Raw genomic sequence first — 112,588 nt, 5'->3', positions numbered from 1 at the left:
GACGACGCGCGCGGATCCGCCGTTCCCGCTGTCGCGGCTGCGGAGTCGCGGGCAGCTGACGGAGGTGCGGGCGGCGGATCTGCGCTTCGCGCCGGCGGAGGCCAGGGAGTTCCTGAACGAGATGATGGGCCTGCAGCTCACCGAGACCGACGTACAGGCGCTGGAGGAACGGACCGAGGGCTGGATCGCCGGTCTTCAGCTGGCTGCGCTCTCGCTGCGGGGCATGTCGGACCGCGGGGACGTTGCCGAGTTCATCGGGGCCTTCACCGGCAGCCATCGCTTCGTCATCGACTACCTGGTGGACGAGGTCCTCGCTCGCCAGGACGAGGTAGTCCGGGACTTCCTGCTCCGTACCGCGGTCCTGGACCGACTGACCGGTGACTTGTGTGATGCGGTCACCGGTGGGGTCGGCGGCGGTCAGGTGCTGGAGGAGCTGGACCGCGGCAACGTGTTCGTGGTGCCGCTGGATGCCGAGCGCTCCTGGTATCGCTACCACCACCTCTTTGGCGATGTCCTGCGCGCTCGCCTGATGGCTGAGCACCCGGAGCAGCTGCCGACGCTGCATCAGGCTGCGAGCGCTTGGTATGCCGCGCACGACCTGGTCGCGGACGCCGTACATCACTCACTCGCCGCAGGTGACCACGGCCGCGCCGCCTACCTGATGGAGGAGGCGTTGCCTGAGCTGCGCCGCGCACGGCAGGACAGCCTGATGCAGGAATGGATGCGGTCGCTGCCAGAGTCCGTCGTACGGCGCAGCCCGGTCCTGAGCATCGTGTCCGCTTGGTCGCTGATGACGGCTGGTGACCTGGACGGGATGGAGCACCGGCTCGATGATGCCGAGGCGGCGCTGGCGGCCGGCGCACAAGACCGGGCGCTCGCGGCAACGTGGGCTGACAACGAGGACCTGCGGACCGCGCCGGCGACCGTGTGGGTCTACCGGGCTGCGCTGGCTCAAGCGCGGCACGACGTACCGGCCACTGTGCAGTGCGCCCGGCGGGCGCTGGAGCTGGCGGGCGCCGAGGACCACTTCGTGCTGGGAGCCGCGTCCGGGTACCTCGGTCTGGCTGCGTGGGCGGCCGGGGACGTCGAGGAGGCGTTGGCCACGTTCTCGGACGCGGTCCGCAGCCTGCACGCGGCGGGGAACCTCATCGACGAGCTGGACACCACGGTGGTGCTCTCCGACATGTGGATCACCGCAGGTCGTCCCCATCGGGCGCGGCGGCTGTACGAGCAGGCCCTGGCGACGGCGATCGGAGGCGGCGAGCCGTACCCGCGGGCTGTCGCCGACCTGCACGTGGGGCTGGCCGAGCTGGACCGTGAACTGGGTGATCTGGTCAGTGCAGAGGCCCATCTGGAGACGGCGAGGGTGCTCGGCGAGCGCGGCTCGATCACAGAGAACAGGCACCGCTGGTACGTCGTCACCGCCCAGGTGTGCGTCTCGAACGGCGACCACGCCACGGCCAGGGAGCTGCTCGACCACGCGGCAACGCTGTACCGGCCCGGCTTCTACCCGGACCTCCGCCCTTTCGCCGCCATGCGAGCCCGCGTGGACATCGCAGCCGGAGACCTCGCTGCGGCTCAGGAGTGGGCGGACGACCACGACGTCGCCGTGGCCGACGACGCGTCGTTCCAGCGCGAGTACGACCACCTGACGCTCGTGCGGCTCCTGCTCGCCAGTGGCACCGCGCCACTGGGCGACCTACTTGCGCTGCTGGACCGGCTGTACGCCGATGCTGAGCGGACGCGCGCAGGCAGTCTGTTGGAGATCGGCATGCTGCGAGCCCTCACTCATCAGGCGCGCGGGCAACGACCGGAGGCTCTGGCCGAGCTGGATGCGGCACTGGCCCGGGCGCCGGAGCCGGACGGCTACGTGCGCTTGTTCCTCGACGAAGGCGCCCCGATGCTCGCCCTGCTCCACGAGGCCGCGTCCGTGCAGGAGGGCGGCGAGTACGACGTACTGCGCCGGCATGCTCGCCGACTCCTCGGCACCGGTGCTGCCGACGTACCAGCCCGTGGATCACTGGCCGACCCGCTCAGCGAACGCGAGATCGAGGTCCTGCGCCTCCTCGACAGCGAGTTGACCGGCCCCGAGATGGCCCGCCGGCTCTTCGTCTCGCTGAACACGCTCCGTACCCACACCAAGCGCATCTTCACGAAGCTGGACGTCAACAACCGCTCGGCCGCCGTCCGCCGTGGCCGCGAGCTCGGCCTGCTGTAGCACTCACGTGTCCCCCCCGACGACATGTCACATCGTCAGTCACCACATGTTGTGACGCCCGGTCGCCACCTCCCGAAATACGTTCCGGACATACCGCGGCAGCCGCCACGGACCACCGGAACAGGAGCCGGACATGACCATCACGCCAACCACCCTCACCCGGGCCGCAGGCGCCGCCGCGGTCGTCGCAGGACTGATCTTCATCGGCGTCCAGATCAACCACCCGCACCTGGATGCCACCTCCATCGGGACGACCGAGGTGATGGTGCGGAACCTGCTGAAGCTGCTGATGGCCGTACTGGCGCTGGTCGGCATCACCGGCATGTACCTGAGCCAGGTCCGCAAGAACGGGGTCGTCGGACTCGTCGGTTACTTGGTTCTCGGCACCGGCTACCTCGCCATCATGAGCACCGTGGCCATCGCCGCGTTCGTCCTGCCCTCCATCGCCGACACCAACCCCGGCTACGTGAACGACGTCATCGCCGTGGCCAAGGGCCACTCCGCCACCGGCGACATCGGTCTGCTGCAGATCGTCCAACAGGTCCAGGACTTCGGCTACCTGGCCGGCGGCCTCGTCTTCGGTATCGCGCTCTATCGCGCCCGCGTTCTGGCCCGCTGGGCCGCCGCGCTGCTCGCCGTCGGTGGCGTCGTCACCATCGTGCTCTCCTTGCTGCCGGACGCGTTGTACCGGCTGCTGGCCTTCCCGAACGGCATCGCGATGATCGGCCTCGGCTACTCGCTGTGGCGCATGGCCCGTACCGTCACCACCCAGCCGGCCGCGGTCCGCGCGACGGCGGATGTGAAATGACCCAGCACACCGCCTCTGGCACCCGGCCGGCGCCGCAGCGCCGGCCGGGTTCCCGGGACGGTTCGAGCGTGCGAGTGCCTGCCGCGCTGATCGCACTCACCCTCATCCCGCTCGTCGCCGGGTCGCTCCGGCTCGTCGAGCTCGCAGGCGGCCCACAGGTGTTGCCGACCAACCCGCGCATCGACGCCTCACCCGCCCCGGTCGTCCTGCACGTTGTCGCCGCCGCGGTGTACGTCGTCGCCGGCGCATTCCAGTTCCCCGCTCGAGTACGCCGCGCCCACCGCACCTGGCACCGTCGAGCCGGCCGTGTGCTCGTAGGAGCCGGCCTGGTCGTCGCCGGCTCCGGGCTCTGGATGACCCTCTTCTACCCAGGTGCGCCCGGTGGTGACCTGTTGTGGTCCGTGCGGCTCGTTGTCGGCTCGGTGATGGCAGCAAGCATCGTCCTCGGCTTCACCGCCATCCGGCGCCGCGACATCGCCGGACACCGCGCCTGGATGATCCGTGCGTACGCCCTCGCCGTGGCGGCCGGAACCCAGACGATCACCGAAGGCGTCGGCGAGGGCCTCTTCGGCACCAGCGACCTCAGCACCGCTGTCTCGGTCAGCTCCGGCTGGGTGATCAACGCCGCGGTCGCCGAATGGATCATCCGCAGACAACGCACGAACAGGAGAAAGCCATGACCGCGGGCGTTGACCTCAGTTGGCTCGGAGGCGGATGGCCAGTTCGACGTCCCAGAGAGTCTTGCGTGGCTGGTGTCGGGGGTCGGTGTGGTAGGCCTCGTAGCGGCAGCCGAACTGATCACCGGCCGGTACTTCGTCCTTGTCGAGAACGAGTCCCTCGGCTTCGGACCACTCCAGCAGAGCGCGGTTCGCCCGCAGTGCATGGTTGCGATAGCTGAGGGATGCGTACTGACCGGCGGGCAGTACGCCGGGTCGCACCCGGTCGTCGCCCGGATGGCTGGTGTCGGTCACGCCGACCTCGAGTTCCATCGGTCCGTTCATGTCGATCGTGAGCAGCCGAAGGAAGAAGTGCCCTCGAGGTTCGACGTCCGCCTGGTCCAACCACCCGATCAGCTCGTTCAGGAGCTGATCACGCACCTTCAGCATCCCGCGGAACGGCGTGACCACCGTGATGCCGAGCGTGGCGACCTCAGCCCGGTCGTCGACATGAGGCGGAGTCAGGATCTCCATGCGAACATCCTGGAGCGCTTGACGCCACATGTCGATCCGCTGGAGATCCTGCGGGAGCTCGACCGGCATGACCACTCCATCGGACCCTTGTGAAAACCCGTGGTCCTGCTCTCGCTCCGACGCCTATGTTGGCGGTCATGCCTTACGCGACTGCTGACGACGGGTCCGGCGGTGCCCGGCTGGAGTCGGTGGCCCGTACCGCGCTGGCCGCCTACGACCTGCCCGGCACACCGGCCTTGCGTCCGCTCGCGTTCGGCCTCAATGCGACGTTCGAGGTGCGAGCGGCGTCGAAGCGCTACGTGCTGCGGGTCCACCGAACCGGGTACCGCACGGCGGACCAGATCCGCTCGGAACTCGAGTTCGTGCGCACGATCGGCACCGAGTTGGCCGGCGACCCCGCGGTGCCGGAGCCAGTGCCGGATCGGGAAGGGGCGTTGGTCGTCGAGACGGAGTACGACGGCGAGCGGCGTTACTGCGACCTGCTGAGCTGGCTGGGCGGACGGGTGCACTCGGTCGGAGACGGCCTGGATGACGCCGGCGTGTGGGCGCTCGGGCGTGCGCTCGGCCGGCTGCACAACGCCGGCGCGGCCTTCCGGCCGTCGGCCGGGTTCGCCTTGCCACGTTGGGATGCCGACGGCATGTTCGACCCGGCCGCTTCACCGTTCCGGCCGACGCTCGCTGTCGAGGACGTACTCACGCCGGCCGATCGCGCACAGTTCGCCGAGATCGCCGCGCGGACACAAACCGCCTTCGACGCCCTCGGCAGAGGTGAGGACGCGTACGGAATCACGCACATCGACTACATCCTCGGCAACTGCTTCCTTCGCCGGGGCACGGAAGGCTGGAACGTCAGCGTCTTCGACTTCGACGACTGCGGGTGGGGGTACTTCGTCTACGACCTGGTCCCGTTACTGGGCAACCTCGCCGGTTATCCGGGTCCGGTCAGAGACAACCCTGCCTACCCTGACCTGCGGGACGCGTACCTGGCCGGCTATCGCAGTGCGCGGCCGCTGCCGACCGAGTGGGAGCGGCTCGTGCCGCTGATGCTGGCCGCGCGGAACGCCAACCACTGCCTGCTCACCGCCCGCCCGGATGTCTCCGGTACTCCGGCGGACGATGCGGCTTGGCGGATGGACCTGGCCCGCCGCTGCTTGGAACTGCCTGTCTAGATTCTGGTCGAGGCTCGGGTGCCCTCCGCGGGGTCACCCCAGGAGGCCGAGTAGGTCCTTGGAGATTGCTTGGGACTCGCTGATCAGGAGGGGGACGGCTGCCTTGCCGAGGTCCTGCGTCATCCGGAACGTCGGGCCGGAGACCGAGATCGCCATCGAGATCGGGACATCGGGGATCGCGACGGCGTAGCAGACGACGCCGATCTCCTGTTCGCCCTTGTCGGTCGCGTAGCCCGCGCGGCGGATCCGGTTGAGTTCCGTGCGGAGCTTGGCCAGGTCGGTGATGGTGTGCGAGGTCTCGGCCGGCATGCCGACCCTGCTCACGATGCGGGCCACCTGGTCGTCGGACAGGGCGGCGAGGATCGCCTTCCCGACGCCCGTCGAATGGGCGTGCGCGCGGTGTCCGACCTCGGTGAACATCCGCATCGCATGCCGCGAGGGAGACTGGGCGATGTAGACGACCATGTCGCCTTCCAGTACCGCCAGATTCGCCGACTCGCCGATCTCCCGGGCGAGCGTGTCCAGGTGCGGTGTCACGATCGGGCCGAACTGCGACTCGACCCGGCCGGCCAGTCTCGTCAGCTTGAGCCCCAGCCCGTAGTGGCGGTTCGGCAGCTGGCGTGCGTAGCCGAGTGAGACCAGCGTCTTGAGGAATCGGCGCGTGGTCGGAGCCGGGACGTCGATCGCGGCCGAGAGTTCGGTCAGCGACGAGTCGCCGCTGTCGGCCAGCAGCTCGAGCAGGTGGAACGCCCGTTCGACGGATTGGACACTCCCCGACGTCCTGTTCTCCACCATCCCGCTCTCTGTCTCAACCCCCACGCCGGGATTCGCTGGAGCCAGCATAAATGGTGCGCCGGACGGTTCTGAGCGCTATCGATAGCTTCCGCATATTGGAACTACTCTTCCGCATAGTGTTGACAGCTCTGCGTCAGTGAGCGAACACTTGGACCACCCAGATCAATAGCCCACAGCTCTCAGGCGCCACGTAGTACATCGGTGTAGAGAGCTGTCGTTGCGCAGACTTCGGGGGCCTGCGCCGGGCGACCCCGCCTTGCCGAGGGAGACACTCATGACTTCCGGCTCGTTGCTCACCCGCCGCCGATTGCTCCAAGGGGGCCTGGGTCTGGCTGCCGCCGGCGTCGCCGGGACCTCGCTGACCGCGTGCGGCTCAGGATCGTCCGGTACGCCGTCAGGCTGGACAGAGGTGACCTTCAGTTCCGTCGGCGATCCCACGACCCAGAAGATGTTCAAGGACATGATCGCGGCTGCTCAGAAGGAGAGCCTCGACGAGCACAAGATCAAGATCGTCTGGAAGCCCGCGCCGGGCGACGACTGGGCGAGCGTCATGCTGCAGTTCGCCTCCGGTACGGCGGCCGATCTGCAGCGCATCGACGACGACCGGGTGTACGACCTGGCGACCAACGGCAAGATCCTGCAGCTGGACAAGATGATGCAGGACGCCAGTACAGGGTTCGATCTGACCAAGTACAGCCCGACGTTCACGACCAAGGTCGCGGTCGAGGGGTATCAGTTCTCGATCACGCCCGGCATGAGCGCGAATGCCCTGTACTACAACAAGAAGCTGTTCGCCGATGCCGGGCTCACGGCGCCGACCTCGTGGGCCGATGCGTGGAGCTGGGACGAGTTCGACGCAGCGGTCAGGAAGCTGACGAAGAAGAGCGGCAGCCGGACCGATACCTACGGTCTGCAGTACGCGGTCAACACGATCCAGCCCACGGCGTACGGTGCTGGTGACACCGCGCTCTACAACAACCAGACCGAGTGTGGTTACGGCAAGCCGGAGACGCTGGACGCGATCGACAAGCAGGTCTCCTACATCCGCGAGGGTTTCGCCCCCACCATCGACGTCGAGTACCTGCCGCTGTTCAACGCAGGAAAGCTGGCCATGACGTGGCAGGCCATGGACATCAGCGCGCAGATCAGCAAGAACGTCGACTGGGACGTTATGCCCTGGCCCAAGACACCGCTGTTCGCGATGACGAAGAACTACGCCCGGACCTGGGTCATCCCGAAGACCGCGAAGGATCCGCAGGCGGCCTTCCTGGCGATGAAGGCGCTGTGCGGCAAGGCGGCATCGGACGTCATGGCCAAGGCACAGTTCGCCGTACCGGCGCTGACCGAGGTCGCCAAGAGCGCGGCGTTCACCGACCATCCGCGGCCTCAGACGGCCAGCGTCTGGGCTGAGGCGCTGGGCACCGCCGGCGGCCACCCGGTCGACGTGCCGTTCCCTCGTGGGCCGATCGGGACGGCGCTCGCCGACTCCTTCGTCGAAGGCACCAACGCCAACAACCTGGTCAGCGGCAAACTCGCCACCACCGACTACCTCAAGCGCGGACGGGATGCGGTCAACGCCGAGATCAAGAAGCGCGGCTGGAACGGGAACAAGGGCAAGGAGTTGCTCGAGAAGGGAGGAGCGCTCACCGATCCCGACCTGAAGGTCGCGGCGAAGTGACGGCCACTCAGACCCTCCAGGCGAGGGATCCTGTGGCGGCCGACCGGCGCCGTGGAGGGCGGCGCCGCAACCTCCGCGGCTGGATGTTCATCGGGCCGGTCGTCCTCGGAACCCTGCTGTTCAACGTCATCCCGGTCCTTCCGACCCTGGTGACGAGCTTCACCGACTGGGACGGCCTGGCCGCGCCGAAGTTCACCGGCGTGGCCAACTACAAGGAGATGTTCTCCGGGCAGGATCCACTGTTCGGCAAGAGCCTGATCAACACCGCCATCTACACGGTCGGGTACGTCCCGGTCGGGATCATCATCGGGATCGCGCTCGCCGTGCTGGTCAACAACCGGCTCCGGGGGATGGCCGTCATCCGGGCGCTGATCTTCCTGCCCTACGTGACCTCCCTGGTCGCTGTCGGCGTCGTCAGCCGGTGGGTGTTCAGCGATCAGTACGGCGTGATCAACGCGGTCCTGGCCTCGTTCGGCATCACCGGACCGCACTGGCTGGGCGAGCCCGGATCGGCCATGGCCGCGGTGATCGTCACGGCGATCTGGGCGAACATGGGCTTCAACATGATCATCGTCCTGGCCGGCCTGCAGGGGGTCCCGGAGACATTGATCGAAGCCGCCACCCTCGACGGTGCCGGCCGGTTCTCACGCTTCTTCCACGTGACGCTCCCGTTCCTGACGCCGACGATCTTCATGTTGCTGATCCTGCAGACGATCGGCTCCTTCCAGGTCTTCGCGCTCGTCCTGGTGATGACGGGCGGCGGACCGGGCGACGGCACGTACGTCTACATCTACCACCTCTGGTACGAGGCGTTCTCGCTGCGACGGATGGGCTACGCCTCGGCCCTGGCGATCGTGCTCTTCGCTGTGCTTCTCGCGGTCACCTGGATCCAGAACCGGCTTTCGAAGAGGTGGGTGTTCTATCAATGACGGTCGAAGACACTCGTGCTCCCGAACGGATCGCACCACCGCGGTCGCCGCTGCCGGTGGACGATGCCGGCGATGAACGGCGACGACGGGCCGGCCGGATCGTGGGACCGACGGCGACGTACGTCGTCTGCGTCATCGCGGCGTTGATTGCCATCGGCCCGTTCCTGTGGATGCTGTCCAGCTCGTTCAAGGAGCCGGGCGACGTGATCAGCCTGACCCCGCGCCTGCTCCCGAACCCGTTCACCCTCGACAACTACGCGTACCTGATCAACAACGGCGTCCTGCCCTTCATCCGGTTCTTGGGCAACAGCGCCTACATCACGGTGCTGGTGATCATCGGCCGGCTGATGGTCTGTGCCCTGGGCGCCTACGGCTTCGCGCGGCTGCAGTTCCGCGGGCGGGACGCCGCCTTCGGGTTGTTGCTCGCATCGCTGATGATCCCGGACATGCTGATGGTGCTGCCGCTGTACTCCGCCTACGTCAAGGCCGGCCTGATCGACACCCACTTCCCGTTGATCATCCCGCCGATCGTCGCCAACACGTTCGGCACCTTCCTGCTCCGGCAGTTCTTCATGACCATCCCCAAGGAGTACGACGAGGCCGCACTCGTCGACGGTGCCAGCCACTTCCGGATCTTCGTGAGCATCATCCTGCCGCTGTCGAAGCCGGCCCTGGCCACGTTGGCGGTGCTGACCTTCGTCAACGTGTGGAACGACTTCTTCGGCCCGTTGGTCTACCTCAGCGATGTCAACAAGTTCACCGTCCCGGTCGGGCTGGCGTTCTTCCAGACCCAGGACAGCACCCAGTACGGCCCGCTGATGGCCGGAGCGACGCTGGCCATCATCCCGACCGTCCTGGTCTTCGTGTTCGCGCAGAAGTACTTCACCCGCGGAATCTCGATGACCGGAATCAAATGATGCCTTCTGGACAAGGAGACAATGTGACCAAGTACGTGGTGGCGACGGTCGACGAGATTCCACCCGGCCAGCGGAAAGTGGTCGAGATTGCCAAGCGGTCGATCGGCGTCTTCAACGTCAAGGGCAACTTCTACGCGATCCGCAATCAGTGCCCGCACGGCGGCGGACCGATGTGTGAGGGCGTGACGTCCGGACTGGTGCGCTCGGACAAGCCCGGGAACTACGACTACGTCATGCGCGGGGAGATCATCCGGTGTCCCTGGCACGGCTGGGAGTTCGAGATCGCCACGGGTCAGTCCTGGTTCGACCCCGCGAAGACCAAGGTCAAGGCGTATCCCACCGATGTGGAGTCCGGTGAGGCCCTGGCCAGGAATCCGGAGCTGTCCGCGGCCGGGTTCCAGCCCGGTCCGTACTCCGGTGAGACGTACGAGGTCGAGGTCGACCGCGACTATGTCATTGTCAATATCTGACGCCCCGGTGGGAGCGGAGGCGGTGCGCGAAACGACCAGGTGCCTGCGGGTGAGATCTCACCGGCAGGTGTCGTCCGGCGTGACCGAACTCTTGCTCGTCGCCGACGACGCCTCGGAGTTGCCGTCGTGGACCCCGGGGAGTCACATCGACGTACAGGTTCGCCCGGGGCTCGTCCGGCAGTACTCGCTGTGTGGCGATCCCGAGGATCGCCGCCAGTGGCGCATCGCCGTGTTGCGCGAGCCGGAGAGCCGTGGCGGCTCCGCCGCGTTGTGCGAGCGGGTCCAGGCCGGTGCCGTGCTGACGGCGACCGGGCCGCGCAACCACTTTACGCTGTACGAGTCGCCGCGGTACCTGTTCATTGCCGGCGGCATCGGAATCACGCCGATCATCCCGATGATCGGCGCGGCGCACGCGGCCGGCGCCGACTGGCGGCTGGTGTACGGCGGTCGCAGCGAGGCGTCGATGGCCTACCGGGACGAGATCGGGAGCGTCGATCCCGAGCGCGTTCTCGAATGGCCGCAGGACCGTCGCGGCTTGATCGAACTGGATCGACTCCTGGACGAACCACAGCCCGGGACGCTGATCTACTGCTGCGGTCCCGAACCCCTGATCGCGGCCGTCGAGGCGAAGAGCGCGCATTGGCCGCACAAGTCGCTTCAGGTCGAGCGGTTCGCGCCGAGACCTCTCACCGAGGTCGTGCCCAACACCTCCTTCGAGATCGAACTGGTCGACAGTGACGAGGTACTCGTCGTACCGCCCGACCAATCCATCCTCGAAGTCGTGGACGAGGCGGGGATCTACGTCTTGTCGAATTGCGAAGAGGGCACCTGCGGCACCTGCCGGACGACCGTACTGGAAGGCGTTCCGGATCATCGTGACTCCGTCCTGGACGACGACGAGCGCGCCGCCAACGACACGATGATGATCTGCGTCTCGCGCGCGCTGTCCGCCCGATTGGTCCTCGACCTGTGAGTTCCCAACCACGAAGGTGAGATCACAAGTGGCCACCCAACAACTCGAGAACTACGCCCGACCCCGGCAGTGGGCCGGACTCGACCTGGTCGACACCGACGTACATATCAACCTCGGCAACCTGCGGAGCCTCTTTCCCTATCTCGAGGCGCGGTGGTGCGACTACATCACCGAATCCGGGATGGGCGGGCTGGCCTCGAACCTCTATCCGTCCAACGCGCCGAATCTCTTCCTCGAGGGCTCACGGCCGGACCAGGGACCGCCCGGATCGAGCCTCGAGCTCCTCCAGCAGCAGCTACTCGACCCGTGGCAGTTGCAGTACGCGATCCTCAACTGCACCTACGCCATCGACTCGGTCCACAACGACGACCTGGCGGCCGCGCTCGCCCGGGCCCTGAATCGCTGGCAGTTGCACGAGTGGCTGGAGCAGGATCCACGTCTGCGGGGCTCGGCCGTGCTTCCGCTGCAGAATCCGGCGTTCGCGGCCAAGGAGGTCGAATGGGCCGCGCAGCACAGCCAGTTCGTCCAGGTGACCGTGCCGTCGCGCAGCCGCGAGCCGCTCGGCCGTCGCGGATTCTGGCCGATCTACGAAGCCGCGCAGCGCGCCGGGCTCGTCGTCGGCGTCCAGGCCGGAGGTCTCAGCGGCAACCCGGTGACGCCTGTCGGCTGGGCGACGTACTTCGTCGAGGACTACGTGAGTGTTCCGCTGGCGTTCCAGGCGCAGCTGATGAGCTTCGTTGCCGAAGGCGTCTTCGTGCAGTACCCCGAGCTGACCGTCGCGACGATCGAGGGCGGCTTCAGTTGGCTGCCGCCGATGCTGTGGCGGTTCGACAAGGACTGGAAGGGCCTGCGCCGCGAGGTTCCGTGGGTGGAACGTCCTCCGTCGGAGGTGATCCGTGATCACGTCCGGATGACCATCGCGCCGCTCGACCGGCCCGACACCCCGCAGTTCCTCGTCGAGGTCATCGACCAACTTCTCTGTGACGAGATGCTGATGTTCTCCACCGACTACCCGCATGCGCACTTCGCGAACGCCGCCGACGCGCTGCCCGAGGGGATCTCCGGGGATCTGCAGACCAAGATCATGTCCGGCAACGCGCACGCGACGTACCGGCTGGGATGAGGAGAGACATGACACAGACACAGACACAGCCGCGGGCCGCACGCCGTACCGCCGCGAAGCAGATGATCATCGACTGCGACATCCACAACGTGATGGCACCCGGAGCCCTGGAGCCCTACCTCTCGAATCGCTGGCTCAGCCATCTGAAGACCTTCGGCTCGCGCCAGCACTCGGGCAACGTGTATCCGAAGGGATCGCCGGCCCGGTACGACGCCTTTCCGCCGTCCGGACTGCCCGCGGGTGCCGATCTGGGGTTCATGCAGAAACAACATCTCGACGGGCTGAACGTCGAGTTCGGGATCCTCGGTCCGCTCAGTGGTTCCGGCAGCCAGCTCGACCCGGAGTTCTCCGCGGCGTTGTCGGCGGCAACCAACGACTGGCAGATCAAGGAGTGGCTGGAGCCGGAGCCACGGCTGCGAGCGGGCATGATCGTGCCGGCGGAGCACAGCGAGCAGGCCGTCGCCGAGATCGAGCGGCTCGCCGGACACCCGGGTTTCGTGCAGGTGCTGCTGGTCGCACGCAGTGCCGCACCGCTCGGCGACCGGCGCTACTGGAAGATGTACGAGGCCGCAGCCCGGCACGATCTGCCCATCGGCATTCACTACGGCGGTGGCGTTCGGGGCGTTCCGATGAGCGCCGCGGGCTGGCCGTCGTTCTATATCGAGGATCACGCGGGGATGTCCGCTGCGTTTCAGGCGCACGTGGCGAGCCTGATCTTCGGAGGGATCTTCGAGCGGCTTCCGAACCTGCGGATCGCGCTGATCGAGGGCGGGTTCGCCTGGCTGCCGTCCCTGGCCTGGCGGATGGACACGCACTGGGAGCGCTTCCGCGCCGAGGTGCCCGACGTACGCCGCAGGCCGTCGGAGTACCTGCGCGACCACTTCTGGATGACGACGCAGCCGATCGAGGAACCGCATCGCCCCGCCGACCTGCTGAGAGTGTTCGAACACCTCGGCGGAACCGACAAGGTGATGTTCTCCACCGACTATCCGCACTGGGACTTTGACCATCCCCAGCACGCCTTCAAGGTCCGATTGTCCGCAGAGCAGCGGGACAACATCTACACCGAGAACGCCCGGGCGTTCTACAAGCTGCCGGCGCGGGTGGAGTCGCTTTGACCAAGATCAGCTCGATCGAGACGTTCGACGGCCATGGCTGCATCGTCCGTGTTCGTACCGACGACGGGCTGGTGGGGTACGGGCAGACGGCGCACTCCGAGGCCCGGATCACCGGGGAGGTGCTGCACACTCTGGTCGCGCGGAACTATCTGGGCCGGGACCCGTTCGACGTCATGACGCTGGCCGAGGAGTGCGCGCGTGCGGAGTACAAGTACTTCGGCAGCTTCCTGTTCCGGGCGTTGGCCGGCGTGGACACCGCGCTGTGGGACCTGGTGGGCAGGGCGAAGTCACAGCCGGTCTACCAGTTGCTCGGTGGGAAGTTCCGTCCGTCGGTGCCCGTCTACGGTTCGGCCATGCGTCGCGACACGACGCCCGAGGAGGAGGTCGACCGGATCGTCGCCGCCGTCGCCGCGCACGGGTTCCGCGCGGTGAAGGTCAAGATCGGCGAGCGCAACGGCCGCGATGCGGAGTCGCGATCCGGCCGGACCTGGCGGCTGGTTCCCTTGCTGCGCAAGGAACTCGGCGATGACGTCGAGATCAGCGCGGATGCCAATGGTGCCTACTCCCCGGGTCAGGCGGTCCGGGTCGGGCGACTGCTCGAGGAGTACGACTATCTGCACTTCGAGGAGCCGGTGCCGTTCTGGGAGTACGAGAACGCCAGGAGCGTCGCGGCGACTCTCGACATCCCGGTCGGACTGGGGGAGCAGGAGTTCTCGGTCGAGACCATGCGACGGATCATCCAGGACGGCATGGCCGACGTCATCCAGCCCGACGTCTGCTACATCGGCGGCATCACGCGGGCCCGGCAGGTTGCGGAGCTGGCCAACCTTGCCGGGCTCCCGTGTGTCCCGCACTCGTCGGGGAGATCGTTGACGGCGATCTTCACCGCGCATCTGGTGACGGCAATGCCGGCGTGCAACCTCTTTCACGAGTGGACCATCGAAGACGCCTCGAACATGCGGGTCTACGAGCCGTTCCCGGTCGCCCGAGACGGTGAGGTGGTGCTGTCCGACGCCCCCGGCTGGGGCGTCGAGATCCCCGACCCTACGCTGCAGCGCATGGACCGCCGGATTTCTTCTCTCTGAACCGACTACAAGGGCTAACGTCGGCTATCGGCCCGCGGTGGCAGCTGGCGCGACCTCCAGGACCGCGCGGGCGAACGCTTCCGGAGCCTCCTGCGGCGGATTGTGCCCGATGCCTGGCAGTTCGTGCCGATCGAAGCCACCAGTGAACAGCGGTTCGTCGACACTAGAGTCGTCGGCGCCGAGGCCATCGGCGAGGGCGTCGAGCGCAATGGTGGGTACGGTGATGGCCGGCGTGGTCGCCAGCAGCTTCTCGAGGTGGTCGTACCGCGGGTCGCCGGGAACCGCGCCGCGTCGGTGCCGGTAGGAGTGGATCACGGTGGCGACGAAGTCGGGATTGTGCAGGCTGGGCGAGGTTGCAGCAAAGGCCGCGGCACAGTCTGCCCACGTCGGCGACCACTGGCGCCACAACAGCCCACAGAGCTCGTCGGTATAGCGCTCCAGCCCGGCCCGTCCGCGCTCGGTGAGGAAGTAGTGGGTGTACCAGGCAGCGCTCTCGGCTTCCGGAGGCATGGGCTCGGCGGACCGGGCGATGTCCTGGATGTTGTACCCGCCCACTGTGACCAGGCCGGTGACCCGTTCGGGCGCTACTGCCGCCGCGATGCAGGCCGCGCGGCCGCCCCAGTCGAAGCCGCCCACCACGGCGCTTTCGATCTCGAGTGCGTCGAGCAGGTCGAGCAGATCCTGGCCGAGCGCGGCCTGCTGACCAGAGCGCATGATGTCCGCGCTGCGATAGCGGGTTGGCCCGAATCCCCGGAGGTACGGAGCCACAACGCGCATCCCCGCAGTGGCGAGGACCGAGGCCACTTCGTCGTAGCAACGCACGTCGTAGGGGAAGCCATGAAGAAGTACAGCGGTTGGCCCGTCTGCCGGTCCCGCTGCGTCGTAGCCGATGTCCAGCACCGGTGTCGAGACAGTTCCCGACTTGTTCAGACCGCGCGGATTCATCGAAGTCCTCCTCGTCGATCGACTGCCGCCCAGCTCCGTCGCGCAAGCCGACGGGGCCGGATGCCCCAGCTCCCACCCACAGCACGAAAGAATATCTGGGTAACCGACCTCGCCGTGGCGGGGGACGAACGAAGGGGCCCGGTCGTCAACCGGGCCCCTCCTCCTTCCCCTGAGAAGGTCCATCGGCCCTTCGTCGAGGTTGGCTTGGTGCTGCGACCGCCAAGTGTGGTTCAGATCCCCAGGCCCTTGCCGTCGACGATCAGGCCGGCGGGCGGCGCCTTGGGTGCGGGAACCCGGCCGTAGTCGGTGAAGGTCATGAAGTCGCGGCCGGCACCATTCTGGAAGCGGACCGGCCGGGCGGTACGGGTGTCGACCCAGAGAGTGGCACCCTGTGCCACCAGCCCGACCGACAGGACGCCGTCCACCACCTTCTTGCCGGTCTTCGTCGGGCGGCCGATCTCTGCGAAGAAGTCCTTGAAGAAGGTGCCTTGCTTGGTCATGTCGATCAGCGCTCGGCCCTCAGCATCAATCTTGGACGGTTTGATCCACTTTCCCTTCAACAGGGAGAGCATTGCGCTTGTCTCAGCCTTGCTGGCCTTGTCCGCCTTCGCCATGGCACGGATGGTTGCCTCCGACATGAGCATGTAGACGTCCTTGCCGACGACGCGGTAGGTAATCGGCGTACCGGCCAGGACGAAGGCACCCTGGCCGCCGCCCTTGCTGAGCTGCAGGTCGAGCCGCAGGTCGCCTGTGCTGTCCACCAGCAGGCCCTTGACCCTCACCCCCGGCGCGGCGCTTGCTGCTGCCTTCGTCCGGGCAAGGAGAGTTTCGGCGGGCAGTGTGGACAGGTCAGGCGGCGCAGGCGGCGTAGCGGTGGCCGTCGGACTCGCCGGGGCGGACGGGGTGTTCGATGACGTAGTGGCGGCAGGGGTGGTGCCGGCCTCGTTGGTTGGCTCGCAGCCAACGACTGCTGCGGCCAACAGCGCAGTGCCGGCCCAGGCGCCGACTCGAATCCAGGGGAAGAACATGAGGAAGTGCTCACTTTCTCGTCCGCCGGTGACATCCGGCGCAGGTGGTGGACCGCCGGTGACGTCCGGCGGTTGCCGCGGCGGGAGTTCGACGGACTCCACGGGGCGGCGGTGACGAGAACGACTCTGGTACTGCGTACTGCGGTCCCGCTGCCGTCTACTGCGGCCCCACTGCTGGATAGAATGCCGTCCCACTGCCGGACCTGCGCAGCCGCTGCGACGGGCGCTGTTCGGCACGGCGGGCAGGGTTGGGGGTGCGGTGGTGGGCGTAGTCCGGTTCGAGCTGCTCGGACCGCTCCAGGCTCGGCGGGACGACCGGGTGCTCGACCTGGGTCCAGCCAAGCAGCGCGCGGTTCTCGCGACGCTCCTGCTGTCGGTGAACCGGCCCGTCCCGATTGCGCGCATCGTCGACGTCGTCTGGCAAGGCGAGCCGCCGGGCAACGGCACCAACGTCGTCCAGAAGTACGTCGCGGGTCTGCGGCAGGTCCTCGAACCAGGGCGCGCACCACGCAGCAGCGGAGATCTCCTGGCGCTGACGGCCGGCGGCTACGTCCTCACTCTCGCGGCCGGCAGCACCGACACCGACCTCTTCGACGAGCTTGTCCGGCAGGACCACCAACTCCGGACCATGGGAGACCTCGAGCAGGCGGCTGCCACCTTCCGCCGCGCACTAGACCTCTGGCGCGGCAGCGAGGCCTTGGCCGGACTCAGCGGTCCCGTCTTCGACGCAGCGCGCCGGGAGCTCGAGACTCGCCACGCAGCCGCCGCCGAGAGTTGGGCCGACCTGGAACTGGATCTCGGCCGCCACCTGAGCCTGCTGCCCGACCTCACCGGCCTGCTGAGCCGCCATCCTTTGCGCCAAGACCTCCACGCCGCCCACCTGCTTGCTCTCTATCGCACAGGCCGCCAAGCCGAGTCGCTCGACGTCTACCGCGCCACTACCCAGCTGCTCAAGTCCCATGACCAAACCCCCAGTCCACGGCTCCAGGCCCTTCACACGCGCCTCCTGAACAATTCCGCGGACCTTCTCCCACCGGCAGCAGGCGCGGGTCTGCGCTTCGACGTACTGGGTCCACTGCGAGCGAGCCGCGACGGACTCCCGCTACAGCTCGGCCCCAGCAAGCAGCAGGCAGTCCTGGCGACCCTGCTCCTGTCGGCGAATTCGGCTGTACCGCCGGACCGCATCCTGGATGCTGTCTGGCCCGAGGACGGACGGCCGGACAACGGGCCCAACGTCGTACAGAAGTACGTCGCGGGGCTGCGGAAGGTTCTCGATCCGGACAGGGCTCCGCGGAGTGCTGGGCAGGTGCTGGACCTCACTGTCTCCGGCTATCGGCTCACAGTCGTACCGAACGGCTCCGACCTCGACGAGTTTGCCGCCCGGATCAGTAGAGCACGTGACTTGCGGGCCTGCGCCGACCTGGAGGCGGCAGCGACGGAGCTGCAGTCAGCGCTCGGACTCTGGCGAGGCGAACCCCTGGCTGGTCTGCAGGCCGGGTCCGTCTTCGATGCCGCCCGTGACCGTTTGAAGGACGACCGGGCGGCCGCGTTGGAAGACTACGCGGAGGTCTTGCTCGAGCTGGGACGACTCGATGCCCTGCTCGAGTCCCTTCCAGCGCAGATCAAGGAGTTCCCGCTGCGCGAGCGACTCCGGGCCGTACTGATCGAGGCTCTCGACCTCAGCGGCCGGCGTACGGAGGCGCTCGCGGCGTACGACGAGACCCGGCGACTGCTGGTGGGGGAGTACGGGATCGAACCCGGCCAAGTACTGCAACGCCTTCACACCCGCCTGCTCCAGGACAACGAGCCGCCCGGAGGACGGATCCCACGGCCTGAAGCGGCAACACCGCCGTCAGGTCCGTTTCAGGTCTCTCGGCCGCAGGTGCCCAGCCTCCCCCGACGCACTCGCTTGCAACGCATCCTGCTGAAGGTCCTCGCGGCCGCCTTGCCGATCGTCACCTGGGGGTTTGCCTGCGGCCCGATGATGGCCGTGCTCGCCTGGCGCCGCCGTAGCCGTCTCCTGGGTGCCTGCGCGGTCGGGTACTTCGCTCTGCAGTGGACCGGCGTGGTGATGTTCACGCAAAGCCCGGAAGACTTCAGCGGTATCTTCGACGACCTCGGCATGTCGTTGATGATCTTTCCCTTTCTCATCTGCTCAGTCCAAGCGGCTGTGATCGTTGCCCCGGCACCCTCCGCCGCCGCCGACCACGACCTCGCCGAGGAACACCGGCGCGTCGCGCGCGAGATCGCGGCTCGCTCACCGCTGTACGCGCAGCGGCTCGGCATCGGCCGCCCCGACCTCCCGCGGACGTTCGACGACGGCGGTCTGGTCGACCCGAACCATGTACCGACGGAGCTTCTCGCCGCGGTCCCAGGCATCTCGCTCCAGCACGCGGTCCTGATCGTGGTCGACCGGACCCATCGTGGGCCGTTCAAGTCGGTCGAGGAGCTGGCTGAGCGAGGACTACTGCCACACCCGCTGCCGAGTTCCACCCGCGACCACCTCGTCGTCGTACACCCGGACGACGGGTCGTCGATCGCACACTAGCCACCTGGCCGCTTGACATCCTCACCCCAGGACACATACTTAGGTATATGCCTAAGTATTCGGGTGGGGCCGACGGCGACGCCAAGCTCGACCGAATGTTTCGTGCACTGGCGGACAGCACCCGCCGGGCGATGGTCGCCCGGCTGGTCCACGGACCGGCGTCGGTGAGCCAGCTCGCCGAACCGTTCGGCATGGCGTTGCCCACCGTCGTCCAGCACCTCGGGGTGCTCGAGGAGGCGCAGATCGTGTCGTCCGAGAAGGTCGGCCGGGTGCGCACGTACCAACTCGTGCCCGACGCGCTGGTCCCGGCCAACGCCTGGATCGTGGCCCACCGCCGCCCGCAGGAACGCCGGCTCGACCGCCTGGGCGACTACCTCACCAACCATGACCCGACACAGGAGCAATGACATGACCGACCGCACCCAGACCCACGCCACGTTCGTGCTCGAGCGCGAGTACCCGGTCCCGGTCGACCGCGTGTGGGCCGCCTTCGCCGACCCCGAGATCAAGCGCAAGTGGTTCGGCAGCGACGACTTCGTCTACGTCGAGCGCTCCGACGAGTTCCGGGTCGGCGGCGTGGCGATCGACGACGGGCGTCTGGGCGAGCACGGACCTCTGTCCCAGTTTCACGCCACGTACACGGACATCACGCCCAACGAGCGGATCGTGTACACGTACGACATGTGGCTCGACGGGGTGCACGCCTCGACGTCGATCAGCACGATCGTGTTCGAGCCCGCCGACGACGGCGCAGGCCCGGGGACCCGGCTTACGTTCACCGAGCAGGGCGTCCACCTCGACGGTGTGCACGGACCCGGGCCGGATGCCGCGGCCGGTCGCGAGTCCGGCACCGCCGGCCTGCTCGACGCGATCGGCAAGCTGCTCACCACCGTCGGCTGATCCCGTCGCGATAGCGAGACACCTCGAACGAGACCACACCGAAAGAAGTGGAGAAATGATGGCTGGAAAGGTGTTCTTCAGCGTGACGATGTCGCTGGACGGCTTCATCGCGCCCGAGTCCCTCGACGACTTGATGGGGAAGCAGTGGATGGAACTGCAGGCGTGGGCGTTCCCGCAGCGGTTCTTCCGGGAGAACCTCAAACTCGGCAGAGGCGGCGAGGAAGGACTCGACAACGACATCGCTCGGGCGACGCACGAGCGCACCGGCGCGAGCGTCATGGGCAAGCGCATGTTCGACGCCGGAGAGAAGATGTGGCCGGAGGAGGCGCCGTTCCACACGCCTGTCTTCGTGGTGACGCACGAGAAGCGTGACCCCTGGGAGCGGCCCGGCGGCACCACCTTCCACTTCGTCAACGACGGCATCGAGGCCGGGCTCGACCAGGCCCGCGTGGCAGCCGGCGACCGCGACGTTCGCATCGCCGGTGGCGGCGCGACCATCCTGGAGTACGTGAACGCCGGCCTGATCGACGAGTTCTCGATCGCGCTGTCGCCCGTACTGTGCGGCTCCGGAATCCGCCTGTTCGAGGGGGTGGACGCGGCCCGCGTGGCCCTGGACCCGGTCCGCGCAGAGCCCTCCCCAAGGGTCACCCACCTGACCTACGCCATCCGGGAGCGGTAGGCGGTCGGCGTACGCGAAGGGGTCTGGAGGAACGCGAGATGCCATGCAGCTAGGTTCGCGAGGCTCCGGCCTTCTTGAGCAGCGATGCGAGTGCGGCGGTGGCCTCGTCGATCTTGGCTTCGGGCAGGCGGCCGTATCCGAGGACGAGCCCGCGGTCGCGGCTCGGAGTGAGCTGGAGCGGCGAGAGCGCCTTCACTCCGATCCCTTGGGATGCCGCAGCGACGGCGATGGCGATGTCATCGGTGTCGTCGGGCAGCCGGAGCAGGATGTGCATGCCGGCTGCGGAGCCCTGGACGGGTAGTTCGGGCAGTGTTGTCGCCAGGGCCTGGACGAGACGGTCCCGGCGTCGCCGGTAGGTCTGACGAGCGCGCGCTACGTGCCGGTCGTAGTCGCCGCTGGTCAGGAACTCGGCGAAGGCGAGTTGGTCGAAGGCGGGTGAGCCGGAGTCGGCCAGCCCTTTGCGGGTGCGCACTTCGTCGACCAGACCGGCCGGCAGACTCATCCAACCGAGGCGAACGCCCGGTGCAAGGGTCTTGGACGCCGTACCGATATGGACGACCCGGCCGGGGGCGAGCCCTTGGACGGCGCCGAGCGGCGTACGGTCGTAGCGGAATTCGGCGTCGTAGTCGTCCTCGAGGATCAGGCAGTCATGGCTGGCCGCCCAGTCCAGCAGCGCTACTCGGCGGCGGGACGTCATGACCGAGCCGGTCGGGAACTGGTGGGCCGGCGCCACCATGATCGCGTCGGCCCGGCCTGGCGTCAGGTCGTCGGTACGCAGGCCGTCGGAGTCGACCGCACAGCCCACCACGCTCAGTCCGGACTGCTCGATCCCCGCAGCCAGGTCAGGGTGAGTCGGGCTCTCCACCGCGATCCATCGCGCGCCACGCACGAGCAGTACCCGGCACATCAGATCCAGCGCTTGGGTGAACCCCTGGGTCACGACGATGCGCCCCGGATCGACCCGGACTCCTCTGACCCTGGCCAGGTACGAGCTCAGGGCCGTGCGCAGTTCGATCCGGCCCCGGTGGTCGCCGTAGTCCAGAGCTGCGTCGGGAGTGTTGCGGAGAGCCTTGCCGACAGCGCGGGTCCACTCCCTGCGTGGAAAGAGCCGGACGTCGGGAGTGATCGCGGTCAGATCGAACCGCCACGCCGGAACATGCGGATCGGGCGCGGCCGGCGCGGCGGCGTGCACCGGGGCCACCACCGGCGCCGCCCGCTGTCTGACATCGAGGTAACCCTCGCTGGCCAGCTGCTCGTACGCATCGGTGGTCACTCCTCGCGAGACTCCGAGATCCGCGGCGAGTCTCCGCGACGACGGCAACACCGTTCCCGCCGTCAGCCGGCCGTCCTGGATCGCGATCCGCAAGGATTCCCGCAGTGATTGGCGCATGTGGCCTCGCCGGAGGACGAGGTCGACGAAGAGATCTCGTCCGCCACTGGCCTCATCGGAGGCTGATTCGGTGGCTCTGTTCGCGATGCCAACCACGGTAGACCCTCGGAAGTGGCGGTCAACCGCCAGTTCATCGAGGAGGAGAAATGACTGTACAGAGCGTCGCCGTGGTATCCGTGCCGGTCTCGGACCAGAACCGTGCCAAGGCGTTCTACGTCGACAAGCTGGGCCTCGAGCTCGTTCGTGACGACGACTCGATTCCGGGCCTGCGCTGGATCCAGGTCACGCCTGACGGGGGTGGTGCTTCGTTGACACTCGTCGACTGGTTCGAACAGATGCCGCCGGGCAGCGTGCAAGGCCTGGTGCTGAGATCGGACGATCTGGACGCGGACTACAAGGCGATGAGTGCGAACGGCGTACCGTTCGACGGTCCGCCTGAGCAACAGCCATGGGCCACCGAAGCCGTCCTGCACGACCCGGACGGCAACATGATCGTCCTGCAACAGACCTGATCACCTGCCTGGGGAAGGCCGCCGCCTTCCCCAGGCAGTCCACACAGACGGCTCAGCTTCGAATGCTCGGCGACCTTTGATCAGCAGCGAATCGCTGCTTGGTGTACCAGAGCGCGGAGGCGCTGGACGAGAATGATTTCGCGAGTATCGCTGACGGTGTCCGAGGCGCGTGGCAGGCTGGCGAGTATGTGTGGTCGATACGCGTCGGTGGCCAGTCGTGCCGATCTGCTCGACGCCGGCGAGGACGGTGACCCGGTGGAGCAGCTGCGGGCGAGGGGAGAGATCAGGTGCCCAGAATGAGGACGTCGACCGCCTTCGGGGTCGACATCGGCGGCAGCGGGATCAAGGGCGCCATCGTCGACCTGGAGAAGGGCAAGCTGGCCACGGAGCGGGTGAAGTACCTGACGCCCAACCCGTCCACCCCGGAGCCTGTCGCTGCGGTCGTGGCCCGGCTGGTCAAGGAGGCCGGGTGGAGCGGTGACCTGGGTGCGACGTTCCCGGCCGTCATCAAGAACGGGGTGGCCAGGAGCGCCGCGAACGTCGACAAGAGCTGGATCGGGACCGACGTCGACAAGGTCCTCACCGACACCACCCACTGCGACGTGACCGTGCTCAACGATGCCGACGCAGCCGGTATCGCCGAGGCCCGGTTCGGCGCGGCCAAGGGCGTCGACGGCGTGGTCGTCATGCTCACCTTCGGCACCGGGATCGGCAGCGCGCTGCTGCTCGACGGCCGGCTCGTGCCCAACACCGAGCTCGGTCACCTCGAGCTGGACGGGTACGACGCGGAGACGAAGGCCTCCTCGGCGGCGAAGGACAACGAGGGCCTGTCGTTCAAACAGTGGGCCAAGCGGGTGCAGCGCTACCTTCGGCACGTGGAGAACCTGTTCACCCCCGACCTGTTCGTGGTCGGCGGCGGGGTCAGCAAGCACTCCGACAAGTGGGTGCCGCTGCTCGAGATCTCCACCCCGGTGAAGCCGGCTCAGCTGCTCAACAACGCCGGCATCGTCGGCGCCGCGATGGCCGCGCACGAGAAGTTCACCGAGTAGGCCAATCACAACCCGGCGCGGCTATCCACTCGCGCTGTCTGATCAGGAGCCGCCGCCAGCCAACGTGCCGTTCCCGCCGGTCGGAGCGCCGCGCAGCGATGCCGGAGGCCTGTCCACCTCCCGGTCTTTGGTATGCCGTGGACGGTAGAGCTCCGCGGCGCCGGCCGCGAGGGTCAGTGACAAGACGAGGAAGCCGCCGTAGAGGTACCAGGGATTGCTCGGCTCATCGTCACCGGCTGACCAGAGGGCGAATTGGGACAGGCCGATGCCGGCCAGACCGATCGCCCGGGCCCACAGGTGGTGGAGGTAGAGGAAGCCGCCGAGGAGGAACGCCGGCAGGAAGAGGATGCCGGGGCCGGCGAAGGTCGGCAGACACAGGAGGGCGAGCACCCGCCACCACCGCGATCTGCCGGCGCGGCGTACGCCGTACAGGATCCCGAGCACGAGACCGGACACCCCGGTCAGCCCGAGGATGATGCCGGTGCCGGCCCAGGTGAACTGCGGCTCGGTCGAGATCAAGCGCATCCAGCCCCGAGCCGCAATTCCCCACCCGACGCCGAGCCCGAGCCCGGCCGCGGCCGAATGCCGGACGCTCACCATGACACCGGCAAACAGGCCAGCCGCGGACCGGCGACGCCGTGCTCATCGGTCGGGTCCTGATGGATCACGATCGCACGGTCGCCGGCCTGCGGAACGAACGGGACAGCGGCGAAGGCATGACCGGTGCCGCCGCCGGTGACGGTGAAATCGAGCCAGACCTCGGTCGTCTCGTCGACGCGAGGCGGGACCCGGCCGGCCAGGGCGTCGGTGTTGTAGTGCGGACCGGCCGCGGCGCCGTTGCCCGCGACACACGGACCGAAATGCAGATGCGCACCGAACCTGCGACCTGCCTGCGAGCGGTCGATGCCGTGCACCTGCAGGCGGACGGAGGTCTTGCCGTGGTCGGACACCATCATGAGCACCGCCGAGGCATGGTCGAGTGGACCGGCCGTGGCGGGTGCCAGGTCGCGGAGCTCGCCGTGTTCGGTCACCACGCGTGCATGTGAGTCGTCACCGGATTGCGCGGCCGCCACCGGAACGGCGGCGAGCGCGGAGACGGCAAGTACCGCCGTCGCGGGTAGGACCTTGCGCACCAGAGCTGTCATGACTCCCCCTCTCGCGTCCATGCTGGGTGCACGGATCACTACGACAGACGGGCCACCGCTGTGGTTCGGGTGACAGCGAAAATACTTTCTTCGCCACGTCACCCGGTCCGCGGACTCGCTCGTCCGTAAGGGTGATGGGGGCTATGAATGTGGCTGCGGATCTCCCGGCGTACGGCGTACGACGGGACGCCGACGCGCTCGTGATCGCGTTGTTCCAGGCGGAAGCGGCCCGCCTGGTCCAGCTCGCCCGCTGGTTCGTCGACGACCGGACCGCGGCCGAGGACCTGGTCCAGGAAGCGTTCCTCCGGCTCGCCCGCAACCATCACCGGATCAACGATCAGGACCGGGCAGCGGCGTACCTGCGCTCGATCGTGATCAACCTCGCCCGCGACCACAACCGCCGCGGCCTGGTCTCACTCCGGCACCGCCTCCCGGCCGACCCCGACGACCGGTCGGCCGAGGACCACGCCGCAGAGGACGAGAGCCGCCGCGAGGTGATCGACGCCCTGCGCGCACTACCCCGCCGCCAGCGCGACTGCGTCGTACTTCGCTACTACCTCGAACTGTCTGTCGCCGACATCGCCGAGACCCTCGGCCTGTCGCCGAACTCGGTAAAGACCCATCTGCAACGCGGCCTGCGGTCGCTGAAAGCTGAATTGGAGGTTCAGGGATGAACCAGCGGCCCGAGACTCCCGGCGAACCTTCCGAGGTCGAACGCCGGCTGTACGACGCACTGGACCCGGCGGCGACCCGGCCGCCGGCGCCGGATCTGTTCGAGCGTGTGCTCGGCAGCATCGCGGACGACCGGGTCCGGCGGCGCCGGATCCTCCGCACCGCCGCTATTCTGATCGTCGCCATCTCGTTGCTAACGGCAATGGTCTTGTTGTTCACGCCGCGCACAGTGACCGGGGATCTGCTGCTGGAGTGGTGGATCCTCGAGCTCTTCGCCAACGTCCTGCTGATCGGATTGGCGCTCTGGCTCGGGCCGTTCATCAAACGCTTCGGCCGGGCCTACGCCGCGGACGTCTTCCACGACAACCCGCAGACCGGCAAGAGCTACATCGTGCTGACAGACATCGTGTACTACCTGATCTTCACCGCCTACATCCTGTTCACGATCAGCTTCCAGCCACGGGAGGACTGGGCCAATTTCGTGGTGCCCGCACAAGCAGGCTTCGAGGCGGCCCGGCTCGGCGGCATCCTGCTGATCATCGGCGTCCTGCACGGTCTCAACATCATCCTGATGCCGATCCTCGGCCGCCTCTTCTCCCTCAACCGAAAGCTCTCCGGCCGGTGACCGCCGACCTGAACGTTGGGCCGGCGGTTCACCTGGGATGCTACGAGCGGGTCCTCCACCACCGTCACTGCTCCGTGGAGTGGTGGCAGACGAGGGCGGGAGGGCGATCCGCGCCGGGCAGCGGCGCGCTGTGACTTGAGGGGTTCACCCACCGGCCCGGCCCGTGTCGCCGCGGATCGGGTCCTGGCTGCTTTGCTTGCTCCGCCGCAGTTCCTGGGCAATCGCTTGTGCCCCGCGTCGGGCCTGTTTGGCGGCGAATCCGATCTGTGACGGTCTCGGCACGAACCCGATGAACCGCAGGCCGTCCGCGGCGGGTGCTTCGCCAGTGGTCGTCGGCCAACCTCGCTCGTCGAGCACGCCGAGGTGCCCAACCAGCTGCGCGAGGCCTCTCCGGAAGCCGGTCGCGCAGACCATGGCGTCCGGGTTGATTCGCGTTCCGTCCGCCAGCGCCACGCCGGCGGCGTCGAGGGCCCCGACGCCGCGCACGATCTCGATGAACTTGTCCCGGATGACCGCGATGACGTCCTTGTCCAGGATTGCCGGGGCCACGCCGAGCCGCGAGCTCCGCGCGAAAATGCCTTCGGCGGGCACCGGGAGTCCGAATTCGTGCAGGTCCCCTATGTCCATCCTCCGGCTGAACCGAGCAATCGCATCGGCGATCCGGACCGGGGCATGGTAGAGCGGCGTCGCGATGAAGTCGCCCGGTATACCCCCGGGTCCCTGGCGGAGCATGATGTTGGGCGGCGTGCGAACGGCGAGCCACACCTTGGCCGCACCGCCCGTGGCCAGGTCGTAGGCGATCTCCATGCCGGAACTTCCCGGTCCTACCACCAGGACCCGTTTGCCGTTGTATGGCAACGGATTCCGGTACTGCGAAGAATGAATCAGACCGCCTGGCCACTCGTCGCGCCCCGGCCAATCAGGGATGAAGGGCTCGTGATCGAAGCCAGTGGCAACCACCACCTGGGAAGCTTCGACCTCGCCGGTGGAGGTTGTCAGCCGCCAATGCCCGTCGGCTCGGTCGAGCCGTTCTGCCGTGCAGCCCAAGCACAGTTCGATTCCGTCCTCGTTCGCATGTCGCTCGATGTGGTCGATCACCTGGTCCCGGGTGGGAAAGGTCGGTGTCCCACTCGGGTAGGGACGGTTCGGCAGATGCGAGAACTGCCTGCCGGTGTTCAGACGCAGCCGGTCATAGCGACTGCGCCATGACGAGCCGACCTGGTCGGCCCGGTCGACGAGCAGCGGCTTGACGCCGCGATCGGCAAGGGCCACGGCCGCCGAGACACCGGACGTGCCCGCGCCGATGATCGCAACCTGGTGCGAGATCATCGCGAAACTCCCTTCCTGCAAGCGTCAGTCGCGCCGCCCCGTAGCGACGATTCCGCGCCGCGCACGCCGGCCATGACCGTTCGTTCCGGATTCAAGCGGTCTCGGCGATGATGACGCTGATCGGTCCGGCCAGCAGCCGGTGATCGAGAAAGCGCCAGCCCGTGTCGTGCAGCCAGGCGGTGCCTTCCTCGACGCTGTAGACGTCGCCGTCGTTGACGTGGATCGCGAACTCGCCTGCCATCAGCGCGGCCGGGAGCGGCTGGGTGTGGGTCGGGTCGGTCCAGAAGTCGGCGAGCAGCAGGCGGGCCCCGGGTTCGGCAGCGGCGCGGATCCGGTGCAGGATCGACTGGTTGGTCTCCGGAGCGAAGCAGTGCACCAGGTTGGCAAGCAGGAAGGCGTCGTACCCCCGCGGCAGATCGTCGGCCACGAGGATGTCACCGACGCGGACGTCGAGGCGGTCTGAGTACGCCGTGGCGCGCAGCTGTTCCCTTGCGACGGGCGCAACGAAGGGGAGTTCGAAGACGGTCGCGGTGAGGGCCGGGTCGGCCGCGGCCAGGGCGATCGACCAGGAACCGGTGCCTCCGCCGATGTCCAGCAGCCGGCTTCCTGCAGGCAGCGCGGCCGCCTCGGGAAGGGCATGGCAGGCCGCGGCGGTGGCGGCGGCGATGCCGGCCGACATGATCGGTATCAGGTCGTCGTCGATCTCGAAGATCTCGTGGACCGGTCGGCCGCGGCCGAGGGCGCCGGCGAGGTCCTCCCAGGCGGGGTAGCTGAGCCGGTCCCAGAACCTGAGCAGCGGCCGGAAGTCGGCCGGGGTCGCGCCGGACAGGAAGGTGGCCGCCACCGAGCTGTTCGCGTAGCGGTCGCCATGCCGCTCGAGCAGGCCGATCGCGACCATGGCGTCCGCGCTGATGCGTGCCGTACGCCGGGTGAGACCGGTGCGGGCGGCGAGACCGGCGAGATCCACCGGCCCTTCGCCCAGCGCCTCGAACACGCCGAGCTCGGACGCCGCGAACAGGTGTTTGCTGGCCATGAAGCCCTGCGCGATCTCGAAGATCCGGCTCGGCGTCACGTCGTGGAGATTCCCCGTGGAGGCTGTGTCTGTGGTCGTCATGCCCTCAGCGTGCGGAGCGGCTTCAGATGGCCGCAATCCCACGATTCTGGGGGTGCCGCCGGACATGGGCCGCGCCGTACTCTGCAGAGGTGACAGGGACTTTGGCACCCCGGATCCGCGACGAGATCCAGCGGCTGGGTGGCGGCGGAATGACGTGGGTGGACTTCGGCACCGCTGTAGCCGATGTGCTCGCGACCGTCATCCCCTTCCACGCCTGGTGCTGCCACACGGTCGACCCGGGAACGATCCTGTTCACCGGCAGCGTCAACCGGAACGTCGGCTGCTCCGGCTCGTGGCTGGCCCATCACGAGTACGTCATCGAGGACGTCAACAAGTGGTCCTTCCTCGCCCGCAGCGGCCGGATCGCCGGTGCGACCAGCATCGACACCCACGGCGAGCTGTCCCGCTCGGTTCGGCACCGGTCCCAAGGGAACCACGGATTCGGCGACGAGCTGCGCGTGTCGCTCGTTGCCGATGGCATCTACTGGGGCGCGGCGGCCTTCCTGCGTCGCGCCGACGAAGCCTGGTTCACCGAGGGGGAGGTGCGGACGCTGGCCACGTTGGCTCCCGTGATCGCGACTGGTCTGCGCCGCGCCATGCTGGCGCGGCCGATCTCGCCGTACGTCGGAGGGCCGGTGGACCACGGCCCAGGGGTGGTCGTATTCGACGAGCACGGCGAGCCGGAGTCGATCTCCGGTGCCGCGGAGCGGTGGATCGGCGAGCTTGTCGAAGAGCCTCCACCGAGTTCACCGAGCGAGTCGAAGACGGTGCAGGCGATCGCTGCCCGCGCCCGCGCGATCACGCCCGGCACCGACCCCCTCGAACTGGCCGCCCGAGCCAGGGTCCGGACCCGCTCCGGCGCCTGGCTCCTGCTGTACGGCACCCGGCTCAGCGGAGGCACCGGCGACAGGACCGCGGTGATCATCCATCCCGCCACCCCGCAGGACGTCGCGCCGGTCATCGCCCTCTCGTACGGCCTGACCGACCGGGAGTGCCAGGTGGCCGTGCAGTGCGTTCAGGGTCGGGTCACCAAGGAGATCGCCCGCGCCTTGACCATGTCGCCGTACACCGTGCAGGACCACCTCAAGTCGATCTTCGACAAGACCGGTGTGCGCAGCCGGGGCGAGCTGGTCGGGCAGATCTTCCTCGACCACTACGCGACCCGCTGGGAGGCCCCGGCCGGCGCGACACCTGGCCTGCTGGTGCGCGGCATCTCACCCGACGAACCCTGACGCCGGCCGCTCAGATCAGCGGGTCCGCCGTCCCATCCCGTGCCACAGCCCAGGCTGTGCCGGGTCTATGCGGTTGCCGCCAGGCTGGAAGAGATCTACACCATCTTCGAAGGCGCGTCCGAGATCCAGCGGTCGGCACGGTCAACCTCGCTTCGCCCAGCCTCGTGTACCACGCGCTGGTCCCGCTGCCGGTCCCGGCGACGTTCCTGACAGGTTCGGTCTCGACGGCCCTGCCTGTAGGGCGGTCGAGAACGTGATGTGCAGCACGAGGCGTCACAGTCTCGGTCGCTGCGGGGTCGTATGTATGAGGAGGGCCGAATCATGCGAGGTCCCTGGAGCAATCTGCGAGCGAGAGTATTCCCTGATCACTGGTCGCTGCTGTTCGGCCAGATCGCCTTCTACAGCTTCGTTGTGGTGACGCTCACCGGCCTTGTGCTGATGGTGCCGTACCAACCGTCGGTCGAGCACGTTGTGTACGACGGCTCGTACGCACCGCTGCACGGCGTACAGATGTCACAGGCGATGGACTCGACGATGACGATCAGCTTCGAGCTGCGCGGTGGCCTGCTCGTGCGCCAGATGCACCACTGGGGCGCGCTGATCATGGTGGCGGCGATCCTGCTGCACCTGTTGCGGCTGTTCTTCACCGCCGGGTTCCGCCGGCCGCGGCGGCTGAACTGGGTGGTCGTCTTCGGGTTGCTGATCATCACGCTCGGCGCCTGCCTGACCGGTACGACGCTCCCGGACGACATGGCGTCCGGCACGAGCCTCGCAGTACTCGACGGCGTCCTGCAGGCAACTCCGTTCGTGGGAACGCAGCTCTCGGCGCTGCTGTTCGGAGGGGCTTTCCCGGGCGATGTGATCACGCAGTTCTACCCGCTGCACATCATCGTCCTACCCGCACTCCTCGTTGTGCTCTTCATCGTCAGCGGGGCGCTCGCGCTCAGGAACAAACCGGCGCAGTTCGCCGGCCCCGGGCGAACCGAGGACAACGTGGTGGGAAGTCCGGCGACTGTCGCCGTGGTCAAGAGCGTCGGTCTGTTCTGCTTCGTCGCCGGAGTAGTCGGCCTGATGGGCGCGCTGGCCACCATCAACCCGGTGTGGCTGTTCGGCCCGGCCGATCCGGCGAACACCTCAGCAGGAGTCGGCTCGGCGTGGTACCTCGCCTTCCTGGACGGTGCGCTGCGGCTGGCGCCGGGCTGGGAGGCCGTCTGGTGGGGCAGGACCATCAGCTTCGCCATCCTGCTCCCGGTTGCCATCTGCACGCTGTTCCTCGCGCTCGTCGGGATCTACCCGTTCATCGAGGAGCGAGTGACCCGCGACCGGCGCGAACACAACCTGCTCGAACGCCCGCGCAGCAACCCGATCCGCACCGGCATCGGCGTGGCCGGAGTCGTCTTCTACGGCACGCTCTGGGCCGCCGCCGGGGCCGACACGATGGCCGTCCAGTTCCACCTCTCGGTCAACGCCTTGATCCACCTGTTCCAGGCACTGCTGATCATCGGCCCACCGGTCGCCTTCAGCATCACCCGCCGTATCTGCCTGGGCCTACAGCAACGCGACACGAAGATCGCCACCAACGGCATCGAGACCGGCCGGATCCTCCGGCTCCCGACGGGCGGGTACGTCGAAACACACCGCCCGGCCCACCTCCAACTCACCTCATCCGAAGACAGCCGCGTGGATACGACCGGTCGTCGTTGACAGCGGTTGGGCGCTCGCAGCTCTGCGGGTCGCGATGATCTCGGCCGTAATCGAGATCGCCGTCTCCTCGGGGGTCCGAGTGGTGGCAAACGGTGGTCAGTGTCGTGCGTTGGTGAGCGGGGATCGAGGAGGGCAACGGCGGCCTGGGCAGGTCCCAAGCCGCCGTGGCTGCGTGGTCGGATCGGTCAGTTCTGGGAGGCCTTCAGTTCGTCCTTGTGGGTTTCCAGCCAGGTTGCGAAGGACTGGAGGGCCGGGTTGAGGGCTCGGACCTTGGTGAGGTTGCGGTCGGTGGTGAAGCGGTCGGCGTCTTCGGCGTAGAACTGGAACATGTTGCTGAACTCGATGGCCAGCGGGAACGGGAGGGCGCGGTAGTCCTCCCAGGTCGGGGGCTGGTAGACAACCTCCTCGCCCAGTACGTCGGACAGTCCGGCGGCGTACTCCTTGCCGGTCAGGTGGTCCCCGGCGATGCTCACGGTCTCTCCGATGAACTCCGTGCCGCGCTTGAGGATCGCCAGTGCGGTCCGGCCGATGTCTTCGGACGCGATCCCGGACAGCAGCCGGTCCGCCATCGGCATCGAGATGGTCAGCTTGCCGTCCTCGCCGCGGGCAGGCGGCATTCCGTTGATGAAGGCATCGAAGTAGAACGTGGTCCGCAGGAACGTCGTCGGTACGCCGTACTTCGTGAACAGCTCGTCCGCCTCGCCCTTCGCGTCGAAGTGCGGCACCTTGTAGCGCCCGTCGTCCAGGCTCGGTACGTCGTTCCGATCGCTGAAGAACGGCCTGGTGTCCTCGAGGGTCGACCAGATCACGTGCGCGACACCGGCGTCCTTGGCAGCGGTCGCGGCGATGTCGGCCTGCTGGAGCTCCATCTCCGCCCGGGTCCGCGCCGCCTCTTCCTCGGGGGTGCGGTCGACCCAGTAGTTCGTCACCACGAAGGCGCCGTACACGCCCTCGAAGGCCGCCCGCACGCTCGCCTCGTCGTCCAGGTCGGCCGCCACCACCTCGACGCCGGCCGCCGCCAGCTCCTTCGCCTTGGCGGACTCCGGATTGCGGGTCAGCGCCCGTACGCCGAACTCGCCGGACGGATCGGCCAGGATCGCGCGGGCCAGTCCGCCGCCCTGGGCCCCGGTGGCTCCGACCACGGCGATCAGCTTCTGCTCAGTCATATCGAACTCCCCAGAATTTAGGTTGATGTGTCAACGCGATCGATCGTAGCGCGCTTGGTTGATGTGTCAACCCAGTCGGGTACCATGGTCGTTGTGGGCAAGGGACCGTGGCTCGACGACGACGAGCAGAAGGCGTGGCGCAGCTACCTGCTGATGCACAAGACGCTGGAGACGCACATGGAGCGTCATCTCCAGCGTGAGTACGGCCTGTCCAAGTCGGACTTCGAGATCCTGGTGAATCTGTCGGAGTCGAAGACCGGGCGGATGCGGGCGTTCGAGCTGGGCCGGGCGACCCAGTGGGAGAAGAGCCGGATGTCGCACCACCTGACCCGGATGGAGAAGCGCGGCCTGATCCAGAAGGTGGCCTGCGACTCCCGGTACCCGGAGATCGCGATCACCGCGGAGGGGATGGCGGCGATCGAGGCCTGTGCGCCGGCCCACGCGGCCCGGATCCGCGAGTTCTTCGTCGACGTCTTCGGGCCCGACCGGCTGGCCGTGCTGGGCGAGGTGTCGGACGAGATCGTCGACACCATCCGCAAGCACGAGGGCAACGACTGCCCACCCGAGGTGAGCGGGAACTGCTGACCTGAGAGGTCCTCACAGAGAGCTCTCAGCAGAACTTGATGCTGGCTTGACGGTCTCTTGGAGTGCGGCTGATGAGCTTGCCGCGAGGCTGGCGGCATGGTCACCACAGAGGCGTTCGAAGAGCCCCACTCAGCCCGCCGGCGCTGGCTGCGCCGGGCGTCCGCGGCCGCGATCGCGACAGCGGTCCTCGGTATCGGCGGCACCGGACTGTCCGTCGCGATCGTGTCCGCACGGCAGGCGGACAACGGCAGCACCGGCACGACCACCAGCTCCGGCTCAGGTTCCAGCACCGGTGGTTCCAGCACCGGTGGTTCCAGCAGCGGTGGTTCCAGTAGCGGTGGCTCCAGCTCCGACGACAGCGGCTCGAGTGGTCTCGGCTCGGCCTCGTCGGGCTCGACCTCGCAGGGCGGGAGCAACGGATCATGAGCGCCTCGCGCACCTGGACCGCCTGGAGCTGCACCGTCCGCCTGACGGTCGACGACCCAGCCGTCCTCGGCGCTGCCTGTGGTGAGCTGAAGGCGCTGATGGATCGCGTCGACAAGGCCGCCAGCCGGTTCCGCCCGGACTCCGAGCTCTCGATCGTGAACTCCCGCGCCGGCGCCCTCGTGCCGGTGTCGCGCCTGCTCGTCGACCTGGTCGACGTGAGCCTGGTCGCGGCCTCGATGAGCGGTGGTGCGGTCGACCCGACGGTCGGCGCCGCGGTGATCGCGGCCGGCTACAACGACGACATCGAGGCGGTACGGCGGCGGTTCCCAGAGCCGCCGGCCGACCCGAAACCGATCCCCGGCTGGCAGCAGGTCCAGCTCAACCGGAAGCTCGCGTTGCTCGGCGTACCGAGTGACTGTGCTCTGGACCTCGGCGCGATCGCCAAGGCGTGGACCGCCGACCGGGCCGCTCTGATGCTCAGCAAGCGCTACGGCTGCGCAATCCTGGTCGAGATCGGTGGGGACCTCCGTGCCGCCGGCGATCCGGTCAAGCCGTGGGTCATCACGGTCGCCGAGCGCGCCGGTGACCCCGGCGTACTCGTCACCCTCGCTCACGGCGGCCTGACGACCTCTACTCGGACAGTACGGCGCTGGCAGACGCCGACCGGCTACGCACACCACCTCATCGACCCCCGCACCGGCAAGCCCGCGGATGGTCAGTGGCGAACCGCATCGGTCTGGGCGCCAACCGCAGTGCGGGCCAACACCTTCAGTACGGCGCTGGTCGCGACAGGGGAGGCGGCTCTCGGGCGGCTGACCCTGGCTGGTCACCCTGCCCGGCTGATCGACGACGGCGGCGAGGTCACTGAGCTGTCCGGTTGGCCGGCGTCGAGCGAAGCCGCCTGATGACGCTCTGGTACCTCGCCCGCGCGGCGGGAATCGTCGCCATGATCATGTTCACGGTGTCGGCCTCGCTCGGCATCCTCACGTCGGGCAGTCGTGATCCGGGCCGTCGGTTCTGGCTGCAGTACGTGCACCGCTCGGCGGCAGCCACTGGTCTGGTCCTCCTGACGACGCATGTCATCGCAGTCATCGCCGACGCCTACGTCGACATCAGTCCGGGCGTCCTGGTCTGGCCGTTCGGCTCCGGCTACCGCCCGTTCGCCATGGTCGTCGGAGTACTCGCGCTGTACGGGCTGGTGCTCGCCGCAGTCGTCGGAGCCGCCCGCGGCCGCCTCGCGAAGTCGGAGACCGTCACCAGGCACTGGCGCTCGATCCACATCGCCGCATCCATCGGCTGGCTGCTGTCCATCGGGCACTCGCTGCTGGCCGGGACCGACCGGGGCACCCCCTGGATGCTCGCCATCACCCTCGGCTGCCTCGGCGCAGTCGCCGCAGCGGGTGTGTACCGCGCTCGCAGCCAGGCGGCACGCGCCAGTACGCCGCTGAACCTCGCACGAGCCGGGAGAACGCGATGACGACCTTGCAGGACACCCGGGTGCGGGTCATCGGTGAGCCACGGTTGCTGGCGGGTGTCGACCGGGGCGGTCTAGATCTGCAGCGCCATCACTGGACCCACGGCACTCAGCCGGACCTCACCCGCGAGACCTACACGCGGTTGGCCGAGTCTGTCGGCCTCAGAGGACGCGGCGGTGCGGCGTTCCTGGTCGCACTGAAGCTGGCTGACCTCCCGGCGCGCGGCGTCGAGGCTGTCGTCGTCAACGGTTCGGAGAGCGAGCCGGTGAGCCGCAAGGACCGTCTACTCCTCACAGTCGCGCCGCACCTGGTCCTGGACGGCGCTGTCGGTCTGGCCCGCGCACTCGGTGCGCCCCACGTGCTGATCGCCGTACATGATGCGACCGCGGCAACCTCCGTTCGGGAGGCGATCGTGGAACGCGACGACGGCCTGGCGATCGAGGTGAGCGACACAACTGGCCGCTTTGTCGCAGGTGAGGCCCGTGCGGTGCTGAGTGCGTTGGAAGGTGGCCCCGCCGTACCGCCTGGGCGGAGGGTGTTGCCAACGCGGAAGGGGTACCACCGGCGGCCGACGTTCCTGTCGAACGTGGAGACGTTCGCGCAACTTGCCGTACTCGCGCGACTGGGGTCGAAAGGGTTCAGTAGCACCGGACTGATCAGTGAGCCCGGTACACAGTTGCTGACGATCGACGGCGCGGTGCTGAAGCCGGGTGTAATGGAGACGCCGACCGGTGTGCCGCTGGACACCGTCCTGCAGTTCGCGGGTGCGGAGCACGGTCCGGTGCTGCTGGGTGGGTACCACGGCCGCTGGCTCGCGCGGACCGACGGCCTGACGCTGCAGCGACCGGAAGCGTCCGCCGGGATCATCCTGGCGCTCGGGTCGGACACCTGCCCGCTCGGTGAGGTGCACCGGGTCGCGGGCTGGCTGGCGAGTCAGTCAGCCGGGCAGTGCGGGCCGTGCGTGTTCGGCCTCGCGGCTCTGGTCGACGACTTCGGCAGGTTGGTGCGCGGCGAGGCGACCGGCTGGCACGATGCGCACCGTCACCTAGGTCTTGTGCCGGGGCGTGGAGCGTGCGCGCACCCGGACGGCTCGGCGCGGTTCCTCGCGTCGGCGCTGGAGGTGTTCGGTGAGGACGTCCGGCTCCACCTCGGCGGAGGCGGTGGCGGCTGCGGCCGACCGGTCCACGGAGTCCTACCTCTGCCTGGAGGTGAGTGGTGAATAGACTGGAGATCGACTGGACGCGCTGCGACGGGCACGGCCTCTGCGCCACCCTGTTGCCGGACGACGTCGTCCTCGACGAGTGGGGTTTCCCGGTACTGCGCGGACGGGAGATCACCGCCGGTGATGCGCCCGCGGTACGCCGCGCCGTCCTCGCCTGCCCGGCCCTGGCGTTGCGCTTTGCTGACAGGTGAAATACGCGATGCAACCGATCCGTGAAGTGTGATCTACAAGGCTCTGGACAGGCTCGTCCCGACATCACACCAGTGACAAAGGTGGACTAGTCTCTGAGTGATCGCACAATGTCGTGCGATCCGGCGCGAGCGGCGCCGAGGGCACGCGTGGAGACGGTGGGGAATGCAGAGCAAGCTGGACGTCCAGAAGGCGGAAGTTCTCGCCAAGGCGGTGGCTGCGGGAACACACGGGCACGACAAATCGGTGGATCCGGCGAAGCTGAGGACGTTCCTCGAGCGCTACTACCGCTACGTCGCCGCCGAGGACGTGGCCGAACGCCAGCCGACCGACTGTCTGGGCGCTGCACGGCACCATTACAAGACCGCGGCGTCGCGGCCGCAGGGTACGGCGAAGGTTCATGTCTTCACGCCGACCCTGGAGGAGCACGGCTGGTCCGCGGACGGCCGGACCGTGGTCGAGATCGTGGTCGACGACATGCCGTTCCTGGTGGACAGCGCCTCGATGGCGATCACCGACCACAACCTCGAGTTGCAGCTGCTGATCCACCCCCAGTTCGTGGTCCGGCGGGACGTCGCCGGCACGCTGCAGGAGGTCCTCGACGACACCGAGGCCTCGGACGCGCACGATCTGGTCCGGGAGAGCTGGATGCACCTGGAGGTCGAGCGGATCGCCGACGTCGCCGAGCAGCGGGCCCTGGAGCAGGCACTGCAGACGGTGCTGCACGACGTGCGCGAGGCGGTCGAGGACTGGCCGAAGATGCACGAGAAGGCGGTCTCGATCGCCGAGGAGCTGAACGCGGCCGACCTGCCGGTGGGCGAGAACGAGGTGGAGGAGGCGCGCGAGCTGCTGGAGTGGCTCGCCGACGAGCACTTCACCTTCCTCGGCTACCGCGAGTACGACTTCACCATGGAGGGCGAGCAGGGCATCCTGCGCGGCCGTCCCGGGACCGGGCTGGGCATCCTCCGGCCGGACCCGAAGCCGAACTCCGGCAAGCTGCCGCCGGAGGTGAGCGCGAAGGCCCGTGAGCGCAAGCTGCTGATCCTGACCAAGGCGAACTCGCGGTCCACCGTGCACCGGTCGGCGTATCTGGACTATGTCGGCATCAAGCAGTTCGACGCGAACGGCGACCCGGTGCTGGAGCGCCGGTTCATCGGTCTGCTGTCGTCGACGGCGTACACCGAGAGCGTCATGCAGATCCCGGTGCTGCGGCGCAAGGCGCTGGAGCTGTTCCGGCTGACCGGCTTCGACCCGAACAGCCACAGTGGCAAGGGCTTGCTCGACGTACTGGAGACGTATCCGCGCGACGAGCTGCTGCAGGCTCCGGTGGAGGACCTGCTACCGATCGTGCAGTCGGTGCTGCACCTGCAGGAGCGGCGTGCGGTCAAGCTGTTCGTACGGCGCGACGTCTACAACCGCTACCTGTCCTGCCTGGTGTACCTGCCGCGTGACCGATACACCACTGCGGTCCGGCTGCGGATGCAGCAGATCCTCAAGGACGCCATCGGCGCCGAGTCCGTCACCTACGCGGCGTACGTGACCGAGTCCGTGCTGGCCCGAGTCCACTTCGTCGTCCGGATGAAGCAGGGCGAGACCGTGGGCGAGTTCGACGCCGAGCTGCTCGAGCAGAAGGTGGTCGAGGCGACCCGCGCCTGGGAGGACGACTTCACCGCAGCACTGCACGCCCAGGGTGGCGACGGCGCCGTGACGCAGCTGGCCCGCCGGTACGCCGGCGCCTTCCCGGAGGCGTACAAGGAGGACTTCGACGCCCGGGTCGCCGTCAAGGACGTGACCGTGCTGGAGTCGCTGCCTCCCGACAACGGGCTGGCCATGTCGCTCTACAGTCCGCTGGACGAGGAGTGGGAGGGCGAACGCCGCTTCAAGGTCTACCGGACCGGAACGGCGCTGTCGCTGTCGCAGGTGCTGCCGCACCTGACCCACATGGGCGTCGAGGTCATCGACGAGCGCCCGTACGAGATCCGGCGCGGCGACGCGACGGTGTACATCTACGACTTCGGGCTGAAGGCGCCAGAGAAACCCGACGAGCGCGAGGAGCTGCGCAAGCTCTTCTCCGACACGTTCCAGGCGGTCTGGCAGGGCCGGGCCGAGTCGGACAAGCTGAATGCGCTGGTCCTGCGCGGAAGCCTCAGCTGGCGCCAGGTGTCGATCCTGCGGGCGTACCAGCGGTACATCCGGCAGGGCGGTACGCCGTTCAGCCAGGACTACATCCAGAACACGTTCCTGAACCACGTGGACGTGGCCTGCCTGCTCGTCCAGCTGTTCGAGGTGAGCTTCGACCCGGCCCGCGGCGCCGGCGACGACCCGGACCGGATCGCCCGGACAGCCCAGCTGGAGAAGGAGATCCTGGCCGCGCTGGACACGGTGCAGAGCCTGGACGAGGACCGGATCCTGCGCTCGTACCTGACCGTGATCAAGGCGACGCTGCGGACGAACTACTTCCAGCCCCGGATCGCCGACGGCGAGCCGCGTGACTACATCTCGCTGAAGCTGGAGCCGAAGGCGATCCCGGATCTGCCGCAGCCGCGGCCGGCGTACGAGATCTTCGTGTACTCGCCGCAGGTCGAGGGTGTGCACCTGCGCTTCGGCGCGGTCGCCCGCGGCGGGCTGCGCTGGTCCGACCGGCGCGAGGACTTCCGGACCGAGGTGCTCGGCCTGGTCAAGGCGCAGATGGTGAAGAACTCGGTCATCGTGCCGGTCGGCGCGAAGGGCGGGTTCTACGCCAAGAAGCTGCCCGATCCGACGGTTGACCGCGACGCCTGGCTGGCCGAGGGCATCGCGTCGTACAAGACGTTCATCTCCGGGCTGCTCGACATCACCGACAACATCGTTGCCGGTGGCATCGTTGCGCCGCGGGACGTGGTCCGGTACGACGGTGACGACGCCTACCTGGTCGTTGCCGCGGACAAGGGCACGGCGACGTTCTCGGACATCGCCAACGGGGTCGCGAAGCAGTACGGCTTCTGGCTGGGTGACGCGTTCGCGTCCGGCGGCTCGGTCGGGTACGACCACAAGGCGATGGGCATCACCGCGCGTGGTGCCTGGGAGTCGGTCAAGCGGCACTTCCGCGAGATGGGCCACGACTGCCAGAACGAGGATTTCAGCGTCGTCGGTGTCGGCGACATGTCCGGAGATGTGTTCGGCAACGGGATGCTCGCCTCGGAGCACATCCGGCTGGTCGCGGCGTTCGACCACCGGCACATCTTCCTCGACCCGGCACCGGATGCCGCCAAGTCGTACCTGGAGCGGCGGCGGCTGTTCGACCTGCCGCGGTCGTCCTGGGCCGACTACGACTCGGGCCTGATCTCCGAGGGCGGCGGCATCTACCCGCGGACCGACAAGGCGATCCCGATCTCGGCCGAGGTCCGCGAGGTGCTCGGCATCGAGGGCAGCCCGGCGACACTGACGCCGGCCGAACTGATGAACGCGATCCTGAAGGCGCCGGTCGACCTGTTCTGGAACGGCGGCATCGGCACCTACGTGAAGGCGTCGACCGAGTCGAACGGCGACGTCGGCGACAAGGCGAACGACGCGATCCGGATCAATGGCGCCGACCTGCGCGCCCGCGCGGTCGGCGAGGGCGGCAACCTCGGCTTCACCCAGCTGGGCCGGATCGAGTACGCCGCGGGCGGTGGCCGGATCAACACCGACTTCATCGACAACGTGGCCGGCGTGGACACCTCCGACCACGAGGTGAACATCAAGATCCTGCTGGACAAGGTGGTTGCCGACGGCGACCTGACCGAGAAGCAGCGCAACGACATCATCGCCTCGATGACCGACGAGGTCGGCGGGCTGGTGCTGAAGAGCAACTACCGGCAGAACGTCGCGCTGGCCAACGGGGTCGCGCAGGCGCCGGCCCTGATGCACGTCCACCAGGACTGGGTACGGCGGCTGGAGAAGCAAGGACTGCTGAACCGGGAGCTGGAGTTCCTGCCGAGTGTCGCCGAGTTCAAGCGGCGCAAGGCCGACGGGCGCGGGCTGACCTCACCTGAGCTGTCGGTGCTGATCGCCTACACCAAGATCGTGCTCGAGGCCGAGTTGCTGAAGACCTCGCTGCCGGACGACCACTACCTGGCGCACAAGCTGTCCAGCTACTTCCCGAAGGCGATCCAGGAACGGTTCGCCGAGCAGATCCAGTCCCACCAGCTGCGGCGCGAGATCATCACCACCCAGGTGGTCAACGAGTTCGTCAACACCTCCGGGATCACGGCGTACCACCGGCTGTCGCTGGAGACCGGCGGCACGGTCGAGGACGTCGTTCGCGCCAATCTGGCTGCCTCGCGGATCTTTGCGCAGCCCGAGCTGCTGTCCGGGAACGCCGCCCTCGACAACATCGTCGACGCGGGGACACAGACGCACATGCGGCTCGAGACCCGCACGCTGGTCGAGCGGGCCACGCGGTGGCTGGTCAGCAGCCAGCGGCCTCCGGTGGACATCGAGGAACTGATCGAGTTCTTCGGGCCGGGGATCGCGAAGCTGACCGCAGCCCTGCCCGACGTCTTGCGGGGTCGCGAGCTGGCGCTGTTCGAGCAGCGGCGGGAAGCCCTTGTACAGAAGGGGGTTTCGCCCGAGTTCGCCACCCGGATCGCTGTGCTGCCCCCGGCGTACGCCGGACTCGGGGTCGTCGAGACGGCGTCCCGCGACAACCTCGACATCCTCGAGGTCGCCAAGGTCCACTTCGCCCTCGGTGAGCGGCTGCAACTGGGTCGGTTCCTGGAACGCATCATCAACCTGCCCCGCACCGACCGCTGGCAGACGATGGCCCGGGCCGCGCTGCGCGACGACCTGCACGCCGTCCACGCCCGCCTGACCCGCCAGGTCCTCGCCACCACGGACGCCACCGACGAGCCCGAGGACCGCGTCATCACCTGGCAGGACCAGAACGAAGCAGCCCTGTCCCGAGCCGCCACCATGCTCGAGGAGATTGTGGAAACCGAAGGCCCAGAACTGGCCCACCTCTCCGTAGGCCTCCGCCTGGTCCGGACCCTCCTCGCCAACCAGGCCTGAGTTTTCGCCAGTCGGCCGGACGGAGGTCCCGTCCGGCCAGTGGGGCTACTACTTAGTCGCGTGGACGACCAGGAGGCGAGAGGTGGGGGTTGCGGTCTCGTTGTGCCAGCCGCCTCGGACGGTGACGGCGCCGAAGCCGGCGTCTTCGAGGGCGGCGGTGATCTCCTCGGCGGTGCGGAAGTAGAGGGTGGTGGTGTAGACAGCGTCGCGGCCGTCGTCGAACAGGTTGTGTGCGTCGAACACCACCCGCCCGGCGTCCACCTCGGTCACCTCGATCCATTCGCGCAGGTGACCCACTGACGTGTCGCGGTCGCCGTACGTCGCTTGCCTGGTCCAACCCTCCCAGGCACGCGTGGCCGGGTTGCGGCTCTCGAAGGTCATCACGCCGCCGGGCCGCAGGGCGCCGGCGCAGGACTTCAGCGCGGACGAAAGGTCGTCATCGGGGATGTGCATCATCGTGTTGCCGCTGCTCACGACCAGATCGATGTCTCCGGTGGACGCGATCGCCGAGGCGTCGCCGTCGATCCAGGTCACAGCCTCCGCTCCCGGTTGCCGGCGCGCGAAGTTCAGCATCGTCGCGCTCGGGTCGATTCCGATGACGACGCGTCCGGGCGTCACCAGCGACCTGGTCAGCAGCCCTGTCCCGCAGCCGAGGTCGACGACCTTGGTGGCCCCGATCGTGCCGGCCAGCCGCCGGAAGTAGTCATGGTCGTCCCCGGCCGGGTTGTCGACGTCGTACAGCTCGACGAGTTCCTCGTCCCCATACGGATCCAATGTCACCGGCTCACGGTAGGTGCACCGCTCGGGGCGCGCAATTAGGTTTCCCCAGCCCGACGATCCGGTCATCCGCTGCGATGCGAGGATGACGCCGTGCGTGGACTTGTGGATGTCGTTGGTGCGGTGGAGTACCCGGGGCGTGGGTTGGTGCTGGGGCGGGATCCGGACGGTGCCGGGTTTGCGGCGTACTGGTTGACGGGACGTACTGCGGCGTCGCAGGGGCGGAAGCTGGTGGTGTCGGACGACTCGGTCGTGGTGCAGGACGTCTCGGGTGCGTCTACCGACGACCTCCGTCACTACACGGCCGCCGTTCGTGGCGACGGCTGGCTCGTGGTCGGGAACGGGACGCAGGTGAGCGAGCTCGCGCAGGCGCGCCGAGACGGGCGTGATCTGCAGGTGGCGCTGCGGGATCACGCGTATGAGCCGGACCCGCCGATTCGTACGCCGAGGATCTTCGCGACCGCGTCGACGGACGGGACCGGCGTGATCGTCGGCTCTGCCCGGTCGGTCCCCGGCGCTGAGGAGTTGGTGGAGCACCCGTCCCTGTTCGTCCCGGAGTTGCCGCCGGCAACCGGCGTCCACGTCAGCACGTACGCCGGGACAGCCGCCGACGTGATCACCTCCGGCTACCCCGAGGTCGTCGGGATCGGGAGTGGCTGGCAGGACGTCGCGGACGGCGTATGGAGCGCCCTTGACCCGTCGTTGAGGGTTGCGCTGTTCGTCGTCCCGCTCGCTGCGCCTTTCGGTGCGGCGATCGTGCGTTGATCAACGGTCGGAGACCAGGACCTCGACCGAGTACTGGTCGGCTCGGTAGCAGTGGTCGCCGAATTCGACGGGGGAGCCGGCGGCGTCGTAGGCAGAGCGGGTCATGGTGACCAAGGGCTCGGCCTTGGACATGTGCAGGGTGCGGCGTTCCTCGGCGGTGGCGTTGCGGGCGCCGATCCGCTGGCGGGCGACGGTCGGGCGGATCCCACGAGCCCGGAGGACGGCGTACAGGCCGTCGGTCTCGAGTTCGGTCGCGGTCAGGTCATTCATTGCTGGTGGCAACCAGTTGCGGAGGATGGCGAGTGGCTGGTCGCCGGCGTACCGCAGCCGCACGATCGACACCAGCGGGCTGCCCGGCGGCAACCCGAGCACCTCGGCGGCCCGGTCGTCGTGCGCCTCGCAGCTGAGCGCGAGCACGTCGGTCCGCGGTGTCCGGCCCTCCCGGACCAGGTCGTCGTACAGGCTGGTCAGTTCGGCCTTGCGGTGCACCATCTGGTTCGCGACCGTGGTGCCGATGCCGCGGCGGCGGACCAGCAGTCCCTTGTTCACCAGTTCGGAAATGGCGCGGCGGACGGTCGGCCGGGACAGGCCGAGGCGGTCCGACATCGCGATCTCGTTCTCGAACGGGTCGCCGGGGCGGAGCGTGCCACCGCTGATGGCAGCGGTCAGTTGCTCGGCGAGCTGGTGGTAGAGCGGCACCGGGCTCGTCCGATCGATGCTGATCGGCAGGGCGGCCATGGCCGGATGCTACCCGAGCCGCGTAAGCATGTCTGCACGTCCGAATGTGCTAACAAACTATTGACACGTCTTCGGTGGCCCGGAAAGCTGGCCGGGCGGGCGGCGCCGGACCATGCTGGAGCCGTCGACTGACTGCGCCTGGCCGCTGGCCGGGTACGACGAGAGAGGCGGCTGGGGATGCGGATCGGGTTGGTCGGGGTGGGGCGGATCGGGGCGTTCCACGCCGCGACGCTCAGGGGGTTGCCGGCGGTGGATCAGGTGGTCGTCGCGGACGCCGACCCTGGACGCGCCGAGGTGGTCGCGAAGGATCTCGGGGTCGAGTTCGCCGCTGACGTTCCGGCCCTGCTGGCGAGCGGGCTGGACGGCTTCGTCATCGCCGCCGCCACGTCGGCGCACGCAGAGCTGATCGCGGCCGGTGTTGCGGCCGGCATTCCGACGTTCTGCGAGAAGCCGGTCGCGCTCGACCTCGCCGAGACTGAGCGTGTGGTCGAGCTGGTCGAGGCGTCCGACGTACCGGTGCATATCGGCTTCCAGCGCCGCTTCGACGCCGGCTACCAGGCCGCGCGGGCCAAGGTCGAGTCCGGCGAGCTCGGCTTCATCCACCACATCCGCGCGAACACGAACGACGCCTTCCCGCCGCACCGCGAGTACATCCCGCAGAGCGGCGGCTTCTTCCGCGACTGCACCGTGCACGACTTCGACATCATCCGGTACGTCACCGGCCGCGAGGTCGTCAGCGTCTACGCGACCGGCGCCAACCGCGGCGAGGCATTCTTCGGCGAGTACGGTGATGTGGACGCGGCGGCTGCTCTGCTCACGCTGGACGACAGCACCTTCGTCGCGGTCAGCGGCACGCGCTACAACGGCGCGGGCCACGACGTACGGATGGAGCTCCTGGGCAGTCTGGGTTCGGTCGCGGTCGGGCTGGACGAGCACACGGCGCTGCGCTCGGCGGAGCCCGGCGTCACCTTCCCCGACGGGAAGCCGCATCTGACCTTCATGGACCGCTTTCAGCCGGCGTACGTGGCCGAGCTGACCGCCTTCACCGAGGTTGCCGAGGGCACCCGTGAGGTGCCCTGCACTGTCCGCGATGCGCTCGCGGCCTTCCGCATCGCCGACGCGTGCGAACAGTCCCGCCACGAAAACCGCGTCGTCACCCTGAACCCCTGAGTCGTCACCCTGAACCCCTGAAGAGGAGACCTGCTCGATGACTGATCTCGCTGCCCGGATCGCCGGCGCCCCGATCTCGTGGGGCGTCTGCGAGGTCCCGGGCTGGGGCTGGCAGTACGACGCGGAGGCAGTGCTGGCCGAGATGCGCGCCGTCGGCCTCGCCGCGACCGAGTTCGGCCCGATCGGATTCCTGCCGGACGACCCGGCCGACAAGGCGAAGACGCTCGCCGATGTGGGTCTGCGGGCGGTCGGCGGATTCGTCCCGGTCGTCCTGCACGATCCGTCGTACGACCCTGCTGTCGAGGTCACCACGGCGCTCGACGGGTTCGTGGCCGCCGGTGCGACCACGCTGGTCCTCGCCGCCGCGACCGGCAAGGAGGGGTACGACGACCGACCGGTGCTGGACGAGGACGGCTGGGGCACCCTGCTCGCCAACCTGGACAAGCTGTCCGCGATGGCTGCGGACCGCGGCGTGCTGGCCACGATCCACCCACACGTCGGCACCATGGTCGAGAACACCGACGACGTCGACCGCGTCCTGCGCGGCTCGTCGATCGGTCTCACCCTGGACACCGGCCACCTGCTGATCGGCGGCGTCGATCCGGTCGCGTTGACCCTCGGCCACACCGCCCGGATCAAGCACACCCACCTGAAGGACGTCGACGCCGGTTGGGCCGCGAAGGTCCAGGCCGGCGAGGTCACCTACACCGACGCCGTCCGGCAGGGCATGTACCGCCCGCTCGGCGCCGGCGACATCGACCTCACCGCGATCATCAGCACGCTGGAGAAGGCCGGGTACGACGGTTGGTACGTGCTGGAGCAGGACACGATCCTGCCGGACCGGCCGATCGACGAGGGCCCGGTGGTCGACGTACGGGCGAGTATCGCGCATCTGCGCGGGATCGCGGAGGCCGTGTGATGACGTTGTTGACAGTCGATGATCTGGTGGCGGTGTGATGGCGGACGACGTACTGACGATCGGGCGAATCGGAGTGGACCTCTATCCGCTGCAGATCGGCACGCACTTGGAGGACGTCACGTCGTTCGGGAAGTTCCTGGGTGGCAGTGCGACGAACGTGGCGGTGGCCGCGGCGAAGCACGGGCGGAAGTCGGCGGTGATCAGCCGGACCGGCAACGACCCGTTCGGCACCTTCATCCATCGGACTCTGCTCGAGCTGGGGGTCGACGATCGGTACGTGACGCCGGTCGACGGGCTGCCGACGCCGATCACGTTCTGCGAGATCTTCCCGCCGGACAGTTTCCCCTTGTATTTCTACCGGTTCCCGAAGGCGCCGGATCTCGTGATCAACCCGTCGGAGCTCGACCTCGACGCGATCCGGGACGCGCGGATCTACTGGTCCACCGTGACCGGGCTGTCGGCTGAGCCATCCCGGTCGGCGCACTTCGCTGCCTGGGAAGCTCGTGGACGGCGGCCGATCACGGTGCTGGATCTCGACTACCGTCCGATGTTCTGGGCCGATCCGAGCGAGGCGCACGAGCAGGTCAGCCGGGCGTTGGAGTACTGCACGGTTGCTGTTGGCAACCGTGAGGAGTGTGAGGTCGCGGTCGGCGAAACGGATCCGGACAAGGCGGCGCAGGCGTTGCTGGACCGCGGTCTCGACCTCGCCGTCGTCAAGCAAGGGCCGAAGGGCACTCTGGCCCGGACCCGGGACGAGCGGGTCGAGGTCCCGCCGTACCCGGTCGAGGTCGTCAACGGCCTCGGCGCCGGCGACGGGTTCGGCGGCGCGTTGTGTCATGGCCTGCTGTCCGGCTGGCCTCTGGAGAAGATCATCCGTTTCGCCAACACGGCCGGCGCCATCGTCGCGTCCCGCCTCGAATGTTCGACCGCCATGCCCACCACCAAGGAAGTTCTCTCCCACATGGGTGATGAAGCATGACCCCTCCCGACCAGAACCCCGAGTCCCGCCGCCCCATCCCGATCCGCCGCCCCGACCCGGACAACGACCCCACAGTCCTCACCCCCACCCCCGACGGCCCACCCCTCGATGACCCCGCCGCCCACCCGCGCAGCCATCGCCCCGACGACCCAACGGTCCCCGTCCCGTCCGCAACCCCCGGCCCCGACGACCCGACAGTCGCCCACCGGCCCGGCGCCAACGGCCCAACGGTCGCCGTCCCGCTCGCACCCCACGGCCGCGCAGCACCCTTCGCCCCTGCCGGCCCTGACGACCCGACAGTTGCCCACCGGCCCGGCGCCGACGACCCAACGGTCGCCGTCCCGTCCACACCCCCCGGCCGCGCAGTCCCCTCCGCACCGCCCGGCGGCGCAGTCCCCTCCGCACTGCCCGGCCCCGACGACCCCACCCTGCCCGCCCACACCAGCCGGCCCCGCCCCCACAAACCGGCGGCCCACTACCCCGGCTCCAACGACACCACCGTGATCGCCCAGCCCGGCGCCAACGACCCAACCAACACGGTGCCATCCGCACCACGCGGCGCCAACGACCCAACCGTGGTCGCACAGGCTCCGGGCTACCCCGACGACCCAACCGTCGAGTCGTGGCCCGATTCAGCACCGTCCCACCCAGCCGCAGCACCCGCCGCGCCAGGGTGGGCGACAGCACACGGTCAGGCAACACCACCGGGTCAGGTGGCACCAGGCGATGTGACGCCACACGGTCAGGCAACACCACCGGGTCAGGTGGCACCCGACGACGTGACGCCACACGGTCAGGCGACCCCACCGGGTCAGGTGGCACCCGGCGACGTGATGCCACACGGTCCTGCCACGCCACAGGGTCCAGCCACGCCGAGAGGTCCGGGGCGTCACCATGCACCCCGCAGGGACGTTGGGCAGGAGGATCCCGCCGCCGCGTGGCAAGCGGCGACTCCGACCGGTCAACCGACCCCCACCAACCAGCCCACCCCCACCGGCCCTGCCGCTGACGACCAGACGACCGCGATCGCCAACCTGGACTTCTCTACCGCGCATCCGCGCTCGCAAGCAGCAGCGCAATCACCGTCTCAACCACCGATGCAACCAGCGGGGCCAACGTCAGTGCAAGAACGAGCGCAGTCATCAGGCCAACCGCCGTCGCGAGGGTCCGAGCAAGCGCCGGAGCAGCAGCCGTGGCAAGGGTCGGAGCAAGCGCCGTCGCAACCTCCGGAGCAGCAGTCCTGGCAAGGATCGGAGCAACCGTCGGAGCAGCAGTCGTGGCAGGGATCGGAGCAGCCGGCGTCGCAGCCTGCGGTGCACCTGCCGTCGCGGGGATCGGAGCAGCAGTCGTGGCAAGGGTCGGTGCAGCTGCCGGCGCAGCCAGCGGTGCAGCTGCCGGTGTATGTGTCTGGGGCTGGGCAGGGGTATGGGGCTCGGTTGGCTGAGCTGACTGAGATTCGGGTCCGCCACCCTGAGCGGGTTGCGGACGCGTGGCAGCGGCGCCGGACCCGTGAACTCGTCGGGGAGGACGGCCGCCTGCTCATCGTGGCCGCCGACCACCCCGCCCGCGGTGCCCTCGGCGTACGTGACGACCGTCTCGCGATGGCCAGCCGTCCCGGGCTGATCGACCGCCTGATCACAGCACTCGAGCGTCCCGGCGTCGACGGCGTCCTTGCAACCCCGGATGTCCTCGAGGACCTCCTTCTGCTCGGCGCGCTCGAGGGCAAGGTCGTCATCGGCTCGATGAACCGCGGCGGCCTGCAAGGTTCGGCCTTCGAACTCGACGACCGCTTCACCGCGTACGCGACAGCAGCCGACATCGCCTCCCGCCGCCTCGACGGCGGCAAGATGCTGACCCGGATCGACCTCGGCGACCCCGGCACCGTGGCCACGCTCCAAGCCAGCGCGAAGGCGGTCACCGAGCTCGCCGAGCACAAGCTGATGGCGATGGTCGAGCCGTTCTGGTCTACCCGCCGCGACGGCCGCGTCACCAACGTCCTCGACGCCGACTCGGTGATCAAGTCGGTGAACATCGCCGCCGGTCTGGGCGCCACGAGCGCGTACACCTGGCTCAAGCTCCCGGTCGTCGACGACCTGGACCGAGTCATGGACTCGACCACCCTTCCGACGCTGCTCCTCGGCGGCGACCCGACCGTCGCTCCCGAAGAGACGTACGCGTCCTGGGGCAAGGCCATGAGCCTCCCATCGGTCCGCGGCCTCGTTGTCGGGCGCGCGCTCCTCTTCCCGCCCGATGGCAACGTCGCGTACGCCGTCGACCACGCCGCAGCCCTGGTACACGGAGGTGCCGCATGACCGAGCAGCGCGAGGGAATCGAAAAACACAGCCCGACTTGTGCCTCATGGGCGCCCGGAGCGAAGCGAGGACGCCCATGAGTAGGTGGTTCCGGCCGGCTGGATCCACGTCCCGCAAGGGATTCGACGTGGCCGTCACCCCAGGGGAGAAGGACTGGGAGCACAGCGGCCTGTACGTCGCGACCCTGCGCCCCGGGCAGTCAATCGAGATCGACACCGGCGACTGCGAGTACCTCGTCCTCCCGCTGAGCGGATCAGCCGAGGTGATCGTCGATGGCGAGACTCTCCCGCTCGGCGGCCGCGCTGACGTGTTCGCCGGCCCGACCGACTTCGCGTACATCCCGCGCGGCTCCACCCTCGCCGTCACCAGCGCGGGCGGCGCTCGCATTGCCTTCCCACACGCGAAGGCCGCGAACGACTACCCGTACCGCCGGATCGGCGTCGAGCAAGTGGAGACCGAGCTGCGCGGAGCGGGCGTCGCTTCCCGCCAGGTCCGCAACTTCGGCACGCCGACCGTTCTCGAAGCCGACTCGATCATCGCCTGCGAAGTTCTCACCCCGGCAGGGAACTGGTCGTCGTACCCGCCGCACAAGCACGACGAGCACAAGCCTGGCAAGGAGAGCGTGCTCGAGGAGATCTACTACTTCGAGCTCCAGGTCTCCGACGCTGCCCCGGAAGGTGTCAAGGGCAACGACCCGATCGGTTACCAGCGGGTCTACGGCACCGAGGACCGTCCCATCGACGTCCTCGCGGAGGTCCGCGACGGGGATGTGGTGCTGGTGCCTCATGGTTGGCATGGTCCGGCGATGGCGCCTCCTGGTTACGACATGTACTACCTGAACGTGATGGCCGGCCCCGGAACCGAACGTCAGTGGCTGATCACCGACGACCCCAACCACGGCTGGGTCCGCGACCTGTGGGCCACCCAGCAGATCGACCCGCGCCTGCCTTTCGGTGCAGCAGGGCCTTTCGATGCAGCAGATCCTTTCGGAGGAGAGAAGTCATGACGGTGCGTCTCACGGTCGCGCAGGCGTTGGTGCGATTCCTGAGCGTCCAGTACTCGGAGCGTGACGGCGAGCGGCAGCGCCTGTTCGCCGGGTGTCTGGGCATCTTCGGGCACGGCAACGTGGCCGGCGTCGGCCAGGCGTTGTTGCAGGCCGAGCTCGAGGACCCGACGGCGCTGCCGTACATCCTGGCCCGCAACGAGCAGGCCATGGTGCACACCGCGTCCGCCTTCGCCCGCACCCGTGACCGGCTCCAGACCTACGCCTGCACGGCAAGCATCGGCCCGGGCTCGACCAACATGGTGACCGGCGCGGCCCTCGCCACGGTGAATCGGGTGCCGGTACTCATCCTCCCTTCCGACGTGTTCGCAACCCGGGTGGCGACCCCCGTGCTGCAGGAGTTGGAGAGCTTCGGCGCCGGCGACGTCTCCGTCAACGACGCGTTCCGCCCGGTGTCGAAGTACTTCGACCGCATCTGGCGCCCCGAGCAGCTGCCGTCGGCATTGCTGAACGCCATGCGGGTGCTGACCGACCCGGTCGAGACCGGCGCGGTGACACTGGCCCTGCCGCAGGACGTCCAGGCCGAGGCCTACGACTGGCCGGACGAGCTCTTCACCGAGCGCACCTGGTACGTCGCCAGACCATTGCCCGAGGCATCAATTGTCGACAAGGCGGTAGATCTCCTACGGGCCGCGAAGGCGCCGCTGATCGTCGCCGGTGGTGGAGTGCACTACTCCGGCGCCGAGGACGCACTGCGCCGGTTCGCCGAGGCCACCGGCGTACCCGTCTCGGAAACCCAAGCAGGCAAGGGATCTCTGCGCTACGACCATCCACAGTCGGTGGGCGCGGTCGGCTCGACGGGGACCACGGCAGCCAACGCCCTGGCTCGTGAGGCTGACCTGGTGATCGGTATCGGCACGCGCTACAGCGACTTCACAACGGCCTCGCGGACCGCCTTCCAGAACCCGGAGGTGCGGTTCGTCAACATCAATGTCGCGCGCTTCGACGGTGGCAAGCATGCCGGCCTTCCTCTGGTCGCTGACGCCCGGGAAGCCCTTGTTTCCTTGACGTCTGCGCTCGGTGACTGGTCTGTGAGCGACCAGTACAGATCGTCGGCGGCCACTCTCGCAACCCGGTGGGACGAGATTGTGGATAACACCTACAACCCGCCCGCGGAGGTGACCTCGAAACTCGCCGTCGGCGTCCTGACCCAGGGCGAGGTGCTCGGTGCCGTCAACGAATTGTCGGCGGCATCTGATGTGGTGGTTTGCGCAGCCGGGTCGATGCCCGGCGAGCTGCACAAACTGTGGCGGACGCGCGACCCGAAGGGATACCACGTCGAATATGGCTACTCCTGCATGGGATACGAGATCGCGGGCGGCATCGGGGTCCGCCTCGGTGCACCGGATCGCGACGTCTTCGTCCTCGTCGGCGACGGGTCGTACCTGATGATGTCGAGCGAGCTCGTCACCGCGGTCCAGGAGAACGTGAAGATCATCGTCGTCCTGGTTCAGAACCACGGCTTCGCCTCGATCGGCGCCTTGTCGGAGTCGCTCGGCTCGCAACGCTTCGGGACGGCGTACCGCAGGCGCAGCGGCGACGGGCGGCTGGACGGGGACTACCTGCCGGTTGACCTCGCGGCCAACGTTCGCAGCCTGGGCGTCGATGTCATTGAGGTGCACGACCGCTCCGAGCTGGAGAAGGCGATCGGTACGGCGAAGGCTGCCAGCGGCCCGATCGCGATCCACGTCACGACCGATCCGTTGATCGGCGGGCCGGACAGCGAGTCCTGGTGGGACGTCCCGGTCAGCGAGGTGTCCGCGCTGCAGTCCACCCAGGCCGCATCCGCGCAGTACGAGGAGAGCAAGAAGTCCCAGCGGTTGTACGTCGCTCCGGTCGAGGGAGACAGCTGACATGGGCACGCTGAGCATCGGTACGGCGCCGGACTCGTGGGGAGTCTGGTACGCCGACGATCCGCGGCAGACACCGTGGACGCGGTTCCTCGACGAGGTGGCGGCAGCCGGCTACCTCCGGATCGAGCTCGGACCGTACGGCTACCTGCCGACCGATCCAGTCCGCCTCAAGGACGAGTTGGACCAGCGCGGCCTGACGATCACGGCAGGCACCACCTTCGAGCAACTCCACCGCCCGGACGGGTGGGAGGCGACCTGGCGCGACGTTGCGAAGACCGCCGAGCTGACGGCCGCGATGGGTGCCAAGCATCTGGTCGTGATGCCGTCGATGTGGCGCGGCGACAACGGCGAGATCGTCGAGGACCGGCTCGACCACGAAGGTCAGGCACGGCACGGCCGGCAGGTGACCGAGCTGGGTCGCCGGCTGGCGGAGGAGTTCGATCTGCAAACGCAGTACCACCCACATGCGGACGGGCATGTGGACACGCAGGACACCGTCGAGCGCTTCCTCGAGGAGACCGACGGCGACTACGTGAACCTGTGCCTCGACACCGGCCACATCAGCTACTGCGGCGGTGACAACCTCGATTTGATCCGCAAGTACCCCGACCGGATCGGGTACGTCCACCTGAAGCAGGTGGATCCAACGGTCCTGGCCGAGGTCGAGGCCGAGGGCCTCAGTGTCGACGAAGCCGTCCGGCGCGGCGTGATGTGCGAGCCGCCGAACGGCGTACCCGAGCTGCCGCCGGTGCTGGATGCGTTGGCTGCGCTCGGCGGTGACCTGTTCGCGATCGTCGAGCAGGACATGTTCCCCTGCCCACCCGACGTGCCGCTTCCGATCGCGGAGCGCACGTTGGCCTATCTGAGATCCCACGGGGGTGGCGAATCGAGGTGACGGCCAGCAGAGTGTGAAACTCTCTGGTCCCACGCAACTCCGCGGAGTGGCCGCGGCTCGTCTGAAAGGCTGGTTGGACTCATGATTCGGTGGCAGAAGAAGGCGGTGGCCGCGAGCGCGGTGATCGCACTGGTGACAGCGCTGGCGGCCTGCAGTTCCTCCGGGGGCAAGCAGGAGGAGCAGAACTCCGGCGGCAGCGGCGGGAGCGTCGCGGACACGCCGCGGATGAAGGTCGCGCTGATCACCCACTCGGGTCCCGGCGACACCTTCTGGGACATTGTCCGGCGCGGTGCCGAGGCGGCCGCGAAGAAGGACAACATCGAGCTGCAGTACTCCGCCGACCCGGACGGGGCTGCGCAGGCCAACCTGGTGCAGACCGCGATCGACTCGAAGGTCGACGGCATCGCGGTCACGCTGAACAAGCCGGACGCGGTCATCCCGAACGTCAAGAAGGCGATCGCGGCCGGCATCCCGGTGTCGGTCCTCAACGGCGGCCTCGACTCCTGGAAGACGACCGGCGCGGTCGGGTACTTCGGCCAGGACGAGCGGATCGCCGGCCAGGCGACCGGTGACAAGCTCAAGCAGCTCGGCGCGAAGAAGGTCCTCTGTGTCATCCACGAGCAGGGCAACGTCAGCTTGGAGGCCCGCTGTCAGGGCATCAAGGACAAGTTCGGCAACGTCGAGAACGTGAACGTCAACGGCACCGACCAGCCGGGCACGCAGGCAACTCTGACCTCGAAGCTGCAGCAGGACAAGACTGCCGACTACGTGGTCGCGCTGAACGCCGGGATCGCACTGACCGCGGTGACCGCGGCCAAGGACGCCGGTTCGGCGGCCAAGATCGGCAGCTTCGACATGAGCAAGGAGATGGTGGCGGCGGTCAAGGACGGCAGGGTGCAGTTCGCCGTCGACCAGCAGCCGTACCTGCAGGGCTATCTGGCGGTCGACTCGATCTGGCTCTACAAGACCAACGGGAACACCATCGGCGGTGGCGAGGCGACTCTGACCGGACCGGCCTTCATCGACCAGTCGAACATCGCGACGGTGGAGAAGTTCGCGACGGCCGGGACGCGCTGAGGTAGCGCCATGGCATCGACCATCACCACCGTGCCGGCGGACGACCGCGTCTCCGCCCGGTCCATCGGCGCCCGGCTGCTCAGCCGGCCCGAGATCGGATCGCTTGTCGGCGCGGCCGTCATCCTGGTGTTCTTCCTGATCGCCGCACCGCCGTTCCGTGACATCAACAACACGGGCACGATCCTGTACCAGGCCGCACTGATCGGTGTGATGGCGGTGCCGGTCTCGCTGCTGATGATCGGCGGCGAGTTCGACCTCTCGGCCGGTGTCGCGGTGACGACGGCCGGACTGACCGCGGGCATCATCGCCTACCAGCTCAGCGTGAACGTCTGGGTCGGCATCGTGATCGCGCTGGCTCTGTCGCTGGCGGTCGGCCTGTTCAACGGCTGGCTGCTGATGCGGACCGGGCTGCCCAGCTTCCTGGTGACACTGGGCACCTTCTTCATCCTGCAGGGCCTGAACATCGCGGTCACCCGGCTGACATCGGGCGCGGTCGCGTCGAACTCGATCAGCGACATGGACGGGTTCAGCACCGCCAAGGCGATCTTCGCGTCGGAGTTCAAGGTGGGCGGGGTCACGATCAAGATCATCGTCGTCTGGTGGATCGCGTTCGTCGCCCTCGCCGCCTGGGTGCTGCAACGCACGCAGATCGGCAACTGGATCTTCGCCGTCGGTGGTGACGCCGCGGCGGCCCGCGCGGTCGGTGTCCCGGTGACGAAGGTGAAGATCGGCCTGTTCATGGCGGTGGGATTCTTCGCCTGGTTCACCGGTATGCAGTTGCTGTTCGTGCAGAACGGCGTGGTGCAGTCCGGCGAAGGTGTCGGCAAGGAGTTCCTCTACATCATCGCGGCGGTCGTCGGCGGCTGCCTGCTCACCGGCGGCTACGGCTCCGTGATCGGCGGGGCGATCGGTGCGCTGATCTTCAGCATGGTTCAGCTGGGGGTTGTGTACGCCGGGTGGAATCCCGACTGGTTCAAGGCGTTCCTCGGCGCGATGTTGCTGTTGGCCACCATTGTCAACCTCGTCGTCAAGAGGCGGGCGGAGGCACGATGACCACTACGAGGAGCTTCGATTCCGACGCGGTCACCCACCCGACCACGCCGATCGTCGAGCTGCACGACGTCGGCAAGAGCTACGGCAACATCGACGCATTGCGGGGTGTGTCGCTGTCGGTCCGGCAGGGCGAGATCACCTGCGTGCTGGGCGACAACGGTGCGGGCAAGTCGACGCTGATCAAGATCATCGCCGGCCTGCACGACTACACCGCCGGGACGATGGTGGTGAACGGCGAGGAGCGGCATTTCTCCTCGCCGCGGGAGTCACTGGACAGCGGCATCGCCACTGTCTACCAGGACCTGGCGCTGGCGCCGCTGATGTCGGTCTGGCGGAACTTCTTCCTCGGCAACGAGATCACCAGAGGTCCGTTCCGCCAGCTGGAGGCGGCGCGGATGAAGCGGATCGCGAGCGAGGAACTGACCAAGATGGGGATCTCGATCCCCAACCTCGAGCAGCCGGTGGGCAAGCTGTCGGGTGGTCAGCGCCAGTGCGTCGCGATCGCGCGCGCGATCCACTTCGGCGCGAAGGTGCTGATCCTGGACGAGCCGACCGCGGCGCTCGGCGTGAACCAGTCCGGCGTGGTGCTGAAGTACATCGTCAGGGCACGCGATGCGGGGATCGGAGTCATCTTCATCACCCACAACCCGCACCACGCGTACCTGGTCGGCAACCACTTCGTCATCCTGAAGCTCGGCCGGGTCGCGCTCGACACGCACCGGGCCGACATCACGCTCGAGCAGTTGACCACCGAGATGGCAGGCGGTTCCGAGCTCGAAGCGCTCAGTCACGAACTGCGCGACGCCAATCCCGAGGCGGTCGTCGACCAGGCGGGTCCCCGGCCGGTTGACACGCCTACGGACAATGAGGAGGAGAGGGAGGGGCCATGACTGATCTCCGGGTCGGCATCGTCGGCGTCGGAGTGATGGGCGCCGACCACGCCGAGCGGGTCGCACGCCGTACCGCCGGCGCGCGCTTGGTCGCTGTCGCCGACCCCGACATCGCCCGCGCCGAGGCACTCGCGAAGAGTCTCGATGTCCGGGTGGTCGAGGATCCGCTCGATCTGATCGCGGCGGACGACGTGGACGCGGTGATCCTGGCGTCGCCCGGTTTCGCGCACGCGGAGCAACTGCTCGTGTGCCTGGAGCACCGCAAGCCGGTGCTGTGCGAGAAGCCGCTGACGATGGACGCGGCATCGTCGCTCCAGGTCGTCGAGGCAGAACACAAGGTCGGCCGGCCGCTCATCCAGGTCGGCTTCATGCGCCGCTTCGATCCGGAGTACGCCGCTTTGAAGGCGCTGCTCGACTCCGGGGAGCTGGGCAGGACGCTGGTGCTCCATAACGTGCACCGGAACAAGTCGGCCCCGGTGGCGTTCCGCAGCGAGATGATCGTGCGGGACTCGATGGTGCACGAGGTGGACATCGCGCGCTGGTTGTTGGGTGACGAGATCACCCGGATCACCGTGCACGCCCCGAAGCCCAGCGGCCTCGTCGGCGACGGCGTACTCGATCCGCAGCTGGCGCTGTTCGAGTTGGCGAACGGGGCGATGGCCGACGTCGAGGTGTTCGTGAATTTCCAGGTCGGGTACGAGGTGCGGTGTGAGGCCGTGGCCGAACGCGGTAGTGCGACCATCGGGCTCGGGTCCGGAGTGTTCACCCGCGCCGGTGGCCAGTGGGGCGGTGCGATGCCGTCCGACTTCCGGGTTCGCTTCGAGCGGGCGTACGACATCGAAGTGCAACGCTGGGTCGAGGCCGCAGCCCGCGGTGCGATCGACGGACCGAGCGCCTGGGACGGCTATGCGGCCGTCGCGGTCTGCGAAGCCGGCATCGAGTCCCTCACCTCCGGCCGCGCCGTCGATGTCGACCTGGCCGACCGCCGGAAGGTCCTCGGATGAACCGCAAAACGACCCGCCGCAAGCCTCGGATCAAGAGCCTGTCGTCAACCTGTCACCCCATGCAGTAAGGAAGCATCGTGAGTACTGAGATCAAGCGCATCACCCACCTGGTCGGCGGCAACCCCTGGACCGGCGTCGCCGAGCGGACCAGCAAGGTCTACAACCCGGCGACCGGCCAGGTCACCGGCGAGCTCGACCTGGCCTCGGCCGCCACCGTCGACGAGGTGGTGAAGGTCGCCCACGAGGCGTCCCGTGCCTGGGGCCAGACGTCGCTGACCAAGCGGACCCAGGTGCTGTTCGCGTACCGCGAGCTGGTGAATGAGCGTAAGGACCAGATCGCCGCGCTGATCACCGCCGAGCACGGCAAGGTGCTGTCCGACGCGGTCGGAGAGGTGACCCGCGGCCTGGAGGTGATCGAGTTCGCCTGCGGCATCCCGCACCTGCTCAAGGGCGGCTTCAGCGAGGGCGTCTCGACCAAGGTCGACGTGTACTCGATCCGTCAGCCGCTCGGCGTCAGCGCAGTCATCTCGCCGTTCAACTTCCCGGCGATGGTGCCGATGTGGTTCGTCCCGATCGCGGTTGCCTGCGGCAACAGTGTGGTGATCAAGCCGTCCGAGAAGGACCCGTCCGCGGCGAACGCGATGGCCGAGCTGTGGAAGGAGGCCGGCCTGCCCGATGGCGTGGTGAACGTTCTGCACGGCGACAAGGAGGCCGTCGACCGGCTGCTCGAGCACCCCGACATCAAGTCGGTGTCGTTCGTCGGTTCGACCCCGATCGCGAAGTACGTGTACGAGAACGGCACCAGGAACGGCAAGCGGGTGCAGGCGCTCGGTGGTGCGAAGAACCACATGATCGTGCTGCCCGACGCCGACCTCGACCTGGCCGCCGACGCCGCGGTGAACGCCGGCTTCGGCTCGGCCGGTGAGCGCTGTATGGCAATCTCCGCGCTGGTCGCGGTCGAGCCGATCGCCGACGAACTGATCGGCAAGATCAAGGACCGGATGGCCAAGCTGACGACCGGGGACGGCACGCGGGGGTGCGACATGGGCCCACTCGTCACCGGTCCGCACCGCGACAAGGTCGTCGGGTACGTCGCCGCCGGCGTCGAGGAGGGCGCTGAGCTCACCGTCGACGGGCGCAACGGTGATGTCGACGGCGCGGCCGAGGGCTTCTGGCTGGCCCCGACGCTGTTCGACAAGGTGACCCCGGAGATGTCGATCTACACCGACGAGATCTTCGGCCCGGTGCTGTCGGTGGTCCGCGTTGCGTCGTACGACGCTGCGCTCGACCTGGTGAACTCGAACCCGTACGGCAACGGGACGGCGATCTTCACCAACGACGGTGGTGCGGCTCGGCGGTTCCAGAACGAGGTCGAGGTCGGGATGGTCGGCGTCAACGTCCCGATCCCGGTGCCGATGGCGTACTACTCGTTCGGCGGCTGGAAGAACTCGCTGTTCGGCGACACCCACGCGCATGGGATGGACGGTGTCCACTTCTTCACCCGGACGAAGGTCGTCACGTCGCGCTGGCTCGACCCGAGCCACGGCGGGATCAACCTGGGCTTTCCGACTCACGACTGAAGGCAAGGCTGTCGCCTGGGTGTAGCGTCGAAGGCAACCCCCGGGGCATGAGGAGTACCGCGGCGTACGAAGGCCGGTCGGCCCGTCCGAAGTCAGCGAACACCAAGCCCCGGAGTGCGTCATGTCGAAGAACAAAGGCGGACGTGAAGTCCGCAAACCCAAACAGCCCAAGCAGCCGAAACCCAACCCGAGCGACGGCGCGATCATCCCGCCCACCAAGCAGGGCAGGAAGTAACCGCCGAACCCGGTAGCACGGTTTCGTACCGCGTCCTGTGCGGCTCACGATCCCTCGGCCCCGGCCACACCCGGGCCCGAGGGGCCCGCCACGGGGAGGTAGCCGGAGCGCGGTGATGGCTCGGGGTTGAGGTGGCCGGTGGGCGGTGGCGGCCCTGGGAGTGGGGATGGCCGGTGCGGCAGCGTGGCCAGTGCGGGTCGGAGCGGCTGGAGCGCGGTGTGATTCGGGGTTGAAGTGGCCGGTGGCGGTCCGGGTGGGTGGCTGGTGCGGGAGTGTGGCATGCGGGTGGGGTGGTTGTTGGGCGTTGACCTGGGGGGTGGGGTTGGGTAGCGTCTTGGGGGCGTTGTGGGGACGCGTCGAGACTCGCCGGAAGGCTGGAAGCCACCTCACCTTTCAACGGATTGAGCGCAGTTGGTGACGCTCTCTTGTAGCCCGTGCGAGTCCGGGAACGAGAGGACGCGTTGTGAGACTGCTGCCTGACAAGCCGAGCATGGAGTTCCTGCGAAAGCAGGCCAAAGACCTCCTGGTCGCGTTGCGTGAAACCACCCCTGGATCGTCGCTTGCCGATGCGCAGCGGACGCTGGCGGGCGAGTACGGGATGCACGACTGGCCCACGCTGAAAGCCGAAGTCGACCGGCGGAACGCGGACGCCCCCGTCGCACCCGACGGTCTGGCCGAGGAGCTCGCCGCCGCCTTCGGGCTCGGACGTGTCACCGACCCAGCCACGCCGGTTTCGTTCACACCGATGGGACGGTCCTGGGACCTGACGACCGACCGAGGCCGCTGGCTGGCCGGCGCGGTCTACCCGTGGATCACACCCGAACAGGCCGAGATCGGTGCCCGGCTCCGCGACGCGGCCCTGATCGCCGGCGTCGCCGCACCGGTCGCCGTGCGGAGTCCGAAGGGACAGCTGATCGAGCGGGTCCGCGACGAGGGTTGGCGCGTGCACGAGTGGCTCGAGGTCGGACCGCCGCCGGTGACGCCGGTCTCGTCAGCGGTGGCGCGGCGGATCGGTACGACGTACGCGATCCTGCACGGACTGGCGATCCCGAGCGAGGCACCGATCAGCCCGTACCTGACCTGGCGACGCGCGGAGGCCGAGTGGCACCAGCTCCTCGACCGCGCCCGCGCCGCCGGCAAGCCGTGGGCGGGGCAGCTCGAAGCCCTGCTGCCGGAGGTGTTCGAGCTGCACAAGATCGATGCCGACTTCACCGATCAGGAGCTCATCCTCTGCAACAGCAACCTGATCCCGTCGTACGTCCGGCAAGGCCGCAACGGCGAGCTCGTCGTCACCGAGTGGGACTTCACCGGATCTTTGACGCCGGAGTTCGAGGTCGCCGGCGCGCTGACCCACTGGGGCATGCGTCCGAAGACCAACCACAAGGCGATCGTGGCCTTCCGGGAGGGGTACCTGGAACGGGGTGAGTGGCCCAAGCTCGAGCTCGCCTCGTTCACCCTCGCCGTGACCGCCTGGCTCAACTGGACCTACAACGCGATCTGCGAAGCCATCGACCCGGAGAACGACGAGCGCGCCGAGTTCGCCGAACGTGAAGCGCTCGGCCTCCTCCAGTGGCCGATGACCCGGGCCAGGCTGGAGGACCTCCTCGGCGCTTAGCCGCCCGACAGTACGGCGGTCAGCGCGGCAGCGGACGGTTCCGAGGTGTGGCCGTGGAGCAGCTCGGTGCGGTGGAGCAGGCGGGGCGCCGTCAGCGGTACGGCGGCCACCTCGGAACCCGTTGCTGACAAGGGAAGTACGGCCAGGCCGTGGCCGGCCGCGATGAGGGCCAGCAGGCTGGCGACATCCGTGCCGGAGTAGGTGAGCGCCGGCCGGATGCCGTCGGTCTCGGTGGCGGCGCGGAGATCGGCGAGCGGTGCCGCGACATCGGGCGCATCGATCCATCGAGCGTCGACGAGGTCGTGGAGGCTGATCCGACGGCGGCCGGCCAATGGGTGATCTTTGGCGAGGGCAACTACCAGGTCATCGTGCGACACCGCGGTGGTGCGCAGCGATCCGACGCCGAACAGACGGAGCGGGTCGCTGGGCGCCGCCACTCCGTCGATCAGTCCTAGGTGGTACTCGCCCGCTGCCACGCCCTGTGCCACCGCTTCGCGGCCGCATACGGTCAGGACGACCGCAGTTCCCACGCGAGCTCGTCGTACCTCGGTCAGCGCGTTCGCCAGCCGGCCGTCGGCTGCGGCGAGCGGGGAGGCCGCGATGGAGAGCGTGCCGGGCGGATCGCCGATCGCGCGGTGAACGTCAGCACGAGCGGCGTCGAGGCGGAGGAGGATGGCGCCGGCGTGTTCGAGCAGGCGCTCGCCCGGGACTGTCGGGACCACGGGCCGTCGGCGGAGGAGCGGCGTACCGAGGTCGTGCTCTAGCGCGGCGATGTGCTGCGACACCGCGGATTGGGTGTAGCCGAGACGTTCCGCGGCAGCCGAGAAGGAGCTGCACTCGGCGACGGCCACGAACGTGCGCAACAGGTGTGGATCCACACGGATCAGTATCGCTTATGCCCAGTGCAGAGATCATCGTTGGCGCTGATGCTGGCGGGACGCCCAGGATGGTGACCATGAACGCCTACGCCGGACGCATCGCCCTGGTCGCCGACCGCTCGCCGCACGTCCGCTCGCATGCGCGGGTGCCCGGTCTGCTGGACCGGTTGAAGGAACGCGACAACCTGGACCTCGACGTGTACTGGGTGCCGACCGAGGAGGCTGACGAGTCGCTCAAGGGGTTCGACGGTATCTGGCTGCTGCCGGGTAGCCCGTACAAGGACGAGGCCGGCGCGGTCACGGCGGTCCAGATCGCCCGGGAGAACAGGATCCCGTTCTTCGGCACCTGTGGCGGGTTCCAGCACGCGATGCTGGAGTTCGCCCGCAACGTCTGCGGTCTGTCGGGCGTGCAGCACGGCGAGAGCAACCCGGCGGCGGACGATCTGCTCATCGTCGCGCTGGAGTGCTCACTCGACGGTCACGAGGGTCCGGTCCAGGTGACGCCGGGCACTCGCGCGGCCGACCTACTGGGCGTCGAGCGGTCGATGGAGCGGTACCACTGCTCCTACGGCCTCGACTCCGCCCGCCTCGACGTACTGCGGGACCACGGCATGGTCTTCAGCGGGTACGACGACACCGGCGATCCGCGAATCGCGGAGTTGCCCGATCACCCCTTCTACCTGGCCACTCTGTTCCAGCCGGAGCTGGCGGGCGACGGCACTCGACCGCATGCATTGATCGAGGCCTTCGCCCGCGCAGCCGCCGGGAAGAACTAGAGCGTGGTGGTCGGACGAGGCTCGAGGCCGGCCGTCCGGTAGCACTCGTCGATCAGCGTCATCGTCGCGACCGCATCGTCCGCGTCGATCGGCAGCGGTGCACCGTTGCGGATGCGAGCCGTGAACGCCTCCAGCTGATAGGCGTACGACGACTTGCGGCCGAGCTGCTCGACCCAGTGGTCCTCCTTGGTGGTGACGATCACCCGGTCGTCCAGATGCGGCAGCACGAAGCTGGGCGCGAACGCCTCACCGCGGGTGCCGACGATCCTGCAGCTGAAGTCGAGCGTCTCCGCAGCCATGCTCGTCCGCACCGATCCGGTCGCGCCGTTCGGGAACTCGAGGTCGGCGTTCAGCCACTCGTCGACGCCGGGCAGTCGCTTCCGCTCACCGGCCCGGGCGCTGACCAGTCTGGGTGCTCCACCGGCCCAGGGCGCGACCATGCGCTGGGCGTGCAGGGCGTAGCAGCCGACGTCCATGACTGCGCCGCCGGCCAGTGGCAGCGACCAGCGCGGGTCGTCCTCCGGCGGCGGTGGCATCACCATGGTCGTCTCGACATGTTGCAGGTCGCCCAGCTCACCCTTGGCGAGCAGCTCGTGCAGCCGCCGGGTCACCGGGTGGAAGACGTAGTGGAAGCCCTCCAACAGCACCACACCGCGTTCCGCGGCAGCGTCGCCCACCGCCGCTGCCTCGGTCGCGTTGCTGGCCGACGGCTTCTCCGTGAGCACATGTTTGCCCGCGGCAATCGCCTTCAGGTTCCAGGGACCGTGCAACGAGTTCGCCAGCGGGTTGTAGATCGCTTCCACCTCGGGATCGGCGATGACGTCGTCGTACGACGCGTGCACCTTCTCGACCCCGTGCTCCGCCGCGAATGCCTCGGCCCGGTCCCTGTCCCGCGCGGCGACGGCCACCAGTCGCGCCCCGCTCGAGCGCGCCGGTTCGGCGATCGCCCTCCCCGCGATCCGGGCAGCACCAAGGATCCCGATACGCAGCGGTTCCATGCTTCTCCTCATCGTCAGCGGTACGGCGGGTGCGGCACGACCGTGCCGGCGAATTCGACACCGAAGATGTCATCCTCCCGCACGCCCCCACCACCAAACATCCCTGGCCCGCCATCCGGACCCGACCCCCAGCCCTCAGCGTCAGAGTCTCTCGCTCCACCGCAGCGCCGCCCCGCCCCGGGATCTCCGCCCTTCACTTGCCGTCTACCCGGCGTTCATCCGGGTCGCTGGGGTGATTCGGTCACGGAGCGATCTGATCAAATCTGGGTGTTGGGTCGACGGATGCGGGCGCAGGCCGCAGTATTTGCGCATGAGCACCGTGCAGGTCCGGGTTGATCGGAGCAGTCGTACGCCGTTACATGTGCAATTGGCACAGCAGCTCGAGGCGGCGATCCAGGGTGGCGAGTTGCCGGTCGGTTCTCGGCTGAGCAACGAGGTGGACCTGGCGGAGGCCTATGGCTTGAGCCGGCCGACGGTGCGGCAGGCGATCGCGCGCCTGGTCGACCAGGGGCTGCTGGTGCGCAAGCGCGGCGTCGGCACGCAGGTCGTCGGCCACTCGGGCCAGGTACGGCGTTCCCTGGAGCTCACCAGCCTGTACGACGACCTGGCCGCCGCCCACCGGAAGCCGGAAACCGAAGTTCTGCGGTTCGGGATCAGCCCGGCGAACGCAGACGTGGCGACCGCACTGCAGTGCGAGCAGGGCGACCGAGTGCTCAGGATCGAGCGACTGCGGCGGGCGGACGGCGAGCCGCTGGCCTTGATGCGGAACTGGCTCCCTCCCGACATGCTCGAGACGGACCCGGTCACGCTGGCAGACCGTGGCCTCTACGAGCTCCTACGCGCCGAGGGCGTCCGACTGAAGGTGGCGCACCAGACCATCTCCGCCGTACCCGCCACCACCGAGCAGGCCAGACTCCTGTCCGAGGAGCCCGGCTGCCCGCTGCTGGCGACCACCCGCATCACGTACGACGACCACGGCCAGCCGGTCGAATACGGCTCCCACCTGTTCCGCGCCAGCCGCTACTCGTTCGAACACACCCTCGTCCACCGCTGACCCACGGCGCGTTAGCGGTTGAGGTCCCTGCCCCAGCCGGCGGGCGGGTAGGTCCACCTCGGACTGTCGGCCATGGCGATCAGCTGGGCTATCGACAGCAGCGGTTTGGCGCGCGTCGGTACAGCCTTCTTGTAGGCGGTCGCGTTGGCGCTGCCCAGTGAGATGGTCCGGCCGTCGGGGTGGCCGATGGTCACGTAGTTGATCTGGGGTTCGCTCGGGAGGCCTCTTCTCGCAGAGGTGGAGGCGATGACGAGCGTCCCGTCGGCGCGGGTGGTGCAGAACTCGGGGTGCTCCGGCGGGCAGGCGATCGGAGTCTTCTCGGTCTTGATCAGCACCTCGACGTACGACGCTCCCTTGCCGTCATCGGCCAGGACGGATGCGCCGATGAAGTCGTCGCCGAAGCTCGTCGGCTTGCTCACCCTGGTCCCCGGCGGGAGGAGTGATTCCAGCGTGAAGAGAATCCCCTTCTTCGTCACCGTGTCCTGCGTGGTGGCGCTGGTCCTGGGCGTCGTACCGCTGCTGGTCGCGGAAGGCGTCGGGGCCGGCGTTGCCGCGAACGGTGGCTGCCCTGACGGGCGGCCGCCGAGGGCTTGGGTGCCGGCCACAACGATCCCGACGGTGGCCAGTACTGCGACTGCTCCGCCGGCGCCGGCGAGGGCCGTCCGGCGCCGGCGCAGGACCTGCCCACGGCGGATGCCGCGCTCGACCAGATCGGTCGCGTTCGGTTCGAGGTTCTCGGTGGCCCGGTGCATCAGGTCGGGCAGGCTGTCGTTCAGAGGTGTCATCGAGGTTCTCCCAGGGTCAGAGGGCAGCCAGGTGGACGGCCTCGTCGCCGAGCACCGTCCGGAGACGGTCCAGGGCGCGGGACGTCCGCGTCCTGACCGCACCGGCGTTCTTGCCGAGATCGAGCGCGACCTGTTCGACGCTGCGATCTTCGAAGAACCGCAGCACGAGCACCGCACGATCGAGAGGGGCCAGCTCGGCGAGCGCCTGCTGGAGGGACAACCGCAGCTCGGGGTCGCCGGGCCGGTCCGCCCGGTCCGGCAGCGTCTCGCTCGGCTGCTCGGTCGAGCTCCGGCGCCGCCGTTGCGAGATGTAGGTGCGCGCCAGCACCGTCTGTGCGTACGCCGGCAGGTTGTCGACGTGCTCGATCCGGCGCCAGGACCGGTGCAGCTTCGCCAGCGTCTCCTGGACCAGGTCCTCGGCCAGGTGATGCTCACCGGCCAGCAGCCAGGCAGTCCGGTACAGCCTCGGAGTGCGCGCTCTGGCGAACTCCTCGAAATCCTCGGTGGCTTGCGTCAAGTCACCCTCCCGGTCGTCGTCTCATCTTCTTTGACGCTCCCTGCGCCCTGCCGCGTTACACCGCCGGCGGAAGAAGTTATCCACAGTCCGCCCGAGCGGAGTGGCAGGTGAGCCCCGGGCTTGACAGGATGGTCGCGCACGGTGATCAGACGGTCGCCGACGGGACTTCTGGGGAGACCGATGGCAGCCGACAGACTCGCCGCGCGCCGGCCGGGCCGGGACGCTGTCGAACTGATCGACGCCCAGGTCCGGGACGTTGTCCGGCGGGAGGGGATCGACCCGCTGCGGGATCCGGGGGCGGTGGACGCGATCGTTGCGACCGTCGTTCGGGAGTACGACGAGCGCAGCCTGACCGGGGTGGTTCCGCCGATCGTGGATGTGGACGCGGTCAGCCGGGAGGTGCACGACCGGGTCGCCGGCTTCGGGCCGCTGCAGCGGTTCCTGGATGACCCCGCGGTCGAAGAGATCTGGATCAATGAGCCGAGCCGGGTGTTCATCGCGCGTGAAGGCCGGCACGAGTTGACCACGACGGTGCTGACCGAGGAAGAGGTCAGCGATCTGGTCGAGCGGATGCTGAAGACGACCGGCCGCCGGATCGACGTCTCGCAGCCGTTCACCGACGCGCGACTCCCGGACGGCAGCCGCGTGCACATCGTGCTCGGCGGCATCACTCAACGCTACGCGGCGATCAACATTCGCAAATTCACGGTCCGCGCGACCCGGCTGAGCGATCTGGTCGCACTCGGATCGCTGACCCCACACGCGGCCGCGGTCCTCGACGCCGCCGTCGCAGTCGGGCTGAACATCCTCGTCTCGGGCGGCACGCAGGCCGGCAAGACCACGATGCTCAACGCCTTGGCCGGCTCGATCCCGGGCAGCGAACGCGTGATCAGCTGCGAAGAGGTCTTCGAAATCAAGCTCCCCATCCCGGACTGGGTGTCCATGCAGACGCGGCAGGCGGGGCTCGAAGGTACAGGTGAGGTGCGGCTGCGCGATCTCGTGAAGGAGTCGCTGCGGATGCGCCCGTCCCGGCTGATCGTCGGCGAGGTCCGCGGCGAGGAGTGCCTGGATCTCCTGCTGGCATTGAACTCCGGCCTCCCCGGCATGTGCACGATCCACGCGAACTCGGCGCGCGAAGCCCTGACCAAGATGTGCACGTTGCCGTTGCTGGCCGGCGAGAACATCGGGAGCCGCTTCGTGCTCCCGACCGTGGCCGGCTGCGTGGATCTCGTCATCCATCTCGGGATCGGGGCGGACGGGCAGCGGCGGGTGCGGGAGATCGTGGCGGTCAGTGGGCGGATCGAGGAGCAGGCGATCGAGACCGAGACGGTGTTCGGCACGGTCGACGGACAGTTGCGGCGGGCCGAAGGGCATCTGCCGCATCCAGAGCGCTTCCAGCATGCGGGGTACTCCTTGTCCGGGCTGCTGACCGAGCTGCCGCGAGGTGTGGGCTGATGGGACTGCTGCTCGGACTGTTCTTCGGGATCGGCCTCCTGCTGATCATCTGGACGTTCGCGGTGCCGGCGGAGACGCGGCCGGCGAACGACGCGCGACTGATCGCTCGAAGCCGCGACCTTCTGGCCGGCGCGGGGATCGAAGGTGTGACACCGGGTGCGTTCATCGGCGCGTGCCTGATCACCGGCGTCGCCGGGTTCGTGGTGATGTTCGTGGTGTCGGGCGCGTGGCCGGTCGGTGTGGTGTTCGGCCTGATGGCCGGCGGTCTGCCGGTCACGCTGGTACGGAGCCGCGCGCGGAAGCGGCTCGCCGAGTTTCGCGAGCTGTGGCCTGATGTCGTCGACAACATTGCCTCCGCGGTCCGGGCGGGACTGTCGCTGTCCGAGGCGCTGGCACAGGTCGGTGAGCGTGGACCGCTGCCGCTACGTGAACCGTTCCGCCGGTTCGGCGCGGACTATGCGTCGACGGGTCGTTTCGCGGATTCCCTGGATCGGTTGAAGGCGCGGCTCGCTGATCCCGTCGGCGACCGCGTGGTCGAGGCGTTGCGAATCGCGCGCGAGGTCGGTGGTGGGGATCTCGGCCGGTTGCTGCGTTCGCTGTCGACGTTCCTCCGCGACGACGCCCGGACCAGATCTGAGCTCGAGTCCCGGCAGTCGTGGTCGGTCAACGGTGCCCGGGTCGCGGTCGCTGCGCCGTGGCTCGTGCTCGCGTTGCTGTCGTTCCAGGGCGACGTGATCCAGCGCTACAACTCTCCGGTCGGCGCACTGATCATCGGTGTGGGTGCAGCGGTCTGCGTGATCGCGTACCGACTGATGCTGCGGATCGGCCGGTTGCCCGAGCCCGGGCGGGTGCTGCGATGAGCCCGATGGTGCTCGGTGGCCTGGTGGGTGTGCTCTTCGGACTCAGCCTTCTCCTGGTCGTCCGGCGTTTGCCGTTCCTCCGGAAGCCGTCGGTCGACGACCGGATCGCGCCGTACCTGCGTGATCTTGGTGGACCTGAGGTGTTCCTCGGTGTGGTGGACTCCAGTTCGCCGTTCTACGCGATCGTCCGGTTGTTCGGGCCGTCGCTGCGAGCTGGGGCCGGTCGGTTGGAGCGGCTGCTTGGTGGCGCCGCATCGATCCGCCGCCGGTTGTCGCGGGCCGGGATCGAGCGGTCTGTCGAGGAGTTCCGGATCGAGCAGGTGCTGTGGGGTACGGCGGCGTTCGGGGCAGGGCTCGTCGTCTCGATCGTCGCAGTGTCGCTCGGTGTCGGGAATCCGGTCGGGATGCTGGTGTTCTGCGGTCTGCTCGGCGTCCTCGGAGTACTTGCCCGAGACACCTATCTGAGCACACAGGTACGACGCCGGGAGCGGCGGCTGCTCGCGGAGCTGCCGACTGTGGCCGAGCTGCTGGCGTTGTCGGTGGCGGCCGGTGAGGGTCCGGCAGCGGCGCTCGATCGGGTCGCCCGGTCCTGCCGCGGCGAGCTCGCCGACGAACTCCAGCGGGTCCTGGGTGAGACCCGCGCCGGTGAGACGCTCGTCCGCGCACTCGACGGCCTCGCCGACCGCACCGGTCTGCTCGCGTTGTCGCGGTTCGCCGATGGTCTCGCGGTCGCACTCGAACGCGGTACGCCGCTGGCCGACGTACTGCGCGCGCAGGCGGGGGACATCCGTGAGGCCGGGCGGCGCGAGCTGATCGAGTCCGGTGCTCGCCGTGAGGTCGCGATGATGGTCCCGGTCGTGTTCCTCGTCCTGCCGGTCACCATCGCGTTCGCCTTCTACCCGGGCGCTGTCGGAATCCGGCTGATCGCCGGATGAACTGAGGAGAGGTCATGTCCCTACTGCTGACGAGACTGTTCGTGGCGCTGCTGGCGCCACGGCCCGCACGAAAGGAGCGCGGCGACGTCCCCGGCTGGGTGCTGATCACCGTGATGACCGCCGGGCTGGTCGTCGTGATCTGGGGCCTGGCGGGCAAACAACTCGCGCAGATGCTGCAGGACGCACTGGACTCCGTCTCCAACAAGTGATGGTTCCCGTCCGCCCGCATCCGCCGCGGCCGCGTGATGAGCGTGGCTCGGCGGTGGTCGACTTCGTGCTGGTGTCGATGCTCGTGGTGCCTTTGTTCCTTGGCATCCTGCAGGTCGGGCTCTACCTGTATGTCCGCAACACCTTGACCGCCGCGGCGTCCGAGGGCGCGGCCTACGCGGCCGTGCTGAATCGGCAGCCGGCCGACGGAGAGGGGCGGACGCGCGATCTGATCGACGGTGTGGTGAAGGACCGGTTGATCGATGCGGTCCAGTCCGAGGAGACCGACCTCGACGGCCGGCCGGGAGTGCAGGTCGTCGTGAAGGCGCACATGCCACCGCTGGGCTTGTGGGGTCCCGGCGTCGCGTTCAGCGTCGAAGGTCATGCCGTCAAGGAGACCGGCGAATGAACCGGGCGCGGGACGAGCGCGGTAGCGCGGTGGTCGAGTTCTCCTGGCTGGCGCTGTTGCTGATGGTCCCGTTGATCTACGTGATGCTGGCCGTGTTCGACGTCCAGCGGGCGTCGTACGGCGCGACCGCGGCGACCCGGGCGGCGGGGCGGGCGTTCGTGATCGTGCCGGCCGGGTTGTCGGAGGACGAGGCGCGAAGCCGGGCGTTCGAGGCGGCGCGGCTGGCGATGAAGGACCAAGGCGTCCAGCTCACCTCCGACCAGCTCACGATCAGCTGCGATCCTGCCTGCCTGGAGCCGGGGTCGACGGTCACCGTCACGCTGGCCACCGACGTACCGCTGCCGTTCATCCCGGACGCACTCGGCGGGGAACCGCCGGCGATCCACCTCAGTGCGTCGCACACCGAGCCGTACGGCGACTATCGCGAGGCCAAGGGCAACGGATGAACGGATGCCGACGGCAACAGGGTGAGCAGGGTCAGATGACCGTCCTCATCATCGGGTTCACGGCGATCATCTTGCTCATGATCGTCGTCGTGACCGACATCTCCAAGGTGTTCCTGGTACGCCGTGATCTCGATGCGACTGCGGACGGCGCCGTACTGGCCGCGGCGAACGGGCTGGCAGCGATCTACGCGCAACCCGCGGCGGACGGGAACGCCGAGTTCGACCAGGAGCAGGCCCGTCGGCTGACGGCCGAGTACCTGGACCAGGTTGCCGCGAGCAACCGATTCGCCGGCCTCGACTGGTCGGCCGACGTCGCCGGTACGACGGTGACGGTGCGGCTGACGTCCTCGGTGGACCTGCCGTTCGAGCCGCCCGGCTGGCAGGGAGACGCGGACATCGCCTCCGAGGCGGCCGCGATCGTCCCGATCCGGTGAATCCGCGTTCCGCCGCCGGCAGAACGGGCACCATGGGGTGATGAAGATCGAGCTGAACGGACGGCGGGCGCTGGTGTCGGGATCGAGCCAGGGGATCGGACTGGCCATCGCCACCGAACTGGCCCGGGCGGGTGCGGCAGTGGTGGTGAACGGACGCGGTGAGGAGAAGACCAGCGCGGCCGCGGATCAGGTCCGCAAGGAGGTGCCGGACGCGGACGTGACGGCGATCGCGGCCGATCTCGCCTCGGCGGGAGGCGCCGGCGTACTGCGGGATCGGGTCGGCGAACTGGACATCCTGGTCAACAACCTGGGCATCTTCGGTGCCAAGCCGGTGCTGGAGATCGACGACGACGAGTGGCGCCGCTACTTCGAGGTGAACGTGCTGTCCGCGGTGAGGCTGATTCGGATGTATCTGCCGGGCATGATGGAGCGCGGCTTCGGCCGAGTGATGAACATCGCGAGTGACTCGGCCGTGGTGACGCCGCTCGAGATGGTGCACTACGGGATGACGAAGACGGCTCTCCTCGCGGTGACGCGTGGCTATGCGAAGGCCGCCGCGGGGACCGGCGTGACGGTGAACTCGGTGATGGCGGGCCCGACCCACACGCCGGGCGTCGAGGACTTCGTGCACGAGTTGGTCGGTGACGACCTGCCGTGGGACGAGGCGCAGCGCCAGTTCATGAAGGAGCATCGGCCGTACTCCCTGATCCAGCGCCTGATCGAGCCGCCGGAGATCGGCAACCTGGTCGTGTACCTCAGCTCCGGCCTCGCCTCCGCCACTACCGGCGGCGCGGTGCGCGTCGACGGCGGCTACATCGACTCGATCCTGCCGTAGACCTTCAGCTGCACAGATCCAAAGATGTAGTGACTACAAGATTGGATGGAGTAAAGCAAGTGCCTTACGCTCTGTCGAATGGAGACCGGGCGGCGGGAGCGGAAGAAGCAGCAGACGCGGCAGGCCATCTCGGATGTCGCGACCACGCTGTTCCTCGAGCGCGGCTTCGACGCGGTGACGGTGGCCGAGGTCGCGCGCGCGGCGGACGTCGCCGTACAGACGGTGTTCAATCACTTCCCGGCCAAGGAGGATCTGTTCGTCGACGAGCAGGGCTGGTGGACCGGGCCCGCGCGGTCGATCCGGGAGGCGCCCGCCGGGGCGGATCCGGTGACTGTGCTGGAGGTGGCGTACCTCGCAGAGACCCGGGAGCGGCTCGAGGTGGGGCATCTGGCGACGTGGAAGCAGTTCGTCCGGACGATCGAGAGCAGCCCGGCCCTGCTGGCCCGTCGCCGGCTGAACGCTGCCGAGATGGAGACCTCGCTCACCGAGGCCCTCGACGAGCGGAATCCTGGGCACCTCAGAAACCGTTTGATCGCCGCGCAGTTCGCCGCCGCGCAGAAGGTCCTGGAAGAACAGCTGATGCGGCTCCTGCCCGACGAAGCGTCCGCGGATCAGCTGCGGGAAGCCCAAGCAAAGCAGGAAAGAGCAGTCGCCGAAGTCTTCGGAGTACTCCGGCATGGCCTTGCCTTACCGGCAATCACCGCCTAGCAGGTAGGCTGCTTGGTTGTGGCTGGACTGGATTTTGACGCGGAGCTCAAGCAGCTCGACGCGACGCTGACCTCGATCGAGAAGGTGCTCGATCTCGATGCGCTGCGCCGGGAGATCGCCGACCTTGGTGAGCAGGTCGCCGCGCCGGACCTGTGGGACGACCAGGCGAACGCGCAGAAGGTGACCTCGCGGCTGTCCAGCCTGCAAGCCGACGTGGAGCGGGTGACCGGGCTGCGGAGCCGCCTCGACGACCTCGGCGTGATGATCGAGCTCGGCCGGGAGGAGAACGACGCCGACAGCATCGCCGAGTCGGAGAAGGAGATCGGCTCGCTGAGCAAGGCGATCCAGTCCCTCGAGGTCCGCACGCTGCTGTCCGGTGAGTACGACGAGCGCGAGGCGCTGGTGACGATCCGGTCCGGCGCGGGCGGTGTGGACGCGGCCGACTTCGCCGAGATGCTGCAGCGGATGTACCTGCGCTGGGCCGAGCGGCACGGGTACGCCACCGAGGTCTACGACACGTCGTACGCCGAAGAGGCTGGGCTCAAGTCGACGACGTTCGGGGTCAAGGCGCCGTACGCGTACGGCACGCTGAGTGTGGAGTCGGGCACGCACCGGCTGGTGCGGATCTCGCCGTTCGACAACCAGGGCCGTCGGCAGACCTCGTTCGCCGCGGTCGAGGTGGTTCCGGTGCTGGAGCAGACCGACGAGATCGACGTTCCCGAAGAGGAACTGCGGATCGACGTGTACCGCTCGTCCGGCCCGGGTGGCCAGAGCGTCAACACGACCGACTCGGCGGTCCGGATCACGCACATCCCGACCGGCACCGTGGTCTCCTGCCAGAACGAGAAGTCGCAGCTGCAGAACAAGGCCAGCGCGATGGTGATCCTGAAGGCCAAGCTGCTGGCGTTGAAGAAGGCCGAGGAGCGGGCCCAGATCGACGCGCTGCGCGGTGACGTGCAGGGCTCGTGGGGTGACCAGATGCGGTCGTACGTGCTGCACCCGTACCAGATGGTGAAGGACCTGCGCACGCAGTACGAGTCCGGCAACACCTCCGGTGTCTTCGACGGTGAGATCGACGACTTCATCGAGGCCGGCATCCGCTGGCGCCGCACCGGCCAGACGGTTGCCGAACAAAACTGACCTTCGCGCAGACTGCAGCAGTTGCTTCGGCCTCTGCTGCGTTGCGCTGACGTTCAGCAAGTCAGCGGACTTCGCGATCGACAAGCCCGCAGGTGAGGCTTGTCCCAATCTGAGTGACGACTTCCGCTGCACGATCCACAGCACGCTGCGGGCGAGCGGCTTCCAGGGCTGCACGGTCTACGACTGCTTCGGCGCTGGCCAGGAGATCTCCCGCCGGTCCGGCAAGAGCTGGCGCGAACAGCCAGGCCGGCAGATGTTCGCCGCCCTGCCCATCCTTCGTCAGCTGCACGAGCTGCTCTGGTATCTCACGGAAGCCCTTGAATACAAGGCGTTCGAGGCCGAGATCCTGGCGGCGATCGAGCGCGTCGAGAGCGTCGCCAGTACTGCGGACCTGACGACGGTCGACGTGATCGCGGAACGGGCCGTGGTCAACGAGTTGCTCCTGAAGACCAGTCGGCTCCTGCGCGGCAAGCAGAGCAAGAAGAAAGAGCGTCGCGGCGCCGACCTGATGGGTAAGGGCCTCCGCGGAGCGGACCTCGCGAAGGCCAACCTGCGCGGTGCCTACCTGATCGGCGCCGACCTGCGCGACGCCGATCTCCGGCAAGCCGACCTCATCGGAGCAGATCTCCGCGACGCCGACCTGCGCGGCGCTGACCTGACCGGGGCGATGTTCCTCACCCAGGCTCAGGTCAACGCCGCGCGCGGCGACAGTGCCACCAGGCTTCCGTCCGCGGTTACACGCCCGTCCCACTGGGGCGTGAACCCAGCCGGTGCGTGACCGGCGTCATCAGCAGTGAGATGACGGTGATGCTCAGAGCCACCGCGGCGAGTGCCCCGCCTTGTCCCCACGACGTGCCTGCCAGCGCCAGGTACGCCGTACCGACGATGGCTGCGCCGAAGGCGAGGGTCGTCTGCTGGCTGGTGAGCAGGATGCCGCTACCCAGTCCCGCCTGTGCCGGCGGGACCTGACCGACGACCACGCCGATGAGCGGCACCATGACCAGTCCGCTGCCGAAGCCGGCGATCAGCATCGGTACGGCGAGCGTCCAGGGCGTCACGTCCGGCCAGGCCATCAGCGTGATGACGGCCAGTACGGCGTACCCGACGGCCTGGATGATCCAGCCGCGGAGGATGAGGCCGGCGCCGTACCGCTGCTGCAGCCGCGGACCGTAGACCGAGGTGATCAGGAACCCGACTGCCATCGGCAACAAGCTCAGACCGCCTTCCAGCGGGGACATGTGGGCCTCGCCCTGCGTGGCGAGCGCGAAGACGAACATGAAGCCGCCGAACGTGGTGAAGAACGCGCTCGCGAGCAGCAGGCCGAGCCGCATCGCGCGCAGCCGCAGAACTGTCGGCGGGATGAGTGGAGCACGACCTGACTGCTCGGACCTGTGCTGGTGTACGCCGAGCAGTGCCACAGCCGGAATGACCGCGGCCAAGGAGAGCCACGTCCAGAGCGGCCAGCCGAGTGGGCGTCCTTCGGTGAGCGGCAGAAGCAGCAGTACGAGGGCCAGTGCGAGCAGAGCGGCGCCGACGAGGTCGACCCGATGTGCCTTTTCGGCCTTGGTCTCCGGGAGCAGCCGGATCGCAGCGGCCAGCGCCAGCACGCCGACCGGGACGTTGACGAGGAACACGGCCCGCCAGCCCAGCCCGAAGACATCAGCCTCAACCAGCACGCCTCCGAGGATCTGGCCGAGCGCAGCCGCGGCACCGCCGGCCACACCGAACATGGCCATCGCGCGGGCGCGGTGCTCGCCGGTGAGCAGGCTGGTGATCGACGCCAGGACCTGCGGTGTCATGGCAGCGGCCGCGGCGCCCTGGACGACACGAGCCGCGAGGAGTACGCCGATGGTCGGGGCGATCGCGCAGATCAGCGACAGCAGGGTGAATCCGGTCAGGCCGATCAGGAACAGGCGCTTGCGGCCGAAGCCGTCGCCGAGGCGGCCGCCGACCACCAGCAAGGTGGCGTTGGCGATGCCGTAGCTGCCGACGACGAGTTGGAGCTCGCCGGAGGTCGCGTGCAGGTCCGAGCCGATCGCCGGCAGCGCGACGTTGATGATGAAGAAGGAGAGCATCGGCAGGAAGGCGCCGAAGAGGAGAGTGGTCAGTGCCACCGGGCCCAGCGGCGACGCGACGGCACGCGGCCGCGCGGAAACACCGGAGGCGGTGGCCTGGAGCTGGTCTGTCATACCTCTAGCCTGCGCGCGCTCGGAGCCTGGTGGTGAGAGCCTGGTTATCCTGGTATTGACACCACCTGGAACCAGGCTGGATCTCGCGCCAGGATAGGACCATGACCACCATCCCAGCCACGACCGACAGAATCTCCGCGCCGGCTCCGACACCGGCGTCCGCGGACACGACGGGCAGCGTGGTCAAGGCGGAGCAGCGGCGGGAGCTCGGGGTGTTCCTGCGCAGCAGGCGGGAGCGGATCCAGCCGGAGGAGGTCGGCCTCGCGCCGGGTGGCCGGCGGCGGACGCCGGGGCTGCGGCGGGAAGAGGTCGCGCTGCTCGCCGGAGTCGGCGTCACCTGGTACACCTGGCTCGAGCAGGGCCGGGACATCAACGTGTCGGCGCAGGTGCTCGAGGCCGTGGCCAACACGCTGCGGCTCGACCGGCTGGAACGCAACCACCTCTACACGCTGGCCGGCGTCCAGCTCGGCCCTGCGCTCGGCGAGTGCTCGGTGCTGCCCGCGTCGATCCAGAAGATGCTCGACGCCGTCTCGCCGTACCCGGCGCTCGTGCTGAACTCGCGCTACGACATCCTCGCGTTCAACGACGCGTACTGTGACGTGGTCCTGGACATGCGTGCCATCCCGGTCGAGGAACGCAACATGCTCTGGCTGACCTTCGTGTCGCAGGAATGGCGGTGCAGCTTCGCGGAGTCGGAGTCGATGAAGCACCACATGGTCGCCGCGTATCGGGCCGCGCTCGCCCACCACCTGGGCGAGCCGGTGTGGCAGGACCTGACTCAGCGGCTCCTCGCGAGCTCCCGGCTGTTCGCGGAGCTCTGGGAGCGGTACGACGTAGCCGCGCCGAGCACCCGGATCAAGGTCCTCGACAACGCCAAGGTCGGCATGCTGCGCATCGAGCCGGCCACCATGTGGCTGACCCAGGCCGGCCAACTCCGCGCCAACGTGTACACCGCCGCCGACGAGGACACCGAAGCCAAACTCCGCATCCTCGTCGGGGCCGGCTGAGGGGCGCTCAGCCGGGCGATCACATCCGGTCAGGCGGTGTCGCGGTCAGGCCAGACCGTCTTCAGGGTCTGCAGGGTGACGGCGATCGCCGGGCGACGGGCGGTCGTCGTGCGCCAGACGGCGTACAGGCGGCGGCTCGGGGCCGGCTGCAGCGGTACGACGACCACGCCGTCGGGGAGCGTGCCACGGCCGAGCCGGGGGAGCAGGCCGATGCCGATGCCTCGGGCAAGCATCGCCATCTGCGTCTGGTACTCCGCGATCGAGTACGCGACGTCCGGCTCGACGCCGGCCCGGCGCATCGTCCGGACCAGCCACTCGTGGCAGATCGAGCCGGCCGGTTGGCAGATCCATCGCTCCCCGACCAGGTCCTCCGCCCGGACGAACTCCTTGCCTGCCAGGCGATGCGTGGCCGGGACGAGGACGTCGGCCGGATCGGAGCCGAGCTTCACCCGGGACAGTCCCTCGGGCAGGCCGAGCGGCGTGTTCTGCCAGTCGTGCACCACCGCCACGTGGATCTCCCCGCGACCGACCGCGGCAACAGCCTCGAACGGATCGGTCTCGGTCACCCGCACATCCAGACCCGGGTTCTCGTCGATCAGCCGCGCCAGCGCCCGCGGCAGGAGGCCGCGCGCGGCGGTCGGGAACGCGGCGATCTTCAAGGTGCCGATTGCCTGTCCACGGTGCTCTTCCAGCGTCAGTTCAGCGTCCTCGACCAGTTCGAGGATGCGCGCGGCGGTCGACGCCAGCTGCCGCGCGGCGTCGGTGAGGACGATCCCGCGTCCCTGCCGCTCGATCAGCGTCGTCCGTGTCTCGCGCTCCAGCTTGGTCAGCTGCTGGGAGATCGCCGACGGCGTGTAGCCGAGCACCTCGGCCGCGCGGTTGACCGACCCGTACTGCGCGACGGCGTGCAGGGCACGGAGCCGGCCGAGATCGAGCATTCAGCACTCCTAAAGTAATGACGGTAGCAATCGGTGCTGGTCCTTAAGTGTACGCCGACTCAGACTGGAACCCATGAAACCTCGTGACCTGCTCCTCGCGCTCGCGGTCGTCGTGGTCTGGGGCGTGAACTTCGTCGTCATCGAGGTCGGCCTCGAGGACTTCCCGCCGCTGCTGTTCTCCGCCTTGCGCTTCTTCTTCGCCGCCGTCCCGGCGATCTTCCTGCTCGGCCGTCCACCGGTGGCCTGGCGGTACGTCGTCGGGGTCGGTCTCGCACTCGGGGTGGCGAAGTTCGGGCTGCTGTTCACCGCGATGGATCATGGCGTCCCGGCCGGGTTGTCGTCGCTGGTGCTGCAGTGTCAGGTGATCTTCACGGTCCTGTTCGCGGTCGCCGTACTGCGGGAGCGGCCGCGCAAGGCGCAGGTGATCGGCATTGCGATCGCCTGCCTCGGGATGGTGCTGATCATGCTCGACCGCGGACTGGCCGCACCGCTCGGCGCACTGTCGTTGGTGATCGTCGCCGGTGCGTTCTGGGGCGTGTCGAACACCATCACCCGCTACGCCAAGCCGCAGGACACCTTGCGCTTCATGGTCTGGGTCAGCGCGGTCGCCGTCGTACCGCTGCTCATCCTGTCGCTCCTGACCGAGGGACCGCACACGGATCTCGACGCCTTGCGCGGGATCGACCTGACCGGCATCGGGGCGATCGGCTACCTCGCCTTCGCCGCAACGCTGTTCGGATTCGGTGCCTGGGGCTACTTGTTGCGCCAGTACGACGCGAGCACCGTCGCACCGTTCTCTCTGTTGGTGCCGATCGTCGGCATGGCCGCGGCCTGGGGGTGGCGCGGTGAGGCGGTCGGCCCGCAGCAGGCGATCGCGGCGGTCCTGGTGATCGGTGGCATGGCGTGCACCGTCGTACGACGCCGGCCTCGGACCAAGGCGGACGCGAAGCGTCCGGCGCTGGTGGAGCCCGTCGGCTGACCCGGTGTGAGAAGGTTGGCCGCATGGTGCTCGAAGTGGCGTTGTTCGATGTGATCGCCGGCCAGGAAGACGCGTTCGCGGCCGCCTATCTGCAAGCCCGCAAGCAACTCGAGAACGCCGACGGCAGCCGGACCATTCGGATGTCGCGCGGTATCGAGACCTCGACGCGCTTCGTGCTCCAGGTCGAGTGGGACTCGCTCGAGGCGCACGAGGCGTTCCGGGCGAGCGAATCCTTCGGGGTCTGGCGCGGCCTGATCGGCCCGCACTTCGCGAACCCGCCGCACGTCGAGCACTTCACCGACGTCCAGGACAGTTGACCTGATGGATGCGCAGCAGGTCAGTCGGCTGACCGCTCGGTGGATCGAGAAGCTGCCCGGCGAGGGCAGCACGGTCATCTCCGGGCTCGGCATCCGGCCGTTGCTCGCGATCCTTGCCCAACTCGCCGTCGGACCCGCGCGGGACGAACTCGTCGAGGCCGCCGGCGGACCGTACGACGGTCTGCTCCAGACCCCCGAACTCCGGATGGCGCTCGGTCTGTGGACGCGGCCGGAGATCCCGCTGCAGCCGGGAGTCGACCGGTTCCTGCCGCCCGAGGTCCGCGGCACGCTGACCGACCAGGCGGCGCTGGACGCATGGGTGGTCGAGCAAACTGACGGACTGCTGGACCGGATGCCGATCCAACTGACGCCCGACGTTCTGCTGGTGCTTGCGTCCGCGTTGGCGTTGCGGACGAAGTGGGTGCTGCCGTTCAACGAGTATCCCCGCGATGGGCAACGGTGGCTGAGCCGGTCCGACGATGACCTCGACAGCGTGCGCGTGTACGAGAGTGCGGCCGGACCGTTGACCGTGGCAACAGTCGGTGGCACCGGAGAGTTCGACGTACGGCTTGTGGTCGGTGAGGCCGGTCGTGGGCGGGGCACTGTGCTGGCGGCCGCGCTCGAGCTGAGTGACGACGGCGTGAGCGGGTCGGAGGTGCTGGCAGCTGAGGCGTCGGCGCCTGCTCTGGAAGTGATCGAGTCGATGTCGCCGGCGCCGTCGGTGCTGTTGTCTTTGCCGTACTTCGAGGTGGACGCCGAGCATGATCTGCTCGAGTATCCGGACGTGTTCGGGCTGACGTCGGCGATGGACTCCAGCCAGGGGCACTTCCCTGGCCTGAGTTCGCACCCGTTGGCGATCGACCAGGCCAAGCAGGCGGTGATGGCTCGCTTCTCCGCTACCGGCTTCGAAGCGGCCGCCGTCACGACGATGGCGATGGCCGCCGGGTCCGCGCCGATGCCTGGCGCGAAGGCCTTGCTCGTATCACTGGTGCAGCCGTTCGGGTTCATCGCCGTGCACCGGCCGACCGGCGTACCTGTTGTCGCCGGCTGGGTGAACTACTCGTAGGGATTGGCCGGAGCGGCCACAGGTTCGACCGTCTCGACGGTCAGTGCCGGCGCCTGCTCATGGGCGGAATCCTGACACAACGCAACGCGCTCGAACGACCACTCACAGCGTCCGCGAAATGAAATCGGCGTCAGCTCGGCGAATAGTCGTGGTGGGGTGCGGACGCCCAGGCCATCACATCCGCGTGGACCTGGCGCATCCGCGGGGAGCGATTGCGGAGCCGGGCGATTGTGATGGCCTGGGCGTCCGGCGTGGCAGGGTGGAGGTATGGATGCCGACGTGGTGCGCGCAGTCAATGACCTCACCGCTCGCTGGGCCCGGACGCTTCCGGCGGGGAACACTGTCGTGTCCGGGCTCGGTCTGTGGCCGCTGCTCGCGATCCTGGCGACGGCCGCGGATGAGCCAGGCCGGACCGAGTTGGCGCAGGCCGCCGGTGTCGACGCGGCGGCGGGGTCCGGGGACGCCCTGTCATTGGTTCGGGCGATCGAAGGCTCGGCCGATCTGCATGCGGCGCTGGGCGTTTGGGTGAATGAGCAACTGAAGCTCGCGGAGACGTTCGACAGTGTCGTGCCGGCGCCGCTGATGGGAACGCTCACCGGTCGCGCCGCCGTCGACAAGCCGAAGCTGGACGCCTGGGCCGCGGAGCACACCAACGACTTGATCCGCGAGATGCCGGTCGAGATCAACCCCGACGTCATGCTCGTCCTCGCCTCGGCGCTGTCCCTGCACACCACCTGGGTCCGCCCGTTCACCGAGCAGATCAAGCGCGTCCAGGCCGGTCCGTGGGCGGGCGGCCGGTGGCATTGGCTGGAGCGCGTCGACAGCGACCTCGACGCCGTACGGCGGTACGACGACCTGACCGTGATCACGGTTCGCGGCGACGCGGATGTCGACGTACTGCTCGGGGTTGGATCGGGTTCGCAGCCAGAAGTTCTCGCGGGTCTTCTCGGTGCCGCGGCCCGTCCGGCTGACGGCGTACCTGGGAGCGCGCTGATCGATCAGGGGGAGCCTGGTGCGGAGCTCGCGCCGGGGGTGAAGGTGGGGCAGACCACGGCGCCGCGGCCGGATCTGAAGCTGACGCTGCCGTCGTTCAATGTCGAGGCCGAGCACGACCTGCTGGAGTTGCGTGAGCTGTTCGGGTTGACCACGGTCACCGCCGATCCAGGGGTCCGCGGCCACTTCAGTGCGATCAGCCCGGTGCCGCTCGCCGTCGGGCAGGCGAAGCAGAAGGTGCTCGCGCGGTTCTTCGCGACCGGGTTCGAGGCCGCGGCGGTCACGTCGATGGCGATGGTCCGGGCCTCGATGCCGACCCGCCAGGCCCGCCGGCTCGAGGTCGCGCTGGACCAGCCGTTCGCGTTCACCGCAGTACTGCGGGAATCGCGGCTGCCGATCGTTGCCGGCTGGGTCGCAACGCCTACAGAGCCGGGAGACTGAACAGCCGGTTCAGCAGCGCGGACGCCTCGTCGACGCCGACCTGGTCGCCGGTGAGGAGCAGGTCGAAGAGCAGACCGCGTGAGGCCGCCAGACCGAGCCGCGCGTACGCCGGTGCCTCGTCGGGCGGGATGCCCGCGCGGATGCACAGCTCGATCACCGGCGGAAGCCAGACGTTGATCAGGTCCGCCTTGAGTGCCTCGGTGTGCGGGCGATTCTGCATCGCGTGAGCACTCAGCTCGAAGAACAGCGGCCCGTAGATCAGGGCCGCCTCGGTGACGCGGCGCCAGAACAGGTCGTTCTGCTCCTCCACCGGCAGATCCGTCGCCAGCACCTCGGTCAGCAGGTCGCGCTGTTGCTGCTCGACGGTCCGGACCACTTCGGCGAGCAGTCCTTCGCGGGAACCGAAGTGGTAGATCAGCATCCGGTGGCTGGTGCCGATCGAGCCGGCAATGCTGCGCAGGCTGGCGTCGCCGATCCCGTTCTTCGCGAAGTGCTCGACGGCGCCGGCCAGCAGGCTCTCTCGGCTCACTGGGTGTCAGTGGTCGGGGCTGTCTGCTCGCTGACCTGCTTCAGCTTCTCCGTCTCCGTCTCGATGTAACGCTGCGTGAGACTCGCGTACAGCCTGCCGAACAGCCAGCTGAGCGGACCTTCCTGAATGATCGTGGCGGTCGCGACCGTGCCCTCCGGCGTACTGATGACGCGGTGACCGCCGGTGGTCTTCAGGCCGGGCGCGCGGGAGACCCACTCGAAGTACTCGCCTTCCTTGAGGTCTGTCACCTCCCAGACCGCGGGCCGGAGCTTCGGCTGGCGGATCCGCGTCTTGGAGCCGACGTGGATGCGACCTGCGTCGAGCCGCTCGACGGAGTCGATGGTCGTCGGGGTCCACTCGGGCCACCTGGCGACGTCGCTGTAAACCTCCCAGACCCGCTGGGGCGTGGCCTGGACCTTGACTGAATGATCGAAGCGCATGTACCAAATGGTACATCAGGTCTTCGTCAGGCTTCGACGGGCGTCTGCTGTGGCTTCACCCGCGCCAGGTAGGGTCTGGGGCCATGGCTGACCAGAACGTCCCGCAGAACGTCGACAACGAGCAGGACCCGGGCGCGAACACCCAGATGTTCCGCGCCTTCGTCAGAGAGGGCCAGACCGAGGCCACCACCGAACCGAAGGTGAACGGCCGGGTGCTGGCTGTCGTCGGCGCCGCCGTGGTGCTGATCGCGGTCATCGCCGCGATCGCCGTCTTCTGAGTCCTTGACCCTGATCCCGGTCGACGTCGTCCGGGTCTTCACCGACCCCGACGGACGCTTCGGCAACCCGCTCGGCATCATCGACGGTGCCCTCGTACCGCCCGCGGACCGGCTGCGGGTGGCTGCCGCGCTGGGCTACAGCGAGACCGTGTACGTCGACGACGCCGCGTCCGGCACGATCCGCATCTTCTCCGCCACCACCGAAATGCCCTTCGCGGGACACCCGACCGTCGGCGTCTCGTGGTGGCTCCACTCCCAGGGACACTCCGTAGAGACGTTGCGAGTGCCTGTCGGTGACATCGCCGTCACGCGGCAGGGCGATCTGTTCGCCGTACGAGCGGACACCGCCTGGGGAAGCGACTGGGACTGGCGGGAACTCGAGTCCGCCGAGGCTGTCCTGGCCGCCGACCCAGCGGCGTACACCGCCGGCCACTCGTATCTCTGGGCCTGGCTGGACGAATCCCGCGGCCTGATCCGGGCCCGCGCCTTCGCACCCGCCATGGGCGTCCGGGAGGACGAGGCAACAGGCTCAGCCGTCACCCAACTGACCGCCTACCTGTCCCGCGACCTCCACATCATCCAGGGCGCGGGCTCCCACCTCTACACCACTCACCTCCCGCCCAGCCATGCCACAGTCGCCGGGCAGGTCGTCGCCGAAGCGTCCCGCACCGTCACGATCTGAGGGCCCGACTTCTGCATCCGTTGACGGTTGTGGTGGCGCGGATGGAGCATGGGTGCTCGGCTAGTTGGGGAGGTTCTGGTGGCGGAGGTTGTCAGGGCTGGGTTGGTGCAGGCGTCGTGGACCGGTGACAAGGAGTCCATGATCAAGGCCCACGAGGAGTACGCGCGGCAGGCGGCTGCGGCCGGGGTGCGCGTGTTGTGCTTCCAGGAGTTGTTCTACGGGCCGTACTTCTGCCAGTTGCAGGATCCCAAGTTCTACGAGTACGCCGAGTCCGTGCCGGGGCCGACGACCGAGCGGTTCGCCGCGCTGGCCAAGGAACTCGGCATGGTCATGGTGCTGCCGGTCTACGAGCAGGAGCAGCCGGGGGTGCTCTACAACACCGCGGCCGTGATCGATGCCGACGGCAAATACCTGGGCAAGTACCGGAAGAACCACATTCCGCAGGTGAAGGGGTTCTGGGAGAAATTCTACTTCCGGCCCGGGAACCTCGGCTATCCGATCTTCGACACCGCGGTCGGCCGGATCGGCGTGTACATCTGCTACGACCGGCACTTCCCGGAGGGCTGGCGCGCGCTCGGGCTGGCCGGGGCGAAGATCGTGTTCAACCCGTCCGCGACCAGCAGGGGACTGTCGGCGTACCTGTGGAAGCTCGAGCAGCCGGCGAGCGCGGTCGCCAACGAGTACTTCATCGGCGCGATCAACCGGGTCGGCATCGAGTCCGACTTCGGTGACAACGACTTCTACGGTACGTCGTACTTCGTCGACCCCGAGGGCAAGTTCGTCGGGGACGTCGGGCACGACCACGATCCGGAACTGATCGTCCGGGACCTGGACCTGAACCTGCTGGACACGGTCCGCGACCGCTGGCAGTTCTACCGCGACCGCCGCCCGGACGCGTACGGCGACCTGACCAAACCGTAGGACGAACCGTCTCGAAGGAGAATCCGGCATGACGTTGCTGGTCAAGGGTGGGACCGTCGTCGGGCCGACCGGGACGCAGGTTGCGGACGTCCTGGTCCAGGGCGAGAAGATCGTTGCCCTGCTGGATCCGTCGTTCAGCCAGTCGATCACTCCGGACGAAGTGATCGATGCCTCCGGCAAGTACGTGATCCCGGGCGGGATCGACGCGCACACCCACATGGAGCTCCCGTTCGGCGGTACGGCGGCCAGTGACACCTTCGACACCGGGACCCGGGCAGCGGCCTGGGGCGGGACCACGACGATCATCGACTTCGCCGTCCAGCGGACCGGTGAGGTCGTCCAGGACGGCCTGGCCGCCTGGCACGCGAAGGCCGACGGCAACTGTCACATCGACTACGCGTTCCACATGATCCTCGGCGGCGTCGACACCGACGCCCTGAAGGCGATGGACCAACTGGTCGCCGACGAGGGCATCACCAGTTTCAAGCTGTTCATGGCCTACCCCGGGGTCTTCTACTCCGACGACGGCCAGATCCTGCGGGCGATGCAGACCGCGCGGGAGAACGGCGCGATGATCATGATGCACGCGGAGAACGGCATCGCGATCGACGTACTCGTGCAGCAGGCACTGGCCCGCGGCGAGACCGACCCGATCTACCACGGCATCACCCGCCCGGCCGCGCTCGAGACCGAGGCGACCAGCCGCGCGATCGCGCTGGCCGAGGTGGCGAAGGACTGTCCGCTGTACATCGTTCACCTGTCCGCGAGCGGAGCCTTGGAAGCGGTCGCCACCGCCCGCGACGCGGGCCGGAACGTGTTCGCCGAGACCTGCCCGCAGTACCTGTACCTCACCCTCGAGGACCAGCTCGGTGCGCCCGGTTTCGAGGGCGCGAAGTGGGTCTGCTCGACTCCGCTGCGCAGCAAGCACGAGTCGCACGCGAAGGACCTGTGGAAAGGGTTGCGGAGCAACGATCTGGCGATCGTGTCGACCGATCACTGCCCGTTCTGCATGAAGGACCAGAAGGAGCTCGGCGTCGGCGACTTCTCCAAGATCCCGAACGGGATCGGCGGCGTCGAGCACCGGGTCGACCTGATCTACCAAGGGGTGGTGGACGGGCAGCTGTCGCTGGAGCGCTGGGTCGAGACGATCGCGACGACGCCGGCCCGGATGTTCGGGCTGTATCCGCAGAAGGGCATCGTCGCACCCGGCTCGGACGCCGACCTGGTCGTCTACGACCCGAACGCGACCACCCGGATCAGCGTCGACACGCACCACATGAACATGGACTACTCGGCGTACGAAGGAGTCGAGATCCAGGGCCGGGTGGGCACGGTGATCTCGCGCGGCGAGGTGATCGTGGCCGACGGCAACTACCATGGCCGGAAGGGCCGGGGGAAGTTCCTGCGGCGCGGCCTGTCGTCGTACCTGCAGTAGAACAAGGGGGGAAGACCGTGGACTTCGGAGTGGTGTTCCAGTGTGATCCGCCGGCGTCCGCGGTCGTGGAGCTGGCGCGCAAGGCGGAGGACGCGGGGTTCGGCTACGTCTGGACCTTCGACTCGCACCTGCTCTGGCAGGAGCCGTTCGTCATCTACAGCCAGATCCTGGCCGCGACGCAGCGGGTGATCGTCGGCCCGATGGTGACCAACCCGGGCACCCGGGACTGGACCGTGATCGCGTCCCAGTTCGCCACGCTGAACGAGATGTTCGGCAACCGGACGATCTGCGGGATCGGCCGCGGCGACTCCGCCCTGCGCACGCTCGGCGCGAAGCCCGGCACGATCGACCAGATGAAGGAGTGCGTCCGGGTGGTCCGCGCGCTGGCCCGCGGCGAGACGGTCGAGTATCGCGGCCAGCAGCTGAAGTTCGCCTGGGTCGACAAGGGCGCGCTGGACGTGTGGGTCGCGGCGTACGGGCCGAAAGCGCTGGCCGCGACCGGTGAGGTCGGCGACGGCTACATCCTGCAGCTCGCCGACCCCGACATCGCGGAGTGGATGATCACGGCGGTACGACGTTCCGCCGAGGAGGCCGGCCGTGATCCCGCGGCCATCAAGTTCTGCGTCGCGGCACCGGCGTACGTCGGGGACGACCTGGAGCACCAGCGCGAACAGACCCGCTGGTTCGGCGGGATGGTCGGCAACCATGTGGCCGACATCGTCGGCCGCTACGGCACGTCGGGCGCGGTGCCGAAGGCGCTGACCGACTACATCGAGGGCCGGAAAGACTACGACTACGCCGAGCACGGGCGGGCCGGCAACACCCACACCGCCTTCGTCCCGGACGAGGTGGTCGACCGCTTCTGCATCCTCGGCCCGGTTGACCGCCACCTCGCCCGGCTGACCGAGCTGAAGGCGCTCGGCGTCGACCAGTTCGCGGTGTACCTGCAGCACGACGGGAAGGAAGAGACGCTCGCGGCCTACGGCAAGGACGTCATCCCGGCGTTCTGAAGCCGTTCCGCTGCTAGGGCCAGGCGGCCGCCGGTGCCGGTCGCGCCGTACAGCGTCGCGGGCGGGTAGTCGGTCGTCACGGTCCTGGAGACGAGGCCGGCGGTCGCGAGGTCCTTGAGGGCCAGGGCGAGGGCGCGGTTCGACATGCCGGGGAGGGCCGCGCGCAGTTCGGAGTACCGGCACTCCCGGTTGAGCGCGGCCAGGATCGGCAGCGACCACTTCCGCAGGCCGACGTCCTCCAGTTCGAGCTCGACGAGCAGATCGGTCAGCGCGACGGATGGGTCGCCGAGTCGCTCGCCCTCGATCGTGAGCAGGTACTCCGGCCTCAGCGGGTGCCCGTGACCCGGGTTGCGCTCGATCAGGCCCGTGTCTGTGAGGAAGGCGAGCGTACGGCGCAGTGACTCCCGGCTGACGCCGAGCGTGTGAGTGAGGTTCACAAAACGTCCGCCCTGCCCGCGGTGCAGTTCGGCGAGCACCGGGACGGCCCAGCGGAGGTGCAGCAGGCGGGAGAGCGTTGACACGAAAGTAAGCCTAGTATAAAAACAGGACTATGAGCGGGATCGAGTACGACGGGCGCGCGGTCTGCGCCCTGGACGTCGTCGACCTGGAGCGGTCGCTGCGCTGGTACCAGCAGGCGCTGGGCTTCGAGGTCGTGCACCGGCTGGACACCTGGGGGTGGGCCGAGCTGAGTACGCCGCTGCCAGGGATCTCGATCGGGATCGGGCAGGTCGAGGACCCGAAGACGGATGGCGGGGTCGTCGTCACCTTCGGCGTACGGGACATCGACAAGGCGCGGGAGCACCTCGAATCGCACGGGACACGCTTCGACGGTGAGACGCGGCTGGTCGCGGACGAGGTCCGCCTCGCCACCTTCTACGACCCGGACGGCAACACGTTCATGCTCTCCGAGCGAGTGGCGCAGGCGTGAGTACGCCGCCGCGGCCCGGGATGGAGAGCCTCACGCTCGTCCTGCTCCGGCGTCCCGCAGACCCGCCGGTCCTGCCCGAGGACGAGCAGGACCGGATCCAGGACGCGCATCTCGCCTTCCTCGACGCGCGGCGCAAGGAGGGCGTGATGGGTGCTGCGGGCCCCTTCCGCGATCACGACGACGAGACGCTGCGCGGGCTGTGCCTCTACCGCGTCGGCATCGAGGAGGCCCGCCGCCACGCAGCCGACGATCCCGCCGTCCGCGCCGGCATCCTGACCGCCGAGGCCATCACCTGGTGGTTCCGCGAGGGCGAGGTCCGGCTGAATCCCAGCTGAGCGCGCCGCGGGCTGTAATGCTCGGGCCGGATCGGACAGAAGCTGGGTATGAGAGCTTTCCGCCGATCACCCGTGCCGATGGCTGTGACGTTACTGGTCGCAGCCATCGGTCTGTCCTCCCCATCCGCTGCCGCGCCGCCTCCGGCCGTCCAGCCGGCCGGGCTCGAGCGCGCCGTCACCCTGATTACGGGTGACCGAGTTCAGACCTCCCCGGATCTGCGCCAGGTCCGGTTCGTTCCCGGCCCGGGCCGGGAGAAGGTTCACTTCTCGATCCACCGGACCCCCGGCGCCGTCTTCGTCGTACCGTCCGACGCCGGCCGGTTGATCGCCGACGATCGGCTCGACCGGCGGCTGTTCGACCTGCGCCAGATGCTCAGCTACGACGACGGCCTTCCGCTGGTCGTCACCTCCTCCGGGCCGGCGGCGGTCCGGGTCTCGAAGGCCAAGGCCGCCGACCTGTACGCCGAACTGGCCGGCACCCACCGGTCCGCAGCGCCCGTCGGCAAGATCTGGCTTGACGACGGGCGCACCGCGCCGCCCGCTGCCCCAACCAGGGTCAACCTGCAGGTGGTGCCGAGCACCGACGCGATCGAGTACGACGTGCAGCGCTGGCCGCACACCGACGACACTCCGCAGGACAAGACGGTCACCTACACCAACGACGGCGACCAGCCGGTCCCGCTCGCGCTCGAGGCCGAGCTGACGGCGCCCGACGGCACACCGGCGCCCGAGTCTGCGGTGCAGTTGAGCGCGTCGTCGCTAACCGTTCCGGCACATGGCACCGCTGCGGTCGTCGTCACCTCGAACACCAACCACACCGGGCCCGACGGGCAGTACACCGGTCGGCTCACGGCGCGACTCGCCTCCGGTGACACGCTCACCACCACTCTCGCCGTACAGCGTGAGGTGGAGAGCTACGACCTGACCGTCCGTCACCTCGACCGGACCGGCGCGCAGACATCGGGTTACTACGACTTCCTCGTTGATCGCGACGCGACCGAAGGGCACGACAACTCGCAGGAGTTCTTGGGGGGTGACGGCAGCGAGTACAAGGTGCGGGTCCCCAAGGGGCGCTACCTGCTGGAGTCCGTCTTCGGCGTCTACACCGACAGCAAGGAATCGACCGATCTGATCCTGCCGCAGCTCGATGTGACGGCTGATCGCACGATCACGTTCGATGCCCGGCAGGCGAAGCCGGTCAACATCTCGGTCCAGGATCAGCGGGCCGGCAACGGATTCACCATCGCCGCCTTCGAACTGGTGACGCCGTTGTTCAACCGTGGCGGCGGCATCGGTGGCACCGGTGATCCGGCCCTGTTCGTCGGTCAGATCGGTCCGACGGTGCCCGGACTGACCAGCACCCTGCACAGCGAGTTCGGCGTCGGCACACCCACCTCGGACGGTGAATACATCGACAGCCCGGTGGTGTACCACCTGAACTGGTCGAAGCTCGACGGATACTTCGACGGCTTCACCAAGGCCGTTCGCGACAGCGAGCTGGCCACGCTGCGGCCGTCGATCACTGCGGGCGCCGCGGAGACGACCGCAGCGTGGTTCGCCTGGCGGATCTCGCCGAGGATCGGCATCGACTTCGGCGAGACCTACCGGTACACCAAGCTCCCGGCCACACCGACCATCCGGGTGACCGTGGCCGACGACTTTCGCTGGCAGCCCCAGGTCCGGTACTCGGGCAGCGACCGGCTCGGCTTCACGCAGTCTGCCGTCACCTGCCAGGCCGGGCGGACGTGTCCCAGTCAGTGGGGCGACACGGTCGTGACGCCGGTCGCTGCCGACGCTCGGCTGCTGCAGTTCCAGTCCTTCGACGCCGTCAACCAGACCGACCTCTCGCGGGCGGGTGACGTCCTCACGCTGTCGGCTGCGGGTGCCGATGGGTCCGGACATGTCGCGCGCAGGACCGGTACCTTCACGGTCAGCTCCGACGGAGGCACCCGCGTCAAGGTGCCGAACGACGGGACCGCGACGGTCGACGTCTCGCCGGACGACGCGGCGTACAAGCTGGACCTGGTGACCGTGGGGTCATCGCTCGGAGTGTCCACCAGGACCATCAGCTCGTGGCGGTTCAGGTCGGGTACGACGGCCACCAAGACCGCTCTGCCACTGTGGACCGTCGGCTACCGGCCAGCTGTCGAGACCGGTGCGACACACATGCTGCCCTTCGAGCTCAAACCGTTGCTCGGAGCAAAGGTCGGCCCGCTGACCACCGTCGGCTTGCAGACGTCAACCGACGACGGCACGACCTGGCAGCCGGCCAAGGTCCGCGCGACCGGCCTCAACCGGTACGTCGCCGAGATCAGCACCCCGGCGGACGCGCAGACGGTGTCGGTGCGAACCACCGCCGCCGACAGCCAGGGCAACACGGTCGACCAGGAGATCGACCAGGCCTACAAGCTGCATCACTGATCCCGTTCCGGATGGCTCCGGCGCTCGGAGCCATCCGGCGTGGATCAGGGGTTCGGTGTCCAGCGGTAGGCACCCGGGAGGAGGTCGGTGGCCAGGACCGAGCCGACGCCCTCGGCAGTCGGCAGGATGACGCGGATGCCTGGGTGGTAGTCGACCAGGACCTGCCGGTCGCGGCCGCACGGGCCGACGACGCCACGGCCTTCGTTGCCTACGGCCACGATCGTGGTGAGCTCGCGCGCGCCGTCGGCCCGGGCTCGGCCGAGCGCCACCAACTCGGCGCACGGCCCGCCGGTGAAGTGGTACAGGTTGATGCCGGCGTACATCCGTCCGTCCACACCGCGCACGGCGGCGCCCATCGTGTAGACGCCGTCCGGTCCGTCGGTGTTCGCGTCCACGGTCCGGCGGGCCAGCTCGATCAGCTCGCGGTCGTCATCGGTGAGTGGGTGCACGGTGATCATGCACCCACTCTGCCATCCGGTCAGCCGGTGATGCGCTTGAGTTCCGCGTTCACCACGGCCTTGACGGCCTTGATCTCGGTGGCCGGATCGGATCCGCTGCGGATGATCCGGTTGAGCGCATCGGAGTACGCCGAACTGGACTTGGGCGACCACAGGATCGGGGTCTGGGCGTGCCCGTTCTCGTTGACGAACGTGACCGCGTCGGCGGCCGGGCCGGACTTCAGCTTCTCCGCCTTCGCGGCCAGGCTCTTGCGGGCCGGGATGTGGAAGCCGTACGACTGGGCGAAGTCGAGCTGCTTGTCGGTCTGGCCGACCCACAGCCACTGGACGAACTTCTTCGCCGCGTCGACGTTCTTCGACTTCGCGTTGACGCACGACCCGTACGCGCCGACCGGGACGCTCGGCTTGCCGGTGCCGGCGTTCAGCTTCGGCCACGGCAGTACGCCGTAGTCGTCCGGGAACGCCTTCTCGATCACCGGCAACGTCCACAGGCCGGTGAACTGCATCGCGGTCAGCCCCTGGGTGAACGCGGACGGGTCGGACCAGTCGGTCGGTGCCCCGAGCAACAGAGTCTTCGAGGTGAACAACTCGCGCAGCTTGCGCAGCGACTCAGCCGCGGCCGGGTCGTCGAAGCCGAACTGGTTGTCGTCGGTCAGGTAGTCCAGGCCGGCCGACCAGAGCGCCGGTCCGCCGAGCACGCCGACGCCGCCGTCGTTGCCGACGAACAGGCCCTTCACCTTGTCCGTGGTCAGCGCCTTCGCGGCCGCGAGCAGCTCGTCGACCGTCTGCGGCGGCTGAAGACCGGCCGCGCTGAGCAGGCTCTTGCGGTAGACGAGCAGCTGCATGTCGGTGACCTGCGGGATCGCGTAAAGCCTGTCCTGGTAGGACATCCGGGCGATCAGCGACGGAGTGAAGTCGCGCCAGGTGTCGCCGAGCAGGTCGGTCAACTCGACTACCTGACCGGCCTTGATCATGTCGATCGTCGGACCGTTGACGTACTCGAAGACGTCCGGACCCTGGTCGGTCAGCAACGCGGTAGCGGTCTTCTTGTCGTAGTCGCCCGGCGACCACTGGATGCCGACCGTCGCGTCCGGGTACTCCTTCGCGTACCTCTCGACCGCCTGCTGGGTCCCGGCCTCGCCGTACTGGTGATACCACTGCGCCAACGCCGGCTTCGACCCGCCGGACCCGGTCTCCGGCCGCCCCGAGTCGGACCTACACCCAGCCACAGCCAAAGCCGCCAACCCACCACCCGCCGCCAGCACCCGCCGCCTACCGATCCCAGTACCCACCATCACGCGTCCTCCATCCAGCGCAGTCCCACAGCCCGCGCACCACCCAAGACCCTATGACTGGGGTTGGGTCGGACACGGGCAATTCCACCCAGCAGGCAGTGGCAACGATCCGATGACTTTGCGAGCCAGAGGATATCCAGGTATATATACGGCGACATACCGTCGTATATATGAAGACGATGATCGACCTGGACGACGAGGCGTTGGCGCTGGCCGCGAAGGAGCTGGGGACAGTGACGAAGAAGGACACGGTCAACGCCGCACTGGAGTTCGTGGCCAGGCGGCGCGAGCGGATCGAGGCGCTCCTGGACGACCCGTTCGCGCTCGGTGCCGGGCCGGACATCGCCGACCCCGACATCATGCGTGAGGCGCGTCGTTGAGCACGGTCACGTCGGTCGGCAAGCTCTACCTGATCGACACGTCGGCGCAGGCGCGGGCCCGGCATCCGGCGGTGCGATCGATCATCGCCGGGCTGATCGTCGACCGTGCCGCGGCGACCTGTGTCACCGTCGATCTCGAAGCCGGCTATTCGGGACGTGATCACACCGGCGTGAAGACGATCGGCGAACGCCGGCGATCGCTGTACGTCAATCTGCCGATCAGCGAGGCGATCGCCGAGCGTGCCCGGGAGGTGCAGGTCCGGATGGCTGCCCGTGGCCATCACCGAGCGGCTGGGGTGATCGACCTCCTGACCGCAGCGGTCGCCGAGCAGCACGGCGCTGTGATCCTGCACTACGACGCCGACTTCGAACACATCTCGGCCGTCACAGGCCAGCCCCACCTCTGGGTGTCTCCGCGTGGAACGCTCGACTGAGGTACGCTCGCCGCATGTTTTCTTCTCGTGACTAGGGAGGGTTCCTGCGCTGGATGGCGCGGTTGAGCCCAGTTTGTTCGGATCTCTAGGAGCGAATTCATGTCCGGCACTTCTCGTGCCGGGAGCTACCGTGATGTTGTCTTGCTGCCGTTCGCGTTGCGCACGTTCGTGCCGGCGTTGTTCGGGCGGCTGGCGTACGGTCTGCTCCCGTTGTCCCTGCTGTTCACTGTCCAGCAGTCCACCGATTCGTTCGCGACCGCCGGGACGGCGGTCGCGTTGTTCGGTCTCGCATCGTTGTCGATGCCCTACAAAGCCCGTCTCGTCGACCGTTTCAGCCAGCGTCGCGTCCTTCCCCTGCTGGCCGCGGGCTCATCCGTCGCTCTCGTCGCATCGACTCGTACGGCGGACAGCGTCGTACTGCTGCTGGTCGGTACGGCGGGACTCCTCGCACCACCGTTGGGACCGTCGATGCGGTCGAACTGGCGGCTGCTCACCGACGGCTCGGACCTGAAGGAACGGGCCTATGCGCTGGACGCCGTGTGCGAAGAATCGCTGTATCTGGGCGGTCCGCTGCTCGCCGGCGTACTGATCAGCGTCGCATCCGCCCGGTCGGCGCTCACCTGTTGCGCCGTCCTGATGATCGCGGGGACCATCCTGATGGTCACGAGCCCGGTCACGACCCATACAACCGCGGCGCCGCCGAACCGCCACCCGTTGGGGCCGCTCACGATTCGGCCGCTGCGGCGGATCCTGCTCGTCATCATGGTCACCGCGTCCGGCGTCAGCATCGCCTATCTCTGCGTGGCCGGTGTCGCTCAACGGGCCGGCAACCCCGGCGCGGCCGGGTACGTCGAGGCGGGCATTGGTCTCGGCAGCGTCGTCGGCGGACTCCTCTGGGCGCGCCGGAAACACACCCGGTCCTGGCCGATTCACCTTGCCGGGCTGATCGGCGTACTTGCGATCGGACTATCGGCCGCGTCGCTTGCACCCAACCTCGTCGTCCTCGGGGTCGTGATGGCGGTCGCCGGGCTCGCGGTGGCTCCACTGTTCGTGGTCGCCTACCTGGCGGCGGACGACGTCACGCCGGCGCACCAGCGCACCGAGGCGAGTACATGGATCAACACGGCCAACAATCTCGGCAGCTCGGCCGGCTCGGTGCTTGCCGGGCTGGCGATCGACCGGGCGTCGCCGACCCAGGGGTTCCTGGCCGGCGGCGTACTGCTGGCGGTCGTCGCCGCGACGGTCTGGCGGTCAGGCGTCGGACAGGCGGGCGATGGTGGCCGACGCCCGGCGGACGATCGGGACCGGGCCCTCGGGGAGGACGTCGCCGATGAAGGTGTAGTGCTGCAGGATGTCGGGGTCGACGCCTCCGGGACGGTGCCGGCTGTGGTCGCGGACCCAGTCGATGATGTCTCCCCAGCCGGGGGCCGCGAGCGACCCGCCGAAGTGCTGGACGGACAGGCCCGCGCACAGGTTGCCGAAGGCGAGGCGGTGGGCCAGCGGCCAGCCGCGGAGGGTGCCGAGGACCAGTGACGCCAGGAAGACGTCGCCCGCGCCGGTCGGGTCGTAGGACCGGACCGGTAGTGCCGGGACCTGCTCCTCCTCGCCCGTGGTGGAGTCGATCGCGAGTACGCCGTCCGCACCGTTGGTGACCACCGCGAGCGGGACTCGATCGGCCAACTTGTGCAGCGCGGCCTTCGGCGTGTCGGTGCGGGTGTAGGCCATCGCCTCGCCCGCGTTCGGCGTGAACGCGTGGAAACCCTCCAGTACGTCGAGCACAGCCGGGGACCACTCGTCGGTCGGGTCCCAGCCGACGTCGCCGAACAGCAGCGCTCCGGACTCTCGCGCCTCGACGGTCCAGCCGGGCAGCTCGTCGGCGACCGGCACGATCGCGGACCGGGTGTTCAGGCCCGGGCCGACCAGTTTGCTCGGGTCGCCCGGGGCCTCGTGGGAGTGGGTGACCATCGCGCGGTCCCGGTCGATCGACATCGAGACGGTGACCGGGGAGTGCCAGTGGCCGATCCGGCGGGAGTGGGACAGGTCCACGCCCTCCTGGTCGGCCAGTGTCCGCCAGCAGAAGTCGGCGTACACGTCGTCGCCGAAGACGGCCGCGAGACCGCTCTTCAGACCGAGGCGGGCGGCCGCGATGGCGAAGTTCGCCACCCCGCCCGGGCAGGAGCCCATCCCCTCGGCGAAGATCTCGGTCCCGGTGGTCGGCGCGGACTCCAGGCCGGTGAGCACGATGTCGAGGAACACCGTGCCTTGCACGAACACGTCGTACGCGTCGGGTTCGTTGGTCACGGTGACACTGCTCCTTGTCATCCTTGGTCGGTCGCTGGTTGCCGGCGCGGTTCTGTCCGTGCCAGGTGGAATGCTCCTTCGTAGCATCATCGACCGGTCATCACCACGGGTTTGGGAGGACGTTTGTGAGTGGCGGGGTGTGTCCATGATTCCGACCTGGATCTCGGTCGTGGGTGTGGTGATGACCGTGATGAGCCCGCTGCTGGCGCTCGGCGGTGTGTTTCTGGGTTCGTACCTGACCCGGAAGTCGGATCGTGAGCTCGATGTCTGGCGGCACCGCGAGGAGACGATGCGGATGGTCCGGTGGGCGGTCGAGCAGATCCTCGAGGGCGACGAGGCGGGGACGGACGCCGGCGTCGTGACGCTGCGTTCGCTGATGCGGTCGGAACTGTTACAGGCCGAGGACTACGATCTGGTCGCCGCGCTGACCGCCTCCGTTGCGATCGACCGGGTCGGCCCGGCCGCGTACGCTGATATTGCGGATGCTGATATCGACGTCGTCGAGGGAGACGAGGAGCATGGCTGAGAAGAAGACGGTCAGGGTCTCCCGTCAGGCCGTCGAGTTGGCCCGCCTGCACGTGGAGGCCGCGCGCAGGGCCGGCCGGAAACCCGAACCGGGAGTGGCCCGCATCGCGGGTGCCCGCCCGGACAACGGCAACGGCGCGTCACCGGCCCCCGCCTGAGAGTTCGGTCCGGCGCTGGTTCGCCGCAGTACAACGATTGACGTCGTACACCGTCTATCGGACGCACCCGTTCGGAGCGGCACGCCTGGTCGGCGGCACGCCCGGAACCACCTACACTGATCGACGGCCGCTCCGGTGGCGTACGGTGCCTTGGTGGTTACCGTTGCGTCGCTCCCTGTTCCCGACCACGGCCGGATAGACCCGTGATCCGCTTCGAGAATGTGTCCAAGACGTACGAGGGCCAGTCCAAGGCCGCTCTGCTGAACGTCAACGTCGAGATCGAGAAAGGCGAGTTCGTCTTCCTGGTCGGCACCTCCGGGTCCGGCAAGTCGACGTTCCTTCGTCTGGTCCTGCGCGAGCACCGGACGACCAGGGGTCACATCATGGTGGCCGGCAAGGACCTGAACCGGCTGGCCAGCTGGCGGATCCCGCAGATGCGCCGCCAGATCGGCACCGTCTTCCAGGACTTCCGGCTGCTGCCGAACAAGACCGTCGCGGAGAACGTCGCGTTCGCGCTGCAGGTGATCGGCAAGCCCCGGTCGCACATCCGCAAGACGGTTCCCGAGGTGCTCGAGCTGGTCGGCCTGGACGGCAAGGAGGACCGGCTCCCCGACGAGCTGTCCGGCGGTGAGCAGCAGCGGGTAGCGATCGCCCGCGCGTTCGTGAACCGGCCGATGATCCTGATCGCCGACGAGCCGACCGGAAACCTGGACCCCGGTACGTCGGTCGGCATCATGAAGCTGCTCGACCGGATCAACCGGACCGGGACCACGGTCGTGATGGCCACCCATGACGTGTCGATCGTCGACCAGATGCGCAAGCGCGTGATCGAGCTGGAGAACGGTCATGTCGTCCGTGACGAGTCGCGCGGCGTCTACGGCTATCAGCACTGAGACCGCTGCCTGAGTACAGGGACTGACTGAAGAATGCGCTTGAACTACATCCTCTCCGACCTCGGTATCGGCCTGAAGCGGAACCTCTCGATGACCATCGCGGTCGTCGTCACCATCTGGGTGTCGCTGTCGCTGTTCGGCAGCGCGCTGCTCGCGCGCGAGCAGGTCGACCTGATGAAGGGGAACTGGTACGACAAGATCCAGATCTCGGTCTTCATGTGCACCAAGGACTCCGGCGGCCGTGGCTGCGCCGGCGCCGAGGTGACCCAGGAGCAGAAGAACCGGATCCGCCAGGTGATCGAGTCGAACCCGGACACCGCACCGGACGGAGTCTTCGGCGAGTCGAAGAAGGAAGCGTTCGAGTCGTTCAAGAAGCTGTACAAGGACTCGCCGATCGTCAGCACGGTCACCGAGGACCAGATGCAGGAGTCCTACCGGGTCAAACTGAAGGATCCACAGCGCTATCAGAACCTCGTCAGCGCGGTCAATGGCTTACCCGGCGTCGATACCGTGCAGGACCTCCGGCAGTACCTCGATCCGTTGTTCAAGGCACTCAACGGGTTGCAAGTCGGCGCTCTGGTCGCCGCAGGACTGCTGCTGGTCGCCGCGTTGATGCAGATCTCGAACACGATCCGATTGGCGGCGTACGCCCGGAGACGGGAGATCGGCATCATGCGCCTGGTCGGCGCCTCGAACTTCTATATCCAGCTGCCGTTCCTGCTGGAGGCGGTGCTGGCCGCCTTGATCGGCGCGGTCCTTGCCTGCGGCACGTTGTGGGTCTTCGTGTACGTCGTCGTCATGCAGCGGGCCGAGGAGACATTCCGGGTCTGGCAATGGGTCGGCGCCGCGGAAACCTTCCGGGCGACGCTGATCATGGTGGTGGTCGGACTGATCCTCGCCGTGGTCCCGACATTCCTGACAACCCGGAAATACCTCAAAGTCTGACCCTGGTGACTTATCGTGCAATAGCAGCATCACCGCACGACAACTCAACCCAGAGCAAGGGGTCGACCTGTGGTCCCGCACTTCCCCGGTGCGAACCCGCGTCAGCGGGGGAGCATCAAGCGAGACGACAGCACCGGCACCACCGCCACGCCGTACCAGCGATCACGTAGTAGACCGCCGGGCCGGCAGACGGTCGTTGCCGCATGCTGCCTTGTCCTGTCCCTGTCCGCCGGAGTCCTGGCGGCGGTTCCGGCTGCCCAAGCGGACCCGCCGGATCCAGCCGCCAAGAAGAAACAGCTCGACTCGCAGATCGGTGCGCAGAAGGCCGATCTCGCAGAGGCGTCCGACCAGCTCGGCCAATCCGTCGCCGCGTACAACCAGGCCGAGGCGAAATACAAGGTCGTCCAGGTCAAGTACGCCGCCGCACAAGGCCGACTGGCGGCCGCGAAGGCCGCCGATGTGGTTGCCGCGAGCAAGCTCCGGGCCGCCGAGCAGGCGCTGACGTCGGCGGTGGCCGACGTCGCGGCGGGCGAGCAGCTGATCACCGAGAAGCGGGCCGTGGCCGGTCGCGCGGTCAGATCGGCGTACCAGCAGCAGACCGGCCTGGTCGGGCTGACGATCGCGCTGCGCGGTGCGTCGCCGGCCGACATCGCCACCGGGATGCAGGTGCAGCGCAACGTGTTCGGCATCCAGGGCAACGCGATCACGAACCTGAACAACGCGCAGGCTCAGCTTGCGAACAACCGGGCCAAGGTCGCCCTGGCCGAGAAGACCGCGGCCGCGGCCCGAGCCGAAGCGGCCCGGACGGTCAAGCAGGTCACCGCGCTGACCGAGCAGGTCGCGGCCGACAAGGCCGAGGCCGCCGCGGTCGCCCAGGTGAAGCTGGTCGCGTACAAGGCGGCGGAGCGCGAGAAGAACACCGAACAGGCGCAGTACAACGCCCTTGTCGCCGAGCGTAGCCGGGTCGAGCAGATCCTGATCGCCCGCGCGAAGGCCGAGAAGGCCGCGGCCGCCCGCAAGAAGGCGGCCCGGGAGAGGGCCGAGCGGGCGAAGGCTCGCAGGGAAGGGCGGCCGCCGCGGCGCATTCCGGACGACTCCGGCGACGGCGGGCTGAGCTACCCGGTCAGCAGCTACATCACGTCGCCGTACGGAATGCGGTTCCACCCTGTCCTGCACTACTGGAAGCTGCACGACGGCACGGACTTCCGCGCCCCCTGCGGTACGCCGATCCGCGCGGCGGCGAGCGGACGAGTGACGGACAAGTACTACAACGGTGGCTACGGAAACCGGCTGTTCGTATCGCATGGAGTGATCGACGGCAGCTCCATCACCACGGTCTACAACCACCTGTCGCGGTACAAGGCGCGCGTCGGCGAGCACGTCAGCAAGGGCGAGGTCATCGGGTACGCCGGGACCACGGGATACTCCACCGGCTGCCATCTGCACTTCATGGTCTACCAGGACGGCCGTGTGGTTAATCCGATGAAGTGGCTCTGAGCTACCTGCGATACTGGTCGGATGGTGAAACAGACCGGCCAGCAGAAGCCGATCGCGCAGAACCGGAAGGCGCGACACGACTACCACATCGAGGACGTGGTGGAGGCCGGGCTGGTGCTGACCGGGACCGAGGTGAAGTCCCTGCGGCAGGGCCGGGCCTCCCTCGTCGACGCGTTCGCCGCCGTTCGCGGTAGCGAGTTGTGGCTGCAGGGGATGCACATCCCGGAGTACAAGCACGGCACCTGGACCAACCACGAGCCGCGCCGCACCCGCAAGCTGCTGCTGCACAAGGACGAGGTGCAGAAGCTGATCAGGGCGGTCGAGCAGCAGGGCGTCTCGCTGATCCCGCTGTCGCTGTACTTCAAGGACGGATACGCGAAGGTCGAGCTCGCCACCGGGCGAGGCAAGAAGGACTACGACAAGCGGCACGCGCTGGCCGAGCGCCAGGCCGATCGCGAGGCCCGGCGCGCCCTCTCGGAGCGCACCCGCCGCCGCGACTGAGGGGCCGGGCCGGTCGGGCTGAGGGCTGCCTGGGGTCGGCTCAGGGGTGGCTGGGGGCTGCACCCGATGGGGCGGACGGCGTCCGGCGCGCAGAGTGGATGCATGTCCACTTCAGACCTGCTGGTGACGCCGGCCCAACGGGACCGCGCCGTCGAGATCCTGAAAGAAATGTATGCCGACGGCCGGCTGGACCACGCCGAGTTCGACACCCGGCTGGAGCTGGCTCTGAAGGCCCGCACCCGTGCCGAACTCAACAGCACCTTCGACGGACTCGTGTCCCGGCCCGTCCCGACGTACGCACCCGCCGCCTTCACCCGGCCGGCGCCTGTGCAGCGGTACTCCGGCGATGGCCGGGGGATGGGGACCGTCGCGCACTGGCTCGGGTACCCGACGTTCTTCGTCGGCCCGGCGATCGTGGTGGCGACGGCCGGCCAGAAGAACCCGGGCGTTCGCAAGCACGCGGTGGAGGCGCTGAACTTCCAGCTGAGTGCGTTCGGGGCGTTCGCGCTGCTGGGGATCATGACGGGGGTGACGGAGGGCTTCACCGGATTCCTGTTCCCGATCCTCGGCATCCTGTGGTTCATCCTGACCGGGATCGGCGGCCTCGCGACCGCGGTCGGCTCCAACTTCCGCTACCCGTTCACGCTGCGCCTGATCAAGTAGTGGCTCTACCCTGGCAGGCATGGCTGTTCCTGTCGGGGCGCGGTGGGAGGTCACAGCGTTCCTGGGCCTGACCGCGGCCACTGGGTTGATCGACGCGGTCAGCTACCTGAAGCTCGGACATACCTTCGTCGCGAACATGACCGGGAACATCGTCTTCCTCGGATTCGCGGTGTCGCCGGAGTCGGGGTTCAGCTTTGGTCCGCCGATAGCGGCTGTGCTCGGGTTTGTGCTCGGCTCCCTGGCCGGCGGGCGAGCTGCGCGGGCGATGGAGTCACGGCCCCGACGGTGGTTGGCGTCGGCTTTCGGGGCGCAGGCGGTCGTGTTGTGGCTGTGCGCGTTGCTCGTCGGGCTCGGCGTCCTCGAGGAGTCGGGCGGGACGTCGTACGTGCTGATCGTGGCGCTGGCCGCGTGCTTCGGGCTGCAGAACGCGACGGTCCGGCATGTGGCGCCGCGGGACATGACCACGACGGTGCTGACGCTGACGCTGACCGGGCTGGCAGCCGACAGTGTGCTCGGCAACGGCCGCTCGGTGAAACCTCACCGCCGGCTGGGGTCGATCGCCGCGATGCTGGTCGGCGCGGCGGTGGGGGCGTTGCTGCTCCGATGGACCGTCGGGTGGGTGATCGCTCTGGCCGGGCTGATGGTCGCGGGGGCGGCGGTCATCTTCCTGCGCGCGCCCGAGGCGTCGCCTGCCGCTGACCGTGTGTAACGGGAATGTCAGGTGCGGGTCGCCTGTTGGACTTGATAGTGTGGATCTTCCACCGCCCTGCGGGACCGGTGGGAGTTTGACAACTCAACAGGGGGTGAACGGTTTCGACTTTGGACGTTTGTTCCAAGGGAAGCGGGCCGAGGATCCAGGGTTATCTCGTTAACGATCTCTGGAAACCAATAACTGCCAATTCTCAGCGCAGTAGCTTCGCTCTCGCCGCCTGACGGCCTGAGCACTTAAAGAAGCGGTCAGCCCGGGGATGCTCCCGCCCCGGCTCCTGGCCTCATTTAGGGAGCTTGCTGCACTAGCCCGGTCACGGGGCTGGTGTGGGACATTTACAGTGACTGAGCCTGTCAGCGACGTGTCTGTGAGAGCGCTGGGGCTGAGAAAACGACTAACAGACTGCGCCCGGAGAAGCCTTGAAACACCGCTGAAGGACGCGGGTTCGATTCCCGCCACCTCCACCCCTGAGAGTTACACGATGGCCGGTCCCTCGGGACCGGCCATCGTGCATGTACTGGGTGTTCTCAGGTGTTGAGGGTGGTGCTGGGGGACTGGCCGTAGGCGCTGCGGTATTGGTTGGCGAAGCGGCCGGGGTGATGGAAGCCCCAGTGGGCGGCGATGGCGGTGACGGTGGTCTGGGTGGGGTCGGCGGCCTGGAGGTCGGCGTGGGCCTGGGCGAGGCGGACTTGGCGGAGGTAGGCCAGCGGGGTCGTGTCGACGTGCCGGCGGAACGCGAGTTGGATGGCGCGGTTGGTGACGCCGGCGGCGGTGGCGATGTCGGCGATGGTGAGGTCGCGGTGGGGGTTGGCCTCGATGTAGCTGATCGCTCGGCGGAGGGTGGCCGGGTGGGCGTCGCGGCGGTTCTCGGCGGTGGGGTCGGTGCGGGTGTTGTTGGGGACCGTGGCCAGGACCATCGCGGCGAGGAACTGCGTGATGGTCGTGGAAATGAGGGGTTCGGAGACGAGCGCCGGGTTGATGAGTGTCTGCGTGTGCACGTAGTCGATCGCGTCCCGCAGTTGCCGCTGGGCCGCCGTCGTGGCCGGTCGGTGGCTGTGGAAGCTGAGCGCCGCGGGCCTTCTCCCGTCGAGTGCGGTGGCGGCGACCCGCTGCAGGACAGTCGGATCGATCATGAGGACGAGCTCACGCGGGTGCCGCAGCCTGCCCGTGAGCCCGCGCTCTCCAGGAGGCAGGAGCAGTACGTCGCCCGGTCCAGCGGAGTACTCCGGAATCTCGACTCCACCGGAACGAAGGCTGCACACGAGGTAGCGGTCGAGCGGATCGGCGCGGTAGGACAGGTCCGCGCCGAGCTGGAACTCGTCGCTGGTCAGGCCGGGCAGGAAGGTCCGGGCGATGCGGGTCCGGGTCGGTACGCCGTTGAGGCCGGACAGGTTCACCCGCGTGTACGTCTCGGACAGAAAAGCCTCGATCTCGTCGATCGTGGTGCTTTCGAAGACGACTGACATCGCAGCTCAGCTTCCCTCCTGGAGGGTCCGGCCTGGGCTGCGACCGTAGGCGGCGTGGTATGAGGCGGTGAATCGGGGGACGGAGAAACCCCACCGGTAGGCGACCGTGGGGACAGTGACCCCGCTGGCGGGGTCGGTCTTCTGCAGGTCGCGGTGCGCGCGTTCGAGTCGGACCTGTCGTAGGTACTCGAACGGCGTACATTCCAGATGCCGGCGGAAGGCGTACTGGACTGCACGGGCACTCGTGCCGACGGCCTCGGCGATGTCGTTGACGCCGATCGGTTCGGCGGCATGCGCATCGATGTAGGCGACGGCCCGTTGTACCGATGCCGGAGTCACCCACCCGGGTGAACCGACGTACGAGACCCGCAGCGTCGCGTTCGGGAAGACCGCGAGCATCGACGCGATGACGTGCGTGTGCAGTTGCTGGGCGACCAGCGGACTCTCCGCGGACGAAGGTACCGCGGTCAGGACGCGGTGGACGTAGTGGCTCACCGACTGCCAGTACCCGCTGAGCCGGGCGTTGAGCGGCAGCCCGGTGCCCAGCCAGAAGTCATCAGGCGATACGCCGTGCGCCGACTCGGCGGCCTCCTCGAGGTTGCGGTAGCTGACGCGCGTCCCGATCGAGTCGAACGGCGGGACTTCGAGCGCCATCGGGTCGTCCGGCGCGCGCATCAGCGAGCCACCGGCCGGCACCCGCAACTCCCCGCTCGGGACGGTCGCGACGGCCGGCCGCGAGAACCAGACAACGAGCGGTTCCTTGTACGGCTCGGTGTCCACCGCGAAACCCAGACCCACGTGCCATCGGTCCGAGCCCAACGGTCCGCACTGCGTCGTCTCGATCTTCACTTCCCCGGTGGACGGCTGGCCGCCGGCGACTCGCGGGCCGGCGGACGGGAAGGTGGCATCCAGCGCGTCCACGACGGCGTCCGAACCCTGGCCGAACCTGAATCCCCGCACGACACCACCAGTTCGCGTGCTGTCGGTTGCGGTCACGTTGTCAACCTCCACGAGGACTTCCTTCGAAGCTACGCCCACCCACCACACGGCGAAACCGGACAAGCCTCATGGACAGCGCTGGAACCGGCGCGCATCCTGAAAGCGGTGGGGTCGGGGGGCGCCCGGGCAGTCCGGAGCCGTGACCGCGCCAAGGGGGCGATTGGCATGGACAGGGTCGAGCGACGTCATCAACGCGACGAGGAACTGGAACAGATCGACATCGCGCCGGTTCCAGGACGTCGATCAGATATCACAACACGGAAGTTCACCGGGATCGCCTTCATCGTGGCGACCGTGGCCTTCATGGTGGCCGCGACGGTGTTGTCGATGACGTTCGACTGGCCCGACATCCTGCGTCAACCGGCGGATGTGGTGTTGCCCGAGTACGTCGACGGCGGCACGAGCCTGGTCTGGACGTGGTTCGCGGTCGCATGGACATACGCGATCCTCGCCGTACCGATCTTGCTGCTGCCGACCGCGCTGAAGCGCAGGGACGACGCGGCTCTGCGGGTCGCCACCTGGGCCGGCGCGGCGTCTGTGCTGCTGGCGCTGGTCGGATTCCTGCGCTGGGTCTTCGTAGTACCGCCACTGGCCGACACCTACGTCAACGGAGACACAGCTACGCGTACGGCGGTTGCCGCGGCGTGGACCGCGCAGCATCAGTACGGCGGCGCGCTACTCGGCGAACACCTGGGACAACTCCTGGGCATCGTGTGGTCGATCACCGTCAGCATCATCATCTTGCGAACCAAGCTGATGCCGAGATGGGCGGGCTGGCTCGGGCTGCTCGCCAGCGCCCTGTACTTCACCAACCAAGGCGACATCCTCGCCACCGCGATCCCCAGCTTCCCGGTCTGGGACCTCGGCGGCCTGCTCGGAAGCTACCTGTGGGCAATCTGGCTAGTAGTGCTCGGCGTCCTGCTCCTCCGCCCCCCAAACCCACCGACCAGCCCTTAGACCGGCCGATTTCTTCGGTGTTGCTCAGCGATAGTCGCGGAACGTGCGGCGGAGGTCGTCGGTCCACTCGGTGGGGAGTTCCCAGGGGATGAAGTGGCCGCCGCCCGGGTGGGCGGTCAGGTTGACGTGGTTGTACCACTCGGCGCGGTCGCTGTTCAGGAAGTTCTGGACGCGTTCCGCGGGGGTGTTGACGCCGGGTGGGTCCTCGTAGCCGACGAAGGTGATGCCGGTGGGTGCTTCGATGGCCGGCGTACGGTCGTGCGACGGCGTCCACGGGTAGCGGTTGTTGTTGGCGTAGGTGCGGATCGAGGTGTCGATGGCGTTGCCGGCCCAGTAGATCGTGGCGTGCGTCAGCAGGTCGTCGTCGCTGAACGCCTTGTCGCCGCCGGACCAGCTCAGCCACCGCTCGAGAATCCACGCGAGCATGCCGGCCGGTGAGTCCGCGAGGCCGAAGCCGAGGGTGCTCGGGTCCAGGACATGCGTGGCCAGGTGGGCCGCGAACCGCCGTTCCAGCTCGATGATCCGGTCGTGGATCGCGGGCGGCAGGTTCGGGGGGATGGGATTGCCGCCGCTCAGGTCCCAGCCGCGGTCGCCGTTGAAGAACGTGAGTTTCAGGCCCGAACCGATGTGGATCCCGTAGAGCTCATCGGCGTACTTGTGACCGAGTTGTCCGGTGACGAGCGCGCCGACATCGCAGCCGGCGGCGGCGTACTTCGGGTAGCCGAGGACGCCGGTCATCAGGTCGTGCCAGACGTCGGCGATCTTCCAGAAGTTCATGTCCGGCTGGTTCGTCAGCGGTGTCGAGAACCCGAAGCCGGGCAGCGACGGCACGATCACGTCGAACGCGTCGGCCGGATCACCGCCGTACGCCGCCGGGTCCGCGAGCGGGCCGATCACCTTCGACCAGTGCCAGAACGTCCACGGCCAGCCGTGGCTCAGGATCAACGGAACCGGGTTCGGACCGACGCCGGGCTTGCGCAGGAAGTGCACGGGTACGCCGTTCACGTCGACGCGGTAGTGCTCGAACGCGTTGATCGCCCGCTCGGCGGCACGCCAGTCGAATCCGTCGGCCCAGTACTCCACCAGTGCCTGCAGTTGAGTACGACGTACGCCGTAAAAGCCGTCGTCGTTCCCGGCGTCGAGCGGCCACTTTGTCGCGGTCAGTCGGTTGCGCAGGTCGTCGAGGACGTCGTCCGGGACGTGGATCGGGGTTGGCTCCAAGGGAAAGCCGGTCATAGTTGCTCCTCAGCGGCGATCTCGGTCAGCCGGGTCAGCACATGGATGGAGCTCGCGAGTACGTCGCGCTCCTCGGGGGTCAGTCGGTCAACCAAGCGGGACAGCTTGTTGACCCGCTCTGTATGGCGGGACCGTACGACCTGCCGGCCGGCGCGCGTCAGCGACAGCAGCATCGCGCGGCCGTCCTTCGGGTCGGGGCGGCGCTGCAGGAGGCCGTCGTGCTCGAGCTTCGTGACCAGGCTGGTGAGCGCGGGCTGCTTGAGCTGCTCGGTCGCCAGCAGGTCGGTCAGCCGGAGCGGTCCGTTGCGCGCCAGAGTGTGCAGGACCGACAGGGTCGAGAAGTTGAACCTGCGCACCGAGGGTAACCGGATGAAGATCGGATTGAAGTCCTCGATGACCGTGGTCAGCCGCTCGACGTCCACCTCTGCCGCCATGCCGGAACCGTATCAATAATCGATGTAAATGCGCACGCGAATTTCTTTGAGTTGCCTGGGGCAACAGCTTGGTCCGCTGTCAGTTGCTGAGGGCAATACCGACGGCGACGGGGGCGTCACCGGACTTGAGGGTCAGCGTCGCGGTCGTCAGGTTGTCCGGCAGGTGGCCCGTGAACGTGATCGTGCCGTGCTCGGTGCCGCCGGACGGGAACCTGCCCGGCCACTGGCTCCGGGAGTCGTCGGCGCGGATCGCGTTGCCCTCCGGGCCGGTGAGGGCGACGTTGCCGTCGAGCGGCAGGGCGACCGACTGATCACCGGCGTTCTTGACCGCGAGTTGCACACGGGTGAAGTGGCTCGTGTACGTCACGTTCTCGACGGTGACGGTCAGGCCGTCGAATGCCTTCCCGACCGGCTTGACCAGGCGGGCCTCGCCGGACTCCTTGCCGGTGAAGTAGCCGGCGGCGTACTGGGCTGCCGCCGTGAGCGCGAACCCGCCGACACCGACGCCGAGCAGTACGACGACGATCGCGACGATCACGGAGACGTTGAGGCGGCCGGGGGAGCGTTCCTGCCCGCTGAGTGCGTCCATCAGGGCGACGACCATGGCGGTGATGAGCGCGATGACCGGCGGTACCAGCCAGCGGAGCGGATCGCCGGGGCCGGATGAGAAGAAGGTGACGACGAGGTTGATCAGGAGGCCGAGTGCGAGGAGAGCGCCTGCCACCGCGAGTACACGACCAAGCCTTACCCTGCCGACCTCATCGGGGTCCGCGGGCCGTCGCGTCTTGGCCTGCGCTGCGCGTGCGTCCGTCGTACGTGAGGCCTGCCGAGGCTGCGCCGTACGCGATGTCTGCCGTGCTCCCGCTGCACTGCGAGATGTCTGCGCCCCGCCGGCTGGTGGGGCGACGCCTGCTTGCTCCTCGGCCCGACCGGTGTCGGGCCAACTGGCCGACTCGTTCCGGCTGGCCTGCGACCGATCGAACTGAACCGGCACGGTCATCCCACCAGCCCACGGCGACCGAGCCGGCTCGGGATTGTCCGCCGACGGATACGCCCCCCAATCCCCAGGCCCAACCGCAACCCCACCAAGCCCCTCATCAACCCGCTCCCTACCCGACGGCTCGTACTCACCGTCGGCGCGAGCGAACTGACTCACACCCTGCTCAGCCTCACCAAGCGCGAAGGGGTTCCCCCCATGCTCACCCTCGCCCGGCGCGAACCCGCCCGGCTCACCCTCAGCCGGGGAGAACGGGCTCCCGTCCTGCGCGCCTTCGGGTGGTGTGAAGCCGTCCGGCTCACCCTTGGCGAACGGGCTCCCGTCCTGCGCGCTCTCGGGTGGTGTGAAGCCGTCCGGCTCACCCTTGGCGAACGGGCTCCCGCCCTGCGCGCTCTCGGGTGGTGCGAAGCCGCCTGGCTCAGGCTCGGCCGGCGCGAATGGGCTCACGCCCTGCCCGCCTTCGCGTGGTGCGAAACCGCTGGGCTCGCCCTCGGCGCGCGCGATACCGCTGGGGTCGCCGTCTGCTGGGGCGAAGGGGCTTGCGGGTTGCTCGGGCTCGGGTGGGGCGAAGGGGTTCTTGCCCCGGTCGGCCTCGGCCGGCGTGTACGCGCTCGGGTCCGGGCCGGGGTCAGGCGTGACAGGGCTTGGCTGCTGGTTGCGGTTGGCCGGAGTGACTGGTCTCGGGCCGCGGTCGGCGAGGCTGGGGCCTCGGTCGGCGGGGGCGGGGTTGAGCGGGCGCGCGTTCTGGTCTGGCTCGGGTGGTGCGAGTGGGCTCGGCTGCTGGTTGCTGGCTGTGGGTGCGTACGGGCTCGGGTCGGGTTCAGCCTCGGGCGGGGCGAAGGGGTTCTCACCTCGGTCCGCGCGGCTGGAGGGGGGAGTCACCGGGGCGTAGGCGGCGGGGTCGCCGAGCGCGAGTGGCTCCGCAAGAGAGAACCGGTCCGCAACCTGCGGCCGCTCGGCGGGTCCGGAAGGTGCCGCCGCAGGAGCTTCGCCTGAGTCGGGGTGGTACGCCGAGGCGTCCTCTTCCCTGTACGACGCCTCGCCGGGCCCGGCGTACGCACCGTCTGCCTGCCCCGAGAACGCGTCCTCCGCAGGTGCGCGATACGAGTCCCCTGCTGGCGCGGAGTACTGCTCCGCAGGCGCGACGTTCTGATGGTGCGCGGCGTACCGATCGTCCGCGGGCGCGCGGTACTGCTCGTTCGCGGGCGCGTCCTGCTGGTCCGAGGACGCGGCGTACTGCTCGTCCGCGGGTGCTGCGTACTGCTCGTTCGCCGGGGCCGGGTAGGCGTCGCCTGCTGGGTAAGGACCGTCTGCGGATGGCTGATACGCCGCCGCTGGAGAGGGCTCAGGCGGGGAGAACGACGTGGGTGGAGCTTCCGCGGGTGGGGTGAAGGAGGCGGGTGGGGCTTCCGCGGGTTGGGCAGCAGCCTGGGAGCGGGTTTCGTGGAAGGTCAGGGCCGAGCGGCCGATCTGGATTTGGTCGTTGTCGGTGAGGGGTGTGGGGGCGGCGAGGCGGCGGCCGTTGAGGGCGGTGCCGTTGCGGGACTCGTCGATAAGGGTCCAAGTGCTGCCCGAGCGGGCGAGGCGGGCATGGATGCGGGAGATCTGGTCGTCCGCCGTCAACCGGATGTCGGCGTTGGAGGCACGCCCGATGGTGATCGAGTCGCTACCGTCCGACAGATCCCAGCGCTGATCGCCCAGCGACAGCGCATGTTCCATTTCCACTACGCCCTAACACCCCACGAAGCAGCCGACTCGTCTGCGCGATTCTGCCTGTACCACCCTCATCTGGTCCAGAGCACCCACAACGTCCCGAGCCTAATCAACCGCCGGTACGGCGACCTCCAGGGGCCGCCGTACCAGGTGACCGACAGCACTACCCGAGCGTCATCCGGGGCTCACCATTGAGCAGGCCGGTGCCGGAGATGGTGCAAGTGCCGCCGCGGTTCTGGGTGTAGGACTGGCGGACACAGGAACGGAGCGCGAGCTGGGCCCAGTAGTTCGGGTGCAGGCTCTCCTGGATGAAGTAATTGGACCCGACCGTGGTGACCGTGCGGATCTGGTTGATCCACTCGGTCTTGTCGACCGCCGTCGGCTGGGTCCACGAGCTCAGCCCGACCTCCTCGTACAGACCGACCGAGCTCTCGCACAACCGCCGGCCGTTGAAGGCGGACTGGAGCTCGAGCAGGCGGATGTTCCCGAGCCCGGATTGCCCGATCGCCGCCCGGACGGTGTTGTTGATGGTCACGAGCGCGGTGTTGTTCGCCCAGTCGGCGTCCGCGTTCCAGAAGCCGCAGCCGCCCACGCTCTGCCGCGTGTAGCCGCTCTGCCCGTACCGGAACCCGCTCCCGCCCGGAAGCGGCGACGGGTACGTCTGCACCAGCAGTGTCCACGTGTTGTCGCCGTACCCGGCGTTCCGCATCGCCGTGCGCACGTTCTGGAAGGCGGTCGCGATCTTCCCGCGTACGGCGGTGACGTTGGCCGAGGTGAAGTTGGCGACGACCGAGGAGTCGTCCTTGCAGTAGTCCGGGAACCAGGACGGCGACAGCAGGAAGTCGGTCACGCACTGGGTGACGATCGACGCGAACTTGAAGTCGTTGCCGCCGATCGAGACGACCACCTGCCGCACGTTGTGGCCGGCCGCGAACTGCTGCAGCATCTTCGCCTGCCCGAGATGCCCGGCGCCGTCGTCGTAGAAGTCGATGCCTGGCTTGAACTCGTCACCAGTGCTGGTCGCGGTGCTGGCGCCGGAGCAGGCCAGGTTCAGTCCGGCGACACCACTACCGATGAATGCCTCGGCGGAGCTGCTGCGGTGGCACCGCGGGATCTGCTCGGCGGTCCCACTCGCGTTGTCGTGGTAGGCGTGCGCACCGAGCGCGTCGGCCGGTGCTTCGGAGTTGTTCGAGCTGCCGGCCCAGCGGCCGGCCTCGCCCGAGATGTAGGAGTCGCCGAGGGTGACGACGTACGGCGTCCCGGAGCCGGGACCGTCGGCCCGGGCCGGGGTGGCGACCAGGCAGAGCCCGGTCATGGAGAGCACGAGGAACGTGGACACTCGACGCACGAGTGAGCGGGACGGAATGTTCACCGGAAGACCTCTCTCGCCGGAGGGCGGCCGCGGGGGCGGCGACCGCCTGGCAAGAAAGGTACTCAGAAGTAACCGATAGAGACAGACCGAGAGTGCTGGCACGTTTGCGCCCTGTCACCGCCGTGTCAGGGACGTATCGACAGGAGGTGTCGCCAATTCTGGCCAGTTCCCGCCGCCGGCCACGCCTGACGACCCAGTGACGGCCAGGACACCTCCTGTCGTTACGTGCCGGGCAGACTGGCCGGCACGTAGTGCGTCTCCCACCAGTTCTTCCAGCGCGCGTCCAGCGCATCCCGGTCGACGTCGCCGTACAGGCTGAGGATGGCCATCGCGGAGCCGTCCGGCTTGAGCTCGCCCGGCGGGATGTAGCTGAGCACGAGCAGGCCGTTGCCCCAGGCATCGACTGTCAGGCCGACCTGGTGCTCCGAGGTGTACAGGACCTCGCCCTTCACCGCTTCGCCGATCAGCTCGAGCTCGTACGACGTGCCGGCCGGCCGGATGTCGACACCCAGTTCGCCGGTCAGCGAGGCGGCGCCGGTGCCGACGTAGAACAGCGTCCGCCGCTCGTCGTCCGGGTGCTGCTCCAGCGCGAACTTGAGCTGGTTGAGGAACGTCGTCCAGCCCTCGGTGATGTCGTCGTAGTACGCCTCCCAGTCGGGATTCGCGCCGCGCGGTGAGCGAGTCAGCGTGATCCGCGACCCGCCCTCCGCCGGCTCGACCACGAACCGGTCGCCGTCCCCGAGGATCAGCGTCCCGACCTGGCTGTCGTCGACCTTGGTGAAGTAGATCAGGTCGATCTCCTCCTCCAGTCCGCCCTGGGTCCCTTCGTACTCCCAGCCGTGCCAGTGCCGGATCTTGTCCTTGTTCCGCAGCGCGTCCCAGACCGCCTCGGCCGGCGCGGCCACGGTCACCACGATCCGCGGTGTCTCCTCGCTCATCCTTCTTCTCCTTCGGTACGTCGTGAAGCCGGGTGGCCGCCGGCGATCAAGCGATAGGGCCGCCCGCTCTCAGTGTCGAACTCTTCGATGGTCCGGCGCACCGCTTCGGTCAGGGCATCGGTGAAGCGATGTACGTCGCCTGGTTCGGCGAACCGCACCTCGGCCTCCAGCGTGAACGTGAGCAGCCGCTTGCCGTCGGCGTCGGCGGCGCTCTGCATCCGGGCCACGTCCCGGACCGTGCCGGCGGCGACGTCCACCAGGTGCTCGGCGGCGAACTGGTCCTGGATCCCGGTGAACGCGTGGCCCATCACGGCCGGATCGACCACGAGCGTCGCGGCCTTCGCGCGCAGGATCCGCTCGGTGAACCCGCGCCGCCGGCGCTCCTCGACGAGCTCGATCAGTCCGGCCTTCTCCAGTTCGCGCAGGTGGTAGTTCATCCGCTGCCGGGGGAGCCCCAGGGTGGCGGCGAGCTGGGTCGCCGACGACGGCTCGCGGAGCAGCTCGAGCAGCCGCCGCCGGATCGGCGACAGCGCCACACGCAGCTTCTCCGGCTCCTCGACGTATCCCAGCATGCGCCCAATCTCTCCTTGACAGAAAAATTTGTCAATAGGAGCCGGTGGCCTGGCGCTCAGGTGATCTGGTGGTGGGGGAGCATGGGCGCCATGTCAGTCCAGGGGCCACAGTTACCGGTGGGGACGCAGGTGGTGATCCGGGTCGCGGCGCCGGACGACCACGGCGGTAAGGCGCAACGCGGGGCGACCGGCCGCGTCGCCGGCATCACCCCGGACGGCCGCTACAGCGTGCGGCTCGTCGACGGCCGGGAGACTGTCGCGCGCCGGGACCAGTTGAGCCTGCGTACGGCGTACCAGGATGAGGCGATCGAGTTGGATCAGCCGGACGGCGACCGGCTGGTGCTGGAGCACACGATCTACGCGGCGGTCGTCGGTTCGAGGGCGTTCGGGTTGCACACCGAGACGTCGGACACTGATACCCGCGGGGTCTACGTCGCGCCGACCGAGTCGTTCTGGTCGCTGGCCAAGCCGCCGACGCACGTCGACGGACCCGAGGACGAGTGGTTCTCGTGGGAGGTCGAGCGGTTCTGCGAGCTCGGGCTGAAGGCCAACCCGAATCTCCTCGAGGTGCTCCATTCCCCGCTGGTTGTCCGGCAGACGCCGCTCGGGGAGGAGTTGATCGAGCTCCGCCAAGCCTTCCTGTCGCAGCTCGTGTACCAGACGTACTCCGGTTACGTGCTGAGTCAGTTCAAGAAGCTGGAAGCGGACTTTCGTCGCGACGGTGCGCCGAAGTGGAAGCACGTCATGCACCTGATCCGGTTGTTGCTCGCGGCCCGCACTCTGTTGATCGAAGCAAGACTCGTCGTTGACGTCGGCCCGGATCGTGACCGGCTGCTCGCGGTCAAGCAGGGTCAGCTGTCCTGGAACGAGGTCGAGCGGTGGCGCCTCGCCTTGCATGAGGAGCTCGACAAAGCCTTGCAGCGTACGGTTCTGCCGGCCACGCCCGATGTCGCCCGCGTCGACGCTTGGCTCCGGTCAGTTCGGAAGAGGAGCCTCGGTGAGGCGTGACATGCGACAGCTCGACTACACCGAGCTGCGGACCATCATGGTGGAACAGCCGTACCGCTTGCTCTTCGCAACAGTCTCCGGCGCACACCCGTACGGCTTCCCGTCCCGCGACTCCGACCTGGTCTCATCACCCACGACTTGGCCAAGTCCGCTCGTCTGATGCTCCGCTTCGGCAAGACCCAGTGGGAGTTCTTCCTCAGGAAGGGCGACTGAAGCCGCTGCTCTACACGTTCCCGGGTGTTGCTGACCGGTATCAACCTGATGCGGAACGGAGTCGTCCAGGCCGATCTCCGAGCCGGGACTGCATGACTTGCTGGTCCAGGCGCTCCTCAACCTCTGACCCGCGGCACCGTCTCGTGGGTTGACCCACGAGACGGTGGGTTGGCTACCCGCCTGCCGCTGGCCAACCCACCCTCTGGTGGGTCAACCC

114 protein-coding genes, 1 other RNA gene and 1 pseudogene (1 of these 116 running past the window's edge) are annotated in these 112,588 nt (G+C 68.3%); 84 read left to right on the top strand and 32 right to left on the bottom strand.

Going from position 1 to position 112,588, the window contains the following annotated elements:
• The 3 genes from AB0I34_RS15690 to AB0I34_RS15680 all read left to right on the top strand — a co-directional run.
• Window positions 1–2,218, top strand: partial view of a LuxR C-terminal-related transcriptional regulator gene (locus AB0I34_RS15690; protein WP_360445458.1) — the 3' portion only. The gene continues 470 nt to the left of window position 1, outside the view; 2,218 of the gene's 2,688 nt are visible here — the last part of the coding sequence; its start codon lies beyond the left edge, outside the window; it ends in the stop codon at window positions 2,216–2,218.
• A 133-nt stretch (window positions 2,219–2,351) separates the two neighbouring features.
• Window positions 2,352–3,026: a hypothetical protein gene (locus AB0I34_RS15685; RefSeq protein ID WP_360445456.1), complete on the top strand. Its 675-nt coding sequence runs from the start codon at window positions 2,352–2,354 to the stop codon at window positions 3,024–3,026.
• Between the two features lie 68 nt (window positions 3,027–3,094).
• The gene (locus AB0I34_RS15680; RefSeq protein WP_360445454.1) at window positions 3,095–3,706 is read left to right on the top strand and encodes a DUF2306 domain-containing protein; all 612 of its coding nucleotides are present in this window, start codon (window positions 3,095–3,097) and stop codon (window positions 3,704–3,706) included.
• Between the two features lie 15 nt (window positions 3,707–3,721).
• Here the strand turns inward: AB0I34_RS15680 and AB0I34_RS15675 are convergent, their stop codons facing one another.
• A complete protein-coding gene (locus tag AB0I34_RS15675) occupies window positions 3,722–4,285 on the bottom strand; it encodes a hypothetical protein (protein WP_360445452.1) in 564 nt (187 codons plus the stop codon).
• Between the two features lie 68 nt (window positions 4,286–4,353).
• On the opposite strand from AB0I34_RS15675, the gene AB0I34_RS15670 reads away from it, so the two are divergent.
• Window positions 4,354–5,385: a phosphotransferase gene (locus tag AB0I34_RS15670; protein ID WP_360445450.1), complete on the top strand. Its 1,032-nt coding sequence runs from the start codon at window positions 4,354–4,356 to the stop codon at window positions 5,383–5,385.
• Between the two features lie 33 nt (window positions 5,386–5,418).
• Here the strand turns inward: AB0I34_RS15670 and AB0I34_RS15665 are convergent, their stop codons facing one another.
• Complete coding sequence (locus AB0I34_RS15665) at window positions 5,419–6,180, bottom strand: IclR family transcriptional regulator (RefSeq protein WP_360445448.1); 762 nt, start codon at window positions 6,178–6,180, stop codon at window positions 5,419–5,421.
• A gap of 274 nt (window positions 6,181–6,454) precedes the next feature.
• On the opposite strand from AB0I34_RS15665, the gene AB0I34_RS15660 reads away from it, so the two are divergent.
• The 8 genes from AB0I34_RS15660 to AB0I34_RS15625 all read left to right on the top strand — a co-directional run bounded on the left by AB0I34_RS15660 (window position 6,455) and on the right by AB0I34_RS15625 (window position 14,473).
• Window positions 6,455–7,858, top strand: a complete 1,404-nt coding sequence (locus AB0I34_RS15660; protein WP_360445446.1) for an extracellular solute-binding protein — start codon at window positions 6,455–6,457, stop codon at window positions 7,856–7,858.
• A complete protein-coding gene (locus AB0I34_RS15655; protein ID WP_360445444.1) occupies window positions 7,855–8,787 on the top strand; it encodes a sugar ABC transporter permease in 933 nt (310 codons plus the stop codon). The genes AB0I34_RS15660 and AB0I34_RS15655 overlap by 4 nt, the downstream gene beginning before the upstream one ends.
• Entirely contained in the window at window positions 8,784–9,704 is a 921-nt protein-coding gene (locus tag AB0I34_RS15650; protein ID WP_360445442.1) for a carbohydrate ABC transporter permease, read from the top strand. The genes AB0I34_RS15655 and AB0I34_RS15650 overlap by 4 nt, the downstream gene beginning before the upstream one ends.
• 23 nt (window positions 9,705–9,727) lie before the next feature.
• Window positions 9,728–10,174 (top strand): Rieske (2Fe-2S) protein, encoded by a 447-nt coding sequence (locus tag AB0I34_RS15645; RefSeq protein ID WP_360445440.1) that lies wholly within the window; start codon window positions 9,728–9,730, stop codon window positions 10,172–10,174.
• Window positions 10,175–10,253: 79 nt separating this feature from the next.
• Window positions 10,254–11,147 carry a PDR/VanB family oxidoreductase gene (locus tag AB0I34_RS15640; protein WP_360445439.1) on the top strand — a complete coding sequence of 298 codons (894 nt, stop codon included), beginning with the start codon at window positions 10,254–10,256 and terminating at the stop codon, window positions 11,145–11,147.
• A 28-nt stretch (window positions 11,148–11,175) separates the two neighbouring features.
• Window positions 11,176–12,270 (top strand): amidohydrolase family protein, encoded by a 1,095-nt coding sequence (locus AB0I34_RS15635; protein ID WP_360445437.1) that lies wholly within the window; start codon window positions 11,176–11,178, stop codon window positions 12,268–12,270.
• 8 nt (window positions 12,271–12,278) lie between these two features.
• On the top strand, window positions 12,279–13,388 hold the full coding sequence (locus AB0I34_RS15630) for an amidohydrolase family protein (protein ID WP_360445435.1): 1,110 nt from the start codon (window positions 12,279–12,281) through the stop codon (window positions 13,386–13,388).
• Window positions 13,385–14,473, top strand: a complete 1,089-nt coding sequence (locus AB0I34_RS15625; protein WP_360445433.1) for a mandelate racemase/muconate lactonizing enzyme family protein — start codon at window positions 13,385–13,387, stop codon at window positions 14,471–14,473. Before AB0I34_RS15630 ends, AB0I34_RS15625 begins: the two co-directional genes overlap by 4 nt.
• 24 nt (window positions 14,474–14,497) lie before the next feature.
• Here the strand turns inward: AB0I34_RS15625 and AB0I34_RS15620 are convergent, their stop codons facing one another.
• The gene (locus AB0I34_RS15620) at window positions 14,498–15,418 is read right to left on the bottom strand and encodes an alpha/beta hydrolase (RefSeq protein ID WP_360445431.1); all 921 of its coding nucleotides are present in this window, start codon (window positions 15,416–15,418) and stop codon (window positions 14,498–14,500) included.
• Window positions 15,419–15,648: 230 nt separating this feature from the next.
• On the bottom strand, window positions 15,649–16,548 hold the full coding sequence (locus AB0I34_RS15615) for a hypothetical protein (protein WP_360445429.1): 900 nt from the start codon (window positions 16,546–16,548) through the stop codon (window positions 15,649–15,651).
• Window positions 16,549–16,708: 160 nt separating this feature from the next.
• Between AB0I34_RS15615 and AB0I34_RS15610 the strand changes: the two genes are divergently transcribed.
• From AB0I34_RS15610 to AB0I34_RS15595, 4 genes are read left to right on the top strand one after another with little or no spacing between them, the layout of a single operon-like run.
• Window positions 16,709–18,994, top strand: a complete 2,286-nt coding sequence (locus AB0I34_RS15610) for a BTAD domain-containing putative transcriptional regulator (RefSeq protein WP_360445427.1) — start codon at window positions 16,709–16,711, stop codon at window positions 18,992–18,994.
• A 47-nt stretch (window positions 18,995–19,041) separates the two neighbouring features.
• Window positions 19,042–19,401, top strand: coding sequence for a metalloregulator ArsR/SmtB family transcription factor (locus tag AB0I34_RS15605; protein WP_360445425.1), 360 nt, complete (start codon window positions 19,042–19,044; stop codon window positions 19,399–19,401).
• 1 nt (window position 19,402) lies between these two features.
• Window positions 19,403–19,894 (top strand): SRPBCC domain-containing protein, encoded by a 492-nt coding sequence (locus AB0I34_RS15600; RefSeq protein WP_360445423.1) that lies wholly within the window; start codon window positions 19,403–19,405, stop codon window positions 19,892–19,894.
• Window positions 19,895–19,952: 58 nt separating this feature from the next.
• Window positions 19,953–20,573, top strand: coding sequence for a dihydrofolate reductase family protein (locus AB0I34_RS15595; RefSeq protein WP_360445421.1), 621 nt, complete (start codon window positions 19,953–19,955; stop codon window positions 20,571–20,573).
• Between the two features lie 49 nt (window positions 20,574–20,622).
• On the opposite strand, the gene AB0I34_RS15590 is transcribed toward AB0I34_RS15595, so the two are convergent.
• Window positions 20,623–21,963 carry a PLP-dependent aminotransferase family protein gene (locus tag AB0I34_RS15590; protein WP_360445419.1) on the bottom strand — a complete coding sequence of 447 codons (1,341 nt, stop codon included), beginning with the start codon at window positions 21,961–21,963 and terminating at the stop codon, window positions 20,623–20,625.
• A 146-nt stretch (window positions 21,964–22,109) separates the two neighbouring features.
• On the opposite strand from AB0I34_RS15590, the gene AB0I34_RS15585 reads away from it, so the two are divergent.
• Both AB0I34_RS15585 and ppgK read left to right on the top strand, forming a co-directional pair.
• The gene (locus AB0I34_RS15585; RefSeq protein ID WP_360445418.1) at window positions 22,110–22,475 is read left to right on the top strand and encodes a VOC family protein; all 366 of its coding nucleotides are present in this window, start codon (window positions 22,110–22,112) and stop codon (window positions 22,473–22,475) included.
• A 296-nt stretch (window positions 22,476–22,771) separates the two neighbouring features.
• Window positions 22,772–23,524 carry a polyphosphate--glucose phosphotransferase gene (gene ppgK, locus AB0I34_RS15580; RefSeq protein ID WP_360445415.1) on the top strand — a complete coding sequence of 251 codons (753 nt, stop codon included), beginning with the start codon at window positions 22,772–22,774 and terminating at the stop codon, window positions 23,522–23,524.
• 42 nt (window positions 23,525–23,566) lie between these two features.
• Here ppgK and AB0I34_RS15575 read toward each other — a convergent pair whose 3' ends face one another.
• Both AB0I34_RS15575 and AB0I34_RS15570 read right to left on the bottom strand, forming a co-directional pair.
• Entirely contained in the window at window positions 23,567–24,121 is a 555-nt protein-coding gene (locus AB0I34_RS15575) for a hypothetical protein (RefSeq protein WP_360445413.1), read from the bottom strand.
• Window positions 24,118–24,669 carry a hypothetical protein gene (locus tag AB0I34_RS15570; protein ID WP_360445411.1) on the bottom strand — a complete coding sequence of 184 codons (552 nt, stop codon included), beginning with the start codon at window positions 24,667–24,669 and terminating at the stop codon, window positions 24,118–24,120. The genes AB0I34_RS15575 and AB0I34_RS15570 overlap by 4 nt, the downstream gene beginning before the upstream one ends.
• Before the next feature lie 143 nt (window positions 24,670–24,812).
• On the opposite strand from AB0I34_RS15570, the gene AB0I34_RS15565 reads away from it, so the two are divergent.
• The gene (locus tag AB0I34_RS15565; RefSeq protein WP_360445409.1) at window positions 24,813–25,343 is read left to right on the top strand and encodes a SigE family RNA polymerase sigma factor; all 531 of its coding nucleotides are present in this window, start codon (window positions 24,813–24,815) and stop codon (window positions 25,341–25,343) included.
• Window positions 25,340–25,966, top strand: a complete 627-nt coding sequence (locus AB0I34_RS15560) for a hypothetical protein (RefSeq protein WP_360445407.1) — start codon at window positions 25,340–25,342, stop codon at window positions 25,964–25,966. Before AB0I34_RS15565 ends, AB0I34_RS15560 begins: the two co-directional genes overlap by 4 nt.
• 144 nt (window positions 25,967–26,110) lie before the next feature.
• Here AB0I34_RS15560 and AB0I34_RS15555 read toward each other — a convergent pair whose 3' ends face one another.
• Entirely contained in the window at window positions 26,111–27,295 is a 1,185-nt protein-coding gene (locus tag AB0I34_RS15555) for an NAD(P)/FAD-dependent oxidoreductase (RefSeq protein WP_360445405.1), read from the bottom strand.
• Window positions 27,296–27,386: 91 nt separating this feature from the next.
• The gene (locus AB0I34_RS15550; RefSeq protein ID WP_360445403.1) at window positions 27,387–28,409 is read right to left on the bottom strand and encodes a methyltransferase; all 1,023 of its coding nucleotides are present in this window, start codon (window positions 28,407–28,409) and stop codon (window positions 27,387–27,389) included.
• Between the two features lie 89 nt (window positions 28,410–28,498).
• Between AB0I34_RS15550 and AB0I34_RS15545 the strand changes: the two genes are divergently transcribed.
• A complete protein-coding gene (locus tag AB0I34_RS15545; RefSeq protein WP_360445401.1) occupies window positions 28,499–29,641 on the top strand; it encodes a helix-turn-helix transcriptional regulator in 1,143 nt (380 codons plus the stop codon).
• A gap of 321 nt (window positions 29,642–29,962) precedes the next feature.
• Window positions 29,963–31,345, top strand: a complete 1,383-nt coding sequence (locus AB0I34_RS15540; protein WP_360445399.1) for a cytochrome b N-terminal domain-containing protein — start codon at window positions 29,963–29,965, stop codon at window positions 31,343–31,345.
• A gap of 185 nt (window positions 31,346–31,530) precedes the next feature.
• Here the strand turns inward: AB0I34_RS15540 and AB0I34_RS15535 are convergent, their stop codons facing one another.
• Window positions 31,531–32,511 carry an NmrA/HSCARG family protein gene (locus tag AB0I34_RS15535; protein WP_360445397.1) on the bottom strand — a complete coding sequence of 327 codons (981 nt, stop codon included), beginning with the start codon at window positions 32,509–32,511 and terminating at the stop codon, window positions 31,531–31,533.
• Window positions 32,512–32,604: 93 nt separating this feature from the next.
• Between AB0I34_RS15535 and AB0I34_RS15530 the strand changes: the two genes are divergently transcribed.
• From AB0I34_RS15530 to AB0I34_RS15500, 7 genes are all read left to right on the top strand, one after another.
• On the top strand, window positions 32,605–33,096 hold the full coding sequence (locus AB0I34_RS15530; RefSeq protein WP_360445395.1) for a MarR family winged helix-turn-helix transcriptional regulator: 492 nt from the start codon (window positions 32,605–32,607) through the stop codon (window positions 33,094–33,096).
• Window positions 33,097–33,192: 96 nt separating this feature from the next.
• Window positions 33,193–33,522, top strand: coding sequence for a hypothetical protein (locus tag AB0I34_RS15525; protein WP_360445393.1), 330 nt, complete (start codon window positions 33,193–33,195; stop codon window positions 33,520–33,522).
• Window positions 33,519–34,427: an FAD:protein FMN transferase gene (locus tag AB0I34_RS15520; RefSeq protein WP_360445391.1), complete on the top strand. Its 909-nt coding sequence runs from the start codon at window positions 33,519–33,521 to the stop codon at window positions 34,425–34,427. Before AB0I34_RS15525 ends, AB0I34_RS15520 begins: the two co-directional genes overlap by 4 nt.
• Window positions 34,427–34,999 carry a hypothetical protein gene (locus AB0I34_RS15515; protein ID WP_360445389.1) on the top strand — a complete coding sequence of 191 codons (573 nt, stop codon included), beginning with the start codon at window positions 34,427–34,429 and terminating at the stop codon, window positions 34,997–34,999. Before AB0I34_RS15520 ends, AB0I34_RS15515 begins: the two co-directional genes overlap by 1 nt.
• The gene (locus AB0I34_RS15510; RefSeq protein WP_360445387.1) at window positions 34,996–36,216 is read left to right on the top strand and encodes an NADH-ubiquinone oxidoreductase-F iron-sulfur binding region domain-containing protein; all 1,221 of its coding nucleotides are present in this window, start codon (window positions 34,996–34,998) and stop codon (window positions 36,214–36,216) included. The genes AB0I34_RS15515 and AB0I34_RS15510 overlap by 4 nt, the downstream gene beginning before the upstream one ends.
• Window positions 36,213–36,410: a ferredoxin gene (locus AB0I34_RS15505; protein WP_360445385.1), complete on the top strand. Its 198-nt coding sequence runs from the start codon at window positions 36,213–36,215 to the stop codon at window positions 36,408–36,410. Before AB0I34_RS15510 ends, AB0I34_RS15505 begins: the two co-directional genes overlap by 4 nt.
• Window positions 36,411–36,573: 163 nt before the next feature.
• Window positions 36,574–41,436, top strand: a complete 4,863-nt coding sequence (locus AB0I34_RS15500; RefSeq protein ID WP_360445383.1) for an NAD-glutamate dehydrogenase — start codon at window positions 36,574–36,576, stop codon at window positions 41,434–41,436.
• Between the two features lie 48 nt (window positions 41,437–41,484).
• On the opposite strand, the gene AB0I34_RS15495 is transcribed toward AB0I34_RS15500, so the two are convergent.
• Window positions 41,485–42,216, bottom strand: a complete 732-nt coding sequence (locus AB0I34_RS15495) for a class I SAM-dependent methyltransferase (RefSeq protein ID WP_360445381.1) — start codon at window positions 42,214–42,216, stop codon at window positions 41,485–41,487.
• A 90-nt stretch (window positions 42,217–42,306) separates the two neighbouring features.
• On the opposite strand from AB0I34_RS15495, the gene AB0I34_RS15490 reads away from it, so the two are divergent.
• Window positions 42,307–42,978 (top strand): IMP cyclohydrolase, encoded by a 672-nt coding sequence (locus AB0I34_RS15490; protein WP_360445379.1) that lies wholly within the window; start codon window positions 42,307–42,309, stop codon window positions 42,976–42,978.
• Here AB0I34_RS15490 and AB0I34_RS15485 read toward each other — a convergent pair whose 3' ends face one another.
• Entirely contained in the window at window positions 42,979–43,716 is a 738-nt protein-coding gene (locus tag AB0I34_RS15485) for a GntR family transcriptional regulator (RefSeq protein ID WP_360445377.1), read from the bottom strand. It lies immediately after the preceding gene.
• Between the two features lie 177 nt (window positions 43,717–43,893).
• On the opposite strand from AB0I34_RS15485, the gene AB0I34_RS15480 reads away from it, so the two are divergent.
• From AB0I34_RS15480 to AB0I34_RS15420, 13 genes are all read left to right on the top strand, one after another.
• On the top strand, window positions 43,894–44,886 hold the full coding sequence (locus AB0I34_RS15480; RefSeq protein ID WP_360445375.1) for a Gfo/Idh/MocA family oxidoreductase: 993 nt from the start codon (window positions 43,894–43,896) through the stop codon (window positions 44,884–44,886).
• A 37-nt stretch (window positions 44,887–44,923) separates the two neighbouring features.
• Entirely contained in the window at window positions 44,924–45,805 is an 882-nt protein-coding gene (locus AB0I34_RS15475; protein ID WP_360445373.1) for a sugar phosphate isomerase/epimerase, read from the top strand.
• A 37-nt stretch (window positions 45,806–45,842) separates the two neighbouring features.
• Window positions 45,843–46,784: a 5-dehydro-2-deoxygluconokinase gene (gene iolC, locus AB0I34_RS15470; RefSeq protein WP_360445371.1), complete on the top strand. Its 942-nt coding sequence runs from the start codon at window positions 45,843–45,845 to the stop codon at window positions 46,782–46,784.
• Window positions 46,785–48,220: 1,436 nt separating this feature from the next.
• Window positions 48,221–49,096, top strand: coding sequence for a deoxyribose-phosphate aldolase (locus AB0I34_RS15465; protein ID WP_360445369.1), 876 nt, complete (start codon window positions 48,221–48,223; stop codon window positions 49,094–49,096).
• A 76-nt stretch (window positions 49,097–49,172) separates the two neighbouring features.
• Window positions 49,173–50,102, top strand: coding sequence for a 5-deoxy-glucuronate isomerase (iolB, locus tag AB0I34_RS15460; RefSeq protein WP_360445367.1), 930 nt, complete (start codon window positions 49,173–49,175; stop codon window positions 50,100–50,102).
• The gene (gene iolD / locus AB0I34_RS15455) at window positions 50,099–52,012 is read left to right on the top strand and encodes a 3D-(3,5/4)-trihydroxycyclohexane-1,2-dione acylhydrolase (decyclizing) (protein WP_360445365.1); all 1,914 of its coding nucleotides are present in this window, start codon (window positions 50,099–50,101) and stop codon (window positions 52,010–52,012) included. Before iolB ends, iolD begins: the two co-directional genes overlap by 4 nt.
• Window position 52,013: 1 nt before the next feature.
• On the top strand, window positions 52,014–52,907 hold the full coding sequence (locus tag AB0I34_RS15450; protein WP_360445363.1) for a TIM barrel protein: 894 nt from the start codon (window positions 52,014–52,016) through the stop codon (window positions 52,905–52,907).
• 81 nt (window positions 52,908–52,988) lie between these two features.
• Window positions 52,989–53,984, top strand: coding sequence for a substrate-binding domain-containing protein (locus tag AB0I34_RS15445; protein ID WP_360445361.1), 996 nt, complete (start codon window positions 52,989–52,991; stop codon window positions 53,982–53,984).
• 9 nt (window positions 53,985–53,993) lie between these two features.
• Window positions 53,994–55,037: an ABC transporter permease gene (locus tag AB0I34_RS15440; protein ID WP_360445359.1), complete on the top strand. Its 1,044-nt coding sequence runs from the start codon at window positions 53,994–53,996 to the stop codon at window positions 55,035–55,037.
• On the top strand, window positions 55,034–55,927 hold the full coding sequence (locus tag AB0I34_RS15435) for an ATP-binding cassette domain-containing protein (RefSeq protein ID WP_360445357.1): 894 nt from the start codon (window positions 55,034–55,036) through the stop codon (window positions 55,925–55,927). Before AB0I34_RS15440 ends, AB0I34_RS15435 begins: the two co-directional genes overlap by 4 nt.
• Window positions 55,924–56,931 (top strand): Gfo/Idh/MocA family oxidoreductase, encoded by a 1,008-nt coding sequence (locus AB0I34_RS15430; protein ID WP_360445355.1) that lies wholly within the window; start codon window positions 55,924–55,926, stop codon window positions 56,929–56,931. The genes AB0I34_RS15435 and AB0I34_RS15430 overlap by 4 nt, the downstream gene beginning before the upstream one ends.
• 77 nt (window positions 56,932–57,008) lie before the next feature.
• Entirely contained in the window at window positions 57,009–58,511 is a 1,503-nt protein-coding gene (locus AB0I34_RS15425; protein WP_360445353.1) for a CoA-acylating methylmalonate-semialdehyde dehydrogenase, read from the top strand.
• 698 nt (window positions 58,512–59,209) lie between these two features.
• A complete protein-coding gene (locus AB0I34_RS15420; protein WP_360445351.1) occupies window positions 59,210–60,361 on the top strand; it encodes a hypothetical protein in 1,152 nt (383 codons plus the stop codon).
• Here the strand turns inward: AB0I34_RS15420 and AB0I34_RS15415 are convergent.
• The gene (locus AB0I34_RS15415) at window positions 60,358–61,239 is read right to left on the bottom strand and encodes a LysR family transcriptional regulator (protein ID WP_360445349.1); all 882 of its coding nucleotides are present in this window, start codon (window positions 61,237–61,239) and stop codon (window positions 60,358–60,360) included. The genes AB0I34_RS15420 and AB0I34_RS15415 overlap by 4 nt on opposite strands.
• 77 nt (window positions 61,240–61,316) lie before the next feature.
• Here AB0I34_RS15415 and AB0I34_RS15410 point away from each other — a divergent pair, with 77 nt between their 5' ends.
• Window positions 61,317–62,015: a hypothetical protein gene (locus AB0I34_RS15410; protein WP_360445347.1), complete on the top strand. Its 699-nt coding sequence runs from the start codon at window positions 61,317–61,319 to the stop codon at window positions 62,013–62,015.
• Here AB0I34_RS15410 and AB0I34_RS15405 read toward each other — a convergent pair.
• The gene (locus AB0I34_RS15405; RefSeq protein ID WP_360445345.1) at window positions 62,012–63,013 is read right to left on the bottom strand and encodes a Gfo/Idh/MocA family oxidoreductase; all 1,002 of its coding nucleotides are present in this window, start codon (window positions 63,011–63,013) and stop codon (window positions 62,012–62,014) included. The two genes, AB0I34_RS15410 and AB0I34_RS15405, sit on opposite strands and share 4 nt — an antisense overlap.
• Window positions 63,014–63,323: 310 nt before the next feature.
• On the opposite strand from AB0I34_RS15405, the gene AB0I34_RS15400 reads away from it, so the two are divergent.
• Window positions 63,324–64,067, top strand: a complete 744-nt coding sequence (locus AB0I34_RS15400; protein WP_360445343.1) for a GntR family transcriptional regulator — start codon at window positions 63,324–63,326, stop codon at window positions 64,065–64,067.
• 11 nt (window positions 64,068–64,078) lie between these two features.
• Here the strand turns inward: AB0I34_RS15400 and AB0I34_RS15395 are convergent, their stop codons facing one another.
• Together AB0I34_RS15395 and AB0I34_RS15390 are read right to left on the bottom strand one after the other, a co-directional pair.
• The gene (locus AB0I34_RS15395; protein WP_360445341.1) at window positions 64,079–64,852 is read right to left on the bottom strand and encodes a hypothetical protein; all 774 of its coding nucleotides are present in this window, start codon (window positions 64,850–64,852) and stop codon (window positions 64,079–64,081) included.
• 16 nt (window positions 64,853–64,868) lie between these two features.
• Window positions 64,869–65,369: a SigE family RNA polymerase sigma factor gene (locus AB0I34_RS15390; RefSeq protein WP_360445339.1), complete on the bottom strand. Its 501-nt coding sequence runs from the start codon at window positions 65,367–65,369 to the stop codon at window positions 64,869–64,871.
• A 180-nt stretch (window positions 65,370–65,549) separates the two neighbouring features.
• On the opposite strand from AB0I34_RS15390, the gene AB0I34_RS15385 reads away from it, so the two are divergent.
• From AB0I34_RS15385 to AB0I34_RS15335, 11 genes are all read left to right on the top strand, one after another.
• Complete coding sequence (locus AB0I34_RS15385; protein ID WP_360445337.1) at window positions 65,550–66,824, top strand: ATPase, T2SS/T4P/T4SS family; 1,275 nt, start codon at window positions 65,550–65,552, stop codon at window positions 66,822–66,824.
• Entirely contained in the window at window positions 66,824–67,684 is an 861-nt protein-coding gene (locus AB0I34_RS15380) for a type II secretion system F family protein (RefSeq protein WP_360445335.1), read from the top strand. Before AB0I34_RS15385 ends, AB0I34_RS15380 begins: the two co-directional genes overlap by 1 nt.
• Window positions 67,681–68,619 carry a type II secretion system F family protein gene (locus tag AB0I34_RS15375; RefSeq protein ID WP_360445333.1) on the top strand — a complete coding sequence of 313 codons (939 nt, stop codon included), beginning with the start codon at window positions 67,681–67,683 and terminating at the stop codon, window positions 68,617–68,619. Before AB0I34_RS15380 ends, AB0I34_RS15375 begins: the two co-directional genes overlap by 4 nt.
• Before the next feature lie 14 nt (window positions 68,620–68,633).
• Window positions 68,634–68,828 carry a hypothetical protein gene (locus AB0I34_RS15370; RefSeq protein WP_131519427.1) on the top strand — a complete coding sequence of 65 codons (195 nt, stop codon included), beginning with the start codon at window positions 68,634–68,636 and terminating at the stop codon, window positions 68,826–68,828.
• Entirely contained in the window at window positions 68,828–69,235 is a 408-nt protein-coding gene (locus AB0I34_RS15365) for a TadE family protein (protein WP_360445331.1), read from the top strand. The genes AB0I34_RS15370 and AB0I34_RS15365 overlap by 1 nt, the downstream gene beginning before the upstream one ends.
• Window positions 69,232–69,681 carry a hypothetical protein gene (locus AB0I34_RS15360; protein WP_360445329.1) on the top strand — a complete coding sequence of 150 codons (450 nt, stop codon included), beginning with the start codon at window positions 69,232–69,234 and terminating at the stop codon, window positions 69,679–69,681. Before AB0I34_RS15365 ends, AB0I34_RS15360 begins: the two co-directional genes overlap by 4 nt.
• A 35-nt stretch (window positions 69,682–69,716) precedes the next feature.
• Window positions 69,717–70,115 carry a pilus assembly protein TadG-related protein gene (locus AB0I34_RS15355; RefSeq protein WP_360445327.1) on the top strand — a complete coding sequence of 133 codons (399 nt, stop codon included), beginning with the start codon at window positions 69,717–69,719 and terminating at the stop codon, window positions 70,113–70,115.
• A 40-nt stretch (window positions 70,116–70,155) separates the two neighbouring features.
• Entirely contained in the window at window positions 70,156–70,950 is a 795-nt protein-coding gene (locus AB0I34_RS15350) for an SDR family oxidoreductase (protein ID WP_360445325.1), read from the top strand.
• 78 nt (window positions 70,951–71,028) lie between these two features.
• A complete protein-coding gene (locus tag AB0I34_RS15345; protein WP_360445323.1) occupies window positions 71,029–71,658 on the top strand; it encodes a helix-turn-helix domain-containing protein in 630 nt (209 codons plus the stop codon).
• Window positions 71,659–71,676: 18 nt separating this feature from the next.
• The gene (gene prfB, locus AB0I34_RS15340; protein WP_360445322.1) at window positions 71,677–72,798 is read left to right on the top strand and encodes a peptide chain release factor 2; all 1,122 of its coding nucleotides are present in this window, start codon (window positions 71,677–71,679) and stop codon (window positions 72,796–72,798) included.
• On the top strand, window positions 72,782–73,576 hold the full coding sequence (locus AB0I34_RS15335; protein WP_360445320.1) for a pentapeptide repeat-containing protein: 795 nt from the start codon (window positions 72,782–72,784) through the stop codon (window positions 73,574–73,576). The genes prfB and AB0I34_RS15335 overlap by 17 nt, the downstream gene beginning before the upstream one ends.
• Here AB0I34_RS15335 and AB0I34_RS15330 read toward each other — a convergent pair.
• The gene (locus AB0I34_RS15330; protein WP_360445318.1) at window positions 73,533–74,987 is read right to left on the bottom strand and encodes an MFS transporter; all 1,455 of its coding nucleotides are present in this window, start codon (window positions 74,985–74,987) and stop codon (window positions 73,533–73,535) included. The two genes, AB0I34_RS15335 and AB0I34_RS15330, sit on opposite strands and share 44 nt — an antisense overlap.
• 101 nt (window positions 74,988–75,088) lie before the next feature.
• Here AB0I34_RS15330 and AB0I34_RS15325 point away from each other — a divergent pair, with 101 nt between their 5' ends.
• Window positions 75,089–75,994, top strand: a complete 906-nt coding sequence (locus tag AB0I34_RS15325; RefSeq protein WP_360445316.1) for a helix-turn-helix transcriptional regulator — start codon at window positions 75,089–75,091, stop codon at window positions 75,992–75,994.
• A gap of 29 nt (window positions 75,995–76,023) precedes the next feature.
• On the opposite strand, the gene AB0I34_RS15320 is transcribed toward AB0I34_RS15325, so the two are convergent.
• Complete coding sequence (locus AB0I34_RS15320; protein WP_360445315.1) at window positions 76,024–76,932, bottom strand: LysR family transcriptional regulator; 909 nt, start codon at window positions 76,930–76,932, stop codon at window positions 76,024–76,026.
• A 73-nt stretch (window positions 76,933–77,005) separates the two neighbouring features.
• On the opposite strand from AB0I34_RS15320, the gene AB0I34_RS15315 reads away from it, so the two are divergent.
• From AB0I34_RS15315 to AB0I34_RS15300, 4 genes are all read left to right on the top strand, one after another.
• Complete coding sequence (locus tag AB0I34_RS15315) at window positions 77,006–77,911, top strand: EamA family transporter (protein WP_360445313.1); 906 nt, start codon at window positions 77,006–77,008, stop codon at window positions 77,909–77,911.
• A 23-nt stretch (window positions 77,912–77,934) separates the two neighbouring features.
• A complete protein-coding gene (locus AB0I34_RS15310) occupies window positions 77,935–78,228 on the top strand; it encodes an antibiotic biosynthesis monooxygenase (protein ID WP_360445311.1) in 294 nt (97 codons plus the stop codon).
• Between the two features lie 4 nt (window positions 78,229–78,232).
• Complete coding sequence (locus AB0I34_RS15305; protein WP_360445309.1) at window positions 78,233–79,294, top strand: serpin family protein; 1,062 nt, start codon at window positions 78,233–78,235, stop codon at window positions 79,292–79,294.
• 267 nt (window positions 79,295–79,561) lie between these two features.
• Window positions 79,562–80,728 (top strand): serpin family protein, encoded by a 1,167-nt coding sequence (locus AB0I34_RS15300; protein ID WP_360445307.1) that lies wholly within the window; start codon window positions 79,562–79,564, stop codon window positions 80,726–80,728.
• On the opposite strand, the gene AB0I34_RS15295 is transcribed toward AB0I34_RS15300, so the two are convergent.
• Together AB0I34_RS15295 and AB0I34_RS15290 are read right to left on the bottom strand one after the other, a co-directional pair.
• Entirely contained in the window at window positions 80,709–81,257 is a 549-nt protein-coding gene (locus AB0I34_RS15295) for a TetR family transcriptional regulator (RefSeq protein ID WP_360445305.1), read from the bottom strand. The two genes, AB0I34_RS15300 and AB0I34_RS15295, sit on opposite strands and share 20 nt — an antisense overlap.
• Entirely contained in the window at window positions 81,254–81,697 is a 444-nt protein-coding gene (locus tag AB0I34_RS15290; protein WP_360445303.1) for an SRPBCC family protein, read from the bottom strand. The genes AB0I34_RS15295 and AB0I34_RS15290 overlap by 4 nt, the downstream gene beginning before the upstream one ends.
• A gap of 83 nt (window positions 81,698–81,780) precedes the next feature.
• On the opposite strand from AB0I34_RS15290, the gene AB0I34_RS15285 reads away from it, so the two are divergent.
• The 5 genes from AB0I34_RS15285 (at window position 81,781) to AB0I34_RS15265 (ending at window position 86,023) form a co-directional block, all read left to right on the top strand.
• Window positions 81,781–81,975, top strand: coding sequence for a hypothetical protein (locus AB0I34_RS15285; RefSeq protein ID WP_360445301.1), 195 nt, complete (start codon window positions 81,781–81,783; stop codon window positions 81,973–81,975).
• A 4-nt stretch (window positions 81,976–81,979) separates the two neighbouring features.
• Window positions 81,980–82,657, top strand: coding sequence for a PhzF family phenazine biosynthesis protein (locus AB0I34_RS15280; protein ID WP_360445299.1), 678 nt, complete (start codon window positions 81,980–81,982; stop codon window positions 82,655–82,657).
• 78 nt (window positions 82,658–82,735) lie between these two features.
• A complete protein-coding gene (locus tag AB0I34_RS15275; protein WP_360445297.1) occupies window positions 82,736–83,578 on the top strand; it encodes a nitrilase-related carbon-nitrogen hydrolase in 843 nt (280 codons plus the stop codon).
• Window positions 83,579–83,606: 28 nt separating this feature from the next.
• Window positions 83,607–85,013, top strand: a complete 1,407-nt coding sequence (gene hydA, locus AB0I34_RS15270; protein ID WP_360445295.1) for a dihydropyrimidinase — start codon at window positions 83,607–83,609, stop codon at window positions 85,011–85,013.
• A 17-nt stretch (window positions 85,014–85,030) separates the two neighbouring features.
• Window positions 85,031–86,023 (top strand): TIGR03842 family LLM class F420-dependent oxidoreductase, encoded by a 993-nt coding sequence (locus tag AB0I34_RS15265; protein WP_360445293.1) that lies wholly within the window; start codon window positions 85,031–85,033, stop codon window positions 86,021–86,023.
• Here AB0I34_RS15265 and AB0I34_RS15260 read toward each other — a convergent pair.
• A complete protein-coding gene (locus tag AB0I34_RS15260; RefSeq protein WP_360445291.1) occupies window positions 85,993–86,544 on the bottom strand; it encodes a winged helix-turn-helix transcriptional regulator in 552 nt (183 codons plus the stop codon). The genes AB0I34_RS15265 and AB0I34_RS15260 overlap by 31 nt on opposite strands.
• Before the next feature lie 29 nt (window positions 86,545–86,573).
• Between AB0I34_RS15260 and AB0I34_RS15255 the strand changes: the two genes are divergently transcribed.
• The 3 genes from AB0I34_RS15255 (at window position 86,574) to AB0I34_RS15245 (ending at window position 89,707) form a co-directional block, all read left to right on the top strand.
• Entirely contained in the window at window positions 86,574–86,951 is a 378-nt protein-coding gene (locus AB0I34_RS15255) for a VOC family protein (RefSeq protein WP_360445289.1), read from the top strand.
• Window positions 86,948–87,286, top strand: a complete 339-nt coding sequence (locus tag AB0I34_RS15250) for a YciI family protein (protein ID WP_360445287.1) — start codon at window positions 86,948–86,950, stop codon at window positions 87,284–87,286. Before AB0I34_RS15255 ends, AB0I34_RS15250 begins: the two co-directional genes overlap by 4 nt.
• Before the next feature lie 78 nt (window positions 87,287–87,364).
• Window positions 87,365–89,707: a hypothetical protein gene (locus AB0I34_RS15245; RefSeq protein WP_360445285.1), complete on the top strand. Its 2,343-nt coding sequence runs from the start codon at window positions 87,365–87,367 to the stop codon at window positions 89,705–89,707.
• A 44-nt stretch (window positions 89,708–89,751) separates the two neighbouring features.
• Here the strand turns inward: AB0I34_RS15245 and AB0I34_RS15240 are convergent, their stop codons facing one another.
• Window positions 89,752–90,165 (bottom strand): cytidine deaminase, encoded by a 414-nt coding sequence (locus tag AB0I34_RS15240; protein WP_360445283.1) that lies wholly within the window; start codon window positions 90,163–90,165, stop codon window positions 89,752–89,754.
• Window positions 90,166–90,185: 20 nt separating this feature from the next.
• Window positions 90,186–91,394: a sugar ABC transporter substrate-binding protein gene (locus tag AB0I34_RS15235; protein ID WP_360445281.1), complete on the bottom strand. Its 1,209-nt coding sequence runs from the start codon at window positions 91,392–91,394 to the stop codon at window positions 90,186–90,188.
• 236 nt (window positions 91,395–91,630) lie between these two features.
• Between AB0I34_RS15235 and AB0I34_RS15230 the strand changes: the two genes are divergently transcribed.
• From AB0I34_RS15230 to AB0I34_RS15220, 3 genes and pseudogenes are all read left to right on the top strand, one after another.
• Window positions 91,631–91,840, top strand: a complete 210-nt coding sequence (locus tag AB0I34_RS15230) for a type II toxin-antitoxin system VapB family antitoxin (protein ID WP_360445279.1) — start codon at window positions 91,631–91,633, stop codon at window positions 91,838–91,840.
• Entirely contained in the window at window positions 91,837–92,274 is a 438-nt protein-coding gene (locus AB0I34_RS15225; RefSeq protein ID WP_360445277.1) for a PIN domain-containing protein, read from the top strand. Before AB0I34_RS15230 ends, AB0I34_RS15225 begins: the two co-directional genes overlap by 4 nt.
• Before the next feature lie 99 nt (window positions 92,275–92,373).
• Window positions 92,374–93,513, top strand: a pseudogene (locus AB0I34_RS15220) (MFS transporter); the annotation flags it as partial.
• Between the two features lie 12 nt (window positions 93,514–93,525).
• Here AB0I34_RS15220 and AB0I34_RS15215 read toward each other — a convergent pair.
• Complete coding sequence (locus tag AB0I34_RS15215) at window positions 93,526–94,575, bottom strand: PfkB family carbohydrate kinase (RefSeq protein ID WP_360445275.1); 1,050 nt, start codon at window positions 94,573–94,575, stop codon at window positions 93,526–93,528.
• Window positions 94,576–94,720: 145 nt separating this feature from the next.
• Between AB0I34_RS15215 and AB0I34_RS15210 the strand changes: the two genes are divergently transcribed.
• The 9 genes from AB0I34_RS15210 to ssrA all read left to right on the top strand — a co-directional run bounded on the left by AB0I34_RS15210 (window position 94,721) and on the right by ssrA (window position 100,933).
• Complete coding sequence (locus AB0I34_RS15210) at window positions 94,721–95,101, top strand: hypothetical protein (RefSeq protein WP_360445273.1); 381 nt, start codon at window positions 94,721–94,723, stop codon at window positions 95,099–95,101.
• On the top strand, window positions 95,094–95,258 hold the full coding sequence (locus AB0I34_RS15205) for a hypothetical protein (protein WP_360445271.1): 165 nt from the start codon (window positions 95,094–95,096) through the stop codon (window positions 95,256–95,258). The genes AB0I34_RS15210 and AB0I34_RS15205 overlap by 8 nt, the downstream gene beginning before the upstream one ends.
• Before the next feature lie 203 nt (window positions 95,259–95,461).
• Window positions 95,462–96,151: a cell division ATP-binding protein FtsE gene (gene ftsE / locus AB0I34_RS15200; RefSeq protein ID WP_131364582.1), complete on the top strand. Its 690-nt coding sequence runs from the start codon at window positions 95,462–95,464 to the stop codon at window positions 96,149–96,151.
• A 33-nt stretch (window positions 96,152–96,184) separates the two neighbouring features.
• Entirely contained in the window at window positions 96,185–97,096 is a 912-nt protein-coding gene (ftsX, locus tag AB0I34_RS15195; protein ID WP_360445269.1) for a permease-like cell division protein FtsX, read from the top strand.
• A gap of 69 nt (window positions 97,097–97,165) precedes the next feature.
• A complete protein-coding gene (locus AB0I34_RS15190; RefSeq protein WP_360445267.1) occupies window positions 97,166–98,593 on the top strand; it encodes a M23 family metallopeptidase in 1,428 nt (475 codons plus the stop codon).
• A gap of 21 nt (window positions 98,594–98,614) precedes the next feature.
• The gene (gene smpB / locus AB0I34_RS15185) at window positions 98,615–99,094 is read left to right on the top strand and encodes an SsrA-binding protein SmpB (protein WP_131517580.1); all 480 of its coding nucleotides are present in this window, start codon (window positions 98,615–98,617) and stop codon (window positions 99,092–99,094) included.
• Between the two features lie 102 nt (window positions 99,095–99,196).
• Window positions 99,197–99,757 carry a DUF1707 and DUF4870 domain-containing protein gene (locus tag AB0I34_RS15180; RefSeq protein WP_360445265.1) on the top strand — a complete coding sequence of 187 codons (561 nt, stop codon included), beginning with the start codon at window positions 99,197–99,199 and terminating at the stop codon, window positions 99,755–99,757.
• 19 nt (window positions 99,758–99,776) lie between these two features.
• Window positions 99,777–100,466: a YoaK family protein gene (locus AB0I34_RS15175; protein ID WP_360445263.1), complete on the top strand. Its 690-nt coding sequence runs from the start codon at window positions 99,777–99,779 to the stop codon at window positions 100,464–100,466.
• Between the two features lie 90 nt (window positions 100,467–100,556).
• Window positions 100,557–100,933, top strand: a transfer-messenger RNA (tmRNA) gene (gene ssrA, locus AB0I34_RS15170).
• Window positions 100,934–100,993: 60 nt separating this feature from the next.
• Here the strand turns inward: ssrA and AB0I34_RS15165 are convergent.
• Complete coding sequence (locus AB0I34_RS15165) at window positions 100,994–101,932, bottom strand: AraC family transcriptional regulator (protein WP_360445261.1); 939 nt, start codon at window positions 101,930–101,932, stop codon at window positions 100,994–100,996.
• A gap of 6 nt (window positions 101,933–101,938) precedes the next feature.
• Window positions 101,939–102,928: an AraC family transcriptional regulator gene (locus AB0I34_RS15160; RefSeq protein WP_360445259.1), complete on the bottom strand. Its 990-nt coding sequence runs from the start codon at window positions 102,926–102,928 to the stop codon at window positions 101,939–101,941.
• A 168-nt stretch (window positions 102,929–103,096) separates the two neighbouring features.
• Here AB0I34_RS15160 and AB0I34_RS15155 point away from each other — a divergent pair, with 168 nt between their 5' ends.
• Window positions 103,097–103,888 (top strand): DUF4386 domain-containing protein, encoded by a 792-nt coding sequence (locus AB0I34_RS15155; RefSeq protein ID WP_360445257.1) that lies wholly within the window; start codon window positions 103,097–103,099, stop codon window positions 103,886–103,888.
• 24 nt (window positions 103,889–103,912) lie between these two features.
• Here the strand turns inward: AB0I34_RS15155 and AB0I34_RS15150 are convergent, their stop codons facing one another.
• The 6 genes from AB0I34_RS15150 to AB0I34_RS15125 form a co-directional block, all read right to left on the bottom strand.
• Window positions 103,913–105,124: an epoxide hydrolase family protein gene (locus AB0I34_RS15150; RefSeq protein WP_360445255.1), complete on the bottom strand. Its 1,212-nt coding sequence runs from the start codon at window positions 105,122–105,124 to the stop codon at window positions 103,913–103,915.
• Complete coding sequence (locus AB0I34_RS15145; RefSeq protein ID WP_360445253.1) at window positions 105,121–105,558, bottom strand: MarR family transcriptional regulator; 438 nt, start codon at window positions 105,556–105,558, stop codon at window positions 105,121–105,123. Before AB0I34_RS15145 ends, AB0I34_RS15150 begins: the two co-directional genes overlap by 4 nt.
• A gap of 79 nt (window positions 105,559–105,637) precedes the next feature.
• Window positions 105,638–108,274, bottom strand: coding sequence for an FHA domain-containing protein (locus AB0I34_RS15140; protein ID WP_360445251.1), 2,637 nt, complete (start codon window positions 108,272–108,274; stop codon window positions 105,638–105,640).
• Window positions 108,275–108,431: 157 nt separating this feature from the next.
• Entirely contained in the window at window positions 108,432–109,640 is a 1,209-nt protein-coding gene (locus AB0I34_RS15135) for a hypothetical protein (protein ID WP_360445249.1), read from the bottom strand.
• A gap of 221 nt (window positions 109,641–109,861) precedes the next feature.
• Entirely contained in the window at window positions 109,862–110,578 is a 717-nt protein-coding gene (locus AB0I34_RS15130; RefSeq protein WP_360445247.1) for an SRPBCC domain-containing protein, read from the bottom strand.
• A complete protein-coding gene (locus AB0I34_RS15125) occupies window positions 110,575–111,150 on the bottom strand; it encodes a helix-turn-helix domain-containing protein (RefSeq protein ID WP_360445245.1) in 576 nt (191 codons plus the stop codon). The genes AB0I34_RS15130 and AB0I34_RS15125 overlap by 4 nt, the downstream gene beginning before the upstream one ends.
• Window positions 111,151–111,267: 117 nt before the next feature.
• Here AB0I34_RS15125 and AB0I34_RS15120 point away from each other — a divergent pair, with 117 nt between their 5' ends.
• Window positions 111,268–112,158: a nucleotidyltransferase domain-containing protein gene (locus AB0I34_RS15120; protein ID WP_360445243.1), complete on the top strand. Its 891-nt coding sequence runs from the start codon at window positions 111,268–111,270 to the stop codon at window positions 112,156–112,158.
• Window positions 112,148–112,318 carry a nucleotidyltransferase domain-containing protein gene (locus tag AB0I34_RS15115; protein ID WP_360445241.1) on the top strand — a complete coding sequence of 57 codons (171 nt, stop codon included), beginning with the start codon at window positions 112,148–112,150 and terminating at the stop codon, window positions 112,316–112,318. Before AB0I34_RS15120 ends, AB0I34_RS15115 begins: the two co-directional genes overlap by 11 nt.
• Window positions 112,319–112,588 lie beyond the last annotated feature (270 nt).

Origin of the sequence: Kribbella sp. NPDC050281, from assembly GCF_040655855.1 — a bacterium.
GTDB lineage: Bacteria > Actinomycetota > Actinomycetes > Propionibacteriales > Kribbellaceae > Kribbella.
The sequence above is the reverse complement of the archived record's forward strand: the minus strand, read 5'-3'. Positions and strand labels throughout refer to the sequence as shown.

Coding starts and splice junctions, on each gene's coding strand:
- AB0I34_RS15685 (WP_360445456.1), top strand. CDS start 2,352: ATGACCATCACGCCAACCACCCTCACCCGGGCCGCAGGCGCCGCCGCG.
- AB0I34_RS15675 (WP_360445452.1), bottom strand. CDS start 4,285: ATGCCGGTCGAGCTCCCGCAGGATCTCCAGCGGATCGACATGTGGCGT.
- AB0I34_RS15670 (WP_360445450.1), top strand. CDS start 4,354: ATGCCTTACGCGACTGCTGACGACGGGTCCGGCGGTGCCCGGCTGGAG.
- AB0I34_RS15665 (WP_360445448.1), bottom strand. CDS start 6,180: ATGGTGGAGAACAGGACGTCGGGGAGTGTCCAATCCGTCGAACGGGCG.
- AB0I34_RS15660 (WP_360445446.1), top strand. CDS start 6,455: ATGACTTCCGGCTCGTTGCTCACCCGCCGCCGATTGCTCCAAGGGGGC.
- AB0I34_RS15650 (WP_360445442.1), top strand. CDS start 8,784: ATGACGGTCGAAGACACTCGTGCTCCCGAACGGATCGCACCACCGCGG.
- AB0I34_RS15630 (WP_360445435.1), top strand. CDS start 12,279: ATGACACAGACACAGACACAGCCGCGGGCCGCACGCCGTACCGCCGCG.
- AB0I34_RS15620 (WP_360445431.1), bottom strand. CDS start 15,418: ATGAATCCGCGCGGTCTGAACAAGTCGGGAACTGTCTCGACACCGGTG.
- AB0I34_RS15605 (WP_360445425.1), top strand. CDS start 19,042: ATGCCTAAGTATTCGGGTGGGGCCGACGGCGACGCCAAGCTCGACCGA.
- AB0I34_RS15600 (WP_360445423.1), top strand. CDS start 19,403: ATGACCGACCGCACCCAGACCCACGCCACGTTCGTGCTCGAGCGCGAG.
- AB0I34_RS15595 (WP_360445421.1), top strand. CDS start 19,953: ATGGCTGGAAAGGTGTTCTTCAGCGTGACGATGTCGCTGGACGGCTTC.
- AB0I34_RS15590 (WP_360445419.1), bottom strand. CDS start 21,963: ATGCGCCAATCACTGCGGGAATCCTTGCGGATCGCGATCCAGGACGGC.
- AB0I34_RS15585 (WP_360445418.1), top strand. CDS start 22,110: ATGACTGTACAGAGCGTCGCCGTGGTATCCGTGCCGGTCTCGGACCAG.
- ppgK (WP_360445415.1), top strand. CDS start 22,772: ATGAGGACGTCGACCGCCTTCGGGGTCGACATCGGCGGCAGCGGGATC.
- AB0I34_RS15570 (WP_360445411.1), bottom strand. CDS start 24,669: ATGACAGCTCTGGTGCGCAAGGTCCTACCCGCGACGGCGGTACTTGCC.
- AB0I34_RS15565 (WP_360445409.1), top strand. CDS start 24,813: ATGAATGTGGCTGCGGATCTCCCGGCGTACGGCGTACGACGGGACGCC.
- AB0I34_RS15560 (WP_360445407.1), top strand. CDS start 25,340: ATGAACCAGCGGCCCGAGACTCCCGGCGAACCTTCCGAGGTCGAACGC.
- AB0I34_RS15555 (WP_360445405.1), bottom strand. CDS start 27,295: ATGATCTCGCACCAGGTTGCGATCATCGGCGCGGGCACGTCCGGTGTC.
- AB0I34_RS15550 (WP_360445403.1), bottom strand. CDS start 28,409: ATGACGACCACAGACACAGCCTCCACGGGGAATCTCCACGACGTGACG.
- AB0I34_RS15540 (WP_360445399.1), top strand. CDS start 29,963: ATGCGAGGTCCCTGGAGCAATCTGCGAGCGAGAGTATTCCCTGATCAC.
- AB0I34_RS15535 (WP_360445397.1), bottom strand. CDS start 32,511: ATGACTGAGCAGAAGCTGATCGCCGTGGTCGGAGCCACCGGGGCCCAG.
- AB0I34_RS15525 (WP_360445393.1), top strand. CDS start 33,193: ATGGTCACCACAGAGGCGTTCGAAGAGCCCCACTCAGCCCGCCGGCGC.
- AB0I34_RS15520 (WP_360445391.1), top strand. CDS start 33,519: ATGAGCGCCTCGCGCACCTGGACCGCCTGGAGCTGCACCGTCCGCCTG.
- AB0I34_RS15515 (WP_360445389.1), top strand. CDS start 34,427: ATGACGCTCTGGTACCTCGCCCGCGCGGCGGGAATCGTCGCCATGATC.
- AB0I34_RS15510 (WP_360445387.1), top strand. CDS start 34,996: ATGACGACCTTGCAGGACACCCGGGTGCGGGTCATCGGTGAGCCACGG.
- AB0I34_RS15500 (WP_360445383.1), top strand. CDS start 36,574: ATGCAGAGCAAGCTGGACGTCCAGAAGGCGGAAGTTCTCGCCAAGGCG.
- AB0I34_RS15485 (WP_360445377.1), bottom strand. CDS start 43,716: ATGGCCGCCCTGCCGATCAGCATCGATCGGACGAGCCCGGTGCCGCTC.
- AB0I34_RS15480 (WP_360445375.1), top strand. CDS start 43,894: ATGCGGATCGGGTTGGTCGGGGTGGGGCGGATCGGGGCGTTCCACGCC.
- AB0I34_RS15475 (WP_360445373.1), top strand. CDS start 44,924: ATGACTGATCTCGCTGCCCGGATCGCCGGCGCCCCGATCTCGTGGGGC.
- iolC (WP_360445371.1), top strand. CDS start 45,843: ATGGCGGACGACGTACTGACGATCGGGCGAATCGGAGTGGACCTCTAT.
- iolB (WP_360445367.1), top strand. CDS start 49,173: ATGAGTAGGTGGTTCCGGCCGGCTGGATCCACGTCCCGCAAGGGATTC.
- iolD (WP_360445365.1), top strand. CDS start 50,099: ATGACGGTGCGTCTCACGGTCGCGCAGGCGTTGGTGCGATTCCTGAGC.
- AB0I34_RS15450 (WP_360445363.1), top strand. CDS start 52,014: ATGGGCACGCTGAGCATCGGTACGGCGCCGGACTCGTGGGGAGTCTGG.
- AB0I34_RS15445 (WP_360445361.1), top strand. CDS start 52,989: ATGATTCGGTGGCAGAAGAAGGCGGTGGCCGCGAGCGCGGTGATCGCA.
- AB0I34_RS15440 (WP_360445359.1), top strand. CDS start 53,994: ATGGCATCGACCATCACCACCGTGCCGGCGGACGACCGCGTCTCCGCC.
- AB0I34_RS15435 (WP_360445357.1), top strand. CDS start 55,034: ATGACCACTACGAGGAGCTTCGATTCCGACGCGGTCACCCACCCGACC.
- AB0I34_RS15430 (WP_360445355.1), top strand. CDS start 55,924: ATGACTGATCTCCGGGTCGGCATCGTCGGCGTCGGAGTGATGGGCGCC.
- AB0I34_RS15410 (WP_360445347.1), top strand. CDS start 61,317: ATGAACGCCTACGCCGGACGCATCGCCCTGGTCGCCGACCGCTCGCCG.
- AB0I34_RS15405 (WP_360445345.1), bottom strand. CDS start 63,013: ATGGAACCGCTGCGTATCGGGATCCTTGGTGCTGCCCGGATCGCGGGG.
- AB0I34_RS15400 (WP_360445343.1), top strand. CDS start 63,324: ATGAGCACCGTGCAGGTCCGGGTTGATCGGAGCAGTCGTACGCCGTTA.
- AB0I34_RS15395 (WP_360445341.1), bottom strand. CDS start 64,852: ATGACACCTCTGAACGACAGCCTGCCCGACCTGATGCACCGGGCCACC.
- AB0I34_RS15385 (WP_360445337.1), top strand. CDS start 65,550: ATGGCAGCCGACAGACTCGCCGCGCGCCGGCCGGGCCGGGACGCTGTC.
- AB0I34_RS15380 (WP_360445335.1), top strand. CDS start 66,824: ATGGGACTGCTGCTCGGACTGTTCTTCGGGATCGGCCTCCTGCTGATC.
- AB0I34_RS15375 (WP_360445333.1), top strand. CDS start 67,681: ATGAGCCCGATGGTGCTCGGTGGCCTGGTGGGTGTGCTCTTCGGACTC.
- AB0I34_RS15370 (WP_131519427.1), top strand. CDS start 68,634: ATGTCCCTACTGCTGACGAGACTGTTCGTGGCGCTGCTGGCGCCACGG.
- AB0I34_RS15365 (WP_360445331.1), top strand. CDS start 68,828: ATGGTTCCCGTCCGCCCGCATCCGCCGCGGCCGCGTGATGAGCGTGGC.
- AB0I34_RS15360 (WP_360445329.1), top strand. CDS start 69,232: ATGAACCGGGCGCGGGACGAGCGCGGTAGCGCGGTGGTCGAGTTCTCC.
- AB0I34_RS15355 (WP_360445327.1), top strand. CDS start 69,717: ATGACCGTCCTCATCATCGGGTTCACGGCGATCATCTTGCTCATGATC.
- AB0I34_RS15350 (WP_360445325.1), top strand. CDS start 70,156: ATGAAGATCGAGCTGAACGGACGGCGGGCGCTGGTGTCGGGATCGAGC.
- AB0I34_RS15345 (WP_360445323.1), top strand. CDS start 71,029: ATGGAGACCGGGCGGCGGGAGCGGAAGAAGCAGCAGACGCGGCAGGCC.
- AB0I34_RS15330 (WP_360445318.1), bottom strand. CDS start 74,987: ATGACAGACCAGCTCCAGGCCACCGCCTCCGGTGTTTCCGCGCGGCCG.
- AB0I34_RS15325 (WP_360445316.1), top strand. CDS start 75,089: ATGACCACCATCCCAGCCACGACCGACAGAATCTCCGCGCCGGCTCCG.
- AB0I34_RS15320 (WP_360445315.1), bottom strand. CDS start 76,932: ATGCTCGATCTCGGCCGGCTCCGTGCCCTGCACGCCGTCGCGCAGTAC.
- AB0I34_RS15315 (WP_360445313.1), top strand. CDS start 77,006: ATGAAACCTCGTGACCTGCTCCTCGCGCTCGCGGTCGTCGTGGTCTGG.
- AB0I34_RS15310 (WP_360445311.1), top strand. CDS start 77,935: ATGGTGCTCGAAGTGGCGTTGTTCGATGTGATCGCCGGCCAGGAAGAC.
- AB0I34_RS15305 (WP_360445309.1), top strand. CDS start 78,233: ATGGATGCGCAGCAGGTCAGTCGGCTGACCGCTCGGTGGATCGAGAAG.
- AB0I34_RS15300 (WP_360445307.1), top strand. CDS start 79,562: ATGGATGCCGACGTGGTGCGCGCAGTCAATGACCTCACCGCTCGCTGG.
- AB0I34_RS15290 (WP_360445303.1), bottom strand. CDS start 81,697: ATGCGCTTCGATCATTCAGTCAAGGTCCAGGCCACGCCCCAGCGGGTC.
- AB0I34_RS15285 (WP_360445301.1), top strand. CDS start 81,781: ATGGCTGACCAGAACGTCCCGCAGAACGTCGACAACGAGCAGGACCCG.
- hydA (WP_360445295.1), top strand. CDS start 83,607: ATGACGTTGCTGGTCAAGGGTGGGACCGTCGTCGGGCCGACCGGGACG.
- AB0I34_RS15255 (WP_360445289.1), top strand. CDS start 86,574: ATGAGCGGGATCGAGTACGACGGGCGCGCGGTCTGCGCCCTGGACGTC.
- AB0I34_RS15245 (WP_360445285.1), top strand. CDS start 87,365: ATGGCTGTGACGTTACTGGTCGCAGCCATCGGTCTGTCCTCCCCATCC.
- AB0I34_RS15240 (WP_360445283.1), bottom strand. CDS start 90,165: ATGATCACCGTGCACCCACTCACCGATGACGACCGCGAGCTGATCGAG.
- AB0I34_RS15230 (WP_360445279.1), top strand. CDS start 91,631: ATGAAGACGATGATCGACCTGGACGACGAGGCGTTGGCGCTGGCCGCG.
- AB0I34_RS15210 (WP_360445273.1), top strand. CDS start 94,721: ATGATTCCGACCTGGATCTCGGTCGTGGGTGTGGTGATGACCGTGATG.
- AB0I34_RS15205 (WP_360445271.1), top strand. CDS start 95,094: ATGGCTGAGAAGAAGACGGTCAGGGTCTCCCGTCAGGCCGTCGAGTTG.
- ftsX (WP_360445269.1), top strand. CDS start 96,185: ATGCGCTTGAACTACATCCTCTCCGACCTCGGTATCGGCCTGAAGCGG.
- smpB (WP_131517580.1), top strand. CDS start 98,615: ATGGTGAAACAGACCGGCCAGCAGAAGCCGATCGCGCAGAACCGGAAG.
- AB0I34_RS15180 (WP_360445265.1), top strand. CDS start 99,197: ATGTCCACTTCAGACCTGCTGGTGACGCCGGCCCAACGGGACCGCGCC.
- AB0I34_RS15175 (WP_360445263.1), top strand. CDS start 99,777: ATGGCTGTTCCTGTCGGGGCGCGGTGGGAGGTCACAGCGTTCCTGGGC.
- AB0I34_RS15165 (WP_360445261.1), bottom strand. CDS start 101,932: ATGTCAGTCGTCTTCGAAAGCACCACGATCGACGAGATCGAGGCTTTT.
- AB0I34_RS15155 (WP_360445257.1), top strand. CDS start 103,097: ATGGACAGGGTCGAGCGACGTCATCAACGCGACGAGGAACTGGAACAG.
- AB0I34_RS15150 (WP_360445255.1), bottom strand. CDS start 105,124: ATGACCGGCTTTCCCTTGGAGCCAACCCCGATCCACGTCCCGGACGAC.
- AB0I34_RS15145 (WP_360445253.1), bottom strand. CDS start 105,558: ATGGCGGCAGAGGTGGACGTCGAGCGGCTGACCACGGTCATCGAGGAC.
- AB0I34_RS15140 (WP_360445251.1), bottom strand. CDS start 108,274: ATGGAACATGCGCTGTCGCTGGGCGATCAGCGCTGGGATCTGTCGGAC.
- AB0I34_RS15130 (WP_360445247.1), bottom strand. CDS start 110,578: ATGAGCGAGGAGACACCGCGGATCGTGGTGACCGTGGCCGCGCCGGCC.
- AB0I34_RS15125 (WP_360445245.1), bottom strand. CDS start 111,150: ATGCTGGGATACGTCGAGGAGCCGGAGAAGCTGCGTGTGGCGCTGTCG.